The organism is Priestia sp. FSL H7-0729, from assembly GCF_038005685.1.
Classification (GTDB): Bacteria; Bacillota; Bacilli; order Paenibacillales; family Paenibacillaceae; genus Paenibacillus.
The window spans coordinates 1-115,343 of sequence record NZ_JBBOTQ010000012.1; the positions used below are offsets into that span (position 1 = coordinate 1).

95 protein-coding genes, 1 rRNA gene and 1 riboswitch (1 of these 97 running past the window's edge) are annotated in these 115,343 nt (G+C 46.4%); of the genes, 68 read left to right on the forward strand and 28 right to left on the reverse strand.

What is annotated here, in order from left to right; all coding sequences use genetic code 11:
* Window positions 1-29 precede the first annotated feature (29 nt).
* A 5S ribosomal RNA gene (gene rrf / locus MHH93_RS22040) occupies window positions 30-146 on the forward strand.
* A gap of 359 nt (window positions 147-505) precedes the next feature.
* Window positions 506-1,510, forward strand: a complete 1,005-nt coding sequence (locus MHH93_RS22045) for a ketoacyl-ACP synthase III (RefSeq protein WP_500055769.1) — start codon at window positions 506-508, stop codon at window positions 1,508-1,510.
* A gap of 185 nt (window positions 1,511-1,695) precedes the next feature.
* Here MHH93_RS22045 and MHH93_RS22050 read toward each other — a convergent pair whose 3' ends face one another.
* Complete coding sequence (locus tag MHH93_RS22050; protein ID WP_500055770.1) at window positions 1,696-3,630, reverse strand: amidase family protein; 1,935 nt, start codon at window positions 3,628-3,630, stop codon at window positions 1,696-1,698.
* 373 nt (window positions 3,631-4,003) lie between these two features.
* Here MHH93_RS22050 and MHH93_RS22055 point away from each other — a divergent pair, with 373 nt between their 5' ends.
* The 25 genes from MHH93_RS22055 to MHH93_RS22175 all read left to right on the forward strand — a co-directional run bounded on the left by MHH93_RS22055 (window position 4,004) and on the right by MHH93_RS22175 (window position 33,856).
* On the forward strand, window positions 4,004-6,133 hold the full coding sequence (locus tag MHH93_RS22055; protein WP_500055771.1) for a DNA topoisomerase III: 2,130 nt from the start codon (window positions 4,004-4,006) through the stop codon (window positions 6,131-6,133).
* A 160-nt stretch (window positions 6,134-6,293) separates the two neighbouring features.
* Window positions 6,294-6,431, forward strand: coding sequence for a hypothetical protein (locus MHH93_RS22060; protein ID WP_278296959.1), 138 nt, complete (start codon window positions 6,294-6,296; stop codon window positions 6,429-6,431).
* A 134-nt stretch (window positions 6,432-6,565) separates the two neighbouring features.
* The gene (locus tag MHH93_RS22065) at window positions 6,566-6,829 is read left to right on the forward strand and encodes a DUF1294 domain-containing protein (protein WP_017690702.1); all 264 of its coding nucleotides are present in this window, start codon (window positions 6,566-6,568) and stop codon (window positions 6,827-6,829) included.
* Window positions 6,830-7,021: 192 nt separating this feature from the next.
* Window positions 7,022-7,456, forward strand: coding sequence for a universal stress protein (locus MHH93_RS22070; protein ID WP_500055772.1), 435 nt, complete (start codon window positions 7,022-7,024; stop codon window positions 7,454-7,456).
* Between the two features lie 271 nt (window positions 7,457-7,727).
* Window positions 7,728-7,829: riboswitch (purine riboswitch) on the forward strand.
* Window positions 7,830-8,022: 193 nt separating this feature from the next.
* Window positions 8,023-8,508: a 5-(carboxyamino)imidazole ribonucleotide mutase gene (gene purE, locus MHH93_RS22075; protein ID WP_105602018.1), complete on the forward strand. Its 486-nt coding sequence runs from the start codon at window positions 8,023-8,025 to the stop codon at window positions 8,506-8,508.
* Complete coding sequence (purK, locus tag MHH93_RS22080) at window positions 8,505-9,707, forward strand: 5-(carboxyamino)imidazole ribonucleotide synthase (RefSeq protein ID WP_500055773.1); 1,203 nt, start codon at window positions 8,505-8,507, stop codon at window positions 9,705-9,707. Before purE ends, purK begins: the two co-directional genes overlap by 4 nt.
* On the forward strand, window positions 9,704-11,002 hold the full coding sequence (gene purB, locus MHH93_RS22085; RefSeq protein ID WP_500055774.1) for an adenylosuccinate lyase: 1,299 nt from the start codon (window positions 9,704-9,706) through the stop codon (window positions 11,000-11,002). The genes purK and purB overlap by 4 nt, the downstream gene beginning before the upstream one ends.
* Before the next feature lie 250 nt (window positions 11,003-11,252).
* Entirely contained in the window at window positions 11,253-12,128 is an 876-nt protein-coding gene (locus MHH93_RS22090) for a phosphoribosylaminoimidazolesuccinocarboxamide synthase (RefSeq protein ID WP_500055775.1), read from the forward strand.
* 500 nt (window positions 12,129-12,628) lie between these two features.
* On the forward strand, window positions 12,629-12,874 hold the full coding sequence (gene purS / locus MHH93_RS22095) for a phosphoribosylformylglycinamidine synthase subunit PurS (protein WP_017690695.1): 246 nt from the start codon (window positions 12,629-12,631) through the stop codon (window positions 12,872-12,874).
* Window positions 12,875-12,878: 4 nt separating this feature from the next.
* Window positions 12,879-13,568 carry a phosphoribosylformylglycinamidine synthase subunit PurQ gene (purQ, locus tag MHH93_RS22100; RefSeq protein WP_036606071.1) on the forward strand — a complete coding sequence of 230 codons (690 nt, stop codon included), beginning with the start codon at window positions 12,879-12,881 and terminating at the stop codon, window positions 13,566-13,568.
* Window positions 13,546-15,789, forward strand: a complete 2,244-nt coding sequence (gene purL / locus MHH93_RS22105; RefSeq protein ID WP_500055776.1) for a phosphoribosylformylglycinamidine synthase subunit PurL — start codon at window positions 13,546-13,548, stop codon at window positions 15,787-15,789. The genes purQ and purL overlap by 23 nt, the downstream gene beginning before the upstream one ends.
* Window positions 15,774-17,252 (forward strand): amidophosphoribosyltransferase, encoded by a 1,479-nt coding sequence (gene purF, locus MHH93_RS22110; RefSeq protein WP_091038782.1) that lies wholly within the window; start codon window positions 15,774-15,776, stop codon window positions 17,250-17,252. Before purL ends, purF begins: the two co-directional genes overlap by 16 nt.
* Before the next feature lie 3 nt (window positions 17,253-17,255).
* Complete coding sequence (locus MHH93_RS22115) at window positions 17,256-17,702, forward strand: immunity 26/phosphotriesterase HocA family protein (protein WP_500055777.1); 447 nt, start codon at window positions 17,256-17,258, stop codon at window positions 17,700-17,702.
* Window positions 17,703-17,911: 209 nt separating this feature from the next.
* Entirely contained in the window at window positions 17,912-18,952 is a 1,041-nt protein-coding gene (gene purM, locus MHH93_RS22120; protein ID WP_440392213.1) for a phosphoribosylformylglycinamidine cyclo-ligase, read from the forward strand.
* Window positions 18,952-19,569 (forward strand): phosphoribosylglycinamide formyltransferase, encoded by a 618-nt coding sequence (gene purN / locus MHH93_RS22125; protein ID WP_500055778.1) that lies wholly within the window; start codon window positions 18,952-18,954, stop codon window positions 19,567-19,569. The genes purM and purN overlap by 1 nt, the downstream gene beginning before the upstream one ends.
* Before the next feature lie 294 nt (window positions 19,570-19,863).
* Entirely contained in the window at window positions 19,864-21,411 is a 1,548-nt protein-coding gene (gene purH / locus MHH93_RS22130) for a bifunctional phosphoribosylaminoimidazolecarboxamide formyltransferase/IMP cyclohydrolase (RefSeq protein ID WP_347399892.1), read from the forward strand.
* A 98-nt stretch (window positions 21,412-21,509) separates the two neighbouring features.
* A complete protein-coding gene (purD, locus tag MHH93_RS22135; protein ID WP_500055779.1) occupies window positions 21,510-22,775 on the forward strand; it encodes a phosphoribosylamine--glycine ligase in 1,266 nt (421 codons plus the stop codon).
* Between the two features lie 716 nt (window positions 22,776-23,491).
* Entirely contained in the window at window positions 23,492-24,829 is a 1,338-nt protein-coding gene (locus MHH93_RS22140) for a hemolysin family protein (RefSeq protein ID WP_500055780.1), read from the forward strand.
* Window positions 24,830-25,085: 256 nt separating this feature from the next.
* A complete protein-coding gene (locus MHH93_RS22145) occupies window positions 25,086-26,168 on the forward strand; it encodes a hemolysin family protein (RefSeq protein WP_500055781.1) in 1,083 nt (360 codons plus the stop codon).
* Window positions 26,169-26,427: 259 nt separating this feature from the next.
* A complete protein-coding gene (locus MHH93_RS22150) occupies window positions 26,428-27,378 on the forward strand; it encodes a ring-cleaving dioxygenase (RefSeq protein WP_500055782.1) in 951 nt (316 codons plus the stop codon).
* A gap of 14 nt (window positions 27,379-27,392) precedes the next feature.
* Window positions 27,393-27,998 (forward strand): alpha/beta hydrolase, encoded by a 606-nt coding sequence (locus tag MHH93_RS22155; protein WP_500055872.1) that lies wholly within the window; start codon window positions 27,393-27,395, stop codon window positions 27,996-27,998.
* A 310-nt stretch (window positions 27,999-28,308) separates the two neighbouring features.
* The gene (locus tag MHH93_RS22160; protein WP_500055783.1) at window positions 28,309-30,603 is read left to right on the forward strand and encodes a beta-glucosidase family protein; all 2,295 of its coding nucleotides are present in this window, start codon (window positions 28,309-28,311) and stop codon (window positions 30,601-30,603) included.
* 368 nt (window positions 30,604-30,971) lie between these two features.
* A complete protein-coding gene (locus MHH93_RS22165; protein WP_500055784.1) occupies window positions 30,972-31,862 on the forward strand; it encodes an alpha/beta hydrolase in 891 nt (296 codons plus the stop codon).
* 63 nt (window positions 31,863-31,925) lie between these two features.
* On the forward strand, window positions 31,926-33,218 hold the full coding sequence (gene ilvA, locus MHH93_RS22170; protein ID WP_500055785.1) for a threonine ammonia-lyase IlvA: 1,293 nt from the start codon (window positions 31,926-31,928) through the stop codon (window positions 33,216-33,218).
* A 50-nt stretch (window positions 33,219-33,268) separates the two neighbouring features.
* Window positions 33,269-33,856 carry a GNAT family N-acetyltransferase gene (locus tag MHH93_RS22175; protein ID WP_500055786.1) on the forward strand — a complete coding sequence of 196 codons (588 nt, stop codon included), beginning with the start codon at window positions 33,269-33,271 and terminating at the stop codon, window positions 33,854-33,856.
* 149 nt (window positions 33,857-34,005) lie between these two features.
* Here MHH93_RS22175 and MHH93_RS22180 read toward each other — a convergent pair whose 3' ends face one another.
* The gene (locus MHH93_RS22180; protein ID WP_500055787.1) at window positions 34,006-34,974 is read right to left on the reverse strand and encodes a hypothetical protein; all 969 of its coding nucleotides are present in this window, start codon (window positions 34,972-34,974) and stop codon (window positions 34,006-34,008) included.
* A gap of 316 nt (window positions 34,975-35,290) precedes the next feature.
* Here MHH93_RS22180 and MHH93_RS22185 point away from each other — a divergent pair, with 316 nt between their 5' ends.
* Together MHH93_RS22185 and MHH93_RS22190 are read left to right on the forward strand one after the other, a co-directional pair.
* Window positions 35,291-38,440, forward strand: a complete 3,150-nt coding sequence (locus MHH93_RS22185) for a stalk domain-containing protein (protein WP_500055788.1) — start codon at window positions 35,291-35,293, stop codon at window positions 38,438-38,440.
* A gap of 407 nt (window positions 38,441-38,847) precedes the next feature.
* Window positions 38,848-39,756: an AraC family transcriptional regulator gene (locus MHH93_RS22190; RefSeq protein ID WP_500055789.1), complete on the forward strand. Its 909-nt coding sequence runs from the start codon at window positions 38,848-38,850 to the stop codon at window positions 39,754-39,756.
* A 16-nt stretch (window positions 39,757-39,772) separates the two neighbouring features.
* Here the strand turns inward: MHH93_RS22190 and MHH93_RS22195 are convergent, their stop codons facing one another.
* Together MHH93_RS22195 and MHH93_RS22200 are read right to left on the reverse strand one after the other, a co-directional pair.
* Window positions 39,773-40,585 carry a DUF1129 family protein gene (locus MHH93_RS22195; RefSeq protein ID WP_500055790.1) on the reverse strand — a complete coding sequence of 271 codons (813 nt, stop codon included), beginning with the start codon at window positions 40,583-40,585 and terminating at the stop codon, window positions 39,773-39,775.
* A 96-nt stretch (window positions 40,586-40,681) separates the two neighbouring features.
* Window positions 40,682-40,858 (reverse strand): hypothetical protein, encoded by a 177-nt coding sequence (locus tag MHH93_RS22200; protein ID WP_500055791.1) that lies wholly within the window; start codon window positions 40,856-40,858, stop codon window positions 40,682-40,684.
* A 139-nt stretch (window positions 40,859-40,997) separates the two neighbouring features.
* Between MHH93_RS22200 and MHH93_RS22205 the strand changes: the two genes are divergently transcribed.
* The 3 genes from MHH93_RS22205 (at window position 40,998) to MHH93_RS22215 (ending at window position 43,206) form a co-directional block, all read left to right on the forward strand.
* Window positions 40,998-41,231, forward strand: a complete 234-nt coding sequence (locus MHH93_RS22205) for a hypothetical protein (protein ID WP_500055792.1) — start codon at window positions 40,998-41,000, stop codon at window positions 41,229-41,231.
* 255 nt (window positions 41,232-41,486) lie between these two features.
* Window positions 41,487-42,317 carry an alpha/beta hydrolase gene (locus tag MHH93_RS22210; protein ID WP_500055793.1) on the forward strand — a complete coding sequence of 277 codons (831 nt, stop codon included), beginning with the start codon at window positions 41,487-41,489 and terminating at the stop codon, window positions 42,315-42,317.
* A gap of 103 nt (window positions 42,318-42,420) precedes the next feature.
* The gene (locus tag MHH93_RS22215) at window positions 42,421-43,206 is read left to right on the forward strand and encodes a DODA-type extradiol aromatic ring-opening family dioxygenase (protein WP_062836227.1); all 786 of its coding nucleotides are present in this window, start codon (window positions 42,421-42,423) and stop codon (window positions 43,204-43,206) included.
* Window positions 43,207-43,379: 173 nt separating this feature from the next.
* Here the strand turns inward: MHH93_RS22215 and MHH93_RS22220 are convergent, their stop codons facing one another.
* The gene (locus tag MHH93_RS22220; protein WP_500055794.1) at window positions 43,380-43,592 is read right to left on the reverse strand and encodes a hypothetical protein; all 213 of its coding nucleotides are present in this window, start codon (window positions 43,590-43,592) and stop codon (window positions 43,380-43,382) included.
* Window positions 43,593-43,748: 156 nt separating this feature from the next.
* Window positions 43,749-44,288: a DoxX family protein gene (locus MHH93_RS22225; RefSeq protein ID WP_062836230.1), complete on the reverse strand. Its 540-nt coding sequence runs from the start codon at window positions 44,286-44,288 to the stop codon at window positions 43,749-43,751.
* 335 nt (window positions 44,289-44,623) lie between these two features.
* Here MHH93_RS22225 and MHH93_RS22230 point away from each other — a divergent pair, with 335 nt between their 5' ends.
* The 4 genes from MHH93_RS22230 (at window position 44,624) to corA (ending at window position 48,947) form a co-directional block, all read left to right on the forward strand.
* Window positions 44,624-45,697 (forward strand): DUF3048 domain-containing protein, encoded by a 1,074-nt coding sequence (locus MHH93_RS22230; protein WP_500055795.1) that lies wholly within the window; start codon window positions 44,624-44,626, stop codon window positions 45,695-45,697.
* Window positions 45,698-46,014: 317 nt separating this feature from the next.
* Window positions 46,015-46,632 (forward strand): DUF47 domain-containing protein, encoded by a 618-nt coding sequence (locus MHH93_RS22235; protein WP_062836231.1) that lies wholly within the window; start codon window positions 46,015-46,017, stop codon window positions 46,630-46,632.
* 14 nt (window positions 46,633-46,646) lie between these two features.
* Window positions 46,647-47,636 carry an inorganic phosphate transporter gene (locus tag MHH93_RS22240; RefSeq protein ID WP_062836232.1) on the forward strand — a complete coding sequence of 330 codons (990 nt, stop codon included), beginning with the start codon at window positions 46,647-46,649 and terminating at the stop codon, window positions 47,634-47,636.
* Window positions 47,637-47,987: 351 nt separating this feature from the next.
* The gene (gene corA / locus MHH93_RS22245) at window positions 47,988-48,947 is read left to right on the forward strand and encodes a magnesium/cobalt transporter CorA (RefSeq protein ID WP_500055796.1); all 960 of its coding nucleotides are present in this window, start codon (window positions 47,988-47,990) and stop codon (window positions 48,945-48,947) included.
* Window positions 48,948-49,173: 226 nt separating this feature from the next.
* Here the strand turns inward: corA and MHH93_RS22250 are convergent, their stop codons facing one another.
* Window positions 49,174-50,262 (reverse strand): DNA alkylation repair protein, encoded by a 1,089-nt coding sequence (locus tag MHH93_RS22250; RefSeq protein WP_500055797.1) that lies wholly within the window; start codon window positions 50,260-50,262, stop codon window positions 49,174-49,176.
* 132 nt (window positions 50,263-50,394) lie between these two features.
* Window positions 50,395-51,030: a tyrosine protein kinase gene (locus MHH93_RS22255; RefSeq protein WP_500055798.1), complete on the reverse strand. Its 636-nt coding sequence runs from the start codon at window positions 51,028-51,030 to the stop codon at window positions 50,395-50,397.
* 449 nt (window positions 51,031-51,479) lie between these two features.
* On the opposite strand from MHH93_RS22255, the gene MHH93_RS22260 reads away from it, so the two are divergent.
* On the forward strand, window positions 51,480-51,770 hold the full coding sequence (locus MHH93_RS22260) for a YerC/YecD family TrpR-related protein (RefSeq protein WP_017690665.1): 291 nt from the start codon (window positions 51,480-51,482) through the stop codon (window positions 51,768-51,770).
* A gap of 1 nt (window position 51,771) precedes the next feature.
* Complete coding sequence (locus MHH93_RS22265) at window positions 51,772-52,557, forward strand: sirohydrochlorin chelatase (protein WP_500055799.1); 786 nt, start codon at window positions 51,772-51,774, stop codon at window positions 52,555-52,557.
* A 77-nt stretch (window positions 52,558-52,634) separates the two neighbouring features.
* Here MHH93_RS22265 and MHH93_RS22270 read toward each other — a convergent pair whose 3' ends face one another.
* The gene (locus MHH93_RS22270) at window positions 52,635-53,204 is read right to left on the reverse strand and encodes a TetR/AcrR family transcriptional regulator (protein ID WP_500055800.1); all 570 of its coding nucleotides are present in this window, start codon (window positions 53,202-53,204) and stop codon (window positions 52,635-52,637) included.
* 168 nt (window positions 53,205-53,372) lie between these two features.
* On the opposite strand from MHH93_RS22270, the gene MHH93_RS22275 reads away from it, so the two are divergent.
* Window positions 53,373-54,299, forward strand: a complete 927-nt coding sequence (locus MHH93_RS22275) for a ketopantoate reductase family protein (RefSeq protein ID WP_500055801.1) — start codon at window positions 53,373-53,375, stop codon at window positions 54,297-54,299.
* Window positions 54,300-54,374: 75 nt separating this feature from the next.
* Entirely contained in the window at window positions 54,375-54,791 is a 417-nt protein-coding gene (locus MHH93_RS22280; RefSeq protein ID WP_500055802.1) for a DUF4395 domain-containing protein, read from the forward strand.
* A gap of 181 nt (window positions 54,792-54,972) precedes the next feature.
* Here MHH93_RS22280 and MHH93_RS22285 read toward each other — a convergent pair whose 3' ends face one another.
* Window positions 54,973-55,689 (reverse strand): NPP1 family protein, encoded by a 717-nt coding sequence (locus MHH93_RS22285; RefSeq protein ID WP_500055803.1) that lies wholly within the window; start codon window positions 55,687-55,689, stop codon window positions 54,973-54,975.
* Window positions 55,690-56,213: 524 nt separating this feature from the next.
* On the opposite strand from MHH93_RS22285, the gene MHH93_RS22290 reads away from it, so the two are divergent.
* Both MHH93_RS22290 and rlmD read left to right on the forward strand, forming a co-directional pair.
* A complete protein-coding gene (locus MHH93_RS22290) occupies window positions 56,214-57,095 on the forward strand; it encodes a diacylglycerol kinase (RefSeq protein WP_500055804.1) in 882 nt (293 codons plus the stop codon).
* Window positions 57,096-57,663: 568 nt separating this feature from the next.
* A complete protein-coding gene (rlmD, locus tag MHH93_RS22295) occupies window positions 57,664-59,436 on the forward strand; it encodes a 23S rRNA (uracil(1939)-C(5))-methyltransferase RlmD (RefSeq protein WP_500055805.1) in 1,773 nt (590 codons plus the stop codon).
* A 423-nt stretch (window positions 59,437-59,859) separates the two neighbouring features.
* On the opposite strand, the gene MHH93_RS22300 is transcribed toward rlmD, so the two are convergent.
* Together MHH93_RS22300 and MHH93_RS22305 are read right to left on the reverse strand one after the other, a co-directional pair.
* A complete protein-coding gene (locus tag MHH93_RS22300; RefSeq protein ID WP_500055806.1) occupies window positions 59,860-60,069 on the reverse strand; it encodes a hypothetical protein in 210 nt (69 codons plus the stop codon).
* Window positions 60,070-60,802: 733 nt separating this feature from the next.
* Window positions 60,803-61,741 (reverse strand): ketopantoate reductase family protein, encoded by a 939-nt coding sequence (locus MHH93_RS22305; protein ID WP_500055807.1) that lies wholly within the window; start codon window positions 61,739-61,741, stop codon window positions 60,803-60,805.
* 148 nt (window positions 61,742-61,889) lie between these two features.
* On the opposite strand from MHH93_RS22305, the gene MHH93_RS22310 reads away from it, so the two are divergent.
* Window positions 61,890-62,471: a TetR/AcrR family transcriptional regulator gene (locus tag MHH93_RS22310; RefSeq protein ID WP_500055808.1), complete on the forward strand. Its 582-nt coding sequence runs from the start codon at window positions 61,890-61,892 to the stop codon at window positions 62,469-62,471.
* Between the two features lie 143 nt (window positions 62,472-62,614).
* On the opposite strand, the gene MHH93_RS22315 is transcribed toward MHH93_RS22310, so the two are convergent.
* Window positions 62,615-62,758: a leucine-rich repeat domain-containing protein gene (locus MHH93_RS22315; RefSeq protein ID WP_500055809.1), complete on the reverse strand. Its 144-nt coding sequence runs from the start codon at window positions 62,756-62,758 to the stop codon at window positions 62,615-62,617.
* A 212-nt stretch (window positions 62,759-62,970) separates the two neighbouring features.
* On the opposite strand from MHH93_RS22315, the gene cysD reads away from it, so the two are divergent.
* Both cysD and MHH93_RS22325 read left to right on the forward strand, forming a co-directional pair.
* Window positions 62,971-63,870 (forward strand): sulfate adenylyltransferase subunit CysD, encoded by a 900-nt coding sequence (gene cysD, locus MHH93_RS22320; RefSeq protein ID WP_500055810.1) that lies wholly within the window; start codon window positions 62,971-62,973, stop codon window positions 63,868-63,870.
* Window position 63,871: 1 nt separating this feature from the next.
* Window positions 63,872-65,545: a GTP-binding protein gene (locus MHH93_RS22325; RefSeq protein WP_500055811.1), complete on the forward strand. Its 1,674-nt coding sequence runs from the start codon at window positions 63,872-63,874 to the stop codon at window positions 65,543-65,545.
* Between the two features lie 277 nt (window positions 65,546-65,822).
* Here MHH93_RS22325 and MHH93_RS22330 read toward each other — a convergent pair whose 3' ends face one another.
* From MHH93_RS22330 to MHH93_RS22340, 3 genes are all read right to left on the reverse strand, one after another.
* Window positions 65,823-67,589 carry a leucine-rich repeat domain-containing protein gene (locus MHH93_RS22330; RefSeq protein WP_500055812.1) on the reverse strand — a complete coding sequence of 589 codons (1,767 nt, stop codon included), beginning with the start codon at window positions 67,587-67,589 and terminating at the stop codon, window positions 65,823-65,825.
* A 283-nt stretch (window positions 67,590-67,872) separates the two neighbouring features.
* Window positions 67,873-68,754, reverse strand: coding sequence for a GNAT family N-acetyltransferase (locus tag MHH93_RS22335; protein ID WP_500055813.1), 882 nt, complete (start codon window positions 68,752-68,754; stop codon window positions 67,873-67,875).
* Between the two features lie 72 nt (window positions 68,755-68,826).
* Window positions 68,827-69,033 carry a DUF2536 family protein gene (locus MHH93_RS22340; RefSeq protein ID WP_500055814.1) on the reverse strand — a complete coding sequence of 69 codons (207 nt, stop codon included), beginning with the start codon at window positions 69,031-69,033 and terminating at the stop codon, window positions 68,827-68,829.
* Between the two features lie 235 nt (window positions 69,034-69,268).
* Here MHH93_RS22340 and MHH93_RS22345 point away from each other — a divergent pair, with 235 nt between their 5' ends.
* Window positions 69,269-69,445, forward strand: coding sequence for an S-layer homology domain-containing protein (locus tag MHH93_RS22345; RefSeq protein WP_500055815.1), 177 nt, complete (start codon window positions 69,269-69,271; stop codon window positions 69,443-69,445).
* A gap of 133 nt (window positions 69,446-69,578) precedes the next feature.
* On the opposite strand, the gene MHH93_RS22350 is transcribed toward MHH93_RS22345, so the two are convergent.
* Together MHH93_RS22350 and MHH93_RS22355 are read right to left on the reverse strand one after the other, a co-directional pair.
* Window positions 69,579-70,976 carry an MDR family MFS transporter gene (locus MHH93_RS22350; RefSeq protein ID WP_500055873.1) on the reverse strand — a complete coding sequence of 466 codons (1,398 nt, stop codon included), beginning with the start codon at window positions 70,974-70,976 and terminating at the stop codon, window positions 69,579-69,581.
* Between the two features lie 215 nt (window positions 70,977-71,191).
* A complete protein-coding gene (locus tag MHH93_RS22355; protein WP_500055816.1) occupies window positions 71,192-71,668 on the reverse strand; it encodes a DinB family protein in 477 nt (158 codons plus the stop codon).
* A gap of 298 nt (window positions 71,669-71,966) precedes the next feature.
* On the opposite strand from MHH93_RS22355, the gene MHH93_RS22360 reads away from it, so the two are divergent.
* Complete coding sequence (locus tag MHH93_RS22360; RefSeq protein WP_500055817.1) at window positions 71,967-72,959, forward strand: tRNA dihydrouridine synthase; 993 nt, start codon at window positions 71,967-71,969, stop codon at window positions 72,957-72,959.
* Between the two features lie 173 nt (window positions 72,960-73,132).
* Here MHH93_RS22360 and MHH93_RS22365 read toward each other — a convergent pair whose 3' ends face one another.
* A complete protein-coding gene (locus MHH93_RS22365; protein WP_500055818.1) occupies window positions 73,133-74,188 on the reverse strand; it encodes an ankyrin repeat domain-containing protein in 1,056 nt (351 codons plus the stop codon).
* Window positions 74,189-74,486: 298 nt separating this feature from the next.
* On the opposite strand from MHH93_RS22365, the gene MHH93_RS22370 reads away from it, so the two are divergent.
* Window positions 74,487-75,056 (forward strand): SF0329 family protein, encoded by a 570-nt coding sequence (locus tag MHH93_RS22370; protein WP_500055819.1) that lies wholly within the window; start codon window positions 74,487-74,489, stop codon window positions 75,054-75,056.
* A 118-nt stretch (window positions 75,057-75,174) separates the two neighbouring features.
* A complete protein-coding gene (locus MHH93_RS22375) occupies window positions 75,175-76,341 on the forward strand; it encodes a cobalamin-independent methionine synthase II family protein (RefSeq protein ID WP_440392166.1) in 1,167 nt (388 codons plus the stop codon).
* 194 nt (window positions 76,342-76,535) lie between these two features.
* Here MHH93_RS22375 and MHH93_RS22380 read toward each other — a convergent pair whose 3' ends face one another.
* On the reverse strand, window positions 76,536-77,114 hold the full coding sequence (locus tag MHH93_RS22380; protein ID WP_500055820.1) for a GNAT family N-acetyltransferase: 579 nt from the start codon (window positions 77,112-77,114) through the stop codon (window positions 76,536-76,538).
* A 75-nt stretch (window positions 77,115-77,189) separates the two neighbouring features.
* Complete coding sequence (locus tag MHH93_RS22385) at window positions 77,190-77,924, reverse strand: TVP38/TMEM64 family protein (RefSeq protein WP_500055821.1); 735 nt, start codon at window positions 77,922-77,924, stop codon at window positions 77,190-77,192.
* Between the two features lie 159 nt (window positions 77,925-78,083).
* On the opposite strand from MHH93_RS22385, the gene MHH93_RS22390 reads away from it, so the two are divergent.
* Complete coding sequence (locus MHH93_RS22390; RefSeq protein WP_500055822.1) at window positions 78,084-78,776, forward strand: response regulator transcription factor; 693 nt, start codon at window positions 78,084-78,086, stop codon at window positions 78,774-78,776.
* Window positions 78,769-80,112, forward strand: coding sequence for a HAMP domain-containing sensor histidine kinase (locus MHH93_RS22395; protein WP_500055823.1), 1,344 nt, complete (start codon window positions 78,769-78,771; stop codon window positions 80,110-80,112). Before MHH93_RS22390 ends, MHH93_RS22395 begins: the two co-directional genes overlap by 8 nt.
* Before the next feature lie 85 nt (window positions 80,113-80,197).
* On the opposite strand, the gene MHH93_RS22400 is transcribed toward MHH93_RS22395, so the two are convergent.
* Complete coding sequence (locus MHH93_RS22400) at window positions 80,198-81,733, reverse strand: carboxylesterase/lipase family protein (protein ID WP_500055824.1); 1,536 nt, start codon at window positions 81,731-81,733, stop codon at window positions 80,198-80,200.
* A gap of 114 nt (window positions 81,734-81,847) precedes the next feature.
* Between MHH93_RS22400 and MHH93_RS22405 the strand changes: the two genes are divergently transcribed.
* On the forward strand, window positions 81,848-82,657 hold the full coding sequence (locus MHH93_RS22405) for an AraC family transcriptional regulator (protein WP_500055825.1): 810 nt from the start codon (window positions 81,848-81,850) through the stop codon (window positions 82,655-82,657).
* Window positions 82,658-82,659: 2 nt separating this feature from the next.
* Here the strand turns inward: MHH93_RS22405 and MHH93_RS22410 are convergent, their stop codons facing one another.
* Window positions 82,660-82,863: a hypothetical protein gene (locus MHH93_RS22410; protein WP_500055826.1), complete on the reverse strand. Its 204-nt coding sequence runs from the start codon at window positions 82,861-82,863 to the stop codon at window positions 82,660-82,662.
* Window positions 82,863-84,026, reverse strand: a complete 1,164-nt coding sequence (locus tag MHH93_RS22415; RefSeq protein ID WP_500055827.1) for a glycoside hydrolase family 27 protein — start codon at window positions 84,024-84,026, stop codon at window positions 82,863-82,865. The genes MHH93_RS22410 and MHH93_RS22415 overlap by 1 nt, the downstream gene beginning before the upstream one ends.
* Window positions 84,027-84,403: 377 nt before the next feature.
* Here MHH93_RS22415 and MHH93_RS22420 point away from each other — a divergent pair, with 377 nt between their 5' ends.
* From MHH93_RS22420 to MHH93_RS22435, 4 genes are all read left to right on the forward strand, one after another.
* On the forward strand, window positions 84,404-85,111 hold the full coding sequence (locus MHH93_RS22420; RefSeq protein WP_500055828.1) for a DNA alkylation repair protein: 708 nt from the start codon (window positions 84,404-84,406) through the stop codon (window positions 85,109-85,111).
* Between the two features lie 243 nt (window positions 85,112-85,354).
* Window positions 85,355-86,584, forward strand: coding sequence for a PDDEXK-like family protein (locus MHH93_RS22425; protein ID WP_500055829.1), 1,230 nt, complete (start codon window positions 85,355-85,357; stop codon window positions 86,582-86,584).
* A gap of 18 nt (window positions 86,585-86,602) precedes the next feature.
* On the forward strand, window positions 86,603-87,688 hold the full coding sequence (locus tag MHH93_RS22430) for an endonuclease NucS domain-containing protein (protein ID WP_500055830.1): 1,086 nt from the start codon (window positions 86,603-86,605) through the stop codon (window positions 87,686-87,688).
* A gap of 178 nt (window positions 87,689-87,866) precedes the next feature.
* Complete coding sequence (locus tag MHH93_RS22435) at window positions 87,867-89,048, forward strand: DUF4317 domain-containing protein (RefSeq protein WP_440392156.1); 1,182 nt, start codon at window positions 87,867-87,869, stop codon at window positions 89,046-89,048.
* 176 nt (window positions 89,049-89,224) lie between these two features.
* Here the strand turns inward: MHH93_RS22435 and MHH93_RS22440 are convergent, their stop codons facing one another.
* The 3 genes from MHH93_RS22440 to MHH93_RS22450 form a co-directional block, all read right to left on the reverse strand.
* A complete protein-coding gene (locus MHH93_RS22440) occupies window positions 89,225-90,343 on the reverse strand; it encodes a response regulator (protein WP_500055831.1) in 1,119 nt (372 codons plus the stop codon).
* Window positions 90,340-93,471: an ATP-binding protein gene (locus tag MHH93_RS22445; protein ID WP_500055832.1), complete on the reverse strand. Its 3,132-nt coding sequence runs from the start codon at window positions 93,469-93,471 to the stop codon at window positions 90,340-90,342. Before MHH93_RS22445 ends, MHH93_RS22440 begins: the two co-directional genes overlap by 4 nt.
* Before the next feature lie 145 nt (window positions 93,472-93,616).
* On the reverse strand, window positions 93,617-94,558 hold the full coding sequence (locus MHH93_RS22450; protein ID WP_500055833.1) for an AraC family transcriptional regulator: 942 nt from the start codon (window positions 94,556-94,558) through the stop codon (window positions 93,617-93,619).
* A gap of 171 nt (window positions 94,559-94,729) precedes the next feature.
* Between MHH93_RS22450 and MHH93_RS22455 the strand changes: the two genes are divergently transcribed.
* The 8 genes from MHH93_RS22455 (at window position 94,730) to MHH93_RS22490 (ending at window position 107,007) form a co-directional block, all read left to right on the forward strand.
* Window positions 94,730-95,749: a glycoside hydrolase family 88/105 protein gene (locus tag MHH93_RS22455; protein WP_340031888.1), complete on the forward strand. Its 1,020-nt coding sequence runs from the start codon at window positions 94,730-94,732 to the stop codon at window positions 95,747-95,749.
* A gap of 13 nt (window positions 95,750-95,762) precedes the next feature.
* Window positions 95,763-97,943, forward strand: a complete 2,181-nt coding sequence (gene gnpA / locus MHH93_RS22460) for a 1,3-beta-galactosyl-N-acetylhexosamine phosphorylase (protein WP_500055834.1) — start codon at window positions 95,763-95,765, stop codon at window positions 97,941-97,943.
* Between the two features lie 225 nt (window positions 97,944-98,168).
* A complete protein-coding gene (locus MHH93_RS22465; RefSeq protein WP_500055835.1) occupies window positions 98,169-99,971 on the forward strand; it encodes a sensor histidine kinase in 1,803 nt (600 codons plus the stop codon).
* 11 nt (window positions 99,972-99,982) lie between these two features.
* Window positions 99,983-101,575, forward strand: a complete 1,593-nt coding sequence (locus MHH93_RS22470) for a response regulator (RefSeq protein WP_500055836.1) — start codon at window positions 99,983-99,985, stop codon at window positions 101,573-101,575.
* An 86-nt stretch (window positions 101,576-101,661) separates the two neighbouring features.
* Entirely contained in the window at window positions 101,662-103,407 is a 1,746-nt protein-coding gene (locus tag MHH93_RS22475) for an extracellular solute-binding protein (protein ID WP_500055837.1), read from the forward strand.
* 139 nt (window positions 103,408-103,546) lie between these two features.
* Window positions 103,547-104,521 carry an ABC transporter permease gene (locus tag MHH93_RS22480; protein WP_500055838.1) on the forward strand — a complete coding sequence of 325 codons (975 nt, stop codon included), beginning with the start codon at window positions 103,547-103,549 and terminating at the stop codon, window positions 104,519-104,521.
* A 15-nt stretch (window positions 104,522-104,536) separates the two neighbouring features.
* Entirely contained in the window at window positions 104,537-105,436 is a 900-nt protein-coding gene (locus MHH93_RS22485) for a carbohydrate ABC transporter permease (RefSeq protein WP_500055839.1), read from the forward strand.
* Window positions 105,433-107,007: a glycoside hydrolase family 43 protein gene (locus MHH93_RS22490; protein ID WP_500055840.1), complete on the forward strand. Its 1,575-nt coding sequence runs from the start codon at window positions 105,433-105,435 to the stop codon at window positions 107,005-107,007. The genes MHH93_RS22485 and MHH93_RS22490 overlap by 4 nt, the downstream gene beginning before the upstream one ends.
* 66 nt (window positions 107,008-107,073) lie before the next feature.
* Here the strand turns inward: MHH93_RS22490 and MHH93_RS22495 are convergent, their stop codons facing one another.
* Window positions 107,074-107,796, reverse strand: a complete 723-nt coding sequence (locus MHH93_RS22495; protein ID WP_500055841.1) for a suppressor of fused domain protein — start codon at window positions 107,794-107,796, stop codon at window positions 107,074-107,076.
* 131 nt (window positions 107,797-107,927) lie between these two features.
* Here MHH93_RS22495 and MHH93_RS22500 point away from each other — a divergent pair, with 131 nt between their 5' ends.
* The 4 genes from MHH93_RS22500 to MHH93_RS22515 form a co-directional block, all read left to right on the forward strand.
* Window positions 107,928-108,257: an ArsR/SmtB family transcription factor gene (locus MHH93_RS22500; protein ID WP_500055842.1), complete on the forward strand. Its 330-nt coding sequence runs from the start codon at window positions 107,928-107,930 to the stop codon at window positions 108,255-108,257.
* A gap of 165 nt (window positions 108,258-108,422) precedes the next feature.
* Window positions 108,423-110,198 carry a SulP family inorganic anion transporter gene (locus tag MHH93_RS22505; protein WP_500055843.1) on the forward strand — a complete coding sequence of 592 codons (1,776 nt, stop codon included), beginning with the start codon at window positions 108,423-108,425 and terminating at the stop codon, window positions 110,196-110,198.
* Between the two features lie 171 nt (window positions 110,199-110,369).
* Window positions 110,370-111,362 (forward strand): phosphotransferase, encoded by a 993-nt coding sequence (locus tag MHH93_RS22510; protein WP_500055844.1) that lies wholly within the window; start codon window positions 110,370-110,372, stop codon window positions 111,360-111,362.
* A gap of 375 nt (window positions 111,363-111,737) precedes the next feature.
* A protein-coding gene (locus tag MHH93_RS22515; RefSeq protein ID WP_500055845.1) for an S-layer homology domain-containing protein crosses the window boundary here: on the forward strand, window positions 111,738-115,343 show its 5' portion. The gene runs 1,089 nt beyond the window's last position; 3,606 of the gene's 4,695 nt are visible here — the first part of the coding sequence; it begins with the start codon at window positions 111,738-111,740; its stop codon lies beyond the right edge, outside the window.

Genomic DNA, 115,343 nt, shown 5'->3' on the forward strand with positions numbered 1-115,343 from the left:
AGAATGATCTCTGAAATGTAAGCTACGCGTTTGGTGGCGATGGCGGAGGGGTTCCACACGTACCCATCCCGAACACGACCGTTAAGCCCTCTAGCGCCGATGGTACTTGGACCGCAGGGTCCTGGGAGAGTAGGATGCCGCCAAGCAATATAAGGACACACTTGATCATATCGAGTGTGTCTTTTTTATTTGCATTTTGAACGTTAATTTATAATATATGTGTAAGTCTTAAGCAACCTGGTTCATAACAGGCTGTTTTTTTGTCTAATAAAATAACAGAAATTGAATTTAATGTATATATTATTCACGTCCACTAACAGGTTTAAGCGCCCTCATAATTCCATGCTAACGTTCGCATGAATAAGGGTAATCATGATTAAATCACTAGAATGATTAAGATAGGAATACAAACAAATCATAATCATAATAAATATATTTAAAATTAGTACCAAGTACTAATACTTAGTGCTATAATAGTAAAAAACCAAATGAGGTGAATGCCGATATGAATCATCAATCAAAGGCAACGATCACGGCAATGGGGGCATATGTACCGGATCAAATATTAACGAATGCCGACCTGGAGAAATTAGTCGAGACAAGTGACGAATGGATTGTGCAACGTACAGGCATGAGAGAACGGCGAATTGCAGCTGAAGATCAATTTGTATCTGACCTGGCTACGAAGGCTGTAGAAGATATGATACGTCGTTATGGAGTTAGTGTAGAAGATGTGGATATGATTCTTGTGGCTACCAGCACACCTGAATATGCTTTCCCAAGTACCGCATCCAGAGTCCAAGCTAATCTTAAGATCCCTCACACAGGTGTACTTGATCTAAATGCGGCATGCGCTGGTTTCTCCTACGGGCTACAGCTTGCTGACAGTCTGGTGACCAGTGGGATGTACCGCAAAGTACTAGTTATCGGAGCAGAGACGTTATCCAAAATTACGGATTACACAGACCGCACGACTTGTGTCCTGTTTGGGGACGGAGCTGGAGCCTTCTTGGTGGAGAGATCCGCGCATGAAGAAGGTGACTTTATGGCAGCGATATCTGGTACGCACGGAGAAGGTGGTATCCATCTTTATAAGAGTGGTCTGTCTTCAGAGATGGATGGAGTGCCTTTACAGGGCGGAGGTTGTTTGGTTCAGAATGGACGAGAGGTATATAAGTGGGCTGTACGGACGATTCCAGATCAATTGGGTAAGCTTGTAACAAAAGCCGGGTTAAGACCTGAACAAATTGATTGGTTTGTCCCTCATAGTGCCAACATGAGAATGATTGAGGCTGTTTGCGAACGTGGTCCGGTTCCGTTGGAACGTACTTTAACCAGTGTCGAGTATCGTGGGAACACATCTGCTGCTTCCATTCCGCTTGCTTTACAGCTTGCAGTGGATGAAGGGAAATTGAAAGAAGGACAGACTGTGGCTCTCTTTGGTTTTGGTGGTGGTCTGACTTACGCAGGTCTGGTGCTGAAATGGGGCGTACCGGACAAAGCTCAATAATGGATAACATACGATTATATGCAACACCGAAATATTAGAGGAAACCAAAGAGACCACCCAGACTTCATGCATCATGAAGAGGGTGGTCTCTTTGGTAGGTTAAATCTTTTAAATGAAGTGATATGAGTGGAGTTATGTTACATGTTATTTTATGCTAACCGGGATTACTTAATCCCATAAATATGTTATGGCGTAAGTTTTGGAGCTTGACGGTGATGAGTTCCTTGCTCGTAGCTGTAGGCCAGCTTGATCAAAGTTCCTTCATCAAAGGCGCGACCCAGGAATTCCATGCCTACAGGCAGGCCATCGGTTGTGAAACCAGCAGGTACAGTAATTGCTGGGAAGCCGGAGAATGGACTCAAACGGTTGTTACCACCGGAGTTTTGTCCTTCGCCAATAACACCAGCGGCTTGTGTGGACGTAGGATAGATGATGGCATCCAGATTATTGTCTGCCATAACTTTCAGCAGGGATTCACGTGTAACTTGAGTACGTTTCAGGACGATGTCCTTGTATTCGGTAGTCTCCAACGTTTGGCGTGCATCCCGAGTTTTCATGGATTGCTCCTGAGATTTGTCGAACTCTCCGGAAGCGATGATCTCGGACAGACTGTGATAGGGAGCATCTGCGCCCAATGAGTCCAGATAGTCATTTAGTTGGAACTTGAATTCATATCCACTAAGGCTTGGATACTTGTTGATCTCCGTCAAGTTTGGAATAGAAATGGGAACTGCGGTAGCGCCCAGTGACTTCAGTTCTTCCACAGCTGTGTTGATTACATCAGCAACGGCTTTTTCTTCAGCTTTGGTGCTTGGGATGAGTTCTGTGGCCACACCGATGCGTGCACCTTTTAGTCCGTTTACATCCAAGAAATCAGTGTAGCTGGAAGGAATTTTTCCAACAGCGTAAGCTGTAGCGACATCTTTTTTGTCATAACCGGCTGTAGCATCCAACATGATGGCAGCGTCACTTACGGTACGAGCCATAGGTCCGCCAACATCCTGTGTCAAAGCCAATGGGATAATGCCTTCACGGCTGGATAGTCCGATGGTTGGGCGGATACCCACAAGGCTGTTGAAGCTGGAAGGGATTCGGATCGAACCGCCAGTGTCTGTACCCATGCCGGCTGCGGCAAAGTTAGATGCAATGGCAGCGCCTGTTCCACCGCTTGAGCCACCTGGATAGTGATCCAAGGCGTAAGGGTTAAGTGTTTGTCCACCCAATGAGCTGGATGTTGTGATGCCAAATGCGAATTCGTGCAGGTTCGTTTTGCCCAAAATAATGGCGCCAGCTGCTTTGAGTTTCTTCACTTGTTCAGCATCGTGAGCAGGAATGGAATCTTTCAGACAGATACAGCCAGCAGTTGTCGGCATGTCATTGGTATCGAAATTGTCTTTCACCAGAATCGGAACACCATGCAAAGGTCCACGGGCACCTTGAGCTGCACGTTCTTCATCCAATTGCTCCGCAATTTGGAGCGCATCCGGGTTCAGGGTTAATACCGCGTTGATGCTTACACCTTGATCATCGTATTTTTCAATGCGGTCCAGATATTTCTGAACCAGCTCTTTGGATGTCAGTTTTCCTTGCGTCATTGCGGTCTGGAGATCCATGATGGTTGCTTCCTCCAGAACAAACGGTTTTATGTAGTTATAGATGCGTTCTTTCAGTATGGAGAGATCATTCTCGGTAAGTACAGCGTTTGGAAGGAAGAGGGAATCAGTATAGCCCTTCATTAGCCCTGCGGTATTCAATGCACCAACAGCACCTGCGAAAGTGGCTTCATCCGGAACATCCTTGAAAGATTCAGTAGTCGAATCCAGCTTGAGCCATTGTTGCAAGGCAACCGCAGCATCTTTACGTTGTACGGTTGTGCCGGAGAGCTTGTCCATGGTAAAAGGAACACCTGCAAGTGTAGCCGCTTCTTCCATGGCCTGAACAAATGCTGCTGGAGTAGCAGGCGCTTTCCCTTTGGAGACAGCTACTACTGCTGTTTTACTTGTAGGCGTTGCCGTTGCGGCTGATGCCGAAGGAACTGTTCCTCCCCATGTTGTGGCAACAACAGCTCCCGCCAGTAACAAAGCCCCACTTTTTTTCAATACAGATCCATGATAAGTCATGCATCCACGCTCCCTTCCTGTGTCTCATTGATGTGTGTTAACAGCGATTCAGTTTCTATGCTTTTGACACATTGTATAGTTATGTTAGGTAATCTTACAAGGTTTATATTTATCCAAAAAAACGTATACATCAATATTGATCATTATAAAACCTTATTCATGCTTCTATTTACGTGAGCTCAGGAAAACTATTAATCATTCTTATGTTAATAAATATGACATGATTTCGATATGTTGATTAAACATGAGGTTACAGGATGCGAGTAAGATTAGGGAATAGAGATGACAGAGCATACCTTTGGTGTGAAATGATATAATGAAAAGATAGGAATATAAGAGACATAACGTTCTACCAGAGAGGAAGAGATATGAAGTGAAGACATTGGTACTCGCAGAAAAACCATCTGTGGCACGTGAGATAGCCAGAGTCATGGGTGCGCGTGATAAACATAAAAGTTATATGGAAGGCCCGAAATATATCGTTACCTGGGCGCTTGGACATCTGGTTGGATTAGCTGAACCGGAGGATTACGACAAGAAGTATGCAACGTGGAATCTGGAGGATTTGCCGATTCTGCCAGAGCGTACGAAACTGAAGGTACTTAAACAGACCAACCACCAATATAAAGCCGTACAGCAGTTGATGAAACGTCAGGATGTGGGCGAGCTGGTCATTGCCACGGATGCGGCCCGTGAGGGTGAATTGTTGGCCCGTTGGATCATGCAGATGGCGGGGTGGAAAAAATCGTTCAAACGCCTATGGATTTCATCCCAGACAGATAAGGCGATCAAAGACGGATTTGCTTCACTGAAGCCAGGCAGTCAGTTCGACCGTCTCTATGAATCTGCACGTTGCCGGGCAGAGGCCGATTGGATGATTGGACTGAACGTGACGCGTGCGTTAACCGTTCGTTTCAATGCGCAGTTGTCTGCTGGACGGGTGCAAACTCCGACATTAGGCATGATTATGGACAGGGAAAATGAAATTAATGGTTTCCGCTCACAGGAGTACGAGACGTTAACGGCAGATTTGGGCGAATTTCAGGCTGTGTGGCGGGCAGCTGGTGGAGATTCACGAATTTTCGACCCTCAAGAAATGCAAGAGTTGAAGAAACGGGTGGACGGGCGCAAGGGCACGATTGCCCAGGTGAAGAAAAGCGAGAAAGTAGAGCCGCATCCACTGGCATATGACCTGACAGAACTGCAACGGGATGCCAACCGGAAATATGGTTTCTCTGCAAAGCAAACTTCGAATGTCCTGCAACGTCTATATGAACAGCACAAACTTGTGACATATCCACGTACGGACAGTCGGTACCTGACTTCCGATATGACAGCTACCTTGAAAGAACGTCTGGACAGTGTAGCCATTGGACCTTACGCGTCTTTGGCACGTCCTTTGCTGCGCAAAAATCTGAATATCACCAAACGTATTGTGGATGACAGCAAAGTGACTGATCACCATGCCATTATCCCCACAGAGCAAACGGTGCTTCTCAATCAATTGAACCCTGAGGAACGCAAATTGTACGATTTGATCGTACGTCGTTTTATCAGCCTATTCTATCCGTCAGCGAAGTACGATTCGGTTGCGATCACGGTTCAGGTGGGGGGCGATTCCTTCCATGTCAAAGGTACAACGGTAAAAGAAAGTGGATGGCGTGAGGTATACGGCGGGGATTACAGCGATGATGACGATGACCGTACTGACGATGCAGCAGACCATGAGCGTGCACTTTTGCCAGATGTGCAGCAAGGTCAATCCGTGACGGTTCAGCGTTGCCATATTAAAAGTGGACGGACGATGCCACCCAAACGATATACCGAAGCCGCTTTACTTTCTCAGATGGAAAAGCATGGACTCGGCACTCCGGCTACACGGGCGGATATTATTGAGAAGCTGGTCAGTTCCGACACAATAGATCGTCAAGGCAACAGCATGCATCCAACCGGCAAAGGCAAACAGTTGATTGAACTGGCTGCTCCTCAGCTGCGTACCCCAGATCTGACAGCCCGTTGGGAAGCGGAACTGGAAAGGATAGCCCGTGGACAAGGGAAACCGGGACCTTTCATGGATGGTATTCGTTCCATGGCGAAAGAGCTGGTGTCAACGGTGAAAGGCAGCAAAGCGGAGTACAAGCCGCATAATGTGTCCAATAGCCACTGCCCTGACTGCAATGCGCGATTGTTGGAGAAGAAGGGCAAGCGCGGCAAGTTTCTGGTATGTCCTACGGAGGACTGTGGATATCGTCGTTCGGCCGAGAAAAGATTGTCCAATCGTCGTTGTGCCCAGTGTCACAAAAAGATGGAAATCAAAGAAGGCAAGGCGGGGCTATACGTGCAATGTCTGCCTTGTGGAATTACAGAAACATTGGATAAAGATAAACAGCATGTGAACAAACGCGATCAGCAAAAACTCGTGAAACAATATGCGAAGCAGGAGTCCATTGGGTCTAACCTTGGAGAGCTGCTGAAGGCGGCTATGGAGAAAAAGGGAGAGTAGAGCAAGCTCTGAGTTAGGGCAGATCGCATCCTCATGTAACGCTAGTTGCGAATAACTGGCGCTATGGAAAGTGATTGCTGCGTGTGTACCTAATCATACACGTGGTGGGGTATAAGATCCTCTGTTTTCAGGCAACGTAAGCCAAGGAGGTGATACCCATATGCCGCACAACAAACCCGAAAAGATCCATAACCAGCAGAACAAAGATAGCATTAGGGAAGAAAACATCGATGTTCGTCCAGCCAAAGCAGCCAAAAGAGTACCGAGTCTGAATGGTATTCCCAAGCAGGAGTCCTAAAATTATCTAAACTGTCGATCTAACGCGTGCCTCCCGAAATCCTGCGGTTCCCCACCGGTCGTTGAACATGTCTCTGATGAGGATTATAATGGAGACAGGGAGATGTCCCGGGACAGGGGGATCGCTAGAATTATATGCAAACCGGACTTATATTGTGGTTTTTATTTATTAATGTAGTTGGTTATCTGGTGATGTCGGATGATAAGAGGCGTGCACAACAGCGTCGTGACCGTACACCCGAACGGACGTTATTTTTGCTTGCGTTTATTGGCGGTGCTTTGGGAGTCTGGATCGCGATGTATCGGAAAAGGCATAAGACCAAACATCCCAGCTTCACCATTGGCATTCCGTTGTTGTTGTTCCTGAATGCGGTAATCTATGGTTACTTTATTCAATGAATTCATGGAACCCACGCTTAACCGTTTATCAAAGGTTTCATATGTAAATTATTTCGTATAATTGGTTCATTGTGGCTCGGGAACGTTTAAGGAGTTATATGGTTATATTATTTTATTACATGTCAGACCGAAGCTTGCTTCGCATGCTCTACATATACATGCTCTACATATAAAGGAAGGGACGGGATTCACATGTTATTTTCCAAAATTTTAGTGGCTTATGATGGTTCCAAAGCTTCAAATAAAGCACTTGATCGTGCGATTGAGCTAGCTAAAGTGTCCCCAAATGCAGTACTGGATGTCATTCATGCTTTTGATTTCCCGCGTGTATTCATCGGAGAGGGATTGGCGCCACTGCCACCTTCACTTAATAATGATTACTACAATTTGGCGGTGCAAACGACAGATGAAGCGAAAGAACGAATTAAGGCTGCTGGTGTAACGGCCAATGTGGACCTGATTCAAGGGGCGGCTGCGGAAGTATTGCTTGATTTTGCCAAAGAAAATGATTCTGATATCATTATTATTGGCAGCCGTGGACTGGGCGGAATTCGTGAATTTGTCCTGGGTAGTGTCAGTCACAATGTGGTCCAGCATGCTCAGGTTCCGGTACTTGTCGTAAAATAATGGATGAAGTGTGCACGCACTGAAAAGCAGGGAGCCGGTTGTCTTCGAGAGATTGAAGAGGAGCCGGCTTTCTTTTATGGGATGAAATGGATAGCTAACCGAATTTAATGTAGCAATTCCCGAACATTATATTTGTCAATATGTTAAATGTTCGTCTTTAAGTTGACATTAGCTGTAGGGGATTGTTAGAATGTTAAATGTGTCGATCAGGTAAGAATAAGGTCGAGTAGGAACGAAATGTGTAATAATAGATTACCAAAATGAACGAAAAATAGTGTGATAGATATTTGCTCGTATAACGCCGGGAATAGGGCCCGGAAGTATCTACCCGGGAACCGTAAATTTCCGGACTACGAGGAGATACGGCTGAGAGTCGCATGCAACCAGATGCGGACAGCAAGCCCCCTTTTGGCATGCCCAAATGAGGGATACGTATTTCTTGGAGTCCGGTGTCCGAAGAAAATGTGATGTTTTCGCGGGTAGCGGATTTTTTCATTTCACACGTAATAAGAGTTCTTAATAGTCAGATGTAATCAAAAAAGCTCAGACGGGAGTTGGATGTATTCATGTCACTGCAAGTCGCTGTAATTATGGGCAGCAAGTCGGATTGGGAAACGATGAAGCATGCGTGCGAGGTACTGGATGAACTGGAAATTGGGTACGAGAAAAAAGTTGTCTCAGCTCATCGTACACCGGATTTGATGTTCGAATACGCAGAGCAAGCAATTGATCGAGGATTCAAGGTAATCATTGCAGGCGCAGGCGGGGCAGCCCATTTGCCCGGTATGGTTGCTTCCAAAACGATGCTTCCGGTCATTGGTGTTCCCGTTCAATCCAAAGCATTGAACGGTCTCGATTCCTTGTTGTCCATTGTTCAGATGCCTGGTGGTATTCCCGTCGCAACTGTAGCGATTGGCAAGGCAGGAGCAACGAATGCAGGATTGCTGGCAGCTCAGATGATCGGTGCTTTTGACCCGGATGTCCAACGTCGCTCTGAAGCTCGCAGAGAGCGCATCAAACAGGAAGTACTCGAAAGCAGTGAAGAACTATGAGTAGTACAGGGAATCAATCTGGTACGGCAGGCGAAATGCAGCAAGTCTTGCTGCCTGGGAAAACAACCATCGGCATTCTTGGAGGTGGACAGCTCGGACGGATGATGACGCTCGCAGGAACGGCAATGGGGTACCGATTCGTTACTCTTGATCCCGCTTCGGATGCCCCTTGTGGTCAAGTGGCTCGGCAGATTGAAGCGGGATATGACGATGCCAAAGCTGCGCTTGAACTGGCTCGGCAATGCGATGTCATTACGTATGAATTCGAAAATGTGGATGCAGAAGTCGCTGGCCTGCTGGAGCGTGAGTCCTACGTTCCGCAAGGAAGTGCGTTATTGTACACCACACAACACCGCTTGCGAGAAAAGCGTGCGATTGAAGCCGCTGGAGTAAGAGTTGCGCCTTATCGTGAGATCACGAGTGCGGATACGATGCTCGCTGCTGTAAGCGAACTTGGCGTGCCATGTGTACTGAAGACGGTGACTGGCGGCTACGATGGCAAAGGGCAGCGTGTAATTCGGGAAGCGAATGAGGCGATGGCGGCGTACGAAGAGCTCGCAGCTACAGGTGCGGAACTGGTATTGGAACAATTCATCAAGTTTGAATGCGAGATTTCGGTCGTTGTTGCGCGCAGTACCAATGGAGAGATCAAAACGTTTCCGCCAGCGGAAAACATTCATGTGAATAATATTTTGCATGCTTCCATTGTACCGGCTAGAGTTGCCGCAGACATCCAGATTGAAGCCCAAAAGCTGGCAGCAGCGGTGGCAGAATCAATGAAGGCTGTCGGGTTGCTTGCTGTGGAACTGTTTGTAGCGGCGGATGGAAGACTGTACGTCAACGAACTGGCGCCAAGACCACATAATTCCGGTCACTATACGATGGAAGCTTGTGCGACCTCTCAGTTCGAGCAACATATCCGGGCGATCTGCGGTTTACCCCTTGGGGACACTTCGTTATTGAGCCCGGTCGTTATGGTCAATGTGCTTGGAGAACATCTGGAAGGCATTATCGCCAGAACAGGGCAACCTGATGCAGAAGCGATAGAACTCGGTGTGATTCCCAAGCTTCACATATATGGTAAAACCGAAGCAAAAACAGGACGCAAGATGGGGCATGTGAATCTGCTTTGTCAGGATGTTGAAGAAGGATTGCAATGGATTGAACAAACTAACCTCTGGAGGAATACAAATTCATGATTGAACGTTATAGCAGACCCGAAATGAGAGCCATTTGGACCGAAGAGAACAAATTCCAATCGTGGCTGGAAGTTGAAATATGTGCATGTGAGGCGTGGGCCGAACTGGGGGTTATCCCTAAGGAAGAAGCAGCATTGCTTCGTCAGAATGCATCCTTTGACATCGACCGCATCTATGAGATTGAAAAAGAAACACGTCATGACGTTATCGCATTTACACGTACGGTATCTGAAAGTCTGGGTGCAGAACGTAAATGGGTGCATTACGGACTGACTTCCACAGATGTCGTGGATACGGCTCTGGGATATGTACTGCGTCAAGCGAATGAGATTCTGGAAAAGGATATCATGAATTTCATTGAAATTCTTCGTGAAAAAGCACTGGCTTATCAGCACACACCAATGATGGGACGTACGCACGGGGTACATGCAGAGCCAACAACATTTGGACTAAAAATGGCGTTGTGGCATGAAGAGATGAAACGGAACCTGGAGCGTTTCCGTCATGCAGCAGACAACGTACAATACGGCAAAATCTCAGGCGCAGTAGGAACATACGCGAACATTGATCCGTTTGTTGAAGAGTTTGTCTGCCAGAAGCTGGGCACGAAACCTGCGCCAATCTCCACTCAAACATTGCAACGTGACCGTCACGCGGAGTACATGGCTACACTGGCGTTGATCGCAACGTCGTTGGACAAGTTCGCTACAGAGGTACGTGCACTGCAGAAGAGTGAATTCCGTGAAGTGGAAGAAGCTTTTGCAAAAGGTCAAAAAGGATCTTCCGCGATGCCGCACAAGCGTAACCCGATCGGTAGTGAAAACATCTCCGGTCTGTCCCGCGTTATCCGCGGACATATGGTATCGGCATACGAGAACGTAACGCTCTGGCATGAACGCGACATCTCGCACTCTTCCGTAGAACGTATCATTCTGCCGGATGCAACGATGCTGCTGAACTACATGCTCAACCGTTTTGGTAACATCGTGAAGAACCTGACCGTATTCCCTGAAAATATGAAACGCAACATGGAGCGCACCTACGGAGTACCATTCTCCGGTCGCATCATGACAAAGCTGATCGACAAAGGTTTCAGCCGCGAGCAAGCGTACGATACCGTTCAACCACGTGCGATGCAAGCATGGGAAGAACAACGTCAGTTCCAGGATATCGTGAAATCCACACCGGAAATCACGGAAGTACTGAACGAAGAGGAAATCGCAGATGCGTTCAACCCGTCATGGCACCTGAAGCACGTCGATACGATCTTCAAAAAGCTTGGCTTGAACGATTAATATATTAAGGTTTTGATTATTCGACTCCCTAAAGTATAGGTTGATTATGTGTTCACGCTGGAACGGAGAAGGCAGAAAAAACCTGAAGAAGCAAAGCGCTCGCCTTTATCCCCGGATTTTCACTTTGCAAAAGTGGAATCAAAAAATCTGGGGATAACAGCGATCGGAAGGTTGTTCTGCATTCGGAGTGGCCCTGCGTGAAGAGGGGAATTGGACGTATACTTTACATCTCCTGAAAGAAGGTGAACCCATGGCACTGTCCACTGCGGCAGATCTCGTTAAAGCACCTCTGTTATATAAAGGAAAAGTACGTGAATTGTACGATCTGGGTGAACATTTTCTGATCGTGGTTACCGACCGAATCTCGGCATTTGATTACGTGCTGGACCCGGCGGTTCCCGAGAAAGGAAACGTGCTGAATAAACTCAGCAGTTTCTGGTTCGAACTGACGGGTAGCATGATGGAGAACCACGTCGTTCATACCGATGTGAATCAACTGGGCGACCTCATCACAGATCCTGAACTGCTCAAAGACCGCATCATGGTAACCCGCAAAGCAGAGCGCATTGATATCGAATGTGTCGTGCGTGGATACATCACTGGTGGTGGATGGAGACAATACGAGACGAGCGGTGAAGTGAATGGCATTAAATTGCCTGAAGGACTTCGCAAAAACGCCAAACTCGAAGTTCCCATTTTCACCCCGGCAGCCAAAAATGATGTAGGGCATGACGAGGACATCTCGATGGATCGCATGAAAGAACTGGTGGGAGACGGACTTGCAATGGAGCTTCAGGAAAAAAGCCTGCGCCTGTACGAATTCGCTCGTGATTACTGTGATCAGCGTGGCATCATTCTGGCAGACTGCAAATTCGAGTTCGGCATCGTGGATGGCAAGGTCATTCTGATTGATGAAATTTTCACTCCAGACGCCTCACGCTTCTGGGCCAAAGAAAATTATGAACTCGACATCGAGATCGACAGCATGGATAAAGAGCCAGTGCGCACCTACCTTGCCGGGACCGATTGGGACAAGAACAGTAAACCTGATCCACTCCCACAAGAGGTAGTTGTGACAACAACCGCCAGATACGTCGATATTTATAACCGTTTAACGGCACAATAAATTTAATTGTTTTCACGTAATGGTCAGTCTCGACCATTATCCCACCGTGCAACGTAAAAGGTTTAAGCCTTTAAAAAACATCGCATGGACTAGCGGAGGGGCGGAATTGTTCTTAAAGGAGCGAAGCGTTCGCCTTTGTCCCCGGGTTTTGACCGCAGAGCGGGCCAAAACAATCAAAAAACCTGGGGACAACCAGCGACCGGAAAGAACAATCCGCCTGAGAGCAAGCACTAGACCATTACCCACCGTGCAACGTAAAAGGTTTAAGCCTTTAAAAAACGTCGCATGGACTAGCGGAGGGGCGGAATTGTTCTTAAAGGAGCGAAGCGTTCGCCTTTGTCCCCGGGTTTTGACCGCAGAGCGGGCTAAAACAATCCAAAAAACCTGGGGACAACCAGCGACCGGAAAGGACAATCCGCCCCGGAGCAAGTTCCAAAATTTACTTTTTTAACAGCATAAAGCATTTATCCCGTTCATTACTGAGGAGGAACATAAGGATCATGATCAAAGCAACCGTATATGTCACTATTAAGCAAAGCGTACTCGACCCGCAAGGCGTAGCTGTTCAAGGGGCCCTGCATTCTATGGGATTCAACGAAGTGGAAAGTGTACGGATCGGTAAAGTCATGGAATTGAACCTGGATACAACAGATCGTGCGGAAGCGGAGAAACGTTTGAAAGTCATGTGTGAAAAGCTGCTGGCCAACACCGTTGTTGAAGATTACCGCTACGAATTGGAGGGTTAATCTCATGAAATTTGCAGTTCTTGTGTTCCCTGGCTCCAACTGCGACATCGACTGTTACAAGGCAGTGGAAGATGCGATTGGACAAGAGGTTGATTATGTATGGCACACGGCTACAGATCTATCGGCTTATGATTGTATTTTGGTTCCGGGTGGTTTCTCTTATGGTGACTATCTGCGCTGCGGAGCAATTTCCCGCTTTGCACCGGTAATGAACGAGGTAGCGAAAGCTGCTGAGCAAGGTAAATATATATTGGGCATTTGCAACGGATTCCAGATTCTGACGGAAGCAGGTTTGCTCCCTGGGGCATTGATCCGCAACACGTCCCTGAAATTCCGTTGTCACGATACGGTATTGAAAGTGGCGAATGCAGATACACCATTTACACGTGATTATGCACCGGGCGAAGAGATTATTATCCCGATTGCTCACGGTGAAGGCAACTATTATTGCGACGAGGAGACGCTTGCGAGTCTGCAAGCGAACAACCAGATCGTATTCACGTATGGTACCAACCCGAACGGTTCCCTGGGTGATATTGCAGGAGTCTGTAACGAGGCTGGAAACGTGGTCGGCATGATGCCGCATCCAGAGCGTGCAGTGGATTCACTGTTTGGTTCGGAAGACGGCAAACGTATGTTTACATCTATTTTGAAAGCATGGAGGGATCGGCATGACGCAGCAGCTATCCGCTAAGGAACCAACAGCAGAACAGGTCGCAGAACATAAACTTTACGCACAAATGGGCGTGTCTGACAGCGAGTATGAGCTGATCTGTGAGTTCATGGGGCGCAAGCCAAACTACACGGAAATTGGTGTGTTCAGTGTAATGTGGTCCGAGCACTGTGCTTATAAAAACTCCAAGCCATTGCTGCGCCGTTTCCCAACCACTGGACCACGTGTCCTGATGGGACCGGGTGAAGGTGCCGGTATCGTGGATATCGGCGATAACCAGGCCGTTGTTTTCAAAATTGAAAGCCATAACCACCCTTCCGCGGTAGAACCTTATCAAGGCGCGGCAACAGGTGTGGGCGGCATTATCCGTGATATTTTCTCCATGGGTGCTAGACCGGTTGCATTGTTGAACTCTCTTCGTTTCGGAAAGCTGGAGAGCGATCGTGTTAAATATTTGTTCGAGCATGTCGTAGCCGGTATTGCTGGATATGGTAACTGTATCGGTATTCCTACCGTTGCGGGTGAAGTCATGTTTGACGAGAGCTACGAAGGTAACCCACTGGTTAATGCCATGTGTGTGGGTCTGATTGATCATGACAAGATTCAGCGCGGTGTAGCCAAAGGTGTAGGTAACCCGGTGTATTACGTTGGGCCACCAACAGGTCGCGACGGTATCCACGGTGCAACATTTGCATCCGTTGAGCTGACAGAAGAATCCGAGTCCCAACGGACAGCGGTTCAGGTCGGTGATCCGTTTATGGAGAAACTGGTGATGGAATCCTGTCTGGAATTAATCGACACGGGAATCGTGCTCGGAATTCAGGATATGGGTGCTGCCGGTCTGACATGTTCAAGTGCAGAGATGGCAAGTAAAGCGGGTAACGGTCTGGAACTGTATCTGGATCAGGTACCACAGCGTGAAGAAGGCATGACCCCTTACGAGATGATGTTGTCTGAGTCCCAAGAACGGATGTTGTTCGTTGTTGAGCCGAAGGATGAGGCGCAGGCGATGGAAATCTTTGAACGTTGGGGCGTAATCTGTGCCAAAGTCGGTAAAGTAACGGATGACGGTCGTCTGAAACTGATCCACCACGGCGAAGTGGTCGGAGATATGCCAGTAACGGCGCTGGTTGACGAGTGCCCAGTGTATGACAAACCATCTTCTGTACCTGCGTACTATGAGCAAAGTGCTTCCATCGACACGCTTCGTTACGACGAAGTGTCGGATCTCGGCGGAGCGCTGAAACAAGTGCTGGCTTCACCAACCGTAGCAAGTAAAAAATGGGTGTATGATCAATATGATTACATGGTGCGTACAAGCACTGCCGTTCGTCCAGGTTCGGATGCAGCCGTAGTTACGATTCGTGGAACACGCAAAGGTCTCGCGATGACGACAGACTGTAATGGACGTTATGTGTACCTTGATCCTGAAGTTGGCGGACGGATTGCCGTGAGTGAAGCTGCGCGTAACATTGTATGTTCTGGTGCAGAGCCACTCGCGATTACGGACAACCTGAACTTTGGTAACCCGGAGAAGCCGGATATTTTCTGGCAAATGGAGAAAGCGGTAGACGGTATGGCAGAAGCTTGCCGGGTGCTGGATACACCGGTCATCGGTGGTAACGTAAGTCTGTACAATGAAAACGCCAAAGGCTCCATCTATCCAACGCCAGTTGTCGGTATGGTAGGTCTCGTTCATGATACGGATCATATCACGACACAAGCTTTCAAATCCGAAGGAGATGTCATCATCCTCCTCGGTGAAACCAAAGCTGAACTCGGCGGCAGCGAGTTGCAATACGCGGTTCATGGTCAGACGGAAGGTCGTCCGCCAGAACTTAATTTGCAAACGGAAAAAGCGTTGCTCAGAACGGTGCTTGAAGCTATTCAATCCGGTCTCGTTCGCTCGGCACATGACTTGTCTGAAGGTGGCTTGGCTGTAGCACTCGCAGAATCTTGTATCAGCGGTAACGTAGGCGCACAGGTGAATGTGGAGACTGCACTGCGTGCAGATCACGCCCTGTTCAGTGAGAGCCAATCCCGTATCTTGTTGTCGGCTACGCCAGAGCAAGCGGGTAAACTTGAAGCATTTGTACGTGAGCGCGGTGTACCTGTAGCTGTGATTGGCCGTGTAGAAGGAAGTAACCTGACGATTGAGTTGAACGGAACATCAGCCGTGAGCGAACCTGTAGGAGGTTTGGCTCAGGTCTGGGAGGATGCGATTCCATGTCTCATGAACTGACGACAGGACCGTTGTGGACAGGCGATTATTATAATGAAGGGTCCGGCAAGGAAGGACTCGACAAATTAAAGGAAGAATGCGGCGTGTTCGGGGTGTTTAGACACCCTGACGCGGCTTCACTCTCCTATTATGGACTGCATGCGCTGCAACATCGGGGTGAAGAAAGTGCAGGCATGTGTGTGAGTGATGGCAGCCAGTTTAACTATCATCGTGGCATGGGTCTGGTGAAAGAAGTGTTCACCAAAGACCTGATGCAGACGTTAACCGGGGATATTTCCATTGGACATGTCCGGTATTCAACAAGTGGTGACAGTAAACTGACGAACGCACAGCCATTGGTATTTAAATACCGTGACGGCGATCTGGCAGTAGCGACGAACGGTAACATTGTGAATGCACCAACGATCCGGCGTGAACTGGAGCAGAGCGGTTCCATCTTCCAAACAACAAGTGATACCGAGGTTATTGCGCATCTGATTGCACGATCCTCCAAAGGGCTTGTGGAAGCGGCAAAAGAGGCATTCCAGCGCATTGTTGGCGGTTATGCATTCCTGATCATGACCAACGACAAGCTACTCGTGGCTTCCGATCCGCACGGACTTCGTCCGCTCACGATGGGTAAGCTCGGGGATGCGTATCTGTTTGCATCTGAGACGTGTGCACTGGAAACGATCGGCGCAGAGTTAATTCGTGACATTGAACCTGGTGAACTGCTTGTACTGGATGCCGATGGTCTGCACGAAGATCGCTTCGATCATCACAAACACCGCAAGGCTTTATGCGCGATGGAATATATATATTTTGCTCGTCCAGATAGTGATATGAATGGTGCGAACCAACATGCTGCCCGTAAACGGATGGGAAGCCGGATGGCGATTGAGTCGTTTGTAGATGCGGACTTGGTTACGGGGGTACCAGATTCCAGCATCTCGGCGGCGATCGGATACGCTGAACAGACAGGCATTCCGTATGAGATGGGTATGATTAAGAACAAATACACCGGACGTACGTTTATCCAGCCAAGCCAGGAATTGCGGGAGCAGGGCGTGAAGATGAAGCTGAGCGCTGTGCGTCGTGTTGTCGAAGGCAAACGTGTGGTCATGATTGACGACTCCATCGTACGGGGAACGACCTCTCGCCGAATCGTGAACATGCTGCGTGATGCAGGAGCAACGGAAGTTCATGTACGCATTACATCGCCACCTTTCAAAAACCCTTGTTTCTATGGCATCGATACACCGGACAGCCGCGAATTGATTGCTTCACAGCTGTCGGTGGAAGAGATCTGCCGTGAAATAAATGCGGATTCCCTGTCGTTCCTCAGTCCGGATGGACTGATTGCATCCATTCAGGGAGATAATCAGGATGATCCCAAAGGCGGGCTTTGCCTCGCATGTTTTGATAATGATTACCCAACCCGCCTCGACTTTGGCGGCGAAGAAAAATTCGGATGTAGCTGTTAATCCATGCGGATGAGAAAGAGTTATAACGAAGGCGATATATTCCTGATTCCGATGAAGGATGGCCGATTTGCGGTATGCCAGGTGGTATGCGCACTTAAAGGCCGTTTCAAAAAGGCATTTTCGTTCGGCGTGATGAGCATTCAGCGTGACGAAACCGTAAGGTTGGAAGATGGCGAGTTTCTCTTCTATTCCTATGGGAACCGGAGAAGCAACGTCATATTTACTTCTCCGTCCAATATCCGAGACGGATCGTGGAGGATCGTGGGTAACACACCTTTGACGCCCGAAAAGGAAGAGTTGAAAGTGTTTCAGTGTGCTGGACATTTATACTGCGGTGATGAGTACATTCGTAACCTCCCGATAGAAGAGTATAGTCAGTTTAATACCCTCGGCGTAGCCGGGTATGAATTGGTGCAGAATCATCTGTTAGAGATGAGTAGCAATATATGAGTTGGATTTCTCATTTACACAAAAACGGAGAGGACAGAAAAAACCTGAAAAAGCGAAGCGTTCGCCTTTATCACCGGATTTTCCCTTTGAAAAAAGGGAATCAAAAAAAATCTGGGGATAACAGCGATTGGAAGGTTATTCTGTCATCGGAGTGTACGGTGTAAATATTTTCAGCTCGATTTATATAAGATACGAAGGGTGTGATGGTTGTGTCCGAAGCATATAAAAAGGCCGGCGTCGATATCGCGGCAGGGAATGAAGCGGTTGAACGGATGAAAAAACACGTGAAGCGTACCTTCCGTCCGGAAGTGATGACAGATCTGGGTGGATTCGGTGCCCTGTTCGGTCTGAACAAAGATAAATACGATGAGCCTGTACTTGTATCTGGTACGGATGGTGTAGGTACCAAGCTGAAAATTGCATTTGCGATGGATCGTCATGACACGATCGGAATCGACGCGGTAGCCATGTGTGTGAACGACATTGTGGTACAGGGTGCAGAACCACTCTTCTTCCTTGACTATCTGGCTTGTGACAAAGTTATCCCTGAGAAGATCGAAGCTATTGTTGCGGGTATCGCTGAAGGCTGTCATCAATCGGGTTGTGCGCTGATCGGTGGCGAGACGGCAGAGATGCCGGGCATGTACAGTGAAGGCGAATACGATATTGCCGGATTCACGGTAGGTATCGTGGACAAAGCGAAGATCATCAACGGCACAACCATCGCCCCTGGCGACACAGTGATTGGACTTGCCTCCAGTGGTGTGCATAGTAACGGCTTCTCGCTGGTGCGCAGACTCTTGTTGGAGGATGCGGGACTTGATCTGCATGATGAGGTAGCGGAACTGGGTGGCAAGCTGGGGGATTCCCTGCTGGAACCTACGAAAATCTATGTTAAACCGCTGTTGTCCCTGCTGGAAAAGGTAAAAGTAAAAGGCATGGCACACATTACAGGTGGTGGCTTCATCGAGAATATCCCACGTATGTTGCCGAGCAACGTGAATGTGGATATTGACTACGGTTCTTGGCCAATCCTGCCGATCTTCAACCTGTTGCAGGACAAGGGATCAGTCTCTAACCGTGACATGTTCACCACATTTAACATGGGCGTTGGACTTGTACTGGTCGTTAATGAAGCAGATGCAACTGAAGCTCTGCAACAACTGAAAGCATCTGGTGAAGAAGCGTACATCATTGGACGTGTTACTGAAGGAGATGCGCGAGTAACCTTCACAGGAGCGGATGTTTAATGGCGAACTACCGCATAGCTGTATTTGCCTCGGGTGAAGGGACTAACTTTCAGTCATTGGTCGATGCAGTACGGAACGGTGGGCTGGATGCATCCGTAGATCTGCTCGTATGTGATAAACCGTCTGCACGTGTTGTGCAGCGGGCACAGGACGCAGGCGTGGCTTGTCATCTGTTTACTCCGAAAAATTATGCTTCCCGTGAAGCCTATGAGGCTGAGATCGTGGAAGTGCTTGAATCCAAAGAGATCGACTTGGTCGTTCTTGCCGGATATATGAGATTGCTGACTTCCGTTGTGGTGGATCGTTACGCAGGGCGGCTGATTAACATTCATCCGTCCTTGCTGCCGGCATTTGCAGGCAAGGATGCGATTGGACAAGCACTTGAGTATGGCGTGAAAGTGACAGGTGTGACTGTGCATTTCGTAGACGGAGGTATGGATACCGGACCGATTATTGCCCAGCATCCGGTTCCCATTCTGCCAGAGGATACGCCTGAAACGATCAGCAAAGCCATTCATGCGGCCGAACAGCAGCTATATCCTGAAGTGGTATCTTGGTTCGCTCAAGGTCTGGTTCAATTAGACGGACGTCACGTCACAGTACAGAAAACGGTTTGATATAAGTTGAAATTTTTTTACACATTAACGGAGAGGACAGAAAAAACCTGAAAAAGCGAAGCGTTCGCCTTTATCACCGGATTTTCCCTTTAAGAAAAGGGAATCAAAAAATCTGGGGATAACAGCGATTGGAAGGTTGTTCTGTCATCGGAGTGTCCCGTGTAAACATCTTAGTTCCACTTATATAACAGAAGTCGAAAATTGGTACGCATTTTGTGATATTTCTCGGGAAATAAATCGGCTGTGTTTCGTCAGGAAACGCGAAGCCATGGGACATTAAAGGAGGAGCATATTGTGAGTATCAAAAGAGCGCTGGTCAGCGTATGGGATAAAACAGGCATCGTGGACTTTTGCCGCGAGCTGTCGCAAATGGGTGTGGAGATAATTTCGACAGGAGGTACAAGCAGCCTGTTGTCGAAGGAAGGCGTACCTGTCATCGGAATTTCGGATGTGACCGGATTTCCGGAAATCATGGACGGACGTGTCAAAACATTGCATCCGGCAGTTCATGGAGGTTTGCTGGCTGTTCGTGACAGCGAAGAGCATAAGCGTCAGATGGAGGAGAACGGACTGGGGTACATCGACCTTGTTGTCGTAAACCTCTACCCCTTCCAAGATACGATCGCCAAACCGGATGTGACGTACGAAGATGCGATCGAAAACATTGATATTGGTGGTCCAACGATGCTTCGTTCTGCTGCCAAAAACCATGCTTTTGTTAGTGTCGTTGTTGACACAGCGGATTATGGCAAGGTGCTTGAAGAAGTTCGCAGCAATGGCGATACCACCCTCGAAACACGCAAACGGCTTGCGGCAAAGGTGTTCCGCCATACGGCGGCTTACGATGCAGTAATTTCTGACTATCTCTCCAACCTGAACGGTGATCCGTTACCAGAGCGTCTGACGGTTACTTACGAAAAACTCCAGGATTTGCGTTACGGCGAAAATCCACATCAACAAGCGGCATTCTACCGCAAACCGCTGGCTGCTCAAGATACATTGACAACAGCCGAGCAATTGCATGGCAAAGAGTTGTCTTACAATAACATCAACGATGCGAACGCAGCATTGCAGATTGTGAAAGAATTTGAAGAGCCGGCGGTTGTCGCGGTTAAACATATGAACCCGTGCGGCGTTGGTATTGGCGCAAGTATCTATGAAGCTTACAGCAAAGCATATGCTGCAGATCCAACGTCCATCTTTGGTGGAATTGTGGCAGCAAACCGCATTATCGATAGCGATACAGCGGGCAAATTGAGCGAGATTTTCCTGGAAATCGTGCTTGCTCCTGACTTTACGCAAGAGGCACTCGATATCCTGACGAAGAAGAAAAACATTCGTTTGCTCAAAACGGGTGAACTGAACGCTGCTCGTAAACGGGAGAGCCAATTCGTTGTAACTTCCATCGACGGTGGGATGATCGTGCAACAGTCCGATGTACACTCCATTGAAGCGAGCGAACTGAACGTGGTAACGGATCGTGCACCATCGGAAGAAGAACTGAAACAGCTGTTGTTTGGCTGGAAAGTAGTTAAACACGTGAAATCCAACGCGATTGTACTTGCTGCGAATGATATGACGGTAGGTGTGGGCGCTGGACAAATGAATCGTGTGGGTGCAGCCAAAATTGCGATTGAGCAAGCTGGCGAGCAAGCAAAAGGTGCTATCCTGGCATCGGATGCGTTCTTCCCAATGGGTGATACGCTGGAACTGGCAGCAAAAGCCGGAATTACAGCGGTGATTCAACCTGGTGGTTCGATCAAAGATGAAGAATCCATCAAAGTAGCCAATGAATACGGAATTGCGATGGTCTTCACAGGCGTTCGTCACTTCAAACACTAGAGCGAAAAAGGTTTAATAAGGGGTGTCGCCAGTCATACTTATGACTTATGGTACACCCCCTCTTTTTTAGGTTGTTCAATAAAGGGGGAGCAGAACGAATGGATATTCTGGTAGTAGGCGGCGGTGGCCGGGAGCACGCAATCATTTGGGCGCTGGCGAAGAGTCCGAAGGTAGACAAGATTCACTGTGCACCGGGAAATGCAGGCATTGCTCAGCTCGCTGAGTGTCATGCGATTGCGGTGAATGAATTCGATAAACTAACGGCTCTAGCTGTAGAGCTTAAAGTGGGATTAGTGGTTATTGGTCCGGATGATCCGCTGGCGGATGGGATCGTGGATGCATTTGACTCGACTGGTATTCCGGTATTCGGACCTCGACGCAATGCAGCAGAGATTGAGGGAAGTAAAACGTTCATGAAGGATCTGCTGCACAAATACAACATTCCAACGGCAGCCTATGAGAAATTCGATAACTACGAACAGGCTCAAGCATATCTGAATGAACAAGCAATTCCTGTTGTCATCAAGGCAGATGGACTGGCAGCGGGCAAAGGTGTGACGGTAGCTTATTCCCGTGATGAGGCTGATCAGGCACTTCGCAGCATCATGGTGGATAAAGTGTTTGGAGAAGCTGGAGCGAAAGTCATCATCGAGGAATTCCTGGCAGGGCAGGAAATGTCTATTCTGGCCTTTGTTGATGGGGAAACGGTTCGTCCGATGGCCGCGGCACAGGATCACAAACCTGTATTCGACAATGACCAGGGGCCAAACACAGGCGGTATGGGTACATATTCACCATTGCCTCATATCCCTGCATCCATTATTGAAGAAGCCGTGGAGACGATCATCAAACCAACGGCTAAAGCAATGGTGTCCGAGGGACGTCCATTCCAGGGTGTATTGTTTGCTGGACTGATGATCTCGCCCGATGGCAAACCCAAAACCATTGAGTTCAACGCACGGTTTGGAGATCCCGAGACGCAGGTTGTATTGCCACGTCTAAAGAGCGACTTGTTTGATATCTTCTGGGCGACTGTTCATGGCAAACTGGCTGACATCGAGATCGAATGGAGTGATGAAGCGGCTGTATGTGTAGTGCTTGCTTCAGGAGGTTACCCGGGTCCTTATGCTAAAGGTGTAGTCATTGAAGGACTGGATCATGTGGATGATGCGGTGATATTCCACGCAGGTACATCGCGTAATGAAGCAGGAGACTGGGTCACCAACGGTGGACGGATTCTGGGCGTTGTGGGCCTTGGTGCTGATATTGCCGAAGCTAGAAACAAAGCCTATGCACAGGCGGAGCATATCCAATTCGATGGCAAACATCAGCGGACGGATATTGCTGCTAAAGCACTCGTATAGATTGATATAAGAGCCCGTAAAGATGTGTACCGAAAGGTATATGCATCCTGCGGGCTCTTTGCTGCGTATATAGATGTATCTTGTGCAAATGGCCGAACTAGTCCATACAGAGAAATAAATGGGGAAGATACGAAATAGCATTAAATCAGGGGAATCAAGTATGTTTAATGCCTAGAAGTACAGGGTAGTATTTTTAGAAATTGGACTATACTAAACATGTGAAGATTATCACATTATGAGGTAATAAACATCATATTATATAAAGTACGTAACATACATAGAGACTAATTTGTGAACATTATACTGTAAGCTTGTGCCAAACCATAACGTGCAACTGGATGGTTGAGTGGGAAACATGGTATACTTTTCGGAAACAGGAATGAGTACGAGGGGAGGTGGATATCTATTGGGTAGGCGATATTGTAAATTGTCCAAATGGCGAATCTAGGTGGAGTTAAGCGAGGAACAATTGACAGCATGAGGGGTAACCCGATTTGAATGAAGAAGTTTCTGCAAGTCATTGACTTCATCTTGAATTCCTGTTTTGTAATTTTACAAGGTCAAACGTAAGACTTATACAAAAATTATCATTGTAATCGATTTTATATAAGGCAGACGTCGTGTTGAAAGACTAACAGCTGGTGAATGGTTAACACAGTTAACGGATCACGCTGTAACTATCTCTGGAGGTGAATCCCTGAGAATCGGGGAAATCATTGGACATAATTACCATATTGAATATCGCTTTACTTATTATCTTGATTGCATTGACTGCATTTTTCGTAGCATCAGAGTTCGCTGTAGTCAAAATTCGTACATCAAGAGTGGATCAACTGGTTGCCGAAGGCAATAAAAAGGCTGTACTCGCCAAAAAAGTTGTCTCGGACCTGGATTATTATCTGTCAGCCTGTCAGCTCGGTATTACGGTCACTGCTCTGGGACTGGGAGCACTCGGAAAACCGACGGTTGAGAGACTGTTATACCCGGTATTCAATTATTTAGATGTGCCTGCTTCAATCTCATCCATTGCTTCATATGCGATTGCCTTTATCCTAGTGACATTCTTGCATGTGGTAGTTGGTGAGATGGCACCCAAAACGCTGGCGATTCAATTTTCGGAAAAGCTGACGTTGATGCTCGCCCCATCGCTATACTGGTTTGGTAAAATCATGTATCCGTTCATCTGGGCACTTAATGGAGCCTCACGTGTTATTTTGCGGGGATTCGGTGTAAAGCCTGCAGAACATGATCAAGCCTACTCGGAAGACGAGATTAAAATCATCATGAACCAGAGTTATGAAGGGGACGAGGACAACAAGACCAAGCTTTCATATCTGGAAAATGTATTTGTGTTCGATGAACGTGATGCCAAAGACATCATGGTACCGCGTACGGAACTGGTGACATTAGATCAGGATATGACCTATGACGATATTATTCCTATATTGGATGAACATAATTATTCACGTTACCCTGTCATCGAGGACGGGGACAAGGACCGCATTATCGGCGTTGTAAATGTGAAAAAGATTTTGCCTGACATGGTTGCAGCAAGATCGTATCAACTAAGCGAGTTCGTTCGAGAGATCCCTTTTGTTTCCGAAGTCACACGTATCCAGGATGCGATGATTAAAATGCAGCAGGAACGTGTACACATGGCCGTAGTCGTGGATGAATATGGTGGTACTTCGGGAATCATTACGATGGAGGATATTCTGGAGGAACTGGTCGGAGAGATTCGTGATGAATTCGATGCCGATGAGGTGGCTGATATCCAGGAGACTGGGGAGAATCAATATCTCATTAATGGCCGGGTACTTTTGGATGAAGTGGAGCGGCAGTTCGGGTTGAGCTTTGAAGGAAACGAAGAGATGGATACGGTGGCCGGATGGATTCAGTACCAGAAGGGTGTAGGTGTGGAAAAAGGCGACACGGTAGAACATGGCGAATATGTCTGGACCGTTGTCGATGCCGAGAACTATCACATCAAACAAGTGCTTCTGGAACGAGTGAACGGCGCTGAAGTAGAGGAAGCTGCAAGCGATCTGGCGTGATTTTTTTAGCCGAGAAGCTTGGGAAACTTCAAATATTTTTGACAACGTAGCAGTGTAGGGGACGGAATCGATTCTGAAGAAGCGTAGCGTTCGCGTTTGCAAACCAATTTTAAAGCTTTTTTAAACCTTTGAAAACAACAATCAGGGAAATTTGGAGGCAATGGCGATCGGAAGAACGAGCCGTCACCGGAACAACACTCGTGCAACCTTATTTTAAATTTTAATGGAGGTGAATCCCTCAACCTGAGGGAAATCATTGGACGGAATAATAGCCTTGAATTTATTTTTAGTAGCCGTATTTATCGGTCTGACAGCCTTTTTCGTTGGAGCCGAATTTGCAATTCTTAAAGTACGGATGTCCCGAATCGATCAATTGATCTCGGAAGGTAACAAAAAGGCAGTACTGGCCAAAAAAGTGGCACACAACCTGGATTATTATCTGTCGGCATGTCAATTGGGGATTACCATCACGGCGCTCGTATTGGGAGCCTTGGGCGAACCTACCGTTGAGAAAATGCTGCACCCGCTATTTGAGCGTATGGAAGTGCCGGCGGCGTTGTCTACCGTGCTTTCCTATGGTATTGCTCTAGCAATCATTACGTTCCTGCACGTGGTTATTGGTGAATTGGCACCGAAAACACTGGCGATTCAGTTTGCAGAGAGAATGACGCTGTTGCTGGCACCACCACTGTATTGGTTCGGTAAAATCATGAATCCGTTCATCTATGCGCTGAATGGAGCTGCTCGTCTGTTGCTTGGCATATTTGGTGTAAAACCTGCCGGGCATGATACCGTTCACTCGGAAGAAGAGCTGAAGCTGATTATGGCGCAGAGCTATGAGAGTGGTGAGATCAACCAGACAGAGTTGGATTATCTGAAGAACATTTTTGCTTTTGATGAGCGTTTGCTTCAGGAGATTATGATTCCAAGGGAAAAAATCGTTACCCTGAATAAAGAAATGCCGCTTGATCAGATCATTGAAACGCTGAATCGACATGAATACACGAGATATCCTGTTATTGCAAATGGAGATCAGACGCATTTTGTTGGTTTCATCAACACGAAAGAAATGCTGACGAGTGTGGCTGCTGGCCGCGCCTTTAATATGGAGACATTTGTCCATAATACGCCGAGTTTCTCCGAGCGTTCTCCAATTAAAGATGTACTGATCCAGATGCAGCAAAGCCGTGTACACATTGCAACCGTGAAGAACGAAGCAGGTGCTACGGTAGGTATGGTTACGATGGAGGATATCCTTGAAGAGATCGTCGGAGATATTAAGGATGAATACGAGCACAAAGATTTGGTGAATCCACCGAAAAGAATGAAATTGGTATAAAAAGCAGTGCGATAAAGATATTACAGAATTAGCAAAGCAATGTAATTGTAGTAACGAGAAACAGGTTCCCGGTGTAATCGGGGCCTGTTTTTTTGGTTTACATCTTAATTTTAAAATAAATGCTTGCATATTGCAGTTCAATAGATTAATATAAATTTAAAGAATCTTAATTTAAAGATAAATAACAAAATCGAAATAAATAAAAGATGCAAAAACAACCTATGATACGATTAAATACTAAACCAAGGGAGTGGAGATTATGTTCAAAACTACAGGCATTCATCATATTACAGCTTTTGTAGACGATGCACAGAAAAACGTTGATTTTTACGCAGGGGTTTTGGGGCTCAGACTGGTGAAAAAAACAATTAACTTTGATGCACCAGACGTCTATCACTTGTATTACGGGAATGAACAGGGCGCGCCGGGCACCATCATCACCTTTTTCCCACAGCAGAATTCAAGAAGAGGTGTCATTGGTTCGGGTCAAACTGGAGTTACCGTATATGCGGTACCTGTAGGAAGCTTGCCTTTCTGGAAAGAACGTCTTACTTCCTTCGACATTCCATATGAAGATAAAACCAGATTCGGTGAGCAGTATATTCGTTTCTTCGATAAAGGTGGCCTGTTGCTTGAACTTGTTGAGCGCGAAGGTGGTCAGCCAAGCAGCTGGAGTTTCAACGGAGTTACACCGGAGCATGCCATCAAAGGATTCGGCGGCGCTGTATTGTTCAGCCACGTTCCTGAGAAAACCATGGATGTATTGGTGAGCAAACTCGGTTTGGAGCAGGTCGGCGAAGAGAATGGACTCCTTCGTCTACAGGCAAGCGGCGATATTGGCCAGATCATTGACATTCAGTCTACAGGCATTCAACGCGGTATTGGCGGAGCCGGAACGGTCCACCATATTGCATGGCGTGCCAAAGACTACGCGGAGCATGAACAAATTCAGCAGGATCTTGAACAATCCGGATATCATCCAACACCGGTCATTGACCGTCAATACTTCAACGCTGTGTATTTCCGGGAGCCGGGAGGCATACTGTTCGAACTGGCCACCGATCCTCCAGGATTTGCACGGGATGAACCCGCAGAGAGCATGGGTGAGAAACTGATGTTGCCTGAATGGTATGAACCACAGCGCGAACAGATTGAACAATTGTTGCCACGAATTGAAGTACGTGAATGGAAGGGAGAGTCCAAATCATGACCACAACCAATACAATGAAACATATTTATAAAGCAGGTGCACAGGCGGATGCGCCAACAATCCTGTTGCTTCACGGTACAGGCGGTACTGAGAATGATCTGATTGGTCTTGCAGAGATGATCGCGCCAGGAGCTGGTATCCTTGGAGTGCGGGGTAACGTATCGGAGAACGGGATGCCCCGTTTCTTCCGCCGCTTGGCCGAAGGGATTTTTGACGAAGAAGACTTGATTGCTCGTACCGCAGAGCTGGGATCTTTTGTAGATGCAGCTGCGGTGGAGTATGGTTTCGATCGGTCCAACGTGTATGCACTGGGCTACTCTAATGGTGCCAACATTGCAGCAAGCCTGATCTTCCATCAAGCGGATGTATTCAAAGGTGCAATTCTGCATCATCCAATGGTACCGCTGCGCGGACTGGAATTGCCGGATCTGAAAGGTCTGCCTGTGTTCATTGGTGCAGGCGAGAACGATCCGATTGTACCAAGACGTGAAACCGAGGAACTCGCTTCACTGCTTAGCGGTGCAGGTGCCGATGTAACCTTGCACTGGGAGCGTCAGGGTCATCAATTGACGCGTACTGAGGCAGAAGCTGCGGCAGCTTGGTTTAAGACACAGGCTTAATTCGGGTATTTCCTTATTAAATGAACGGTATGTTAGTCCTAGGTATAGTGAAGCTAGAGCAGTTACAAACAGCCTGATGGAAATTGAAATCGGGCTGTTTTTTTTATATTTAATTTTGGGTTGTGAAGCAAACGAAAAGCTGCTGTTATGTAAGCGTAACGAATGGGGTAAACATTTGAATAAGCAACAATTGACGATGTATTCTTGTATTAAGGAATAAAGAAATCTGGGGATAACAGCGATCGGAAGGTTGTTCTGTCATCAGAGTGAAGTAAGAATTGCACGAACATCATGAACTGGAGGGGTTAATGTGGAACGTAACATCAAGGAACTGGTACAGCGGATGACACTGGAAGAGAAAGCGGGTATGTGCTCGGGACTGGACTTTTGGCATCTGAAAGGGGTGGAGCGTCTCGGTATCCCATCCATCATGGTGACGGACGGACCTCATGGGCTGCGGAAGCAGGATGGCAGTGCAGATCATCTGGGTCTGACATCGAGCGTGCCTGCAACCTGTTTCCCGTCTGCGGCAGGACTGGCTAGTTCCTGGGACAAGGATCTGGCGCGTCAGGTCGGGGTAGCCCTGGGTGAGGAATGTCAAGCCGAGGATGTAGCGGTACTGCTGGGTCCGGGTGTGAATATTAAACGTTCCCCACTGGGCGGACGTAATTTTGAATACTTTTCCGAAGATCCGTTGTTATCCACGCAGATGGCTACCGGTCATATTCAGGGCGTGCAGAGCCAGGGTGTGGGTACATCTCTCAAACACTTTGCAGTCAATAATCAGGAAGAACGGCGCATGTCGATTGATGCGGTAGTAGATGAAAGGACGCTGCGCGAGATTTATCTGGCGAGCTTCGAAGGTGCGGTGAAGGATGGACAGCCGTGGACGGTGATGTGTTCTTACAATAAGGTGAACGGTACGTATGCAGGTGAGAATGAATGGTTGCTGACGGATATCCTGAAAGACGAATGGGGACACGAAGGTCTTGTGGTATCAGACTGGGGCGCGGTTAATGAACGTGCAGACGCCCTTGCAGCAGGACTTGAACTGGAGATGCCAACAAGCGGTGGAATCGGTGAGCGTAAAGTGATCGATGCTGTAGAGAGTGGAAAATTGCCGCTGGACAAGCTGGATCGGGCGGTGGAGCGTCTGCTTACGCTGATCTTCAATGCGGTTGATCAAAAACAAGATGGGGCCACATATAACAAGGATGAGCATCACCAACTTGCGCGCAAGGTGGCCGCCGAGAGTATGGTTTTGCTGAAAAATGAAGAGGGTCTTCTGCCGCTGGGGCGTGAAGGCAAAGTGGCGTTAATCGGGGCATTTGCGCGTAAACCTCGCTTCCAGGGTGGCGGCAGTTCCCACATTAATCCGACCAAAGTGGATGATATTGTGGAAGAGATGACACAGGTGGCTGGCGAAGGTGTAACCTTCTCCTATGCCCCAGGTTATCGGATTGAAGCGGATGATGTGGATGAAACGTTAATGCATGAGGCTGTTCAGGCAGCGCAGTCAGCGGATACCGCCGTGGTGTTCGTTGGGTTGCCGGATCGTTATGAATCCGAAGGGTATGATCGTGCCCATCTGCGTCTGCCTGACAATCATATTCGGCTGATTGAAGAGATTGCGAAAGTTCAATCCCGTGTGGTCGTTGTACTGAGCAACGGATCTCCAGTGGAGATGCCTTGGCTGCCCCAGGTACAAGCGGTGCTTGAAGCTTATCTTGGTGGACAGGCGGTTGGTGGAGCGATAGCTGATCTGTTATATGGAGAGGTAAATCCGTCCGGTAAACTGGCAGAGACATTCCCTGCCAAGCTCAGTCATAATCCATCTTATCTGAATTTCCCGGGTGAAGGGGATCGTGTCGATTATCGGGAAGGCATCTTTGTTGGATATCGCTATTATGACAAAAAAGAGCTGGAGCCCCTGTTCCCGTTTGGTTATGGACTGAGTTATACCACATTTGAATATGCTGACCTGAAGGTAGACCGTACGGAACTGACCGATCAGGATGAGGTAAATGTACATGTCCGGGTCACCAATACTGGTGACATAGCGGGCAAGGAGATTGTCCAGTTGTATGTCAGCGATGTAGAGAGCACAGTTATTCGTCCCGTCAAAGAACTGAAGGCTTTTGCCAAAGTAGCTCTTGAACCTGGAGAGTCAAAAGTAGTGAGTTTTACACTAAATAAGCGTTCATTCGCCTATTACAATGTAGATATGAAGGATTGGCATGTGGAGACAGGTGAGTTCGAGATTCAGGTGGGCAGCTCCTCTCGGGACATTCATGTGCATACACGTGTGAATGTAGAGTCTACAGCGACATTCCTTCCCACTTATACGCGTAATAGCACATTGGGAGATATCCAGCGTGATCCGGCCCATAAAAAGCTATTGGAACAGGCTTTGCAGCAGTTCCAGGAAGCTAGTGGATTTGGCGGTGATGATGCGGGTGATCATGCGGATATGATGGATGCAATGATGAAATATATGCCGCTGCGTGCACTGGTTGCGTTTAGCGGTGGGGCTATGACGGAAGAAGCGATGAATGAGCTGCTGGAGCAGCTGAACAACAACAAGGATCATGGTATTCGGGGATAAGGTGCAGTATCTCTAAACCGAATATGCGTTCATCCTTGGATGAAGTGACTGTGCAATCCGTGCAGGAACTGCGTACGAAGCTACAAGAAGATGCATGTGAGGACCAGCCGCATAGTGGTTGGTCAGTTACCCGATCCGATTATGGATCGGGTTTTCTTTTTGCATAAGGGAAAAGAGGGAGAAAGAACGGTGGGATGGGTGATGATCCTTGCAACGTGACATAAAGCGATAGAAACGACAGGACGGCTGTAACATGATGGCGCAACATGGTTGTGGTAAAGGATGGATTATTCTATAATGAAGTAATTGATAATCATTTTCAATTAGGGTCGATGTAAGATGACTATGCTTGTAATCAGGAGGGGAATATGAATCCTAACCCTAGCTCACATACATTTGGTTCAAGTGCGTTTGTTCAGACCCGCGATGGTCGTAAACTACATTATATGTCCAAGGGGACAGGGGGATTTACGGTGGTGTTTGAATCCGGTATGGGCGCCTCCAGATCGAACTGGGGACTGGTTGCACCAGCCATTACTGAGCATGCACGCGCCGTCGTGTATGACAGGGCAGGGGCGGGACGAAGTGATGTCGACTCGGCTCCCCGTACCCTTGAACGCATTGCAGGGGATCTTGGAGAACTGCTGACAGCTCTGGGCCCGGGCCCATTCATCCTGGTTGGACATAGCTGGGGAGGTCCGATTGTACGGGCTGCGGCGTCTGCGCATCTGTCTCGATTACGTGGCATTATTCTGGTGGACCCATCAGATGAGCATTGCGATATGTATTTCTCCAAGCTTACTAAAAAGAGTTTTGCCCTTAACGGTTTCCTCATTCCAATCATGGCGCGTACGGGTTTATATAAGTTGCTCGGCAGCAAAGCGGGAAGCATTCAGCCTGACGATGTGGCGGCGGATCATATCAAGGAAGATTTCACTGTACGAGCAGCCAGCACGATGCTTGCGGAGGGCAAAACATTTCTGAGTGACATGGGAGCGTTGTTGGAGCATCCGCCATCTCTGGGTGATCTGGAAGTTAGCGTGATCTCGGGTACGAAACCGGGTAAGGGAGAGGGGAAAATCAGACCTGCACTCATCAAGGCGCATCGCCAGACGGTGAGCAAGCTATCCAATGCAAGATGGATTGGGGCGAATCAATCGGGACATATGGTTATATATACAGACCCTCAGGTCATTATCGATGAGATTGTACGAATGATAAATGATGTAAGCTCAAGCGCAAGAACAGAACAAAAGTGATACAATACAAAGAAAAGCAGTGCGCGACATTGCTAGACCATAAAAGCGGAGTGTGGAGACAACATGAAACCAGTTGAACAAGAACCAACGGGAACCACAAGTCCCGGTCGTGCCAGTGTTGGCATGGAAGATATCGTACGCGCACATCATGTGCTGCGTGAGGTCATTGTAAGAACGCCGTTGCAGCGGGATGCTGTATTATCGGCCAAATATAACTGTAATGTGTATCTGAAAAGGGAAGACCTTCAAGTAGTGCGTTCGTTCAAAATTCGGGGCGCCTATAATATGATTCGCAGTCTGACACCAGCCGAGATGGAGAAAGGTATTGTCTGTGCGAGTGCAGGCAACCACGCTCAAGGTGTTGCTTTTAGCTGTAATGCCCTCGGAATTAACGGCAAAATCTTCATGCCAAGTACAACCCCGAACCAAAAGGTGAAACAGGTAAGACGTTTTGGCGGTGACAACGTTGAAGTGGTGCTGATCGGGGATACGTATGATGATGCTTACGCAGAAGCGATGCGTGCATGTGACGAACAGGGCATGACGTTTATCCACCCTTTTGATCAACCGAAGATTATTGCAGGTAATGGTACGGTAGCGATGGAAATCATGGAAAGTCTCGATGAGAATGCTGACTATGTGTTCGTGACGATTGGTGGCGGAGGACTGGCGGCCGGCGTGGGAACCTACATGAAGACCGTGAGTCCGGAGACACGCATCATCGGTGTTGAGCCACTTGGGGCAGCTTCCATGAGTGAGGCGATGTTCCGCAAACAGGTTGTAACGCTGGATGATATTGATAAATTCGTGGATGGCGCAGCCGTGAAACGGGTTGGTGATCTGACCTATGATATCTGCAGCAGTATACTTGATGACATTGTGAAAGTGCCTGAAGGCAAAGCCTGCACAACCATTCTGGAGCTTTATAATGAAAATGCCATCGTGGTTGAGCCTGCCGGTTCCTTGGCTGTTGCAGCATTGGAGCAGTATCGTGAGCAAATTGTGGGCAAAACGGTGGTCTGTGTCATTAGTGGCGGGAACAACGATATCGACCGGATGCAGGAAATCAAGGAGCGTTCCTTGATCTATGAAGGTCTCAAATATTATTTCATGGTTAATTTCCCGCAGCGTGCAGGAGCCTTACGTGAATTCCTGGAAGAAGTTCTAGGGAAGAATGATGATATCACCCGGTTTGAATATACGAAAAAGCATGATAAGGAAAATGGCCCTGCCTTGGTGGGCATTGAGCTGATGTACAAGGAAGATTACCAACCGCTCATTGAACGTATGAACCGCAAAGGTATCGCCTATACCGAGCTGAACAAAAACCTGAATCTGTTCAACATGTTAATCTGATGAATTATTCAACAAGGCAGTCAGACATGCAGTCGGAGGTGAAATGAAGTATGCAATCAGATCACCAAGAAACATCTCCTCTGATCAGACCAGCGCGCATAGAAGATGCAGATCAAGTCATTCCGTTGCTGTACCAGGCGATAGGAGATATTGCTTACGCGCTTGCTGGTGAGGCGGATCATGAGAAGGCGATGCAGATTTTGCAGGCGTTCTATGTACAGGAAGACAATCGGATTAGTTATCGTCACGTAACGGTGATGGAGCACGATGGGCTGGTCGCGGGAATTCTCGTAGCCTATGATGGCGGTGAAGCAGATCGGCTGGATCAGCCGATACTGAATCGCCCTGGACGAAGCCGGGAAGAGAAGTATGCATTGGTCAAAGAAACACGTCCGGGTGAGTATTATTTGGATACTCTCTCGGTAAGTGAAGCTTATCAGGGGCAGGGCATCGGCCGGGCACTGATGGCTGCTTTTGAGCAGCAGGGCAGAGATCTGGGTCACTCCCAGGTATCCCTGATTGTAGAACGGGACAACGGCCGCGCGCTAATGCTCTATGAACGACAGGGATATGTCAAAGACGATGTGATTGTCATCGGAGGACATGAGTATAATCATATGGTCAAACCGATTCAATAGTTGAGGGAGCTGACGGGTTGAGTCAGTTTTGACTATAGAAGCAAAAAGAAACCGCGACAGGAGCGATCCTGTTGCGGTTTCTTTTTGTGATTATCTATTGGGATTTAGCTTGAATTTGAACAGGATATTAACCGTGGGAGCGGATTAACTCAATAGTTGGCATAGTCACTGACAGGCACATGCTGCTCCAGCCATTTCTCGACAGCAGCCGTTTTCTCGAAATTCGCTTCGGTTACGACGTCCATGAACTTTTCGAGTTTGGTCAGGAAGGCACTGTCTTCGGAAGAGTTACGTTGTAAGACAGCTTTGTAACCTTTCTGGGCATTGGCAGTCATTTTGTTCGTTTCGTAGTCAAATAAAGGCGTATTATTCAGGCCATAAAACGTATACAAGGTATAGTTATTCATCAGATTTTTCACCTGTTGTACCCGATTGGACTTCGGATATTCATTCAGGAATCGTTCCTGATTCAAAGCGCGATTGAGTACCTCCTGATAGCCAATGACCAGTGCACCATCATCGGCGGCAAGGTTGCTGGTTTCAACAGCCATGATATTAATGTATTGTTTGATGTCTGGTTTCACGTACGAGATATATTTCTGAAAAGCCATATAATTCATGATCGGATAGAGGGAGCCTTCCAACATAACCAGGCGATAACCGCTATCCCGTGCTTGCTGGAGCAGTGCACGCAGACTGGCGTCGTTGGTGCGGCTCATCAGTTGGGTGAAGCTATCATTCCACTTGTAGGCTTTGATCATCTTGTCTTGAACATTAGGCACCAGTAGACGGTCCGTCATGGCTGTTAACGCCTTGTTGCGGGCATTCTCCAGTTGTAAGACCATCAGAGTTGCATGATAAGTGGTGACTTGATTGATATGAGATTCGAGATAAATATCCGCGGCAGGCAAGCCGTTCTTTTTGTAGAGCATGGACTGAAATGTTTTATATATCGTTGTTGAACTGGCAGTTGTGACTTTGGGTTCTGTACTGGAAGAAGCGGCAGCAGCGACTCCGGATAAGGGAGCGACAGCCGTTTGGAGCAGCATGAGGATGGCGGTGGCGGTAATGAAGGTGCGCATGCCTTTACGTTTGGCAGATTGGAACGATGATGTCATAGATATGAACCTCCCGTAGTTAAGAAAATGATAGGTGTTGTTCACTAGTCACTATACATTAACCCAATTGGTGCAGGATGTGGTTGCGGAATGGTGACAAATTCTTCTGTTATTTTTAACTTTTGGAGGGTGGAAGATAGAGGAAATTTTCTGCGAAAATAAATTTTGTACAACTGGAAACTTTTGAGCTGATCTGAACGTCTTAGATGTGCACAGGTAAATACAGGAATTAATGAAAAGAACAGCGAATCTATTTCGATGTTAACTAATTGTGAGAATGGGGATATGGGATATGAGGAAAGCGGGAGGAAAACAAGTGAAGAAGGTAATGTCAGCGCTGGCTGTATCGGCCATGCTGATGTCCGCACTTCCAACGTCGGTTATGGATGCAGCTGCGAGAATCAGCATATATATTAATGATGCAGAGTTATCCTCTGCTCAGGCACCTGTGATGAAAGGCGGACGCGTACTGGTTCCGCTTCGGTCGATTTTTGAAGGATTGGATGCGAAGGTACAGTACACGAACAGAACCAAAACGATTGTTGCAACTCGCGATGATCAGGAAGTTACTTTGAAACTTGGTTCCAAAACGGCATACATCAACGGGGAAGCGATATCGCTCGATGTACCTGCCAATACGATTAAGGGCAACACGATGGTTCCGATTCGTTTTGTCAGTGAAGCTTTTGGAGAGAAAGTATTCTGGAACTCGCGCAATCAGCGTGTAGATATCAAGACAACGGCTACACCTCCAGTGGATGAGACACAATATGCTGCATGGAACATCTATGGATCGGTATCCGGAAGTAATGGAGATGGTCGTGACCTGACCGTGAGCTTCACACGTCCAACGTCGGAGAAGGCGGTCTCTGCTTACCGGATTATGCTGGTGAAAACACGCGATGTGAATACCTTCACGGAGTCGGCAGCGTCTGCCGTACCTTCTGCAAACTATACATCTGTAACACCGAATGGCAGCAATCCGAAACTGACGCTTAATGCACAGACGCGTGACGTGAACGGGGATTTGCTTAATAGCAATGAAACGTATCGCCTGTATGTCCTGACTGTTGGTAACAGCAGCAATAATTATAAAAATGCATTGAACTGGTCTTCCCAGGCATTGAAGCTCAATATTGTGAAATCCACAGTACAGGCGGTTACTAATCTGCGTGCCGCAGATATTAGTGACTATGGCGATGGCCGCGATCTGGAGATCAACTTCACACAGCCGAGCACGACATCGAACATTACGTATTATCGTGCATTTGTTGTTAAAGCGAAGGATTCTTCTGCATTCAATCTGGCTGCAGCGAATAAAGTGTCGAGTGCAAACTCCACGATCATATACAAAGGCAACACCGCTGCTGTCAAAAGCCAGCTGACTTCTTCGACCCGGGATACGTCCGGCGAATTGATCAAGAGCGGTACAGCATATGTAGTGTACATCTTGTCCGTAAGCACCAATACAACAACAGACAGCAAGCTGTCTGCAGCATCCTCTTCACTTACCCTGTCCGTGAATACAGCAACATCACCAGTGATTACACAGGTGAAGGATAACTCGGATTATGGAGATGGTCGTGATATTCAGGTGAGTTTCAACCGTTCATCGGATGAGTCCAAGGTGGCGAATTATCGCGTCTTCGTGGTGCGCAACTCGGTTGCCAGCAGCTTCAATCTGACAACGGCAAGCAACCTGTCCTCCAGTCTGTACTATACGGTGAATAAAACAGGTAACAACATTACAACGACTTTGCCTTCATCCATGAAGGACACAAGTGGTTATAACGTAACGAATCTGCAAGATTATCGCATCTACGTGATGGCGGTGGGCAATCAGCAAAACGGATACACCAATGCCCTGTCAGCTTCCTCCACTGTGCTGAGACTTACAACGAACGGTAACGCGGGAGTGATTAGTAACCTGGCTGTTGCGGATATTAGCGACTACGGTGATGGTCGTGATCTGCGCGTGTCTTTCAACAAAGCTGCGGATGAATCCCGGATCTCTGCCTACCGTGTATATGTCGTTCGTTCCGCTAATGTGGGCAGCTTCACACTAAGCGCAGCTAATGCATCGAACAACTACACGCAAGTGAACAAAACGGGTGGTAACCTGTCCGTTACGCTTCCTAGCAATGCGTATGATACAAGCGGGAATTGGATTACCAATGGTGTTCCTTATCGTGTATTCATTATGTCAGTAAGCAATAGCGGAAACTCGAGTCAAAATGCGTTGTCTTCATATTCATCTCAGATTACATTGACTACTAACACGGCTGTTACCGCTCCGACCAGTGTGACTGCAACGGACATAGCGGATAACGGAGATGGACGTGATCTACGTGTAACATTTAATCGATCGTCGAATGAGACGAACATTTATCATTACCGTGTATTTGTAGTCAAAACATCTAACTTGGGTGGATTTGATTTGGCCGAAGCTAATCGGAACTCCAACTTTAAGGTGGTAAATAAAGCTGGAGGAAGTGGAAATTACACGGTGACTTTAGACGATACCAAGGCAACAGATGGTACAAATATTCGCAATGATGAAAACTATCGCATATTTGTGCTCGCGGTAAGTAATAGCGGTAATTCATCTAATGTATTGTCTACAGCCTATGCAGATGTTAGATTGTCCGTAACCAGTGCAGTAGGAGCAGTTACAATTACTAAAATTGATGTTAAAAACGAAGATCAAGCAGCTGGTGATGTAACGGATGTGACTTTGAGATATACGGAACCAGCTTCCAAAGCGGGCATTGGACGTTATGTTGTTATGGTTGCTCCGACAGGAAGCGCATTTGGGCTCAATGTAGCGAAGAACATAGCGAAAGAAAACAACTCCAATACAATAAAATCTGTGGAAACATCTGGAGGCATTGCTACACTTCCAAGTGTACTGTTTGATATCAATGGTCAATCCATTGTTCCCGGAAAATCGTATACGGCTTACATTCTATCCGAGTCATCTGACGCTAAACGTGAATCAAATATGTCTTCATCTACGTTTACGATTAACGCCAAAAAGCAGGCACCAACACCTGTTGAGAAGGTAACGGGTGTAAATGCAACAGTAACTGATAATTCCATCAATGTAAGTTTCACTAAGCCGACTAATGAGGCAGGCATTGCTCGTTACGATGTGTACATTGTTAAAGAAGGGGGCAGTACAGGTACTTCTGGTACAGTTCTAGCCACAGTAAGTACGGGTACCGCTCCATGGACAGCAACAGTGGGTATTACAGCTAAGGATTCAGATAATGTAGATTTTGGAGCAGGGAAATACCGGGTATTGGTAGTCGCAGTGGCTGACACGTCGTTAAATACATCAGTCACCTCTGAAGGGACTTTGACCATTCCGCCAGCTTCTTCTGGTACTGATCAGGGAGCCGACAATACAGGTAAATCCTCTAATCAGGATAACGATGCAAGTGCCTCCGGTGGTAGTGGTATTTAAGTATCAGCTTGAGGTACCTCATAAAACAAACAAAGTTTAATACTTGGATGAATACATCATCTGGATGAGTGACAGAGGTAGTGAAGGGCACGGAATCGATTCTGAAGAAGCAGCAGCGTTCGCCTTTGTCTCCGAATTTTTACCTTTTAAAGGTTGATCAAGAAAATTTGGAGACAACAGCGATCGCAAGAACGATCCGTGACCGGAACGGCCACTCAGAGAAGCGCAATCTATTTTCAGTAAAGTAACATGTTAACTCCCTTTCCAATAGAGAAGGGGAGTTTTTTTATTACCCTTTTGAAAATCTTGTCGCCAAAAAGGTTCCTTAGACCATTGTTGAAACAGAACAACCCGATGGATAATAGAAGGAATAAGCTAGAAGCCAATAAGCCGAAAGGAATGATGGAATGCTTGCATTTCGTTTGACGGGCCTGCCGGATTCCCGGTTGCCGCTGTACTTGTATTGTGTGGGCACGCAGGAAAAGAAAGTTCTGCATAGACCGGATGGATTTCCGGTGTATCAGTTGTTTTTGTCACGCGGCGGTGAAGGGCAGTTCAGGCTTCCGGGAAAAGGGACGTGGACGATGGGAGCAGGGCAGTTGTTCATCGTGGAACCCGAGACTGCACATGAGTATGTGCCTCATTCCAAATCCGAAGGAGAACTGGGTTATATCGGCATTGGCGGTGCATCGGCTGGATCGATACTGCAATTTACGGGCTTGCTTCAGAATGAGCCGTGCCATATCTCTGGTTTTGAACTCATCTGGTCACGGATGACCAATCTCTGGCATGCGCTGGATCAAGGAGCAACGGAGATGTGGAACACATCAGCCCTTATCTACCAGCTTATTTTAGATATAGCACAATCGAAAATTCCATCTGATGTCGACATCGGAGGTATTGGATCATCTAGGACACAGCACGGCACTGTAACACGATCTAATCGGGAGTCCGATCCGAGCAAGGATGCACTCGTTCGAGCAGTAGCATTGATGCATACGCACTACCAGGATGACCTGTTATTGAAGCATGTCGCTGACGCAGTGGGTTATTCGGTTCAGCATCTCAATCGATTATTTCATCATCATTATGGCGTGACAGGACATCAATATATGCAACGAATACGTTTACAGAAGGCTTCGGAATGGCTGGACAAGCATCCACGAGCAAGTGTGCGAGAGGCGGCAGAGACCATCGGCATGGAAGTGAACTATTTTATCCGGATGTTCAAGCGGGAGTTTGGAGAGACGCCAGGCAAAGGAATTAAACATCGCAATCAGCTCCAAATGGAAAAAGGGACCCCAAAGGCCCCTTGATCCATGATATAACGTGTTATGCTGTTTTCTTCTGACCGAATAAAGGCCGTAACGTAGCAAGCCCCACAATGCCAATCACCGCACTCACCCATGGAGCTAGTGCAAATACCGGAAGTTTATCCCGTAGTGGATACCCGACAAACAGCACGAGTACCACGACCACGATGTAGATGACGATCCCCCGAATATTGAGCTTAGGTACCTTATTTCGGTCCGCTCCTTCATCGTCTGGTCGCTCAGCAAGACGGCGAAGCATTTCCACCAATGCGATTCCGCCGACGGCTGCAACGATTAAGGAAAATAGACTGATGTGTTGGAATGGTTCCGTGTCTCCTCCAGTCCAACCCACGAACAATCCTGCACACCCTTGGATCAGCATGACAAAAGACAGTGCGGCCCACGCGATCATGGCATACCATTTCGGTGTCCGTTTGGCTGGATCAGCATTCTCCGTTGGCTGTGGTTCAGCATCGTTGGCTTTCTTTTTCGATGAAGCTGATGCATTCTGACCACGGGTTGAAGAGGATTTACCCACCTCAACGGCAGCCGTCTTCTCCGGTGCTGTATCTGTTATCCCGAGCTGTGCATAGATGTCTTGTTCCAGATCAGGTCCGTATAACTCGCGAGCGGGTTTGTTATCCCGCTGAGCCTGTACGATCGCTTTTCCTGCGGAGAGAATCCATTCTTCCTGTGTTCTCTCGTCCGCTGGCGAATGACGCGCAATGGTGCTGATCTCGTCATACAACTTCACATGTTCAGGTGTCATACGACTCATCTCAGTTATTTGCCGATTCTGTATTTCTTTCAGTTTCTTATAGGAAATCCCCAATGATTGCTCCCCCTGTCTACACACGTTCTGATCTTCCAATTGTCCGAAGACCCTGACGGTATTTTAGTATACGGGAAGGGCTCTCGTTTCGCAAAGTCATTCCTTATTAAAAAGCTGCTCATGGTTGGCCCAGATCCCTACACAGGCCAGAATGACACAGGTGCATAACAGTACCAGTTTACCGTGATGTTGAATCCATTCCAATAAATGTTCCATGAATTCATTCCTTTCGGCAGAAGGATTCCGAGGCATATACTGCCATGTATTGTTCATTTATTTTCCCCCGTTGATGTGAAAAAATACCCGCACGCTGCCCAGATCTAACGATTGTGTGACGTATGCATAAAGAGCAGCCGATTCCATCACAATAGTAGCATTTCCAACAGAAATCCAAGATTGGAGTGTGCTTGTGATGGACAAACAAACAGATTTGACGCGGAAGCTGCTACTGAACAGCAACTCCCGTGGAGTCGTGGACGAGGTTGTATCCTTTGAGGAGAATCTGGAGGACACGGAGTATGCGGAAGAACTGACAGATAGCAATTTGAGGGGAAGAAGTTTCTGGGACAATAGCGATTCCGGTCATGAGCATGAGTGGAATGGACGGATAGAGACCCACGAGATGTTCCGTAGAAGCTACGAATAACGATCCTGCAACACTAGGTTAGAATTTCAACAGATATCTGGGCCAGCTGTTCATCAGCGTGGCTCATTTTTTTGTGCTCATCAGCCGATAAAATGTAGACTAACAGTCCACGTAGAAAGGGTTCTTACTTACGTTGACTTGCAGGGTACGGGATGATAATATATGAATAACATCTTAATACACACTAAACTTATCGGATTATATATATTTAATAAATGGAACTTAACAGGCTAAGCGTGGAAAGGGGAAATCGGTATGGAACGTCAGATCAGTATCCGACATGGACAGGAAGAATTAACAGCCACGATTCATTATCCGGTTGTAAAAGATATCAAGGAGGAGAAGAGTCAGCAGCGCGTACCTCTGGCAGTCATCTGCCACGGTTTCGTGGGTAGTCGGATCGGTGTGGACCGTTTGTTTGTAAAAACTGCACGGGAGCTGGCGGAAGACGGTTATCTGGTTCTGCGTTTCGATTATATCGGTTGCGGAGAGAGCAGCGGGGAGTATGGAGCCGAGGGACTGGAGTCCATGGTGCTGCAGACCCGCTCGGTGCTGGATTATGCGGTCAATTGCAGTGATGTAGATCCTACGCGTGTTACCCTTATTGGTCATAGTCTGGGTGGTGCTGTTGCATTACTAACGGCCGTACGCGACAAACGTGTCAAGAATCTGGTGATGTGGTCCTCCGTGGGTTATCCATTCAATGATATCGTGAAGATTACGGGACGAGAAGTATACGATGAAGGCGTGAAACTGGGTGCAGCTGATTATCTCGGATACAAATTCACACCAACCTTCTTCGAATCTCTCGCAGAACATCAGCCATTCCAGGAAGCAGTCAAGTTTAGTGGTGATGTTCTCGTCGTGCATGGTACGTCAGATGATATTATTCCTGTAGACTACGCATTTCTGTATCAAAAGGTATTCTGGATGCGCCAAGAGGGCCGCTGTGATAAGGAGATCATCTTCCAGGGCGATCACACCTTCTCATCAGGTAAAGAGCGGGAACAACTCATTACGCGTACCAGAGAGTGGCTGGGCGAACGTCAGAAGATCGAGCAGGATTGGCAGCACTGGATGATATAAGTGGCAGGATTACAACGATTTGGGAATGTCAGCTTGGAAAAGCGCCTTCTTAGGGGTAAAATAGAAGAGTAAGCATTCTATCCGTGTCTGGAGGTTGGCAGCAATGACATTACCCGCACTTTTCATTGCGCATGGTTCTCCCGCTCTGGCGGTGGAGAGCAATGACTACACTCACTTCTTGAACCAGCTTGGAGACAGGCTGCCGGCTCCGAAAGCCATTGTCGTATTTACGGCGCATTGGGATTGTCCTGAACCGTCCGTGACGATGGATGATACACATCAGACCTTGCATGATTTTTATGGATTTCCTTCTACGATGTATACGATGGAATATCCTGCATCCGGGCAGCCAGATCTGGCAAACGAGATATGTGCTTTGTTCACCCGCAGCAATTTGGCGCATCAGCCAATTCGAGGCCGAGGGTTGGATCATGGCGTATGGGTACCGTTGCTCCATATGTACCCCGAGGCGAATATCCCTGTGATCGCCGTATCTGTAGACTCGCTGCGTACGCCGCAGGAACAGTATGATATTGGCCGAATGCTGGAACAGCTGCGTCATGATGATGTGCTGATCATTGGCAGTGGTGGAACGGTCCACAATTTACGATTGCTCGGCAATACGGATGAACCGCAGGAGTGGGCGGTGGAATTTGATAACTGGATCGGGGAGCGCTTGGAGCAGTGGAATACAAGAGAACTGTTTCAATACGAGAAAAAAGCCCCTCACGCACGCACGGCTGTTCCATCGTATGGTACAGAGCATCTTGCACCTTTGTTCTACGCTATGGGTACGGCGGATATGTCCCGATCAGCGAAGCGTCTATTCCAGTCTTACCCGTATGGAACGCTCAGTTTGAACTGCTGGCAGTTTGGAGACGGCGTGTAACTTGGAACAGACAACAGCCTGATTATGGTGCTTGAAGCCAGTTTCGTACGGATAACATAACGTGTATTAATGAATACAATTACAATATATAAACACAAAAAAGGTTACTGTACACCCTTGAAGGGCTACAGTAACCTTTTTTCAATACGAAGACTTATCCATGCAATAGATATTTATTTGCGGATTTCGAACAATTCACAGTCTGTACGCGAATGATAAGCGAGTTCACTGACACTGGATTGTACCACTACGGTATTGCTGTCAAAACGGATAATGATGCCACCGGAGTCAATCTGGTGATTATCTTTAAAAACTCGAACCTTATACTTCATATCCATGGCTTCCTGGAAGTCTACATCCGTTTCAAGACGTCGCTGGGTCGGCATATCGTGTACTCCTTTGATGTTCAACTTTATGTTCATCATAATACGGTTTTCTTTAGCAGGGCAAGTTAGGCGAGGGCAGCCGGGCTAATCATGGAAAGGAAAAAGCCCTGCTCTCCGGGGGATGGAGAGCAGGGCGGCAGCGTTGTTGATTATTGTTTAAGCTGTTTTCTGAGTCGGGCTAATCGTTGGTGTATCTTTAGGGTGATTACCTTTGTTACGAGTGATCAATCCGCGAAGGTAAGGCAGTACCCAGTGATCCAGACCGATTTTACCTGCATTTGCACCAGCAACTACCAGGAAGATTTGCATCAGAACCAGTTGAGCGTTCGTGCTTACTGTACCCGAGAAGAGGAACGCGAAGTTCATCACGAGAGCCATCAGTGCAGCCAGTGTTGTGAAGCAGCCGAGTAAGAGTCCTACACCTACAAGGAATTCACCGAGCGGGATGATGAAGTCGAACAATCCTGCGTTTGGTACTGCGAATTTCTCAAGGAACGTTCCCCACCATGCTTGAACTGTAGGATTTTCACCTGTTGCTTTGCCGACTGCCCCTGCGAGGAACCCGCCAGCTTGGAATCCGCCAGTCAATTTGCTCCATCCGTGAGTCATCCAATCGTAACCGATATACACCCGAAGTACTGTCAAAATCCACATTGCCACTTTGTTTTCTCTAAGCCATTGGTTGAAGCTGAACATATAAACCACTCCTTCATGGAATCTAGTGTGTTGTTTTTGTTTTTCTAAGTGATCACCTTTGATGTCTTTATTATATAGTCCAAAAGTCGTTTTGTTTGTGATTAAAATCACAATCTAGTTCAAATTTTAAGTAAGGTTTGAGAAGTTCACATTTAGGACATATTTTTCTTCCACTTAGCTGTTTCAATTGCAGGATTCACGCTGTATCAAGGCCCTCTGGGCGCAGACAAATTAGACGGTGTGTGATTAAATGGAAAGAAATACGTGAAATGGTTGCCCACATGAGACATATATCACAACTTAGAACTAGGCCATATCGTTCAGGAGGTCCTATATTGAAGTTTTTTAAATGGAACAAAGCGGCATCCGCTGCATCTCTGTTTATTCTCTCATTAAGTCTTGTTGCTTGCCAAAACCAGGAGGCGGTTCAGATGCCACTTCAGCCAGAACCCGCACCTGCACCTGTACAAGAAGAACAGACTGTGGAGGAGTCCAACGCATCTCTCTACACAGCACCTCTTACAGGTCTGCCTGTAGATGAAGCGATTACGCGTCGACCACTCGCCGTCATGATTAATAATGCACCAGCGGCTCGCCCTCAATCGGGTCTAAGTTCAGCCGATATCATTCTTGAAGTCCTCGCAGAGGGAGGCATTACCCGGTTTATAGCCATCTTCCAGAGTGAAGGTGGTGCTGAGACGGTTGGACCAGTTCGCAGTATACGCCCATACCTTATTGAGCTCGGCGAGAGTTATGATGGGGTTCTCGTTCATGCCGGAGGCAGTCCGGAGGCTTATTCCATTTTGCAAAGGCAGCAGAAACAGCATATGGATGAAATATCGAATGGTGGACCTTATTTCTGGCGTTCCTCGGATCGTAAAGCCCCACATAATCTGTATACTTCAGCGGACAAGCTGAGAGAAGGTTCAGATATCAAGGGTTATAGCCATGATTTTAAGTCTCCCGTATACATCTATAACGAAGAAGGTGCGACATCTGCAGGAGAGGAAGTACAGCAGTTCGATATCCAATATTTATTGGATAGTTACCGGGTGACGTATGATTATGATGAAGTTAGCGGACGATATATGAGAATGGTGAATGGGAAGGCAGATCAGGATCTGGATAATGGGACTCCACTTGGCGCAGCAAACATTATTGTGGCAGGTGCAGATCACAAGGTACTCGATAGTGTAGGGCGGTTGTCTGTTAATTTGGAACAGGGTGGGGAAGCGATGTTGTTCCAGAAGGGCAAGATGATTCGTGGGCAGTGGGTGAAGAAGCAGGGGGATATTATTCGTTTCGTTCAGGATGGCAGTGAAGTGGCTCTTGTGCCCGGTAAAACGTTTATCAGCATTGTACCCAATCAACCGGAATTTTCTAGTCATGTGAAGCTGGCTGGCCAATAGAAGGATGTAATGAAAGAAAACGATGAAACATGTATCCATTTTGTTGTCGAAAAGGCATGATAAAATACCTTGGCATGAAAATTAGAATAGTGTTGATTCCGTATTTTGATGCCGAATTGTAAATGCAATGTAAAATCTCAACTTGAATTTACCATTATTCCAAATAATTAAGATTCATTTCAGATTAATGTGATAAGAATATAAAAAAGGATCACACCTTTTGTACAAACCATGAAACAAATATGATAAGATATCAAAGGTTGTCATTTCATGTTTCATCGGTTATCGGCAATTTTTTCCGTAAAGGGGATAGAGCTATGAAGCTTAAGAAGAAGAAGGATATATTTTTTGAGACACTGGAGAACATGGCAGATACGGTTGTTCAAGCGGCAGATTATTTCTCCCAGCATGTTTCCAACCTTCAGGATGTGACTCTTTTTGCCAATGAAATGAAGAAGTACGAGTCCCAATGTGATGACTATGTGCACACAATCATTACGGAACTCAACAAAACGTTTATCACGCCGATCGAACGCGATGATATTATGGAGCTGACAACGACACTTGATGACGTATTGGACGGACTCGAAGCAACGGCTTCCCGTTTCTATATGTACCAACTGACTGACCCAGACGAATATATCGTTCAATTCGCTGAAATTTTGCGCCAATCGGCATACGAAATTCAGAAGGCCATTCATTTGCTGTCTCAGAAAAAATTGCTGGCGATTCGTGAGTACACGATTCGATTGAATGATCTGGAAAATCAGGGCGATGAAGTGTTGCGCATGTGTATCAAGAACCTTTTCGCTACCGTTCCTGATCCGATTGAATTGATCAAACGTAAGGAAATTTACGAACGTCTTGAGACCACAACGGATGCTTGTGAACACGTAGCGAATGTGCTCGAATCCATCATCATGCGTAATTCTTAAGGAGCCAGAGAATAATGGAAACAACGATTTGGGTATTAGGTATAGTCGTCTTCCTTGCACTGGCGTTTGACTTCATCAACGGTTTTCACGACACGGCCAATGCCATTGCCACTTCAGTATCGACACGGGCACTGACGCCACGTCGCGCGATCCTTTTGGCAGCGGTAATGAACTTTGTCGGTGCGATGATGTTTACAGGCGTTGCGAAGACGATTGGGGGGAGTGTAACCGACCCCACCACGCTGGATAACGGGATCGAGGTCGTCATAGTCACCTTGATCGCCGCGATTATCTGGAACCTGGTTACATGGTGGTTTGGTATTCCGTCTTCCTCCTCACACGCACTTATCGGGGCCCTTGCAGGTGCCGTGCTCGTAGGCGCAGGATCCGACAAAGTGAAGTGGAGCGGATTCATTGATATCGTTGGAGGTTTGCTATTATCACCTCTGATCGCATTTGCCATCGGTTATGTGGTCATGACGATTCTTAAATACATTTTTGCCAAACGCAGTCCTCATAACGTGAACAAAGGTTTCCGTACGGTACAGATTTTCACGGCAGCACTGCAAGCTTTCACACATGGTACGAATGATGCACAGAAGGCGATGGGGATTATTACATTTGCTTTGGTTGCAGCTGGTGTACAAGATCATCTGGAAGTGCCGCTGTGGGTTAAAATCTCGGCAGCAACTGCGATGGCTCTGGGTACATCCATTGGTGGTTGGAAAATCATCAAAACGATGGGTACCAAAATCTTTAAAATTGAGCCGATTAACGGATTTGCCGCGGATCTGTCAGCTGCTTCCGTTATTTTCACAGCAACATTGCTTCACCTTCCAGTTAGTACTACGCACGCGATCACATCAGCTATTCTGGGTGTGGGTTCCGCGAAGCGTTTCTCTGCTGTGAAGTGGGGACTTGCTGGACGGATCATTATTACGTGGTTCATTACAATTCCAATTACTGCGGGACTGGCAGGATTGTTGTACTGGATTATTTTCTAAAGAGAGAAGTGATCCCGAACGAACTCGGGGTTACCAGAAAAACTGTTCATAACTGTGTGAATATCGGGATATGTGGACAATTATACAACCAAAATCAAGAGGCGCCTGTGCATGAACGTGTGGACAGGCTGGATATGTGGATAGCCATCCGTGGAATGATAAACCAAAAGAAGATATTCCTGTGGATACAGGGAACTGTGGATAGGGAAATGAGAGAAGCCAACAGGGTTGGCTTTTTTTGTTGTCGAGTTTGAATGCACGTCTGTGGATATTTGGAACACGTGGGAGACGTGCTCATGGTTAAAGTTGTACAATGACGTAAAGATACAGGACAAGGACGTGGTCTAATTTATGATTCGTACACTCGCCATTACACGAGAACATCAAGTCTCCGTGAACGTACCACTTACACAGCTAGATCTGAACGATTACGCCTGGGTATGGGCGGATTTTAACCAGCCAACAGAAGAGGAAAGCCGTTTGCTGGATACATATTTTCATTTTCACCCCTTAGCTATTGAGGACTGTCTGCATGTGTTGCAGCGGCCAAAGCTTGATTATTATGATAATCTGCAGTTTCTTGTACTGCATGCACTGAATCCCAAGACGCTTGAAGCCGAGGAGGTTGACTTGTTTCTTGGAGCAAACTTCCTGGTGTCCTTTCATCATGGCGTATTGGAGGAAGTGGATGAAGCTTGGGATCGATTATTGCACCATGCACATGAACGTACGATCTGGGCGCGAGGTCCGGTGGCAGCAGCCTATACGGTGATGGATAAGCTGGTCGATCATTATTTTCCGTCTTTATTTTCCATTGAGGATGAACTGGCTGAACTGGAGAACCGGGGTGGACAAGAGTCCGTTGAAGACCTGATGAATCAGGTGTTTGACTTGCGAAGCCGATTGCTGAAGCTCAGAAGAACGGTCGTACCGATGCGGGATCTGCTCTATCGGGTGGTGAATTCCCAGCATGTGCAGCGAACAGGCGAACATACGGCTTATTTTACCGATATCTATGACCATTTATTGAAGCTGACAGATATGATAGAAGCCGATCGGGAGATGACGGCTGACCTGCGGGATAGTTATATTTCCCTGAACTCCAATCGGATGAATCAGATCATGAAGACACTTACGGTGATTACGACTGTATTTATGCCGCTCACGCTGATTGCGGGAATTTATGGCATGAACTTTGCTTATATGCCTGAGCTTCAGTGGAAGTTTGGGTATGGGGCGGTACTGCTGTTGATGTTTGTGCTTGGCGGAAGTATGGTGGCCTGGTTTGTGAAGCGTGGATGGTTTAAGTAGAACGTGTTACATTTGGATAGCGGTGAGGGTAGGTAAGGGGAATTGCAGTTAGAATTACATATAAAAAGGCCACTGGGTCATGATCTCGGGCAGTAAAAACTGTCGGAAGATGATGTTTGCCAGGTGGCCTTTCTGATTCTTCTATTAGAAGTTTTGAAAAAATGTATCCACATGTGAATAACTATTCCGTTGCAATAAGCTGTGTATAACTTATGATGACTTCCTTTTACTCCATTTCAAGAACAAAAGAAGTCGTTGCTGCCTCTTTACCATTCACAACAATCGTTAGCGTATGCAATCCAGCATAGTATTTTCTCGTTGTAATGATTTTGAACGACTGTTTGGTTGCTACCTTGGTTCTGCCTGTCGGATACATTTTATCGGAGCATTTGAATCGTTTGGGAGCTTGCTTGCCGTTTGCTTTCATATAGCCCATCTCATATTCAATTCGCAGCATCTGTGACTCACCGCTCTCATTGACCACATCAAACGAAAAATGAAGATCCTCGCCAATGGCAATCGTATCTTGTACAAGCTGAAGCTGCTCAATGTGAATGAAATTCTGCTCGTTATAACCAAAAAGACTTAGTGCTTTGGGATGTCCTTTCTTCAGTAAGGACCTGCTGGCATGTCGGACAATCCAGTCTGTGTGGGCATGTTGTCCATACCAGGTGGTGGCCAGATCCAGGACCAGTTCGGGGTGGTCTTTGGAGATGTCATTCAGATGATTGGCGACACTTTTGCGCACATAGAGGGACTCGTCCTGTTTCAATGCATGCAAAATCGGAAGTACAGGTGTTGGATCAGTGATAAAATTCTGTAGTTTGGCACCCCATGGCAAACGTGGCCTGCTGCCTTCACTGGCAAGTCTGCGGATATGCTCATTGTCGCTATCTGCCCACGCCATCATATGTTTCATCGTTTGGAGTGGATAACGTTCAATAAACGGGCGTACCGCAAACTCAGAGCTGGAATAAGGTGTGAAGAGAGTAAGATACTTCATGGATAACTCGTAATCCTCCGGGTGAAGTCCGTTCACTTCGATAAAATCCGGTACAAACAGATATTCAACGCCTCTCATATTCGGCGCGGCTTGTTCGATAATATGTAATGCTTCCTCATAATTGTCGGGCAGTACTGTAGTCAAGGCCTGTGTGATTCTGCGAATGCGCGCTTTGAATTCCAACTGTTCCCAGCCCTCGGCGAAAACCAATTCGTGAAATTGCTGTGTATCCAGCTTCGGGTTGAATTGACGCAACAGTTCACCGGTCCGATCGATTAATGCGGGCGTGTATTTGTCTTTGAAAAGTTCCATGGTCCGCCTCCTTTAGTTACTATCCAGTATACCTCAAATTACTGAAATAAGAACATAAGTTCCTGAAATATATTTGTTTGTTGATGAACGGTGTTAAGGCACCCACCTTCTGTAGGGGGTGCCTGGATGAATTTAACGTTTGCGACTTTTGGGACGGCGCTTCGTGGAATTAGATTTGCGGCGGACTGGAGTCGTGTTGCGGCGACGTGGAGTGCTCGTTTGTTTGTTCGTCCGCTTGCGCTTCCGTCTCCGGGGCGGTGTATATTCTTCATAATCTGCATCAGCTGCGCTGTTATTCGATTTACCTTTTCCAAAAGGCAGAATGCCCATAACGAGCTTCATCATCGGAGCCATCTGCTGGATCCCACCGACGACCTTCTGCATTTTACCTATTCCACTCATGATTCCATCAATACCGCCAAAGCGGTCGATCATTCCTTTTAACTCACCAATGTTGGCTAATGAAAAGCCCGAACTACCTGTAGCAGGGGCCGGTACCGGAGCTGGGGCAACAACTTGAGCTGCGCCTCCATATAAGTTCCCGCCAGTTAGACCTTGCCCATAAGGTACGACTGCAGATGCTTCGACTTCACCGAAGCCCGGATAATGGGGCTCTACTCCAGGATACATCGGTTGAATCTGAGTTTCATTTAAAGACCGCGGAACCACACCGGGCGGCATATAGGCAGAAGTACGTGCCTGCCGATGAGCATGAGCAGACGGACGTTGCCCTTGTGCTGGCTGGCGGTGATAATAATGCTGTGGCATGAACAATCACGTTCCTTCTATTGGATTTCGGAATTGCGTTCCACAAGTTTCATGACAGATGCAATATACGGTAGTGGAACTCCCTTTGGTTATACTGTATGTCATTCGCGGAGAGACGGCGTAGGCGGGTATCCCGGAAAACGGGATATTTGCGGATTTGGGCGCAAGGCATGATGGCAGGTTCCCGAAGAGTAAAATGCAGTTTAGACACAGAACTGTCACATTTTAGCGGGTTAAAATCCTACATAAGTAATCGGATATATACAGGTGAAAACTGGGAAATAGCGCGGTAATTTCGTCTGATGTGCGCGAGTGGAGGACAATAGTACCTTTTGTAAGCGGTAACATGTATTTTTATTCTGTAGTGCGTGAAATCGGTAACGCTTGAAATACCAACTCAGTGTGAGTACAATGTAGGTACACAGTAACCGCTAGGGGATGATGATGAAATGCAGCTGAAAAAGCTAAATGATAAAAGCATTGAACAACTATTTGAGGCTATTTTGACGTTAAAAGATATTGAAGAGTGTTATGTTTTCTTTGATGACCTCTGCACGGTAAACGAGATTCAATCCATGTCCCAGCGGCTGGAAGTGGCTCGTATGTTGGGTAAAGGCAATACCTATAACCAGATTGAAGCAGAGACAGGTGCGAGTACAGCTACAATTTCACGTGTGAAACGCTGCCTGAATTATGGCAATGATGGTTATAAAATGACGCTGGAACGCCTGGGACGCTAACATGAAGAAGCCGGGTGTACTCATCATCAGTCACGGTTCACAGGAGCAGACCTGGGTGGAATCCGTCGATGACGCGATCTCCCGGTTGAGTCTGCCTACGCCATTACCGGTTGAAGCCGGTTTTCTTGAACTTGTGGAAGGACGCCTGATCCAGGACGGTATCGACCGACTGGAAGCACAAGGCGTAACCGATATTCTGGTCGTACCTCTGTTCGTTTCGTCCGGAAGTACACATGTGGATGAAATTGAATATGCCATTGGTGCTAAGGAAACACCTGATCGCGAAACGGATCTCGAACCGTTTAATGTAAAGGCTCGGGTTCTCTTCGGTTATCCGGTGGATAACGATCCGGATATCGCCGTGATGGTGTGGGACAAGGTTAAGCTACTCTCGCAACAGCCTGAGCAGGAGACCATTCTGCTGGTAGGGCACGGGAGTATTCATGATGGATTTCGCCAGCGCTGGGAAGCTGGAATCTCTTCCCTTGCAGAGCTTGTGCAGGAAGTTAGTGGTGTAGCCCATACGGATTATGCATTGCTAAATCCCGAGAGCGTGTATGACAAAGTGAAGTATTGGAGCGAAGAGCGGGGGAACCGAGTTATTGTGGCGCCGCTGTTTTTGAGTGCCGGTTACTTCACAAGAAACGTAATTCCGGACCGGCTGAAGAAACTGGATTATGAGTATAGTGGTGAGACGCTGTTGCCACATCCATTGCTTGGACAGTGGCTGGAGCGCCAGATCCAGATATTGCTGGATAGATGTAATGAGGTTAAAGCTTCTTTGTGAAGTATATCAAAACCACGTCCTTGGACGTGGTTTTTTTGTTTGTTGTAGACCACTCGAACACTCGAACGAGGGCCAGGTTACCCACTTATGGGAGCGTGCAAATTCAGATGTAGTTCCAGTAGATCTATTAATTGGTCAACGATCTCCTCGGCCGGATAAGGCATGGCATTCATAATCCACCACTCCAGGAGGCCTACAGCAGCGGAAGCAAGAAACTGTATGGTAATCTCTTTTTTCATACCTTCCTGGATGCCACAGGCATCCATCTGATCCTGTACTCCCTGGACCAACAATGTCATCAACTTACTACGAAATGCCGGAATACCTTTTTTGGTTAGAAGTGTAGTATAGGTAGAGGCATGTTGTTCCAGATAACGGAAAGTTCTGAGCAGCGCATCCTTGGCCGTAACGGGTGTTGTAGTAGAGCTTTCGATCATACAGGCATCCAACAACTGCTGCAAATAGGTCTCAATGCATTGATCCAACAGGTCGAACTTGTCAGCGTAATGCAAATAGATGGTTCCGCGGTTTACATTCGCCCGATCAGCAATATCGTTTATCGTAATTTGCTCAAAATCCTGTTCCTCCAGTAACCCGACAAAAGCTTCGATTATCGCCTTTCGTGTCTTGAGTACTCGTCTGTCCATGGCCCCTCCTATGATGGTTTTCAACAATCAGCAATCATTCGTTGATTATTCAACAAAAACGGATATTTTAACGATTGAAGCACAGTAGGTGCTTTGTTACTCTTATTTTATCAACAAATGTTCATAAAGCAACGAATATTGATAAAATATGAAATAGAGGGGTAACCAATGAAGATATTAGTGTATGGTGTAGGGGTTTTGGGCAGCCAACTGGCACACATTCTGGTGCGCGGTGGAAATGATGTTACTGTTCTGGCTAGAGGGAAGCGGGCAGAGGAGCTGGAGAAGGACGGAATCGTCATCCGGCATGTTTTTCAATTCAAAACGACAGTTGATCCGGTTCGGGTAGTCAGAACGTTGGAGGTAAATGACCAATATGATCTGATTTTTGTTGTCATGAAATATAACGATTTTCCTTCCGTGTTACCTATTCTGGCAGAGAATCAGAGCAACAATATTGTGATTGTGGGAAACAACGCAGATGCACGAAGCATGCAGACCTATCTGGAAGAACATAGTCCGAGGGGAAAACAGGTCGCGTTCGGATTCCATGTAAGTGGAGGTAGGCGTGACAAGGACCGCATGTTATCCATCGGTGGAGTGAGCGCACAAATGGTGATCGGCAGTCTGGACGGTGAGATAGGCTTCAAACCTTTGCTGGATCAAGCTTTCCAACGTGTGAAATACAAGTTAAATTATTTAAGCGATATTGATGCCTGGCTGAAAAGCCATATTGTACCCATTCTGATGCTTAATGCGGTGAGCTTTAATGAGAAACGTGAGTTGATCAAGTTGGACGGGAACAAAAAGCAGATCCAACATATGATTCGGGCGATGGATGAGGGCTTCAGCGTGCTTGAGGCTATGGGTATAACGATTATACCGGAGATTCAGGCTAAAATGATTCGCAAGCATCAACGGATGATGTTTCTTCTGTTGAAGATCTATAGTATGCTTCCGGTTCATAAGCTGGTCGCGGGTTCTTTTGGAGAGATTGAGGTGTTAAATCAGGCATTTACCGATTGGAAAAAGACAACAGGTATCCCGACACCCCATTGGGACGTGCTGAAAAGAGATTTTACTCCACTTAAATAAAGTGTCTCTTGCTCATTGACCCAATACCGACTACAATAAAACCAACTAATAAAATGGGATTAAGGAGATATGAGGATGCGAGAAGTGCCCATGCGGTATGTAAAAGCGAATCAGGTCGGTATTGTATTGTTTGTTTTACTCTCGTTTGTGTTCAATCCACTTGTAGTTCTGGGCGCACTCTGGATCATTCAGGTGATTGGTCTGGCTTCCGGTAGCAAGCTTAATCTGTTTGTGCAGATTGGGAAAGTTGTGTTGACGGGTAAAGGAACAGAGACGCAGGCGGTGGAACTGCAGCGATTCAACAATATTCTGGCTGTGCTCTTCCTGTCTCTGGCACTCATCTCGTTCTCGCTTGGCTGGGTAACTGCGGGTTATGCCTTCTCTGTCATGCTTCTCGCGGCTGCAAGCGCGGCTCTGCTGGGTTACTGTGTGGGCTGCACGGTGTATTTCTGGTACAAACAGCTGCGTGCAGGGCGAAAAATCGGATTCTGAGGTTGGCGGAAGAAGTGAAACGATAATAAAACAACCTAATCTTAGATTAAGGATCTTAACGTGCGATGTTTCGAGGAGCTTTCTTGCGTTGAGCGTTAACTGAAAAATCTATAGCAATCGGTTCACGATAGCTTTATATGATAATCCCCTCAAGTGAGCTGTTCACTTGAGGGGGATTTTTTTACCTAAACCAAGCTTTGTTCAGATTGTTGGTGAAATTGTTATCATTGAAAGGTACGTTGGCACTGCCAAAGTCCGTGGTATTGAGTGCATTTCGTGCCGCAGAAGTCAGGTCGTCCCATCCGATTAAAGGTTGTATTCCCCCAACAACGTTGGTGACGCCTAGTTCATGGTTCAGTGGCCAGGTACTATTATAGGAAATTAACGGATGGTTACCTTGTGTATTGGTATTGCTCGGTGTGACGTTGGTGAACTGTCCGTGACCGGAATACGCGATGGAGAGGATCTGGGGATTGGCAGCTGCCGGATTATCTACCCACACGACGATCCCTTCCCAATCATGACGATGGCCGAGTCCAGGGGAGGGGGAGTCTTTGGGAAAATACCAGGAATACATAATGGCCCACACTCCGTTGTGCCATGCCGAGCGGGAGTAGATCTGTCCTGTACTTGAGCTACAGTTTCCATTCGATGACCCGGATGTATTCAAGCCAGCACTGGTATTGCCCTGTTGATCGACCGCGGGGAAAGGAACACAACCATGATAGACTTTGAGAAAAGGCTGAAAACGCTTGGCTGCTTGTTGCGTCACGGTGACTGGGGAGACTTCCTGAAATCCGACAACCTGATCATGATTAATTGCTGCTGCTTCAACAACGGTAACCCAAGGAATACATGCCATAAGAAGGACCAGGAGCATTAACACGATTTTTTTCATTCACAGTTCTCCTTCACGGGGATGGTGTGGTGCGAAGTTGAGGTTGCAATAAGACTATAATGGAAAAAGATTTGTATTATTTATATTTTTATCTTAAGATTTGTAAATTTGTAGCATATCTATGTCATAATCACATGAAGGTATCGAAATTGAAGACTAATTCCTGTCCAAGCGGGCAGAATGGTTGAATAATGAGACTATTTTACATAAAAGGTAGTGGGACAGATTCAGGGTGGGTGCAGGGTGTTTATTGGGTAGTGGAAGAATCTGTGGATACATATATGAAAATATATACTTATAGATTACATGCTAGGACATCTTTACATTTGATGATATGATAGGAGTTAAAGGCTTTGGAATGAGAGGGAATTCCTGATGCATAGATATAGGTAAGACGAAAGATTAGAGCAGAATGAACGGAAGTTCATTGTGGTGTTAAAATTTTGCCCTTTTGTGGACTGATGCAAGGTAAGATTATGAGGTCGTATAGACTCATGGATAATGTGGAATAGGTGGCGTATGAGATGAAAAAAGCTCGCTTAATATATAATCCGACCTCAGGCCGGGAAGAAATGAAGAAACGTCTGGCTGATATTTTGCAGCGTTTGGATCAAGGTGGTATTGAAGCTTCATGTCACGCAACAACGGGTGAGGGTGACGCAACCCGCGAAGCCGAACTAGCGATTGAACGCGGATATGACATGATTATTGCTGCTGGTGGCGATGGTACGTTGTACGAAGTGATCAACGGCATGGCCGAGCGGGAGAATCGTCCGCCGCTGGGTGTGTTTCCTTTGGGAACAACGAATGATTTTGCACGTGCACTCGGTATTCCGAGACAGTGGGAAGATTACGTGGATCTGGTTATTAACCAGCAGCTTCGTCCGCTCGATCTGGGCAAAGCGAATGATAAATATTTTATCAACATCGCTGGTGGCGGCTCGTTAACTGAACTGACCTATGAGGTGCCGAGTCGTCTGAAGACGATGATTGGGCAACTGGCCTATTATATGAAGGGTATTGAGAAAATGGCGAGCCTGTCTCCTCAGGAGCTGATTATTCGCGCCGACGGTCAGGAAGAGATTCATGATGAATTCATGTTATTCCTCATCGCCAATACCAATTCAGTTGGAGGCTTTGAAAAGCTGGCTCCAGGTGCCACCATTGATGATGGTCTGTTCGATGTGATCGGTGTCCGCAAATGTAATCTGGCTGACATGATCCGTCTCGTCACGCTCGCGCTGCGTGGGGAGCATCTGAACGACAAGAAAGTGGTTCAATTCCAGACGAGTCATATGGAAGTTACCTCGCCAGGCTATGTGCAGCTGAACCTTGATGGAGAGTTGGGCGGCACGTTGCCAGCTACATTTACGAACCTCAAGCATCATCTGCAATTGTTTCGTTAAGAATGTGGGTGCTGGGAGCAATGCTAGTCGCTTGCGAAAAGCAATGTTGAGCGTCTCATAAAAGCTATGATACTACAGCGGTGGTTGCACAGTATCGCATAACTGTTGAGGAGAGTTGGATTCAGCTCTGCAGTAAGGTGAGATGGAAGTGGATTTTCCAGTTGCCGTGTATGGTGGGATCGCGTATAATCTCATGTGGTCACCATGCGTTGAGCGGATATGGGGTACATTGTGATATGCGTGTGTGAACGTGAACAGCGAAAAGTGTACATTGAACGGTGAAAGTTAAAAGTGTTGTTCTTGTTCGATGGTACTGCAATGTGATGCACCGTGCTGAAAATAGCAGTTTGGTCGAGTGCCGGCGGCTAACGAACTCAGGAAGCCTTAGTGTGGCGAAATCACCCAAGCTGCGAATCTAACGAATCTCAACGTCGTTATTTTGGAGAAAATGATCTAATAAGGTCGTAAAACACCATCTGAGGATGTTATAACGTTTCTGAAGTTCATTAGAAATTCGGAACGTTATTTTTGATGTGATACCATATAAGAAGAAAGAAGTGAATGTACGTTGTCTAATACGAACCGCAGCGGTCGTGGAAAAAACCGCCGGAATTCGGCTGCCTCTCAGGGGCAAGGGAACGCTTCAGCGTCCCGTCAGCCAAGTCAATCATCTCGTCCATCACCACGTCAGCAAGGAAAAGAGGTGCGGCCACAAGGCGCATCTCTTTCTGCCGTTCGTCCAAAGGGGAGAACGCGTGAATCTGCACCAATCGAAGGTCTGCCCGTTAGCAAAAATGAAGAGACTGTCATCGACATCATTGGCATGAACCATGACGGTGAGGGTGTAGGTCGTGCGAATGGATACACGCTCTTCGTACAGGGTGCGCTTCCGGGTGAAACCGTACGCGTGCGCGTGATGAAAACCAAGAAGCAGTATGGCTACGCCAAGTTACTGGAGATCGTGAAGGCAAGCCCGGATCGTGTGTCCGCGCCTTGCCCGATCTATGATCAGTGCGGTGGCTGCCAGATCCAGCATATGAGCTATGCCGGGCAGCTTGCCTGGAAACGCCAGTTGGTAGTCGATAATTTGCAGCGGATTGGCAAATTGAACGTGATGGTGGAGGATGTAGAGACGTTGGCATCCAACCTGCAGGATGATAAAGTGGGCGCCGAACAGCACATGCAGGATGACGCTTCAGCTGGTGATGCGAATCAGACAACTGAACCTGGACAAGCATCTTCTGAAGCACAAATGATCGGCAGCAATCGTATTCGACTTCGTCTCGAAGGTGTCATGAACGAAGAAGATACGGAGCAGGGCATTCGCGTACTGCCTACGATGGGCATGGACGAGCCATGGCGCTATCGCAACAAGGCACAGGTACCTATCGGCGCAGCCGAGGGTGGCTTGGTAGGTGGATTTTACGCCAAAGGAAGCCATCGGATCATCGATATGGAGAGCTGCCTCATTCAGCATGAGCACAATGACGAAGTGGTTGCGAAGGTGAAGGAGATCGGCAGTCATTTTGGAATCAGTGCATATAACGAAGAGACAGGTCGCGGTCTGCTGCGCCATGTGGTTGTGAAGAAGGCGTTCCGTACAGGCGAGATGATGCTTGTTCTGGTTACGAATGGTCGAGACATTCCGTACAAAGACGAATGGATTGGCAGTATCCGTGAAGCCATTCCGCATGTTGCGAGCATCTGCCAGAACGTGAACAAGAAGCAGACCAACGTTATCTTTGGCGATGAGACCCGCGTCCTGTGGGGCCGTGATGTAATCTATGATTATATCGGTGATGTGCAGTTTGCCATCTCGGCGCGTTCGTTCTATCAGGTGAATCCGGTGCAGACGGAAGTACTGTACGGGAAAACGGTGGAGTACGCCGGACTAACCGGCAAAGAAACCGTAATTGATGCCTATTGCGGCATCGGGACGATTTCTCTTTTCCTCGCGCAACATGCGGATCAGGTCTATGGGGTTGAGATCGTTCCCGAAGCGATTGAGGATGCTCGCAGCAATGCGCTCTTGAACGAGATGCGTAACGTGAAGTTTGAAGTTGGCGCATCCGAGGACGTTATCCCACGCTGGAAAGAACAAGGTATCGAAGCAGACGTGATCGTTGTCGACCCGCCGCGTAAGGGCTGTGATCCACGTTTGCTGGAAACGATCCTGGAGATGAAGCCGGAGCGCGTGGTGTATGTGAGTTGTAATCCGAGCACGTTGGCACGTGATCTTCGTGTACTGGAGGATGGCGGATACCGTACGGTTGAGGTAACACCGGTAGATATGTTCCCGCATACGGTGCATGTGGAGTCGGTGGCGATGTTGATCAGATAAGATTAATAGTTGAGGTATATTGGCGTGGAATAGTAACGAAGTGGGTCAATAGCCCGCTTCTTTTTTATGCTTAATGTGGGCTGTGCAGATAGATGTCCTTTCTGTACCCAATATAAAAGTCCACAAAAGGTGTTCTTCAACTTGAATCGCAAGGACGGAGAGTGATTGTTTCTTTGAATCTTATTATTGTTAATGATCTGAGCCACCCCATGTAAGTATCAAAAATGCAGAAAAAGCCGCCCCTGCTAACACAGGGAGCGACCGCTAACCAACATGTGAACGGGCAGGAAAACTTGGGCTTCTGAACATCTCACAGCTTAATTATACAAAAAGTCTACATTTCGTAAGAGTACTGTAACTCTCTTATGGCACAACATTAACGCGGCGGGGGAAATCAAAATCTTACCCACCCCCACTAATAGTTTACTTCCTCTTAGCAGGTCTCCATTTAAAACCGCAGTTCATACAGCCGTTTACAATTTCACCTCTCCCAACGAATCCAATTAGGATGCTTACGGGTAAAGATATAAAGATTGATATCCCGAAAATAACTCCGATGATAGCTATCAAACCTTCAACAATTCCACCTCCACCTCCAGTGCTACTTCCACCAATTCCAACTTCTACATTCATGTGATAAGAATAAGCTCCGATCGTACCGATTAAGACTAATATGAGAGGAAATAATCCCATCCACCACAGTGTTTTAAACAAGTTTGCGAAACTGTACCCTCTTTTATTGGCTACTACTTGCTGTGACTTGCATTTGCGGCATGCAACAGCTGCAGTATTCGATTGACTGACAGCTCCCGCTGTTTGGTTTAGAATAGCCTTGTTAGATTGGGCTTGCGTTGTCCTGTTGGGATGATTGACTATGGGTCTAGTGGTACGTTGCACTTCTTTTGACTCCCTCCTGATGGCCTATTATAGATATGTATTTAGAACTAATTCTGCAAAACTTTCCAAAACCTCTTTACAGCCTTTCTATTCTAGTATTATTCGCATTTGCTCAAGCACATAGAGCGAACATTGATAGCAAGGGAGATGATATCAAGGAAAACCGAAAGAAATTCTAATGGAAACAAGTCATTTATTGGTCTGTTACTGCCATTGATTGATGCTGAGATTGACAGGATTATGGAACAGCAGGATGATTTGATGGGTAATGATAGTAGCGCCAATACACCTCATAGTGAATAGCTAGCGTAACTATGAGGTGTGTAGTATATATTAATTTGTCAACGGGGATATTGCCACAGTAATTAATTCAACGCAACACAGTGGATGAGACTTCCGTTCGTCGGATGATGGTTTATATAATCATTAGTAGAGTTGATGGTGGTCTGAACAATATCCAATTTCCAGTTTATCCGTTTTCGATACCTGTGTTTTGTTCAGTGTTTTCTAATGCCGAGGTAAGACGTGGCAAAGGTATACCTAACTTTTGGGCTTCTTTCACAACTTCAAGTACTGCAAAACTGGACGTACTATTATTGTATTCAATGAAAAGTCGTGGTAAGCTGCCTTTTGCAAAAATAACCTTGTTAAACAGCGTTCCGAGAAGTACTGGTGGAATCTTAGTCAACAGTAGAGTAATCGCGTCCATCTTTGCGCCTCTTGCTTTAAGAATAGGCTTCATTTCTCGCATACTCTTACCGACATTTGCGAATGAATCACCATGATTCAAGAGTGCTGGGAAACTTCCTCGTTTTAACACCTCGGTCTCCATCGCCGCATTCATGGCATAGTGATTCCATAACCAGCTTTGCATACCCTTGATCCAATTGATTTTAAATTTGGCGCTTTCAAATAGTTCTTTGACCTTGTTGTTGATCTGTTCCGTGCCTATCCGTGGTTTTTCCAGAAATATCATCTTTAAAAAGCCGCCCCTAAGCTTATTGTCCTCAATGCCGCCTCCTGCTCCTGGGAACCCAAAGACAACATTGTTCATAGACAGGGGCAAGATTGATGATTTTAAATCCTGCCAAATATTATTGAATATTAGGATCGGGGTGTTACCAGCAGTAGTCGAAAGTATTCTTGCTGCTTCGGGAAGTTGTTCCGTGTTGACACTCGCAATAATGAGATCATAATTTGGGTTTATCTCCTCATGCAGCTTGATTTTCCAGCTTTCTTGGATGAACTGTTTTCCTCTTCGTGCGTCCCACATTTCAAGAGCGATATGACTTCCAAATGTTTCTTTCCTCCCTTTTCTAACGTAAAACTCAACGGTATGCCCTGCCTTCTCTAAAGCCCAAGCGTATTGGGTCGATATTACACCTCTACCGAAAAATAAAATCCTCATCTTAGCCTCCTAAAATCCATATTCATCTTTGTCGATAATCCAACAACGTGTTGTATAATGTTATTGTATAGATTCACTATTTGATCATCAACCATCAGATTTTTAATATCTGTCGTATAATCAATCCAATAGAAAATGGAGGTCAAACATGAATAAGCAACCTGAAATTACGGAAAAAACAAGGCAGACATTTATAAATGTATTCTGTGATTTATATTGCCGAAAACCAATCGAAAAGATATCCATTCAAGAGATTGCTAACCAATCAGGATATAATCGGAGTACATTTTATCAATACTTTACAGATATCTATGATTTGTTGGACTGCGTTGAAGAGAGGATTTTAAAATCCATTAAGGAGGAAATGGCAGGAAGAGAGTTTTCTACACATACTATCCAAGATGCACTTCAATGCTTGGAAAATGCAGAGGAAATTTCAGTTCTTAAAGCTGTATTGGGCGATTATGGTTCTGTTCATTTTGTGGAACGCTTGAAAAGAGAAATTCCCTTTGAGCGATTGATTATGGATTTTTCAACAGATGATGTCTTGGCACCATACATCATTGAGTTTTACATATCAACATTAATATCTATGTTTCGTCTTTGGATACACAGAGACAAAGATCTATCGTCGGAGGAATTAATCAAACTGATCGATAGTCTATTTTCAAAGGGGATAACACCGTATCATATCTTTGGCACGGTCAATCCGCAACGCTCTGGAGTGTAGCGATGATAGTTGAAAAGCGAAACATAAACATAAGGGGGGCTCGAGAATATATAAATTCGCGAGCCCCTTTTTTGTCTTTGTTTTAATACCATCCAATCCATTAACTATGGTAGTCTAAAACTCGCTAACGTCCCAGGCGGTAATTAATATACGTGCACACCCGTACCAAGCACGGATTTGTTTTGTACGGAATTACCGGAGAGATACACCTTTTGCAGATTAGGCAGCTGACTTAGAGTCTCGATATTGGAAATGGCATTGTTCTCGAGATGAAGCTCAAGTTCCATGTCCCCCGATTCCATTTGCAGCTCAGTACAAATCATTCGTTCAGGCGATTTTATTATAGGAGGAACCGCTACTCAATGCTGAATATTGTCGTTCCAACACATAGACATCATAAATTTTGCTTTTTTCCACTTTGCAATAAAGATGGAATCTGATAGGATAAGTTTATAAATACGATGGTTTTAGTGAGGATTAAAAAGGAGGCCGCCTTGCCATGCAAGAATTAACACATCTGGATCAACTTGAGGCTGAAGCGATATACATTATCAGAGAAGTAGCAGCGGAGTGCGAGAAACCGGTCATGTTGTATTCCGTCGGCAAGGACAGCTCGGTCATGTTGCACTTGGCCCTAAAGGCTTTCTACCCCGAGAAGCCGCCGTTCCCATTCATGCATATCGATACAACCTGGAAATTCAAGGAAATGATTGAGTTCCGCGACCGAAAGGCGAAGGAATTTGGTATCGAGATGATCGTGCACTCAAATGAAGAGGCTATTCAACAAGGAATTAACCCCTTCGACCATGGTTCCGCATATACCGACATTATGAAAACCACAGCCCTGAAGCAGGGATTGGACAAATACGGATTCACGGTTGCGTTCGGTGGCGGAAGACGTGATGAGGAGAAGTCGCGTGCGAAGGAGCGGATTTTCTCGTTCCGGAACAAGAATCACTCGTGGGACCCGAAGAACCAACGTCCGGAGATGTGGAAGCTGTTCAACACGCGAATCAACAAGGGTGAGAGCATTCGAGTCTTTCCGCTGTCCAACTGGACTGAGAAGGATATCTGGCAATACATTCGTCGGGAGAACATCGATATCGTTCCGCTTTACTCCGCCGACGTAAGACCGATCGTTAATCGTGATGGGCATATCATCATGGTGGATGACGAGCGGATAAAGCTTGAGCCTGGCGAGAAGATAGAGATGAAGAAGATTCGCTTCCGCACGTTGGGTTGTTACCCGCTCACGGGCGGAGTCGAGTCCGATGCCGTCACGCTGGATGAGATCATTGAGGAGACATTGGGTGCGTTATCTTCCGAACGGACCAGTCGGGTTATCGATCAAGAAGCGGCGGGAAGCATGGAACGACGCAAACGGGAGGGCTATTTCTAACATGAAGAGTCTACTTAAATTCATTACCTGCGGAAGTGTTGATGATGGCAAGTCCACGCTGATCGGACATATGCTCTATGAGGCCAAACTGCTGTTTGCCGATCAAGAACGCGCGCTTGAGCTCGATAGTCGATTGGGAAGTCGAGGCGGCAAAATCGACTACTCGCTGCTCCTGGATGGTTTGCTGGCCGAACGCGAACAAGGGATTACCATTGATGTGGCATATCGTTATTTTACAACGTCTCATCGTTCCTTCATCGTGGCGGACACACCGGGACACGAAGAGTATACGCGCAACATGGCTGTAGGCGCTTCCTTTGCCGATCTTGCCATCATTCTGGTGGACGCTACCAAAGGCATCATTACCCAGACCAAACGCCATGCCCGGATCTGCGCCCTGATGGGGATCAAGCATCTCGTATTGGCTGTGAACAAGATGGATCTGGTCGGCTTCGATCAGAGGACGTTCGAGGCAATCAAGGAAGAGTTCATCCAAACGACGGCCGAATTCCAAATCAAGAGCATTCAGGTCATTCCCGTGTCCGCTACGGAAGGGGACAACATTACAACCCAGTCGCCGAATGCACCCTGGTACGAGGGGTTAGCATTATTGCCGTATTTGGAAAGTATAGATGTTCATACTACCGATGATACGAAGCCATTCATGATGCCAGTTCAGCGTGTAAGCAGACCGGACCATACGTTTCGTGGGTTCCAGGGCCAGATCGAGGCTGGAAAGATTTCGGTCGGAGACGAACTCATGACTCTGCCAAGTCGGGAGAAAGCCAAGGTTAAGCGGATTTTGGTGACGGACCAAGCTCAGGATTCGGCTTATGCTGGCCAACCAGTTACGATACAACTGGACCGTGAAGTTGATGTCTCGCGGGGTTGCGTGCTCACGATGGACAATCAAGTCCAAGAAGCTGACAGCTTCGCTTCTACAATCCTGTGGATGGACGATTCCGTCCTGACTCCGGGCAAGCATTATTGGGTAAAGGTCGGAACGAAGACTCTTCCAGGCACTGTAACGGCGATTACCCATAAAATTGACATTAACACGGGCCATACGGTTCCGGCCGATCAAATTGTTAAGAACGAATTGGCCAAGTGTGAATTCACACTGTCGGATCAGATCGTCTTCGATTCCTTTGAACACAATAAGAGCATCGGAGGTTTTATCCTCATTGATCGTGTCACCAACATGACGTCCGCTTGCGGAGTCATTGATCAAGCTCTGAAGGGAGAAAGCCGATTTGCCACGCTGGATACGGGGATCACGAGAGATGTTCGCGCCCAGCAGAAAGGACAATCTCCGCTCACGGTATGGTTTGCTGGCTCGGATACGGTAGATCTCACCAAGGAAGTGGAGAAGCGACTAATGTCATCCGGTTACCATACGATGCTGCTTGAGAGCGTCAGTGGAGAAACGCTCCGCGGAACGGCGGAGATGGCAAAGGTGTTGAACGACGCCGGCCTGATCTCACTGGTATCCCATGATTCTATCAGTGCGGGCGAACTTGAGACAGCTCGAGAGATCATCGGGGGCAAAGGATTTATCGAAGTTAACGCGGACGAGATCGGCGGAATGTCCATCCAGGATGCCGCGAAATCCGTGGTTAAACGAGTCGTGCAATCCGTTATCGATCACAGTCCTTCGAATAACTACGACATTTAATAAGCATGTCCGATAAAGCGGTTGCCAATCAGGCAGCCGCTTGTTTGGTTCGTCAAGATCCCTTTATATGGGGAGACTGATCTTTGGATGCCAACATCACCCGTGCTGAGGTTGCAGCAATCGTCCAAAGAATATTGAAGGCTTCTGACTTGATTTAAAGCACCGAAAGGGTTCCCCCATGCAGGAAGAACTGCATAAGGGGAACCCCTTTTTGTCTTTGTTCCGATACCATCCACTAACTACAGTAGTCTAAAACTCCCATCATCCCAAACGGTAATTAATACACATGCACACCCGTACCAAGCACGGATTTGTTTTGTACGGAATTACCGGGGAGATACACCTTTTGCAGATCAGGCAGCTGGCTTAGAGTCTCGATATTGGAAATGGCATTGTTCTCGAGATGAAGCTCTTCTATGGCCTGCCAGTTGCTCATGAATTCGAGAGAAGCCAAATTGCTGTCTTGCAGAGTGAAGGAACGCAGAGCGGACATGTTGGCAAAGTAAGGCATCATCTGATCAACTTCATTGACAGAGTTGTTATTTATGCTGAAATATGGCTGCTCTAAGGTCAAATGTTCAAGCACACTGTTCTCCGTGGCCGATTTTTGCTCGAAATTTAGCCTGCACTCGGAGCACAACAGAGATTTCACCTGCTTCAAACGAAATAAAGCATCGCTCTCCTTATATAGTGACGAGTCGTAAATGTTTAGGGTCTCTAGGCTGGGCAAGCCGTCCAGGGCGCCAAGACGTGTAATTTCATCGATCTCCGAGAGGGAGAGTTGCTCCAGTTTCGGGAATTTCCCCAGCGCAGCCAAGTTCAATTCACCGCTTCCGCCACGGAGCGTCAGACTGGTTGCAGCCGGGGCCTTTAGACCGGTGAGAAAGGAGCTTGGAATTTCCACATGCTCCACATTGGGCAATGTCAGCGCTTCTGCATTCTCGTAGTAGCCGGACAACGTTAATTCCCGCAGAGATGACAGGCTATTGATGGCCTTTACCGAACCAAGCTGACTTAGAGAAGCCAGGCGCAGTGTAGTAATGGAGTTTTTGCCGGTCAAGCGCTCCAGGCTGGAGAAGTTTACATTTTCAATATCTAACGTTTGTAGAGCAGGCATATTTTGCACAAAGTCGATGGTTTTCACATTCGTTAAAAAGGACAAATGAAGCTCCTGAAGCTGGGTCAAGGCGTATAACGGCTGCAGGTCTGTGGTTTCACTGTGCTGAATAGACAAGGATGTTAGCCCGCTCATGGACGACAACCATCCGAGTTCATCGACAAAGGTAAGCGACAGGGACTTGATTGGCAGTTTATTCAAAAGAACAAAATCCGTTACGGACTCATCTACATAGGTAATGGATAAAGAGTTCAGATTGGGGAATTCCAGCAACAGGGCCAATTCCTGATTGCTGCGAAGCTGGGTTGTAAGCTCCGTAATGTTAGACTTGTCACCAAAGAAGTCCGAAAACTTGCTAAAAGATTCGTTAAAAGCGCCTCCATAACTTTTTAATCCGGACATATGGGCCAAAGTGGTTTGATCCGTCTGGGAGATTTCATAGGTATTCGTCAGGTCCAATGCCGTCAGTCCCGTAAAGGCTTCAAAATCTCGCTGATCAATCTCCTGGCTATTCAGTTTCTTGTCCTGAGTAACATAAGTAATTTTCTCGGCCTGTTCATCGCTGAAGGGATCGGAGAGGCTGTATGTAAACTTCCACTGATCATTCTCCGAATGCTCTACGGTTAAATAGCGAATACGAGCCAATTCTTCCTCTGTAGGCAAGGCAGACCCTTTATCGAAGATATCTCGCAAAAATGAGAGCAGAACCTCGCTTTCGGGCATCTTTCGCACAGGCAGACTAACTTCTGTTTTTGAATAGGTGGAGCTGTTGCTATAATAAAAATAAGTACCGATGGTGCCAGTTAGGATCAACATCAGTATCAGCATTAGCTTTATGGAGACAGCCTGCTTCGGCGTTGCCTTGGGAGGCGTTCCATGGTAATGATTGATGGTCTGGTCCACGTAATAGACATTATTTTGCTTCAATAAAAGCTCTGTTTCACAATAGGGGCACTTTAAAATTTGACCCTCTTTGTACTCAATCCTACCGTTGCAATTGGGACAGTTTAACGGGATAAAGGCCACGAATGTCCCCTCCTTCATTATGATGGTGATAAGATCATGCTGAACGGGCATCTGTTTTCATTATACCTTGTGAATTTACGTTTGATGAGAGAAAGAAGTTTCACATAACGAAGGAGCAGGGAAATCCTGCTCCTCTTTGATCTTTTGAAAATATGACTGGTGGTGGGCACTACTACATAAGTTATTAAGCGATTGAAGTAATCGGATGTTTAACTTGCACCGGGTAGAGATGCTCACCAGGGGTTCTTACAAATAAACCTTCATGAGTAGTGGTACTTTTTTGAACGAGATGTTCTGTTGCATCTGGTGTGAAATGGAAGGTTATCGTCTCTGTATACTCATCTGCAATCTTATCCAAGATATCTTTCATATTTATTTCGTTTAAGCTAACAACGTCGAAGAGCTCAATATGATTGTCTTCTTTCTGATAAATAACAATGACGTTTTCATTTTCTAAGTAATTAATATCATTACTAAAGACATTCAGGCAATAAAACATGAGAATTCCTTTAGCGTGATGGGTTGCGAAATGCCGAGAAACAGGCAGTCTTTGGGATGCAAATTGTTGAATAAGATGTAAATCATCCGCGTTAGTAACATCGAGTTTCCGAAGGTTCGCAGGTTTGGGTGATTTTTTTGCCGTATAATCCATTGAAAAAAGATGTTCTTCCACCGGCTTAAAACCAAATTTAGGGTAAAAATCAAGGACCGATTCATTGGCAAAAAGGTACATGAGATCGTACTTGTTGTCGTATTCCTCTAAAATTTTGTTCATTAAACGAGTGGATAGCCATTTCCCTCGATAGTCGGGATGTGTCATCACTGTGCCGATTTGAATCGCTTTTTTCTGCTCCCCGTGAATGATGAGCTCAAGGATGTTAACGGAAGCGTTGGCAATAACCTGATCTCCATCAACGAATGAGAAAGGGATGTATCCTTCGCCCCAGCATCCGTGTTGGTACCAATTTTCAAAATCAATATCAAAGGTATCGGCAGCAAGTTTAAAAAAACTTGTTCGAAGTGTGTCATTATTTTTATAGTTCTTCGTAAAGAGCAATTCCTGCATGGTATGCCCCCCCCCTTAATCCTCAAAAGTGACTACATAATATGACTGAGAGCAACTGCAAATTTTGGTCCATCAATCTACGGCAAAATGCACAATTGCACTGTATAACATTTTGGTACGAATAGGGTCAAAGGTTACTTGATGTTGGACTTGCTTCACACGTAGCATTAATGCCTTATTGATTTCAATTCGTTCTTCAATCGCCCGCGCCAGTTCATGAAAGTCATAAGCCTGCAAGCATTCGACTTTATCTTTCATTATATCCAGTGAAATTTCCATATTTAAGTTATGCCTCCTCCGAATGACGATCTGCAGGTTATATGCCTGTCGAGATTCATTTTAGAGGAGCATTTCCAGTTCGGCAAGATGAATTGCACTCAACATCAAAACCAAACAAGCCTTCAGAGCCGTCAGTTCTTTCTATTGAAGGATTTCATAAAGGCGTTGTGGCCGGGTTACGATCTTGATAAAGCCAAATCGTATTTGTACAGAATCTTTAGATGCTACGCTCCAGATGTTCCAAGATGAGACTACTGTATCCTCCTGGGCCCACAGTAGTGCAGCGGACAGCGTGAAGTCCGGTCTTGTGCAGGGTCGCAGCCAGTCTTTTTTAGCGCCAAAAGGTAAGATCACACGTGCCGAGATTGCGACGATCATGCAGAGATTGCTGCAGAAGTCAGATTTAATCTGATTAGAGATCGTTAATCTTTTGGTGCGGTAGTATAAATTATACTGCATGGAAATTAGAAAAGCGGAACGAGTGCTCATTAGCACTCGCTCCGCTTTTTGCTCGTTCAGGGTGTGCAGTTTTATCTTAAATACACCTAATTATCCTTAATTCCCGGCAGGAGAACACGTTTCATGAAGAGTGACAGGAGGAAACCTAGCACTGATACAAATATGGCTACCAGGAACACCTGTTGTATACCTTCTGTCAGAGATAGTGCCGCATTAGCCGAGTTAACGGGATCTGCAGATTGCAGCAGCGATTTATTTGCAACAATAGACATGATACTTACCGCAACTGCGGTACCAATCGCACCGGCTATCTGCTGAACCGTATTCATAATGGCACTACCGTGTGGATAGAGAGAAGGAGGCAGTTGGTTCAGGGCATTCGCTTGAGAAGGCATCCATACCATGGAAATACCAATCATCAAGAAGGTATGAAGCAGTATGATGTAAGTAAGGCTATCTGTTGCTGTAATTCCTGAGAGGAGCCAGAGTACAACGGAGATGACCATGAACCCAGCAGGCACAACCCATCTTGGGCCATATTTATCAAACACTTTTCCCATAATCGGTTGCATAATGGCGTTGATTATTCCTCCCGGTAACAACACAAGTCCAGCAGAGAACGCATTCAGACCTTGAACTCTAATCAGATACATGGGTAGCATGAGCATGGACGCCATCATCACCATTACTGCAAGCATCAGCATGACAGTACCCATCGTAAACATCGGCTGTTTGAAAGCTCTCAAGTCCAACATCGGTTGTTCCATCCGCAATTGTCTTATGGAAAATAAGATAAGAGCTAATACGCCGATGAGTAACGAAATGATAACGGTAGGTGATGCAATGCCTCCTTCACCTTCACCTGCGCTGCTCATAGCAAATACGATCCCGCCGAAGCCAAGTGTCGACAAGAGCAGTGAGAAGATATCAATCTTAGGTTTGGTCACATTCGTAATATTCTGCATATGTCGTAACCCAAATAGCAGAGAGAACAGTAATATAGGAAGAGACAGTCCGAAAATCCAGTTATAGCTCAGTTGTTCAATCAACAATCCGGAGAGGGTAGGCCCAATCGCAGGTGCAACGACAAGAACAAGTCCAATCAGCCCGTAGGCTCCGCCTCGTCTCTCGGGTGGGATAATAACCAATACCGTATGAAACATCAGTGGCAGGATAAGGGCTACGCCAGCAGCTTGAATTACGCGTGCAATCATGAGTAACTCAAAACCCGGGGCAAGCGTCGCTAGCACTGTGCCGAGAATAGATAATAGGAGCGAAGCTGTGAACAACTGTCTCGTGGTGTACCACTGGAGGAACAGACCGGACACAGGCACTAAGATACCCAGAGTTAATAAGTAACCTGTTGTCAGCCACTGGGCTGTTGATGCGCTAATATTAAATAGAAGAATGAGATCACTGAGCGCAATGTTTAAAGCCGTCTCGTTGAACATACCAATAAAACCAGCTAATAGTAAGGCAGTCATGATGGGAATAATTTTATACTTCTGAACGGTGGTACTCTGATCTCGTGTCGCATCTGCTTGCAATCTTTCCACGCTCCTTCGCTGATTTTAAATTTTGAAAGACTTTAAAGATATTTATTATCTCTAATGTGGCAACAAAAAAAAGCATAACAAAAAAAGTTTGTATTTGATAAGAATCAATTAGAAATATGTAGACAGGATTAACCGTTTATCACTCACCCCTTTATTTTGGATAAATTCATTTTGGGCGGGATGTATCCAAGTAGTCTGGCTATTTTCGAGATTTGTCCTCGATGATGGAATTCGTGGGTTGTGCAATGTGTAAACAGCCATAATTCAGTTGATTCGGCACTTTCACTCATCCAACCGGCTTGAATGTCGGGGTTCCAGTTGTTTCTGAAATCCTGCAAGAAGTTGTTAACGAGTGAATCTATCACTTCAAATAATTCACGCATCTGCTGAACATCTCTGATGGATTCTGGCTTTATTTTGGGCATGGATCGTCCAAGACCGCGAATACATAACCATACGCGATAACAATCTGTTACATGAACATGCAGGTTACGGATCGAATCCTCACCTAGGGCTTCTACCGGTTGAGTATACGCTGTGGGGGGCATGGTTTCACACATTTGGAAGAGGGATTCCCTTGTTCGTTTAATCATTTCGTACTGACTTTTTAATACATCCATGTGTATTGTTCTCCTTTCTGTACTGTCTGTTGTATGTCAAACCGCAATCTCGAACAAGGTCTGAAATGGTCTGGCTTCGCAATTAGAGATTACATGTGTCTATAATATATGCAATATATGATGATGTCAAACACATATCTGGCTACTCCTTGATGGGTTATTCCTATGGAGTTGACGTTGTTTATTCAGGCTGGCTGGAGAAGTATGCTTCTCTCGGGGGTGTGATATAATCGGTTACAGATGATTTAACATTTTCGGGATAAAGATTTTCCCTAGTATGCATAGAGAGGTTTTGGAGATGACACAAGAAAACTTTTGGCGTGAATTGCCACGACCATTTTTTATACTGGCACCGATGGAAGATGTGACGGATGTTGTGTTTCGGCATGTCGTAAGTGAAGCGGGCAGACCGGATGTGTTTTTTACCGAGTTTGCAAACACAGAGAGTTATTGTCACCCGGAGGGGCACAAGAGTGTGCGTGGGCGTTTGACTTTTACAGCGGATGAACAGCCGATTGTGGCTCATATCTGGGGAGATAAACCGGAATTCTTTCGTGAGATGAGTATCGGTATGGCAAAGGAAGGCTTTAAAGGCATCGATATTAATATGGGCTGTCCTGTAGCCAATGTTGCTGAGAATGGAAAAGGAAGTGGCTTGATCTGCCGGCCGGTACTTGCGGCGGAGATTATTCAGGCGGCGAAAGCCGGGGGGCTGCCGGTCAGTGTAAAAACGCGTCTCGGATTTACGGAGGTCGATGAATGGCGCGACTGGTTAACTCATATTTTGCAGCAAGATATTGTGAATCTGTCGATTCACCTGCGTACGAGAGAAGAAATGAGCAAAGTAGACGCTCACTGGGAACTGATTCCTGAGATTAAGAAACTTCGTGATGAGATCGCGCCGAATACACTGTTGACCATTAACGGGGATATCCCGGACCGTGAGACAGGCCTGAGACTCGCTGAGCAATATGGTGTGGACGGCATTATGATTGGACGCGGTATTTTCCAGAATCCGTTTGCTTTTGAGAAGCAGCCGAAGGAACACAGCAGTGAGGAATTGCTTGATCTGCTAAGACTGCATCTGGACCTTCATGATCAATATTCAGGACAGGCGCCACGTTCGTTCAGCGCGCTTGCCCGTTTCTTTAAAGTCTATGTCCGCGGATTTCGAGGGGCAAGTGAACTCAGAAACAGCTTAATGAACGCCAAGTCGACAAGTGAAGTTCGCACACTGCTCCATGAATTTGGAAATAAGGCTCAAGATGAGGCGGAGGAACGTGGAATTTAAGTTTCCGAGTTCGGATAAAGAACGGACGATGCGTAAAGCTTTTATGATATCCCGATGATGTATTGGATGATAATTAAAAAGATATAAAAGAAAAGAAGCGGAATCGATTCCGCTTCTTTTTTAGCTGTTGTTGTATTCTAATTGTGTTTTAACACTTTAATCGTCTTGGAACGTTAACGCGTATACTCCGGTTGGGCCATGGGGATCGGCTGAGGATTCGCTAATACCCATAACACAGCCAACTCGGATAATCTGGCAGGCGCATCAAAATCGTATCCATCATGAAGCCTGCTGACCAGGTCTGCTGCCTCTTGGAGTAGTGCCGGGGCGAGTGGCGCACCAATGCCCAGGTGACGAATCAGCGCATCCAGCATCTTGCGATACTCCGCATCCCAGTTTCCTCCGCCATTATCCAATACTTCATGGGATACACGCCCTGTGATACGGATAACCTCTCCCTGCACCGTTTGAGCATGGCCCTGGGCGGGAATGAGATATTCCCACAGCTCTTGATGTTGCTTGGGCCAGGTGGTTGCCGTTACCTGAATGGGGGTGGTCCCATCGTGCATGATCCGATTTGCTACCGGCTCGACATCAAATAGCCGGTACAGTTTGATTAGTGCGTCTGAAACTTCATCGATTTTGTCTTTATTGAACTTCTCACGAACGAATTCAAAATCCTTACCAATCCGCTTCACCGATTCTTTCATATCTGGGGTGACCGATGCACCAGCATTCAGCAGAATGGCGGCAATCTCCGCCAGATTGACAATATCACTATTCCTGCAATTGATTAATCCCTTAGCTAATGGTGTATTTCCCTTATTATTTTCAACGTTAATAGCAGCACCTTGGTTTACCAACTCTTGAACCACTTTGGTTCTATACCCATTGACCGCTGCATGTAACGGTGTTTCATTTTGGTAATCCACAGCGTCCAGATCCGCACCTAATTCAAGAAACAGGGTTACATTTCCTGACCAGTGTGAGGCATGAGCATGTAGAGGCGTGCGTTGATATTTGTCACGTGCATTAATATCTGCCCCTTGCTCTACTAGCCAGCGGACCACTTCATCCGATATTTGACGAAAGCTGAGAGTCGTACCTTTGCTGTAGCCCCCACGGGCATCCCATTCGCATTGCTCGAAAACTTCTTTTACAGCAGAAATATCATTATCTTTAACGAGTTTTTCCATATGAGCAGGTAAGGTTGCTTTCTTCTTAGCCATTACACTCTTCCTCTCCTTTGTGAATAACAACGTATTTTCCAATGGTAGACTATAACGATTTAATAGGAAGTAGATAATTTTCTGCAAGTTTATCACATAGGAAGTTTTAAAACCAATAAATGGATCTTAAATTTCTGATTTGAAGCATAAAGTAGTGGGCCCTGCATCACAATCGATATGAGACTTCGCTTCGCTTGGCTGTGATATACTTTAGGTGAATGTTGATTTTGGAGATTGGTTGAAACAATTAAAATGATCGCCGCAATGCATGCGGTTGGTTTCGATAATAGGAGGATCTATGTCCTGGAGCAAATTGAAGCAACAATTGGAGAGTTTTCTTAGTCCTGCGTTAGTTGGACGAGTGGAGTACCGTGCTACCAGCTATCGCTATTCACCTGATAAATCAGGAAATTGTTACATTACCGTAGATAAAAAGAACATACTGAATATGATTGATACGACCACCCCTGTCCGGTGGTATCAGACGGAGCAGGAGATCAAGAACGATCCTAATATCGTCATTCCTGTAAGCGATGAAGAGATTGAAGCTATCCGGCAAGAGTCCAAAGGTAATATTCCCGAGGATCGATTACAAGTCATGGCAAGAAGCAGAAAAATATCCGTCCATGCCAAAGAGCTTTTGGCGGCACAGACCGCACTCAGTAAATCGAATTTTACAGTTGCAGCTACCACATATTTATCTACTTCTATAGAGGATAATCTGGAGAGCAAAGATATCCTGTTTAATATTCTGGCTTTAATGGACAGACGAGTTGGCAAAAAGCGAATTCTGAACATGTCCGAGCAGATCAAATTAAAGCATTCAGCCGTTCAGTATTTCTATGAAATACGGCGTAGTTCGTTGTGAAATGGAATAACTAACTTTTGATATAGCTTTTAACTATAACCAGTTATGGTTTTTAAGTATCCCTTCTAACTGCGCTCGGCGTGATATGATCATGGTATACAACGAGGGGGTAATTTACATGACTGACAAGTTCCAGATCGTAGGAAGTTTATTGCGGCCGGATGAGCTGCTGAAATATAAAACGCAAATTGAACATAATGACGATATCCAATATCCGTTCTATGAAAATTACGAAGGATATGAGAAGTGCGAGACAGAGGCTATCAAACAAGTTGTCGCCAAGGAAATCGAACATAACTTGTCCGTGGTTACCGATGGCGAATTCTCCAAATCGATGTGGCATCTGGACTTTGTATGGGGATTTGGCGGCGTGAAACGTTATATCGCGGATCATGGCTATTTTTTCAGAGATGTGGACGGAACGTCAAAATATGAAACACGCAAAGATATTGGACTGCGTATCACGGACCAACTGAGCGGAAAGAATCATCATTTTATTCAGTTGTTCCAACAACTGCAAGACACGGCTGGCGAGCAACAAACGAAACTTTGTGTACCATCGCCATCCCATATCTTCGGTGAGCTTTCCTGGTCGGATAACATTGGCGGTACCGATTCCGTTTATCAGAACAAACAGGAGCTCAAAGAGGGGCTTGTGATCGCGTATAAGGAATTCGTCGAAGAATTCGCTGCAGTGGGCGGTAAAATTCTGCAATTCGATGATTGCTTGTGGGAACTGTTTGCAGACGACAACCCGAACTCTCCTTTCACAGGGGAGCATATCAATCAAGATGAAGTACAGGGCCTGGCTACTGAATTCATTGATATTAACAATACCGTAATTGACTTCGGTCATAGCCTTGGCTTGAAAATGTGGACACATAACTGCCGCGGAAACTATGATTCCCGCAACATGGGCGGTGGATCATATGTGAAAATCGCCAATCTGTTCCTGAAGCAATTAAAATATGATCGTTTCTTCCTGGAGTGGGATGATGATCGTGCGGGTTCACTTGAAGCGTTGGAAGTGTTCAAGGACAGACCTGAGACTGAAGTGGTATTAGGTTTGCTTTCCTCCAAAACAAGTACCCTCGACGATGAAGCACGCGTTGTCCGTTTGCTGGACGAAGCATCCAAAATTATCGATAAGGATCGGCTGCTGCTGTCTCATCAATGCGGTTTTGCATCCTGCGATGGCGGTAACGAATTAAGCGAAGCTCAGCAATGGGCGAAGATTGATCAGGGGCAGAAGATCGCCAAACAATATTGGGGCAGCACCGTTTAGGTTCAAGCTGACGGTATTTTGACCCATTAACGATTACCCGTTCAATAGTGTTTAGTATTCATACAACGGCGACTTTTCCTCTGGAATCCCATCCAGGGAGAAGCCGCCGTATTTGTTGTGGAATGTACGCATGGTTACGTTCTCATTTCAATAAATTTTTTTAAACTAATGATGACGCATAGGCATGTCTTTCTTTATTTCTCCGATTCACGCTGTGCCAGCCATTCCTTTTTCAACAAAGCATATTGATACGTATTCTCGTATTTCGGTGTGCCGTCCTCATTTTTGACAAATGAGATGAACTCCAAAAAAAGACCTTCCCGGCGCATGCCCAGCTTCTCACACAGTTTCTGGGAACGAAAGTTATCATCCTCGACATAGGCGTACACTCTTCTTATTCCCTGTTCCATAAAGAGATGCTCGATGAAAGCGTGGGCACTCTCACTTGCGTACCCTTTCCCTTCAAATCTGCCATTAAAATTCCAACCAATACTATACGTATCTGAATTCGTATCCTTATCTGTATCAGGATCCCGATCTTCCCTCATGCCAAACAGCTCACCGATCAGCTCGTTACTGTCTTTCAGGCAGACTGCGATTTGGGAATCGTCATTGCTTCTTTTTGCGACTTCTGCCGCTGCTTCTTCCAGTGTTGAAATTCGGTGATCCATAAAGCAATTCACTCTGGGATTAGCTGTGTATTCCAACAGTCCGGCTGCGTCTGTTGCGGTGAAATTTCGCAGGATTAATCGATTGGTTTCAAGGTTTTGCATGAGATATACCTCCAGTGTTCATATCCATAGATTGACTTTGTTCATGTTGTATTTCTTTTTATTCTACCAAACACACTATTCCTTACTATAGCTGGGTGTAGCCTTGAGTTTGGCTTTGGTTTCGGTTCTGTCAGACCGGGAGAACAATCCCACCAATTTCTCCCTATAGATATAACCGAGCACGAACCCGATCACAGCGATAACAGAAATACTAATGGCGATCGTATATTGTTGCATATGAATGGTGGACCCCACGGCGGCAGATGCAATGATCCACGGCAGACGACCAATTATAAGAATCATGAAGAACTTAAACGAACGAATCGATGTAAGAGCGGCAACAAATACAAGCATGTCTTTGGGCAAGCCGGGTATCACGAAAAAGATAAATAAAAAGGCGGAGAATTTCTTCTCATCATGTATAAACGACATCCACTTATAATTTTTCTTTTGCAGCAGCCGTGAAATGTAAGCCCGACCGATAAAACGAGTGAAATAAAAGGCGATCGCTGAGCCGAGTATCAAACCTATCGTTGTATACAATGAACCAATGGCTGTACCGTAAATATATCCGCCTGCGACTTGCACCACTTCTCCTGGAATAGGTGCAACCACGATCTGAAGAATCTGGAATAGGATGAACATGATTGGACCCCAATGTCCGGTTGAATGAATATATTCTCTGAAGTTGTCCATGGAAGACATGATTTTAATTATGGCAGGAGAATAATAGACCAACAGACCAATGGACAACATGAGGAACAGACCCAACAATAGGTTAGTCATTACTTTTTTCGAGGGTTGTGGCATAGCTGACGACTCCTTTGTGTAATAACCTCTACATATTTACAGTATAAGGCGAAGTTATTAAGAGATACCTACATAACTTCTGAAGAATTCTTAAGTCGATTGTATTTGCTGGTAGTCGCCAATAGCGCATATTATACTGAAATTAGACGGAGGGATCAGATGAGTAAGAAAATTCTAATTGCTGATGATAACAGCGAAATTCGTGAAATTGTAAGGATTTTATTAGAGAGCGAGAATTATGAAGTCATTGAAGCGATAGATGGTCAAGATGCGATTGATAAAGTGAATGAAGAGACGGATCTCATTATCTTGGATATGATGATGCCCAATAAATCGGGCCTGAAAGCATGTCTGGAGATTCGTGAACAAACAAGCGCACCGATCCTGTTCCTCACGGCGAAAACGCAGGATTCAGACAAACAATTGGCCTTTTCCTCCGGCAGTGATGATTTCTTGTCCAAACCCTTCTCCTATACAGAACTCGTTTCAAGAGTGAAGGCCTTACTCCGGAGATATTATGTTTATCGGGGCAAGGAGAAGACCGAAGAAACGGACCAAATTATCGTTAAAGATCTTATCGTCCACCAGGATTCAAAAACCGTGTTTGTTGGGGAGAAGGAAATTGCTTTAACTGAAATTGAATACAACATTTTGCTGCTGTTGGCTAAGAAACGACGAAAGGTATTCTCGGCGGAAAATATATATGAGAGTGTTTGGGGGCAGCCCTACTTTTATACATGTAATAACACGGTGATGGTTCATATTCGTAATCTGAGAGGCAAACTGGAGGATGACCCACAGAACCCTAAATATGTGAAGACCGTTTGGGGGAAGGGGTACAAAATTGAATAGGTTACTCATGGGGAAAAAGCTGAAGATTAAACTGGTTCTGGCGGTTATCATTTCTCTGATCATTGCCACAAGTGTTTTCGTTATTGTACAAGTAGTTGGCGAGACTGTATTGGATAGTTACTTAAGCAAATCCACTTTTGTAGAGAACAGACAGCAAGATGCGCTTGAACGATTCGAAACATTCGTGAACAATCAGAACGTGTCAACACAAAATCACGAGCAATTGTCTGATTGGATCAGTCATGAACGCTACTTGAATCTGTATATTTTTGCAAAAGATAAATTGATATTCTCCTCCAACACGGAGATTGATCCTGCCATGAATGAAGAGCTGTTAACTCAATTTGTACCTTCAAAAATACCCATCACCACCATCCATTTTGCGGATCAGGATGCCCAAATATATTTGGTTGGCTTCTATGAGTATCAATATTACAATCTCATTCTCATTATTGGTGTTTTCATAGCAGCTGTCGTGTTCATCGTTTCCTTTCTACTGATGATTAATAAGAAAACGTCGTATATTGGCGTGCTTGAACAAGAGATCAAAATACTCGAAGGTGGAAATCTGGATTATTCAATTACGGTATTGGGAAAGGATGAACTGTCATCTTTGGCCCAGAGTATTGATGAGATGAGGAAATCATTTGTGGAGCGGCTGGGTAGCGAGGAGAGGGTCAGGATGGCCAACCGTGAATTGATTACGGCGATTTCCCATGATTTGCGAACGCCACTCACGATTCTATTAGGATATATGGATATCATAGAGCTCAATAAGTATAAGACACATGAGGATCTGTTGCAGTATATTCATAATAGCCGGGAGAAGGCCTATCAGATCAAAGTCCTGTCGGACAAATTATTCGAATATTTTACGGTATCTTCTGCCGCGGAAGAAGAGGAAATAGAATTTGAAAGGTATGAGGGCAGAGCGCTGATTGATCAACTCATCGATGAACAATTAGTGGTTTTGGACGATATTGATGTGCAGGTTCAGACAGATGCATATGATGAGGCGTTTTTACTGGAAATCAATCTGGTCGCCATGCGACGCGTAATGGATAACCTATTTTCAAATATTCGAAAATATGCCGATCCAGTGTTTCCCGTTTATATCCAGATCTCTTTGAAGCAACAATGTGTCATTCTTGAGGTGAAGAATAAGATTAAACGTGTCAGTAAAAAGAAAGATAGCAACGAAATAGGGCTCGTTAGTTGTCAGAAAATGATCGAACAGCACAACGGTACGTTGAAGGTGTCGCAGGAAGAAGATACTTTTTCACTACAGATTACGCTACCCGTCATCTCCAATAAACCACCACAGACTCTTCTATAATGGAAAGTAGAGATAGGTCATTGTATTAAAAGAGCCATGCTATCGCATGGCTCTTACGATATCGTGAGAGGGGAAGCCTCATGTTTTAAACAACAGGTTCATTCTGTTTCTTGAAATATTGTTCAATGAGAAACGAGAGCATCGGTCCGGGCTCAGACTGCTGTAATTGAGACTGATCGCCAAATTCCATAAGATACGGCTGTTCCGTAGTACACGGAATCCAATGAGGCATCAGCTTTCCAGTGGAGTCCGAACCGTTTGGATCACCTGTAGCAATAAAATTGGATAAATAATTACACATCTGGCGGGCCAGATCATAATGCTTGCCTGTGAAAGGCCGCCAGCACTTGGCGAGTGTTTCGAAGAAGAACCACAGATCGACGGAGTGGAAGGTGCCCGGCTGGTCCCAACCGGGAATCTCGGCGTCGAAGTTATAATAATAGAGAGGCGTTTCAGACGGATGACCGCTGTTCGCGCGGATGGCGAGCAGAATGGCATGTTGGATCATGCGTACCGATGCTTGTTGCAGAGCATGTTCGATTTGGCCGGTATCAGCCTCACATAGCTGCAAAAAGGCAGGAGCATCCTCGCCGAACAGCTCCACAGCCGTCTGCTCTAGTTCTTCCAGATCGGTTGCGGCGGGACGGGTCCAAAATTCGGAAGACGTATGCCCCAGCATTACGGGAATCGCCTCGCGCTCCTGCTGAATAAAACGAGTAAACGGATCGCCTGCGCAGAATTGTTCGTCGATGACGGTTCCCCAGAAGCTTTTGTATTCGAGTGCTTTATCACGGAGATACTCTGCATCGAGTTGTCTCGCTTCAGCGAGGGAGGATACGCCCAAGAAATCAAAAAATGCAACCCCGGCCTGCTCTGCATCCCGCAGTGTGGAACGGACAGCAGGCACACGGACCTTCGGGTATAACTCGGTGGCCATACCACTCATGATGACGGCTCGCTGGAACAAGCCTTTATTCTGCGGAGAGGTCATCTGGCTGAGTACACTTCCTCCGCCTGCTGACTGTCCGCCGATGGTGATCTGGTCTGGATCACCACCAAAGGCGGCAATGTTGCGTTTGACCCACTGGGTGCCTGCTTGTTGATCGAGATGACCGAAGTTGGCGGGGGCATGGGGAGATTCGGCGCTAATCTCGGGATGACACAGGAAGCCAAAGGCATTCAGTCGATAATTAATCGTCACGACGACAATACCTCTGCGAGCGATTCGCTCGCCATCAAATTCCATTTCGGCCGTATGGCCAACCTGTAGGCCCCCGCCAAAGTACCAGACAAAGACAGGTAACTTCTCGTCCGTGCGCTTGGCGGGTGTCCAGACATTCAGATACAGACAATCTTCGTCCATGGGCAGGTCAGGATCAACTGCCCATTCGCGGGTGTAGATATTGTTATCATCGATGACTGTTGGGGCTTGCATGGAGATAGGGGCAAAATCGAAAGCTTGCAGTACACCGTCCCAGTTCGGCTGCGGCTGTGGAGCACGCCAGCGATTCTCACCTAAAGGAGGTGCGGCAAAAGGAATTCCCTTGAAGCTGGTAATTCGCGGGTCCGCCGCAGGCAGTCCTTGCACTTGTCCATGTTCTACCGTAACCATTCTAAGCATAACAACAATCTCCTCTCTGGATTAAGCGTGTAAGCGTTACCGAACATCTGAACAGCGATATTAAGATAAACCGAACGCGAGAACAGGGTAGCTGTAGAAATGGGGGAATCAAGGTTGAATCCGATTTGGCATGAGAGCAGCAGAGCTAGTAATTTGTATTTTATCAGCGGTGGTCACAAGCCAGCCAACCCTCACCAATGGGGACCAGGCGTGCGAGACGTTTATGCGCTGCACTATATTATCCGCGGCCAAGGGACGCTGGAGACGGGCGGTCGCGTTTTTCGGCTGGTCACGGGGGAAAGCTTTATCATATTTCCGCAAAAGGAGATTTATTATTATCCAGACCCGCAAGATCCATGGGAGTACGTCTGGGTGGAATTTAGCGGTGAAGATGCCGGGCGATTGCTGGGACTGACGCAGTTTTCAGAGATACAACCGGTGGTGACGATCTCGCCGGAGACATTGCAGCCTTTTTTTCATCTCGCATGGAACGCAGGTGCATCATCCCATGAATTGCTGCGTGCGGATGCGCGTTTGCGTCTGCTGTTATCCTACTATATGGAATACTATCCGAAGGAGCCGCAGGTGGACGCCAAGGACTATGTCTGGCTGGCGAGAAAGTACATCGAACAGAACTACTGGAAGCCGACATTGACCGTCACGGAGATCGTAAAGGCCGTCAATCTGGAGCGCAGCTATTTGTTTCGTCTGTTTAAAGGAGCAACTGGCAAGTCTGTTTTGGAGTATATTACATCCTGCCGAATCGGGCGCGCCTGTGAATTGCTGAAGACGTCGGGTCTACCGATTCAATCGGTAGCCTACTCCGTCGGCTACAATGACCCGTTATACTTTTCCAAAGTATTCAAGAAATCAACTTCTCATACACCAACAGCGTTCATAATGCTGCACCAGACCAAGGCATAACGTTAACGGAACAGGGCGCAGTTCCCGGACTCGCGGAAATAACGTATCAGCTTTTCAATGGGCTCGCGTCCACTATTCAGTTTCACGCCCAGACAATCGATGCACAGAAATTGCTGGGCAGAGCGCGAGATCAGTTTGAGATAGATGCCAACATCGTCTGAAGAGAGTGGAACCTGACAGGAGGTGCATAGGCGATGCTGAGTCATTATTTCACCAGTTTGGCCCGGACGATGAGGCAATCATGTGCTGCCACAACGGGAGCGAAGCGTTCACGGAACACGCCAAGTTCTTTATGTTCCCAGCAGTCGTACAGCGACAGAGCATAACCGGCAGCGTAAGGCAGACCCATATCCCAAAACTGCAAGGACAATTCCCGCTGGCTATCGCTGAGGTTGAAGAAACCAATAGCGAGATCACCATCTGTGAGTACCTTCACCAGCATAAATACATCGTCTGTGTGAAACCATTGCGGCTCTGGTTTAATGCGGTAAGCGCCGCGAGCTTCTACATCCTGGTTGATAGCAAGCAGGTCCGGATTGAGGAGAATATCTTTGGTGATCTGGTTAGCCTTGCGCACGTCGCATCCGATCATTAATGGGGAACCCATCATGGACCAGAGGGAGAAGTGGGTTTTATATTCGATGTCGTTGCATCCGCCGATGCTGCCAATATAGTCATTGTTGCTTCCACCGTACATCCCAACGATAAGCATATCCATGTCGTTATGGCAGAAGGAGCCGGTGTAGCTTTGTTTTCCGAGTTGAGAAAGGGCCAGTTCCTTCACTGAATCCCAATTGTCGCGGATATCTCCGGTGGAGCGATACATGTGGGCACCCGATTCCCGAATCCAGTCGTATACGTCGTCGGCTCCCCAGTTACAAGCGGAGAACAGGATATCACGTCCGCAGTTTTTGAGCGCAAGGCTCATTCGTTTGTACAACAGCTCTCCTGAGATATGGCGCGGCTTGAAGCAGTAATCATACTTCAAATAATCAACGCCCCATTCAGCAAAAAGGGCGGCATCCTGGAATTCATGCTCGAAGCTGCCCGGATACCCGGCACAAGTATGCGTGCCCACACATGAATACATGCCGAACTTTAGTCCTTTGCCATGGATATAGTCAGAGAGCGCTTTCATCCCGCTTGGGAATTTCTCCGGGTCAGCCACCAGATTGCCACCCGTATCCCGTTCCTTCAGACTCCAGCAATCATCAATGACGATATACTCGTAGCCAGCAGCCAGATAACCTTCCGATACAAACACATCAGCGACATCCCGAATTAATTGTTCGTTAATATCCCACGTAAAGGTATTCCACGAATTCCAGCCCAGAGCAGGGGCGAAGCCTAACACTTGATTGTTGCTCATGATCTCCCGTCCTTCCTCATCTTGGTTTCGTTAACAATACTAAACTGAACATAAACGATGAGCTATGTTTCCTGCCATAGCTTAACGTTGCTTGGACATGGACATATGTTGCTCTGCTTGTGCTGGGGAAATCAGCTCTTCCAATCAGGCTCTTGGCAGGTATTCAGAAGTGCTGGTAGAAGCCTAAGAAAGGAGAAATGTCTGTCCGCGAAGAAGTTATATTTATCTTTTCAGGGAACTGTGCGAAACCATGGTATGAATGCTATGATCGGTGATAATACTCGAAAAGGATGTCAGAGCAACAGGGAAATCTGAATACGATTCAGTTCTTTCAGGAAGATCAGATATATAATTTATAGGATTGGAAGTGTTGCCAAATGAATCTGGATGAAGTAATGCAGGAGCTTGAAGCGCTGGGCAAAGAACGAACGAAAAAAATCTATATCTCCAATGGTGCGCATGAACCGCTATTTGGCGTGGCAACCGGGGCGATGAAACCAATGGCGAAGCGGATCAAAAAGGATCAGCCTTTGGCAGAGCAACTATACGCGACGGGGAATTATGATGCGATGTACTTTGCGGGTGTGATAGCCGATCCTCAAGTAATGACGGAAACTGATTTTGACCGTTGGATTGACGCTGCTTATTTTTACATGATCTCTGACTTCATCGTTGCCGTCACGTTGGCAGAGACGGATATCGCTCAAGAAGTTTCGGATAAGTGGATCGCGAGCGGAGATGAGTTGAAAATGTCAGCAGGATGGAGCTGTTACTGTTGGTTACTCGGCAGTCGAAAGGATGCTGAATTTTCGGAGAATAAACTGATGGAGATGCTGGAACAGGTGAAAAAGACGATTCACGAATCTCCGGAACGAACGAAATATTCGATGAACAACTTCCTGTATACCGTTGCAACATCCTATCAACCGTTGCACGATCAGGCAGTGGAGATAGCCAAGGCTGTGGGACCTGTCGAAGTGAACAAGGACATGCCGAAGAGCAAGCTGCTGAATGCCTCTGAGAATATTCAAAAGTCAGTGGATAAAGGGCGGGTAGGCTTCAAGCGTAAATATGTTAGATGTTAACTGTAATCAAATTAATATGTGTTTTTAAAAGACGTAGGATAATCATCCTACGTCTTATTTTATAATTACTCGATATAAACAGGCAGGAAGGACTAGATAAATCGTCGAATATTCTGGTGAAAGGAACATGTTTTATTTTACAGGTCTGAGGGTGAGATTTTACTTAGTATTTTCGTTAAAAAAATTCTGTGATCATGTTTCGTTATCACCAATTTTTTCTTTAAAAGGAGGACTAAGAATGACATGGACAAAATATATGATAATGTCAATCGGTTTATAACAAATAACGAATCTTTTGACCTTTTAAATTCCAAACTCAATGAGTTCAATCCATTCAAGATAATGAAGATTGATAAATTTGAAATAAGACACTCTAATATCCTAGCATGGCTCCTAAGTCCAAGTGAAAACCACTTCTTGAACGATATGGTATTAAAAAAAATAATTACTGAAATAATATGCAGAGATATCGATATTAAAAACCATAGTATGCAAGTAACAGATGTTTTATTAAGCAGCTTTCATGATGTTGAAGTATTACGAGAATGGAGAAATATTGATATTATTGTTATCTCAAAGAGCAATGAGTTTGTCCTTTTTATTGAGAATAAAGTACATGCTCGATTAGAGAGCCATCAGTTAGAGAAGTACATAAATTTAGTTAAGGATAATTACCCCAACATCAAGCACGTTATTCCTGTTTTTCTTACTTTGAACGGAGAGGAATCGCCTCACCCAGAATATTATAGCCTAGGATATTCAGATATATTGAGACTGTTAAATTCGTTGTTAGTCCTTAATAAGGAAAATATGAATTCTAAGATATATGATTTTATTAGTTATTACATAAGGACATTGGAGGTGCTTACTTTGGAGGATGAACAACTTATAAAACTTTGTCGTGATATTTATAAGCATCATGGAGAAGCGATAGAGACGATTATTAAATATGGGTATGTTTCTAATTCGACACTTAACCAAGCAACTGAAGTTTTAAAACCTGAGCTAAATTGTATTGGGTATCATGAAGACCGAGATTTTCATTTAAGAGATAAAGAATATTGGTTTATCCCAAAATCGTTAGACTCAATCCTTCCTCGTTTAGTAACAAAATGGAGATCTCCAAGACCGGTTAGCTATTTCTTTGCTGCTGAGGATAATAGTTTGCGCCTCATCCTCGAGGTGGGACCGATAGCGAACTTACATATAAGGAATGCCTTCTTAAATTATATTAACAGTCAGGATAGTAATAAAATGTTTTCAATAAGGACCAGTGCCTTGAATAAGTTAGATGGTAAGTATACGAGGATTCGTACCAAGAGTGTAAAAGTGGATGACTGGACGGATAGCGAACATGTAGTTGAACGTATGAGAGTATTATTAGAAAAGGTATTTAAATATAACGAAGTTAATGCCCTATTAGTTACGTTATTAAACGAATTTGAACTGGGAAAACCAAATGAAACTATTTAATCGAAGGAAGTGTACTGAATGCCAATCGAACTAGGTATCTGGAAAATCAACAAAGGTATTGAGAAGGTTCACTTCTCAAATATTGAAACTGAGCGTAAACTTGAAGATGTTATATCCTCTGATATCAGCATCATCGACCCTACGGTAATGCTCATTGGGCGACAAATCACTACGGCATTTGGTAAATTTATTGATATTCTCGCTATGAATTCCGAGGGGAATTTGGTTATAATCGAACTCAAGAGAAACAAGACGCCACGTGAAGTCGTTGCTCAAACTTTGGATTATGCTTCTTGGGTTCAACAGCTAAATTACAATGATATCACACGAATTTACAGTGAGAAAAATCCAGGAAAGCAATTGGAACAAGATTTCGTAGATTATTTTCAGACAGATCTTCCAGAAACGTTGAATGAATCGCATTTGTTATTAGTAGTTTCGGCTGAGCTGGACCCGGCTACAGAGAGAATTATAAACTACCTAACTAACTTTGGCGTGCCTATAAATGCACTCTTTTTTCATTATTTTAAAGATGGAGATAACGAATACTTGGCTCGAAACTGGCTTATTGATCCCAATAGTTTTGAAGCTAAATCAATCAGTAATAGGCCCTTAAAAAGTGGAAAGGCTCCGTGGAATGGAAAGGACTTTTACGTGTCACTGGGTGATGGTGAGTATCGGAATTGGGAAGATTGTAGAAAATATGGTTTTATTTCAGCCGGACAGGGAAAATGGTATAGCAGATCATTAAGTCTACTTAAACCTGAGGATAGATTATTTGTATGCATCCCTAAAGTTGGCTATGTTGGTGTTGGAATCGTACAGGAGGAAGTTGTACCTATCAAAGAGTTCCAGGTCTTACACGGTGAAGAAAACGTACCTTTACTTAATTCCGATTTGCGAGTCAAGATGGATAAGGATGTTGACGATCCTGATCTGTGTGAATATGTTGTGCGTGTAAAATGGATAAAGACGCGTGCTAAGCAGGAGGCGATCTGGGAGAAAGGGATGTTTGCAAATCAGAACTCTGCTTGTAAATTGCGGAACCAGTTTACTTTGGACAGACTAACAGAACATTTTGAGCTGGAGAAAGAGATCAAGTGAAACGTAATACACAATAAAAAGATCTAGTAATGTTACCCTAAGTAAGAAACTTTATAAAATATTTCCAGTTTAATACACTTGAATTCGGTTTTGCAAGATAAAATGCCCTTCTAGCGAAGGGTTTTTATTTCGTTTATACTTGTAAGGCCAATTTACTTGAGGAGTTGTCTAACGAATCATGAATAAAAAAGAAGTCGCGCATATACGCAAGCAGTTTAAACTCGATCACGATCTACTGAATATTTACGATATTCTCAACGTCTATATTACGAAGGAAACCAATGAGGTCTATCATTGGGAGCGTCACCCGTTCGAACTGGTGGACAGAGAGAAGCAGGAGCTGTACATGGGCAATTTCAAAAAGTTGCTGACAGGCGATCTGGATCAGAAGCTGTTTGAGTTGAAGTTCCAGGAAGCAGCGGAGGACCCGGCTCAGGTATTGCTTCACCAGGCTCTGGTCACAGGTGATCCGGACGAATGGCAGGACCTCATGCTGTTGCTCGTGGATCGAATGTTGGTGGATGCCAAGTATGAGCGGGATATGGTAGCTACGTTCGTGCGCGGACAGTATTATCTGCCGACCAAAGCTAGAAACGAAGCTTCGGAAGAGAGCGAGAAGAACGAGGTGTTCGCCCATCCGTTCATTCTGTGCAGCGTGAATTCCACGGAGAAGCAGCGGAAAACGCTCTTGTTTGATTACGTGGAGAGAGAATTCAAATACAACATTATTGTCGATCCGATTATCAAATTAAGCACGCCAGAGCAAGGGTTCCTGTATCCTAGCGTGACAGACAACTACTCCGATGTGAATCGCGTGTTATATTGCACAGGGAAATCTAATTTCCCGGACCCGCATTTTGTTGAAAATGTTCTGAATGGAGAAAGATCCGTAACCGCACTGGAAGAACGGGCAATCTTCGAAGATATCGTGAAGGAAGTGGCCGGTGAACAGCTCGATTCAGCCACCATTGCACATGTATATGAGGAGATCAACCGCGTTATTGAAATTAACGAAGAGTCCCATGAGGAAGAACCTCCGAAGCTGGATTATAAGGATCTGGAACGTGTACTGACCGCAAGCGGTGTAGAGGATCTGACAACGGAGAAAGTGGAACGTGCCTTCGAAACGATCGTCGACAACAAGAATTATGAGATGAAAGCGACCAGTGTTATGCCGAAGTTTACGTCCAAGTCCATTAAGATCGAAACCAAGGTTGCTACGATTTCGGTTAGTCCGCAAGACCTGAGATATGTGAAGCAGGTGAACTATCAAGGCAGACGTTGCATCATGATTGAAGTGGACGAAGATGTCGTGATTGAAGGGTTTACGCTCAATACAGAAAAACTTATCAATGAGTAATTGATTGTAGACTATGATGATGTAAAATCATCCTGCAAGGACAAATGAACGTCCATCTATGTTGAAAAAAAGCCCAAGCCTAAAGCAACACTGAACTGTTCCCTGTCATAGTAGACCGTAGAAGTTTACGATGGGAGCAGTTCATTATCGCCAAGGTATGGGCTTTTTTTGCTGTATCATGATTGTTGCAGGAGTTGTCTAATATCCGCTGCCGGACTGGAGTCGAGCTCCTCTCTGAGCAAATCCTCCAGAACCAGGTATTGGCGCTGTGCTTCAGTTCTTCGTCCAAGGGACAGATACAGCAGGATGATCTCGCGATGGATATCTTCCCGAATCGAGTCAATCTGGAGGATCCGTTCAAAATAATACAGTGCCCGTAGCGGCTCGCCTTCCTTCGTGTGATAGTGGGCAGCAGTTTCCATCGTCATAATGAAATCCAGTTCCAGCTGTCTGGACCATGCGAAGGCCCACTCATAATGCCTTCCTTTCAGAAGTTCACCCCTATACAACGTATCCATCCGCTCGAAGAGTTCTGGACGATGTGCAGAGGCCTGACGCATCTGCCGGAACAAGGCCTCAAACTCGTACAAATCGCAGTCGATTGCATCGCGGTCGATACGAATGCCATTCCTGTCCTTAAGAATGATCGGCACGTCACTGTTGTCACCGATGGCCCGTCGCACGTAGTACAGTGTGGAATTGATATTCGTCCAGGCCTTCTGCGGACTGAGGTCCTTCCACAACGTATCAGCTAATGCGTCACGGGTAGTTGACTTGGTATATAGCAAGAATGCGAGTAACTCTTCGGTTTTGGGCGTTCTAAGCTTAATGGGACTGTCTGCTCCGGCTCCGCCAAACACGGTGAATTCACCGAACAGACGAACATTCAGCTTGGGTGCAGGCGTTGTCAGTTCGGAGGAGTCGACGGACTTATGAAGCTTCTGCTGCAACCGCTGAATGCTACGATTCAGTCGCTCAGCCGTGACCGGCTTGATGACGTAATCGATGACCTCTTTGTCGAAGGCCTGCACCGCATATTCCTCATAACCGGTCACCAGTACAATGGGGAGCAAGGGGTGATGCTTGCGCAATTCACCAATGAGATGCATACCCGAGATGCGAGGCATTGTAATATCCAGGAATGCCGCATCGAAGCTATTGGCTACTGCATATTCACAGGCTTCCTCCGGATCGTGAAACGCACGAGATACCTCGACTTCTCCACTTTCTGTCAAAATGCGATTCAGTCGCTTCAGCGACAAATCCTCATCGTCCACGATGATAACTTTTATCATGTTTCATAACCCCCGTTCCCATCTGTGTCTAGACGTTGGTTTGGAAGATCAAATGTAATCCGCGTTCCCTCGCCGTCCAGACTTTCCATCTGAAGGTGTCTGCCATACAGCAGGTTCAAGCGGCTGGAGATATTCCATAGTCCCACGCCGTTACTGCCGTCCGTGGATTGCCGAATTTCGTCCATCCGTTGTTTAGTTATGCCAATTCCGTTGTCCTCGATGGTGAAACGTGTTTCCGTATCATTCAGATTACGAATGGACAACATGACGCGACCACCGTCCATGCTGGACATCAGGCCATGACGAATGGCATTTTCGATTAGAGGCTGTAACGTGAGGGGCGGAATGTCCATGTTCCGGTTCACGTCCGCATCCACATCGATAATGACCTCCAGCCGTGAGCCAAAGCGAGCTTGCTCAATGGCAACGTATGCTTCGATCATCTCCAGTTCGTTCATCAGGCTCGTTTTTGAATCAAGGTGTTTAAAGTGCACACTCCGCCGTAAGTAACTCGATAATTGCAAAATCAATTGTTCTGCCCGATTCGGTGCATCTACACACAATTCGGCAATGGCATTCAGGGCGTTATACAGAAAATGCGGGTTCATCTGTGAACGCAAAAAGGATATTTCGGCATCTCGCGCAGCCTGTACGGAGGTTTTCATCCGGATCAAGCCGCCGATCCGTGCAAGCAATTCCTCCGATTCAAAAGGTTTTGCTACGAAATCATTGGCACCTTTCTCCAAGGCCAGCTTCAACTGATGAGCTTTATTACTCGCCGTCAGCATGAGCACGGGAAGCTCGGAAGGAGAGTAGCGTGCCCTGATCCGTTCCAGTAATTCGTAACCCGACATGTCCGGCATCATGATGTCTGCAATGACCAGATGTACGGCAGGAAGCTGGTCCAGCAGTTCCAGTACGGAAGGGGAACGTGAGGTTACCACATAACTGTAACCTTCCAACTTCAAGAGATTCACTATGGTCTGCAAATTAGCCGAGTCGTCATCCACAACGATAATCCATTCGTCTTTATTCCCTTGTACAATCGTTGGTTCCTCGAACCGGAACAGCCGATTACCAGGGCTTGTAGGAGCTACGGTAAGTGGCATGACGTTGGATCGTTTCTCACCTTTACCATCTGCGAGAGGAAAGGTCAGGATGAACGTGGCCCCCGAGCCGGGTGCCGATTCCGCAAGAATGGTTCCGCCATGCAGTTCGACCAGTTTGCGCGTAATGCTTAGTCCCAGACCTGTGCCTCCCGCAACGATTGGCCCGGTATCTGCTTCCTGCTCGAACGGCAGGAAGATATGCTCCAGCTTGTCCTTACCGATGCCGCGGCCGGTATCGATAATACGGATTTCCGCTTTTCCATGAACAACGGCAGCTTCGATGCTTACTGTGCCATGTTCCGTGAACTTGACGGCATTACCGATCAGATTATGCAGGATCTGAATCAGTCGGTTGCCGTCCGCATAGATCGGCGGGAAGTGAGCCGGGATGCGGTTAATGAGTTCCACCTTTTTCGCGCCAAGCAGGAAGGTGTGCATCCGCATGACTGATTCGACAAACGAGTACAGATCGGTAGAAGACCGATGTAGCGGGATGTCGCCGTGTTTCATTTTCGAATAATCCAGCAATTCATCGACCAGATAGGTTAATCGTCTGCCGCTTCCCGTCACAATTGCCAGGTTATGCGCCTGTTCATCGGTAAGCGGGCCTTCGGCACCTTTGAGCAGGCTCTCACTGATGTTGACAATGGCATTCAGCGGTGTTTTGAGCTCATGCGAGGTGTTGGACAGGAAGTCATCCTTTACTTTATCCAGCAAGAGTAACTGGTCCTTGAGGGCGCGTACCGTACGATATGACTCGAAGAATCGGAGTACCGCCAGAAACAGCATCAGGATGCTGAACAGGACAATGGAGACCTGCCCGATGTTCATATTCTCCTTGAGCGAGATGGAGAAGAGGTTAATGTCTAGACAATATAACATGATGCTTAAGAGAGCCGCGTACCACAGAAAAGCAGACAGCCGTTCCCCCTTCTCACTCGTCAGAAACTGTGATGCGCATTGATATAGCAACCAGAGCAGCATTAACGTATACATCACGACGACGTAAGGTGCAACAACCCCATAGACTGAGATTGGCAGGAGCGCGACCATGCATAAGTAAGCGCCGAAGATGACCAGGATCACTGTCGTAAGCAGACCTGACAGGATGCCTGTTTTGAATCGGTAGAAGTAAAAGGTCAACAGACCCAGACATGCCACGGAGCAGAAATCTTTTAATTTATAGAGCGTGCTAAAGGAGATTTCCGTATTCACCATGGATAACACACGTTCGCTGATCATGCCGTTATAGAGTGCATACAGCAGACAGATTAGACCAAGCAGCAGCAGGGAATCGTCCCTGTTTCGGTAGAGTGCAGACCCCAGATAACTGATGAGGAATATGATCGAAATGGTAGCCAGTACAGCAAGCGTGCCGAATTCGACAGCTGTGCTAATTTGATGTTTATTCAGCATGGCTGCCTGTTCGCCAAAAAAGAGTGGTCCCGGAATGCCAGAGTCCGTGTAATCGTAATTAGCCACCCGGATCAAAATCTCAATGTCACCGCCATGATAAGGGAAAAAGCCAATTTGGGGGGAGTTACCTGGTCGGTATCCCGCTGATTTTTCCACGGCATGTCCGTCTTCCAGCAGCTTGTTGCCATTGATATAGATTTCGCTGGCGAAACGAATGTTCATTTTTTTGATTGCCAGTGTTCCCTTAATAGGTGAATTTCTGAGCACGAGACGATAAGTGGCAAAGCCATGGGCAGGCAGTCGTTTGCCATCCACTACCAGTCGATTCCAGGAGCCGGGAACAGTTGCATATGCATCCGGCGTTTTCGTTGGTGTAGCCAGATTCGAACCTGCAAATTCCGGAGGAAGCAGGTGCTCCCAGTAAAACTCCCACTCACCGTCCAGCTTGATCCGCTCGTCCTGTTCCGGGTTCCAGTCCGAGAGGTCCATAACGCCTTGACGAGCATGAAGAGCCGCAGATTGGGGTTCTCTGATTGTTGATAGAAGGAGTACGGTAATAGCGAGTACAACAGTCAGGACAATGCCTGAAATTTTCAATAACACAACATGCTGCTCCTTTAGAGGTTGTTCGATTCTTGGATAGGTTCGGACATTATCTCTTGTATTCTATCGGCATTGTAGCGAATAAACCCTGGGGGGCGCAATCATATTTCGACAAAATTTTCTGTTTATTATTGCGTACATGAATTCATACCCACCCCGTGAATTCCAAAATGGATGCTTTTGCAGACTGTGATTCGGTATGAGCCGCTTTGCGCCAAGCTTTGGGCGATGCTCCCATCAGTTTGGCGAAGCAGCGGTTAAAGCTGGAGATGGATCGGAAGCCGACTTGCTCCGAGATGGAGAGAATGGAGGCGTCCGTACTTTTTAATCGCTTGCATGCCTCTTCAATCCGGGTACTATTCAGAAAATCGAGCGGTGTGGTTCCCATGATCTCATGGAACTTGCGACGAAAATGTGTCGTGCTTAGATGGCACAGATCCGCGAGGTAATCGATGGTCACAGGCATCATATAATTTTGGGTGATAAACTCCAGCACGGGTGAGATGACCAAGTCACCTTGGAGGTCCCGTTCCTGATTCTGCGCTGACCAGTTTTCGTTGCTCGAATGAATTCGGAGCAGTTCGATATACAGAGACATCAACAAGCCGTACGCGCTCTCCCGATAGTAGGGGGACTGCTGCTTCATTTCTTCGACTACTGATGTTGCGAGCATGTGAATTTTGGGATGTTGTTCTTTATTCAGAATGCAATTGGTCCCCTGAATGGCCCATAGATTCGGTTCAATGTGACTTTGGGCTGTTCTGAGCGAATGGCGGAAGAGTTCTTCCGGTGAAAAAAAGATATAAGCCCACAGGCTGGCATTATTAGGTGAACTGTACGTGGTATGCGGAAGATAGCGGGGAATGAACGTGACATCGCCTGCTCGAAAAGGTACGGATTCTCCCTTAATCTCCATGATGCCTCCATCGGAATAACAGATGCCAATCTCCATGTGGTTATGGAAATGAAGATGCTCACTCTTGATATCGGATATTCTCCAGCGGTCTCCACTGAGTAACAGGACAGGAAAATCAATGGGCAGGCAATAATGACGATATTCAATGACAGGTTTCTTCGGTTTGGGCATTTTCCAGCGCTCCCATGTATAAATGATTGAAATTGCGCAGTTTTGTTGTGAATATGCTTAGATTGAGACTATTTTACTGCGTACAATGGGATAAGTAAAGCGTTTACAAAAATGGACGGACACCTCTCAGGGCGCACTTGGGGGCGTGTGCGCAGGGAGAGGGGAATAACAATGCTTCAAGTGAAATATGACAGGGAACAAATTCTAAACGTGATTGAGAACGTGACCAAGAAAACACTGGATATGGATCTGACATGGGATTGGCCCGGCGGTGTGGCTTATTATGGGGTATCCAGAGCCTATCAGACGACAGGAAACCAAGAGATTCTGGACAGGCTGGTGAAGTGGGCGGATGAATATATTGAGCTGGGTCTGCCCAGTTGGACGGTAAATACATGTGCCATGGGTCATGTGCTCATCACGTTATATGAAGAAACCGGGGATCAGAAATATTGGGATATTGTCCTCAGCAAAGTCGATTATCTTCAGAACCATGCCCTTCGTTTTGGAGACAATGTGCTTCAGCATACGGTATCCGTCTCCAATGATTTCCCGGAACAGGCGTGGGCGGATACTTTGTTTATGGCGGCATTTTTCCTGCTCCGCGTAGGTAGCAAATTAAAAGATGAAGCCATGATTCAGGATGCGCTGAATCAGTATTACTGGCACATCAAATACCTTCAAGATCCAAGCAGCAGTCTGTGGTATCACGGTTATAACAATATCAACAAGGACCACATGTCCGGATTTTACTGGGGAAGAGCGAACGCTTGGGGAGCCTATACGATGTCTCAAGTGAAGCCGCAATTGAACGACTGGTATTTGTATCCGCAATGTATGGATGTAGAATGTGCTCTGCGCGATCAATTGGCGGCTCTCAAGTTGGTACAGACCGAGAACGGCTTGTGGCGTACGGTTTTGGATGACGAAGAATCGTATGAAGAGGTATCGGCTTCCGCTGGTATTGCAGCAGCCATGATCAATAACGGCAATCCACTGCATACCAAATATGTGCAAAAGGCACTGGAGGGCATCCTGAACAATATAAGCGAAGATGGGCGCGTGCTTGGGGTATCTGGTGGTACAGCCGTGATGAAGGATCGGGATGGCTATCGCAATATTCCAAAAGACTGGATTCAGGGCTGGGGTCAGGGCCTGGCACTCGCTTTTCTGTCCGACATGTTGAGATAGGGAGGGAACCCAATTGTCCAAACCAACCAAAGGCTCTTTTACACTACCGGGAGAGTCCGGTTATGAGGCACTGACGCTGGAACTTGCCGATCGCTGGGGTGCCGATGTAATCCGTGACAGTGACGGTACGAAATTGTCTGATGAGATTATCAATGCCGGATATGGCATCTATTCAACCATTTGCATCATTCGGGATCATAATGAGTGGGCATCCCGTAATCTGGATAAGCTGCAGCAATGTTTTCTCATTACAAATCCGAAGGTTGCTGTGCAAGATTATGTATCCATCTATCTGATGGAGGATTTCTTCGCTGAACAATTCAGGGTGAACGATTCGAAAGAAGCGTTTAAATATTGGCAAGTGTATGATCGAACGACTGGAGAAGAAGTTCCTAGAGGGCAATGGAATTATGAGAGGGAATCGGGCAATGTTGTCATTACTGGTGTTGCTCCCTGGCATAAATACACCGTGAGTTTCATGGTTTATCGGATATGGGAAGAGATCTCCATGTACAATCATACGACAAATAACTGGAACAAAGAGCACCTGATGCAGATTGATCCAATCTATACAGACACGCAAACCTATCTGCTGGATTGGATGGAAAAGTGGTGCCAAGATCATCCGGAAACAACGGTTGTCCGTTTTACATCCCTCTTCTATAATTTCGCCTGGATCTGGGGCAGTGACGAGCGGAATCGCCATCTGTTCTCGGATTGGGGTTCATACGATTTCACGGTAAGTTCGAGAGCACTGGATCTGTTTGCTCAAAAAGTTGGCTATTCACTCTCGGCCGAGGACTTTGTGAATGGCGGTAAATATCAGGTCACTCATATGCCTGCGGATCAGCGCAAACTGGATTGGATGGCATTTATCAATGACTTTGTGATTGAATTTGGTAAGAAATTGATTGATATGGTGCACAAGCATGACAAGCTGGCGTATGTCTTCTATGATGACAGCTGGGTAGGCATGGAGCCGTACAATGATCGCTTTGAGGAGTTTGGATTCGACGGCATGATTAAATGTGTGTTCTCCGGTTATGAGGCGAGAATGTGCTCGGGCGTTAAGGTCAATACCCATGAGATTCGATTGCATCCCTACTTGTTTCCGGTTGGCTTAGGAGGGCTTCCTACGTTCAAAGAGGGCGGAGACCCTACACTGGATGCAAAGAAATATTGGATTAATATCCGACGTGCGCTGCTTCGGGAACCGATCGACCGGATTGGACTGGGTGGATATCTGCATCTGGTAGAGCCTTATCCCGACTTTGTGGATTACATCGAGAAGATTGCTCATGAGTTCAGGGATATGAAGGTTCTGCATCAGGCTGGAAAGCCTTATCAGATCAAGACAAAGGTAGCCGTTCTGCATAGCTGGGGCAAGTTAAGATCGTGGACCTTGTCCGGTCATTTTCATGAGACGCATATGCATGATCTGATTCATGTGAATGAAGCCTTATCCGGGTTGCCGATTGAGGTCAAATTCATTGATTTTGATGATATTCGTCAAGGTGTATTAAAGCATGTGGATGTCGTCATTAATGCGGGTTCCGCTGGTTCTGCCTGGAGTGGTGGAGCACACTGGAATGACCACCACAGTGTAGACATCCTGACCCAGTGGGTGTACGAAGGTGGTACCTTTATGGGGATCAACCAGCCTTCAGCGGTCCACGGATACGACACCTTTTTCAGAATGGCGCATGTGCTTGGTGTGGATGAGGATACAGGTGCCAGAGTTGTTCATGGAAAATGGTCGTATGAGGCTCAAGATGAACACGGCCTGGTGCCAGCAGAGGCTAATATATCGTCAAAAGGTAAAGGTAACATTTATCTAACGGATGGGACAGCCAAGGTATTGCACGAGACGGATGGTAACATCACGTTGTCCACACATGCTTTTGGTAAAGGAAAAGGGATCTATCTGTCTTCATTCGAATTCAACTGGGAAAATACGAGATTACTACAGAATCTGATTCGTTTTGCCGGGAATGAGATGGGTGACACGAAGTATATTCCGGATAACTTGTATACCGAATGTGCCTACTACCCTGAGAGCAACATATTGGTAGTGATCAATAACAGCGATCAGGTTCAGTCCACGACGATTGATACGGAGCATGGAAAACAGACTGTGGAATTAGATCCGTATGATACGGTAATCACCAAGATTGGGGATCTGAGATTGGTTTAGGTATCAAGGATGTGAGAACGGTTACCCATTGGTAGCTTCAAAAAGGCCCAAGTGTACGACAGATCTGTCGGTGCTGGGCTTATTTTGATGCGGCGGGAGTAAACATATTTTCATTGATTCTATATTTTCTTAGTTCACCCGTAAATTCACATTTTGAGTACCCAATCGTTCTCCTACTCGTTATAATAATATGGATGTCAATGTAAGAGGAGACAACGATAAGACATGAGCCGCAAGAAGGACTGTAAGCGCATTCAGTTTCTGGAAGACTGGAGTCTCAAAACGAAGTTGTACATATTGTTCATTTTTTGTGTGCTGGTTCCAGTGCTGGTCACGAATACCGTATTTTACCAAAGCATCAAAGGTAACATTGAGGAGAAGGAGCATAGCCGATTCAATGAAATGCAGCAAAGGATCAAGTTCAACCTGCGGAACAGTATAGACAATAGCTTGTATGTGTCCAATTTTCTCTATACCGATGGAACGCTGAACCGTTTCATGGAGTACAAGTATCGCGATCAGGAAGACTATTACTCTGCCTACTATGAGATGCTTAGCAACAATAATCTGGTCAGGTACTATTACAGTTATCAGCAGGTGAACCAAATTACGTTTTATGTGGGCAATGATACATTCGTCAATGGGGGAAACTTCATTAAGCTGGATGATGAGGTGAAGAAAAGTGAATGGTATCAAGCGCTGATGAACACGAGTGACCATATCATGATCTATTCGTATTTTGACAAGCAGCAGGCAGAGATGTCGCAAAGTCAGGGAGGACGCAAAGTCAGCATTATTCGTAAGCTGGATTACTTTGGGGAGCAGCAGGTTGAAAAGGTGTTAAAAGTTGATCTGGACTACGCCTTCATCAACAAATCGCTTAAAAATGAGGGAGCGAACGGGAAAGTGTATGTCGTTTCCGACGACAGGGTCATTTTTTCGAACGATTCAAAGATGAATCAGACTCGAAAGCCATTTAATCTGATTACGAACAGTACAATTGACCCTGTTCAATCCATGCAATCCATTCCCGTCGTATCCGAGGATTGGCAGATTGTCGTCAGCACGGAGAAATTGGACGTTCTGTCAGAGATCATTAATTCCAAGCTTAATTTGACGTTGTTGATCATTCTTAATCTCTTGGTACCGACACTGCTGATCTGGTTGATATCCAGATCACTGGTCATCAGAGTGGATCGGATAGCGAAGCATCTGGATCAAGTGAAGCATGAGAAATTTGAGGTGATATCTGGACCTGTGGGCAAGGACGAGATCGGTAGCCTGACCCATAGTTATAACATGATGGTCATCAAGATCAAGAATCTGATTGAGATTGTATTTAAGGGTCAGGTGGAGCGGCAAGCCCTTGAGCTCTCCAAGAAGCAGGCGGAGCTAAAAGCCCTTCAAAGTCAGGTGAATCCGCATTTCATGTTCAACACACTGGAAACGATCCGTATGCGGAGCTTGATCAAGCAAGAGCTTGAGACCTCCGATGTCATTCATAGACTGGCACTGCTGCTGCGTCAGACGATTAATTGGGGCGACGATCTGATCACAATTGCAGAGGAAATCCATTTCGTGGAGAGTTATTTGAGTATCCAGCAGTATCGCTTTGGCGAAAAGCTGCAATTCGCAATCAGGATGACAGACGAATCCATTGCTGCGATGATGATACCCAAGCTGACCGTTCTCACCTTTGTGGAGAATGCTTGTATCCATGGCATTGAAGGAACGTCGAATGATGGGGTTGTGGAGGTATTATTCGAAATTCGAAGCAAGGAGCTGTACATTTCCATTCGAGACACCGGAGTCGGTATGGATCAGGACAAGCTGACCTCGCTCCGTAAAATGATGCAAGACCCGAGTATGGATCGGATGATCGAGCTTACCAGCATTGGTATGATGAATGCATATATTCGGTTGCGGATGTATTTTGATGATTTCGTTCAAGTGCACATATTCAGTGAAAAGGGGAAGGGAACAACGATAGGCATTCAAATTCCTCTTATGCAGGCATCTCAAGAATAAGGAGTGAGGATATGATCAATGTGCTGATTGTAGATGATGAGCCATTTATTCGCCAAGGACTTCTTTTATTGATAGATTGGGAGTCTTACGGATTCCAGATTTGCGGTCAGGCTTCCAATGGCATGCAGGCCTTGGAGTGCATACGTGCTGAGCAGCCCGATCTGGTCATTTCTGACATCAAGATGCCGGAAATGGACGGAATGCAGCTTGCCCAAACCTTGTACGAGCAATATAGCGGTGAGATCAAGCTGATTCTGCTAAGTGGATTCTATGAGTTCGGATATGCCAAGCAGGCGATTAAATATCAGGTGAACGACTATATTCTCAAGCCTATTGTGAAGACCGAACTGGTTCAGGTGCTTGAGGAGTTCAGGGGCGCATTTCATGCGCGGATGGAAGAGAAGCGATATCAGCAAAAAAAGGACCGAATGATTATGGCCCAGCATATGCAGTCGATCTTGCTTGGGGTGGCGGAAGAGGATGCGGTTACGAGTTTGCAGCCCCACTATCAAGATGCCGGTATACTGCGCTGCATCCTGATTGAGGCGGAAGCCGGTCCGGAACAGGACACGGATTGGTGTGCACGGGTTGAGGCATGGGTGGGCAAGCCCCTTCCGGGACAAGTTTTGAAGCCGTTCACAGGTGATAAGAATGCGGTTCTGCTCATGGTTACGGACCTGATGGTGAACCGTGAGGCAGTGGCCTTGGAGCAATATTTGACCCGATTGCATGCCGATCTGAGCCAAGGCCAAGAGGCGGCTATTGCTTGTTATGTCGGGCAGGAAGTACATGAGTTGGAGGCGCTGCACGAGTCTTATCAATCCTGCGGCATAATGAAAAGCTTACGTTTCTTCACCACTTGTGGGCCCATGTATTACTTCGAACTTATGGATACGACCTTATTTGTTCATCGGCCGGGACAGCTCGAAAAACAATTGTTTGATGGGCTGGTCAAGTCTATTGAGGAACAGCAGACGGATGAGTTACACAGTCATGCAAAGGCCATTTTTCAATATTTTCTGGATGAGCGAATCGAGCCTGGTATTGTCCGAATCCACTTGCATTATTTGGCATACAATCTGCTGGAACTCGTGAATGACGATACGGTTAATCCAGATTCCGGGCTGCTGGAATCGGCTTTTCTGAAGGTGAACTACGCCATGTTATCCATGGAGGAAAACATTGATCATCTATGCGAGTTCGCGCTCATGTGCGCAGAGAAACTGAAGGAGCAGCAAAAGTCGAATGCGATGGGCGTATTAGCCAAAATTGAGGTCTTCATTCACGAGCATTACAGAGAAAATATCAGCCTAAAATTGCTCGGAGAGCAGTTTTACATGAACAGTGCATATCTGGGACAGATTTTCAAAAAGCATTACTCGATCAGCTTCAGTGATTATCTGAATCAATTGCGTGTTGAGGAAGCCGCCCGGTTGCTGCGCAGAACAGATCAAAGAGTATACGAAATCGCAACAATGGTGGGATATCGGGATTCCGATTACTTTATTAGCCGGTTCGAGAAACTCATGGGGGAGACGCCTGCACAATATCGCAAAAGTGCCCATGCTGCGTACTCTATTGATTCAACATCCTGTACTCCTTGACGGAGTGACGGGATATTTTTTTTCGCAGATACTGGAATTAGTGGGATTCCAACTATAGTTTATCCCGTTGAGAGGGGAATGGAAGCATGATAATTTTAAGTCAGCCTTTGGAAAGCGCTTTCCAAAAAGCTTCTGTCAATATAATCGATGGAGGGGTCATGATGAAAAAGGTTGTTAGAAAAAGAATCAGGTATAGTACTCTGCTAGCTTTAATACTGGTCATCGCACTCGCTGGATGTACACCGGGATCGTCCTCAAAAGGGGAAAAGACAGCAGATGGAAGGGAACTGAAACAATTTTCTGCATTTTTTGCCGTACCGGGAAAAATTGCGCCTGACGATAATCGGGTGCTAAAAGCTATTGAGGAGAAAACAGGCGTCAGAGTTACGATGGACTGGCTTACGGGCCAAACAGCCAAAGAGCGAATTGGTGTGCTCATTGCAGGCGGTGAATATCCCGATTTTATCGATGGAAGTGATGGTACTCAGCAACTGGTAGCAGCGGGGGCATTAGTACCGCTTGAGGATTACATCGATAAATATCCAAACATTAAAAATTACCTGGGCGAAGACTGGAAGAAGATGAAAAATACGACCGATGGACATATCTACTTCATTCCTCAATTCGGCAATATACAAGAAAAATCGATGAAAGTATCCCATGATGGAGAAGCGTTCTGGATTCAGAAGGCCGTACTCGAGTGGGATAATTATCCGACAATCAAAACACTTGACCAATACTTTGACTTGATTGAACGATATAAAGCAGCTCACCCTACCGTTGATGGTCAGCCAACGATTGGATTTGAAATTATCTCCTATGACTGGCGTTATTTCGCACTGGAGAATCCTCCGCTCTTCATGGCTGGTTATCCTAACGAGGGCGCAGCCATTGTTGATAAAGAAACGCTGACGGCCAAAAACTACAATACCACTCCGGAAGCGAAGGCATATTTCAAGAAGATCAATGAGGTATATCATCAAGGCCTGGTCGATAACGAAACCTTTACAGCAAACTATGATCAATATATATCCAAAATTTCAACCGGACGTGTGCTGGGCATGGTGGATCAAGGATGGCAGTTCCTTGACGCCGAGGCATCTCTCGTGAAGCAAAAATTGTATGACAAGACCTATGTACCGTTGTCCATTACACTCTCCGAGGATGTTAAAGGGCGCTATCAGAACAATCCAATCCTTAACGTAAATGGCGGCTTGGCCATTACTAAGAGCTGCGAGGATATCGAGGGGGCACTTCAATATATTAATGATTTGTTGGACCCTAAGATGGAGGTATTGAGAACCTGGGGACAGGAAGGCGTGGATTACCAAGTGGATGACAAAGGCGTGTTCTCCAGAAATGAAGAGCAACGTGCGAATTCCAAAGATCCGGACTGGGTGCTGGCGAATACGGGAAGCCCGTTGGTTTATTTCCCACATCATGAAGGCATGACCGCTGACGGGAAGAACGCCCTTGATCCTAAGGAGCAGCCGGAGGAGTACCTTGCCACATTGAATGACATCGACAAAAAAGTGCTGAAGGCTTATGGATATACGAAGTTTACCGACTTCCTGGAGCCTGCGGAGGAAAATGAACCATGGTTCCCAATCTATACCTATAATTTCGAACCGAATAAACCGGAGACCATCGCCAAACAGAAGATGGACGATGTAAAACGCAAATGGCTGCCCAAAGTGATTATGACTTCACCAGCCGAATTTGATAAAGCTTGGGAAGAATATCAAGCCACGCTCAAGGAAAGTGCAGATATTAAAGCGTATGAAGATGCGCTGACGGAAGAAGTCCGCAGACGCATGGAACTGTGGGGATAAAGGCCTGCCACATAGAAAGGCTATGGGGAACCCCGTAGCCTTTCTTACACGCCAGATTCGGGAGATTGGATAGGAATATGGAATCGATTCATCCAGACTGGATGATATAGATAAACTCGTAAGCAAGGAGAGAAAAAACATGGCCAAAAAGGAGTTGCAGCCTTCGTTAAAGACCAGCCATATCCCAGCGGGAACAAGCTGGATCGGGTACAACCTGTCCAGAATGAAAAGTCAGCGACAATTAATGTGGATGTCATTTCCGTTTATTGCATTTATCGCTATTTTTGCGTATGGACCATTATGGGGCTGGTTGATGGCGTTTCAGAATTATAGACCTGGCATTGGTTTTATGGAACAGGATTGGGTGGGGCTAGATCATTTTCGGACGTTATTCACAGACCCCACATTTTTACGTGTCATTCGCAACACGCTGGCGATGAGCCTGATCAGTCTGTTTCTGGGATTTGTCGGCTCGATTGGTCTGGCGCTCTTATTGAATGAACTGCGGATGGTTTTGTTCAAACGCGTAGTGCAGACAGTTTCGTACCTTCCGCATTTTCTGTCGTGGATTATCGTAACGGGGATCGTTGCGAATGTATTGTCAACGGAAACAGGAATTGTGAATGTCCTGCTGACGAAATTGGGCTTGATTGAGGCACCAATCAACTTTTTTGCCGAACCCAAATACTTCTGGGGAATTGTGGGCCTGTCCAGCATGTGGAAGGAAATTGGTTGGGGCACGATTATTTATCTTGCGGCCATGGCGTCGATTAATCCGAGCTTATACGAGGCAGCTTCCATCGACGGAGCAGGACGCTTTCGGAAAATGTTCAATGTCACGCTTCCAAGCATCAAACCAACGATCATTATCCTGCTTATCATCAACGTTGGTAACATACTGAACGCAGGTTTTGAGATTCAATACTTGCTGGGGAACGGACTGGTACAGGATGTATCCGAGACGATCGACATTTTTGTTCTAAAATACGGGATCAATCTAGGTAACTACTCACTTGCCACCGCAGCAGGCATTTTCAAAAGTGTGGTCAGTCTGGTGCTCATATTCATCGCCAATGGGATTGCCAAGTCTCTTGGTGAAGAGCGATTGATATGATAAGGGGGCATAGCCGTGAAGCGATTTAGTAGAAAACGAAGCTTGGGAGACTCTATTTTTTCCATCACCAATGGCATATTTATGTTGCTTGTCATGGTTGTTACGTTATATCCTTTTTTAAACACCATTGCCGTATCTTTCAATAACGGGCTGGATACGATCCGCGGGGGGATATATCTCTGGCCGAGGGAATGGACGCTGCAAAATTACGTCTCCGTATTCCAGAACCCGAATCTGACACAAGCCGCATTTGTTTCGGTCGCCCGAACTGTGATTGGAACGGTTGTACAGCTGTTTTGTACAGCCATGCTGGCCTATGTGCTGAGCCGCAAGGAGTATATGTTTAACAAACTGGTCACGACGCTGTTCGTCATGACGATGTATTTCAGCGGCGGCTTAATTCCGGGATACATGCTGATCAAACAAGTGGGGCTGCTGAACAGCTTCTGGGTATACATTATTCCCGGCTTGATCGGGGTGTTCAACATGATCGTCATTCGTACCTACATTCAGGGACTGTCGGAGGGATTGATTGAATCCGCGAAGATGGATGGAGCCGGAGATTTTCGGATATTCATGCGTATCATACTTCCTCTATCCAAGCCGGTGCTGGCTACGGTCGCATTGTTCATTGCTGTAGGTCAGTGGAACTCCTGGTTTGACTCCATGTTGTACACGGCGGGAAATCGGAATTTGACCACCTTGCAGTATGAGCTGATGAAATTGTTATCCTCTGCGACCTCACAGGGGGGAACCGTCAACGTGGATTCATACAAAAATGTAACCAACATGGTGACGCCTGTATCCATTCGGGCAGCGATCACAGTTGTGACGGCCATGCCGATCGTTTTACTGTATCCGTTCTTGCAAAAATACTTTGTGACTGGACTAACCATTGGAGGGGTAAAAGAATGAAAAATGCAACTCAAAGCGAACAATGCACGTTTAATAATCCGATTATGCCCGGGTTTTATCCAGATCCGTCCGTATGCCGTGTGGGTGAGGATTTCTATCTGGTGACATCGACATTTGCCTATTTCCCTGGCGTTCCGATCTTTCACAGTCGTGATCTTGTACATTGGGAACAGATTGGCAATGTGCTGGACCGCCCTTCGCAATTAAATCTTCAGGGAGCAGGCCATTCACAGGGGATATTCGCTCCAACGCTTCGGTATCATGAAGGCACCTTCTATATGATTACAACCAACGTATCACATGGCGGCAATTTTGTTGTAACCGCTACCGATCCGGCTGGGCCATGGTCTGATCCTTATTTTATCGAAGGCGCAGAAGGCATAGACCCTACGATTTTCTTCGATGACGGCAAAGCGTATTACCTTGGTACACGTCCTTGTTCTGAAGGCGTTCGTTATAATGGCAATTGGGAAGTTTGGTTAAGAGAGCTTGATCTGACCAGTATGAAGCTGGTGGGAGATAGCCACGTCCTGTGGCGCGGGGCGATGGTGGATGTGATCTGGCCGGAAGGGCCGCATTTGTACAAAATTGGTGAATATTATTATCTGTTGATCGCAGAAGGCGGGACGGGATTGAACCATGCGGTAACCATTGCACGCAGCAGCAGTCTTACTGAAGGTTACGTAGGAAATCCGAATAATCCAATCATTACACATCGTCATCTCGGTAAGCATTATCCGGTAATCAATGTAGGGCATGCCGATCTGGTACAGGCTGCGAATGGTCAATGGTTCATGGTTATGCTGGCCTCCCGCCCGTACGGAGGGAGTTATAGCAACCTGGGCAGAGAGACCTTCCTGGCTTCCGTCGATTGGGAGGATGGATGGCCCGTGGTGAATAAGGGGCGAGGTATATTGGAAGAGCAAGGAACCCTGCAACTGCCAACTGTACACACACCGCCGCCGCTGCGCTGCGATCACTTTGACAATGAACATCTGGGTCTGCAATGGATGTTCCTGCGTAACCCACAGGAGAACCTGTACTCTTTGACTGAGCGCAAGGGATATCTGCGATTGAAGCTGAAACCGCAAACATTGAAGGAAAAAGAGAATTCCAGCTTTGTCTGCCTACGACAAAGGCATATGGACTACGTGGCGGCTACAGCGATGGAATTTGTGCCTGGGAATGCATACGAAATTGCTGGTCTCGTCGTCATTCAGAACGATCAGTATCACATACGGATTGAGCGTGCCCTGGCCGAGAATCAGCAGGTGCTGCGTGTGGTGACCGTTACAGATGGTCAAGATAACCACATTGCCCAAACCGCGCTGGATGATGAAGTATCACGAGTGTATATCAAACTGGCCGCGACAGGTCAGCAACTAAACTTCTATTACAGCACAGATGGAAGTCAGTATCATCCGGTTGCGGAACAGGTGGATACAAGCAGCTTGAGCACCGAAGTGGCCGGTGGCTTTGTTGGCTGCTGTATCGGAATGTTTAGCAGCAGCAACGGGACTTCATCGGATCAGGTAGCGGACTTTGACTGGTTTGAATATGGTTCGTACTAACGTAAATAAAAAGGGAAGCTCAATCCAGCAGCAGATGCTAAGGGTTGAGCTTTTTCCAGTCCGCGTTTATGAAGCATCCCCACAGGTATTGATTCGGTTTACATATAAAAGTTCGTTCACATGATGTTCTTCGAATCGGTCTAGCAGAGCGTCCAAACCATATTCTAGCTTGTGCTCAAGCTCCTCTATGTAAATGGGGATTATTGCATAGAAGTGCACAGTCTGTCCATCTTTCATGTCGAGCGTCAGGAAATCCTCATCGGTCTCAAGTGGAGGCAACACGATGAAGGCACACATGTCTGTGTTATTGGAAAATGGCATTGCCGGATCACCATTCGGCACCGTATGCCCCCAACTTAGCCAGGTATCGTAGTCATGCGGCAAGCGAGCCATCGTTTTTAACCAGCGTATTGGCCAGTAGTTGTCCACCTGCTCCAGTTCCTCCTCTAATAGAGGCCAATCCGGTGGCAAACAAATCATCAGCTCTGCGTACTTATAGTCCTGTGCATCTTCAGGCGTGTTCATAGGTAAGGCGCTCATGCCGGTGGTGTACAATGTGTAAAAATTGCGCTCTGGTGTTGGACGAATCACATGAACATCGATATGGACCTTATCCGACAGCAACTCATGGAACACAGACTCGGCTTCGCCGAGATATTGGTCAGCATGGTTCTCGATTTGCTCCAGCCATTCGTCTTTTGCATAAGAAGTAGACTGCCACTCACGATTCCTATCTTTATGACGAAGGATAGGAACGCCGGAGGGTGAATATTCGGATGGTTTGGACATGCTTACAGCTCCCTTGCACAGTATAATGTACTTGCTGTTTCATCTTAACATATCATGTGAATTGAAGTCCGAACCTCGTTCTATGGTATGATATTTGCATCTTCAAAAGTTCGATTGAAGGGGCATAGCGTATGAATCAGAGCATACAACAGTTTAAAGCGGATTTTTTCAAAGCGTTGGCGCACCCGATGCGGATTCAGATTCTGGAGCTGCTGAGTGAAGGAGCCAAGAACGTGAATGAACTGCAAAGCATTCTGGGATCGGAAGGCTCTGCCGTTTCACAGCAACTGGCTGTACTGCGCAGCAAAAACGTTGTCCAGGGAATCAAAGAAGGGACAACTGTTACATATTCGTTGCGTGATCCGCTGATTAAGGACCTGCTGGCAGTGACCAAACAGATTTTTGACAATCATCTGGTTGATGCCATCACCATGCTGGAAGATATTCGTAAAGAGTCCTGACACAAGAAACAAGAGCAACGGGGTGTAATGACCGGAGGTTCTTGTTTTTTGTGTTGGTTTCCTGCTGGAATTGTGCGCAATCCGATTGACAGGAGGGGTGCAGGGGAGTAGTCTTTTGATTATATTCAAATATTCAAATATATAAAGAAAAGAAGGTTTTTGTACATGAGATGGATGGGGAGATATGCAGGTTACAATGCTGCTGCTTTTCGCAAGGATCTGTTATCGGGGCTGATTGTTGGTATCATTGCGATTCCACTCGGTATGGCCTTTGCCATCGCTTCCGGGGTCAAACCGGAGTATGGATTATATACCACAGTAATCGCAGGGATTCTCATTTCCTTGCTCGGTGGGTCCAAGTTCCAGATTGGCGGGCCAACGGGGGCATTTATTCCGATCCTCTTCGCCATAGTGATGCAATATGGATATGAGAATCTGCTGATCGCCGGAATGATGGCCGGTTTGATGCTTGTACTTATGGGCGTATTCAAGCTTGGGGCGCTCATTAAGTTTATTCCTAGGCCAGTGACGATCGGTTTCACAGCAGGGATCGCCGTCATTATTTTTAGCGGACAAATTACGAATTTCCTGGGACTTCGCGGCATCGAGAAGCATGAGGATTTTTGGTCCAATATGAAAGAAATCGGGATGCACATCTCGACCATTAATATATACAGTGTGCTTACAGCTGGAGTCTGTCTGGCTGTTCTTCTGCTTGTGCCCAAGTTTGCACCAAAGCTGCCTGCATCACTTGTGGGGCTGGTTCTTTCCACGGTAGTCGCAGCTTTCTTTTTTGAAGGGCAGGTGGCTACGATCGGTTCGTCCTTTGGCGCCATACCTAATGCCTTGCCTCAGTTTCATGTGCCTGAGATGACTTGGGGGCGTATCGTGAACTTGTTGCAACCCGCTTTTGTAATAGCGATGCTGGGTGGAATTGAATCGTTATTGTCTGCTGTTGTTGCTGATGGCATGACCGGAAGCCGACATAACAGCAATCGGGAGTTGATTGGGCAGGGGATTGCTAATATCGTGACGCCGCTATTCGGGGGGATTCCTGCAACAGGAGCGATTGCACGTACGGCAACGAATATCAAATCCGGCGCAGTATCGCCATGGTCTGGCGTGATTCACGGTGTAGTGGTACTGCTGGTACTTGTTCTCTTTGCGCCATATGCATCCCACATTCCTCTTGCCAGTATGGCTCCCGTTCTGATGCTGGTGGCTTGGAACATGAGTGAACGGAGATCCTTCATGCATGTCATGAAAACCAAAACGAGCGATTCACTCGTTCTGCTCATTACCTTTTTGCTTACTGTATTTACAAGTTTAACGACGGCTGTAGAGGTTGGGTTGATTCTGGCTGTCCTTTTATTTGTGAAGCGGATGAGTGAGATGTTGAAGGTTGCCAAAGTACTGCCCGATCCCGAGCATAAACATGAGAAAGTCATGGCCCACATGGTTCGGGAAGGACATGACTGCCCGCAGATCAGCTTATATACGATTGAAGGACCTTTATTTTTTGGTGCGGCAGATATGTTCGAAAAGTCGGTCATGGATTCGATTCATGGGCGACCGGGTATTTTGCTGTTGCGCATGGGTAAGGTACCTTTTATGGATACGACAGGTGAATCCAACCTGGCGAGTTTAATCAAGCATTTTGAACGATCGGGCGGGATTGTATTGTTATCGGGCATACAGGAGCAGCCACTTGAGATGTTGAAACGAACGGGTCTGTTAGAGCGTTTAAATCCTGCACATCGGTTTGAACATACTGGAGAAGCCATTAGTTATGCGTTACAGCATTTGAACGAGGAGAAGTGTAAGGGGTGCAAACATTTTGCCTTTCGTGAATGTGCGGCATTGTCGAGCGCTGGAACCGATCCAGAGCGTAATAGCCTGCTGAAATCCGGGAAGCGGGTCAATGCAAGCAGTTCTGTATAATCCACGCAAGAGAGAGGGAACTTTGGAAATCCAACGTTGATGCACCAACCCGTTTGAAATATATATTCTGGAAAATTAATGAAAAATAGACTATGTTATAAGTTGATAGGTGAATACGGTTACATCGTTCATCAGATGAGAAATAATCATATAAACTGAAGGAGTATACATATGTCCATTCAACCGACTGCTTTACGTTCAGTGCTTAACCCCAGGTATCTGGAGTCTGCATTGAGCAATCAGTATGACATTGGAACATGGGAAGGATGTTTGTTTTGGCTTAGAGGATTGAATGATACCTACCGAGTTCGCACGTCCAGTGGGATGTATATTCTTCGTATCTACCGCACTGAAATTTCGGAGGCAGATGTTCAGTATGAGCTATCGTTATTAGCTCAACTGAAGAACGTTCTAACTTCTGCGGAACACACCGACATTGGAGAATATATTCAGAAGAAAGATGACACTGGATATACGGTGCTGGAGGCGGCAGAAGGCAAGCGGGTTGCTGTGATGTTTCGGTATATTGAGGGTACGGAGAACAACTTGGAGGATGAGGAGTCTTGTTACGTCTTTGGTCAATCTGCCGCTGAATTGCATAAGGCTATGGATCAGGTGAACGTGGAGCTGCCGCGATATGAGCTTGATCTAAAATTTCTCATCGACGAACCCCTAGAGCGTATCATCCAGTATATCGGTGAGAACCATGAAGCAGCAGCATTCCTCCATACGTTTGCCACAACGTTAAAAGAACGCATCGTTGCGATCTCCAGACAAGACCTGGACTTTGGTCTGTGCCATGGCGATATGCATGGGAATAACAATGTGTTTCAACAGAAGCATCAGTTCATCCATTATGACTTTGAATGGGCAGCCAAAAGCTGGCGTGCGTATGATCTGGCTCAAGTGAAAATTCGGAAACGGCAGTCGGGTGATTCGGAGCAGAAACAAAGACTCTGGGATTCGTTGATGAAAGGATACCGGTCGGTTCGGAAGTTTACGGATGCAGACGAACAGGCGGTTGATCTCTTTATTATCGCTCGCCGGTTCTGGGTGATGGGTCTGGATGTTGCTTTTATCGAGAGTGATATGGGTGCGCTGGATTATGGCGAGGATTGGCTGAATGATTTTCTGGAAGAGTTCCGGGACACGGGGATAGTGTAATAGTTATGAAGGGAATGTATTCAAATCTAAGTGTGAAAATACAACGGAGAGGCTCATCTGCATATGCAGATGAGTCTCTTTTTTTGCTATTAAACTCAGTGATACAAGAAAGTATGAGTGGATAAAATATTTATCTATATAATTTTTCGTAAAAAACCAAAGAATTTAGCTATATTGTGACGATTGTATTAAATATATGTATCTTGAATCATTTGGAGGTTGATCAATTAATTGATGATGAAGGCGGGCTCTCACTTTGGAATAAGAAAGGGATGGATGACTATTAACCGTTCAGTGAATTTGTATAAGAGAGTTTCAGTCGCGCTTTTGTGTTTCATTTTAGTTGTCCCTAATGGTTTTTTTGGAATTCCGTGGATGGGAGTTGCGTCGGCAGCAGGCGCAGCTACCGTAACGTTTAAATCAACAGATAGCAGTGCCTGGGCAGACGGCATCGCTGAAGATGGCGATGGTGAATCCGATGATATCCCGAATAGAGTTTATCAGTTTTATAATATTACTGACACAAGTGGAACCAAGATGAACGAACCCCTTCTGTTACTAACCGATGCTGGTTTCCCATTTCTCACCGCTAATAATGTACAGCTGACGAATGACGGCTGGAAAGGTATGGGTATCCAAAAAAATGATTCTTCTAAATTCCAAATTAATGGACTTTACTATTCCAATTGGGGTGACGGTACAATCAATCTGGTCATTGAAGGATATCGCGATGGAGTTAAGGTTGCGACTCATCCGTTCATCAATGATGATGTAGTGAACAACTACAATTCTAAGCGAGTTACTTTAGGTACAGATTTTGATAATGTGGACAAAGTTCTTCTATATTCAACGGATAAGGACAGCTGGCCTGGAATTAATGATATTATCCTTGATGATCCTGTGGTCAATGCAGCAGCGCCAACGATTAATACACAGCCGACGAACCAAAGCACTAACGTAGGCGCAACCAGCCCAACACTGAGTGTAGGGGCAAGCGCTGGTGATGGCGGAACATTGAGCTACCAATGGTACAGCAATGCGACCAACAGCAATACAGGTGGTACCCCAGTCAGCGGAGCAACGAGTTCCAGTTTTGCAGCGCCCACGATAAGTGTGGGAACAACCTACTATTATGCAGTGGTCACAAACACCAACAACAGCGTCAATGGTAGCAAAACAACGACAACTGCCAGTAACGCGGCTCAGGTTATAGTCAATGCGCTAGTGAACGCAGCAGTGCCAACAATTAACACACAGCCGACGAATCAGAGCGCTGATGTTGAAGCAAGTAGCCCAACATTGAGTGTAGGAGCAAGCACTGGTGATGGTGGAACGCTAAGCTACCAATGGTACAGCAATGCGACCAACAGCAATACAGGTGGTACCCCAGTCAGCGGAGCAACGAGTTCCAGTTTTGCAGCGCCCACGACAAGTGCGGGAACAACCTACTATTATGCGGTAGTTACTAACACCAACAACAGCGTCAATGGTAGCAAAACAACGACAACTGCCAGTAACGCAGCTCAGGTTATAGTCAATGCGATAGTCAATGCGGCAGCGCCAACGATTAACACACAGCCGACGAACCAAAGCGCTGATGTGGGGGCAAGCAGTCCAACACTAAGTATCGGAGCAAGCACTGGTGATGGTGGAACGCTAAGCTACCAATGGTACAGCAATGCGACCAACAGCAATTCAGGCGGAACCCCAGTCAGCGGAGCAACGAGTTCCAGTTTTGCAGCGCCCACGACAAGTGCGGGAACAACCTACTATTATGTGGTAGTTACTAACACCAACAACAGCGTCAATGGTAGCAAAACAACGACAACTGCCAGTAACGCAACTCAGGTTCTAGTCAATGTGATAGTGAACGCAGCAGCGCCAACGATTAACACACAGCCGACGAACCAAAGCACTAACGTAGGCGCAAGCAGCCCAATACTGAGTGTAGGAGCAAGCACAAGTGATGGCGGAACGCTAAGCTACCAGTGGTATAGCAATGCTACGAATAGCAACACAGGCGGCACCCCAGTCAGCGGAGCAACAAGCTCTAGCTACACAGCGCCCACGACAAGTGCGGGAACGACCTATTATTATGTGGTGGTCACGAACACGAATAATGGTGTCAATGGCAATAAGACAACGACGACGATCACGAATACAGCTGAGGTTGAGGTAAGCTCTCTAGTGAACGCAACAGCACCAACGATCACAACACAACCGACCAACGAAACAGCTAACGAGGGAGCAAGCAGTCCAACACTGAGTGTGGGAGCAAGCACGAGTGACGCAGGAACGCTGAGCTACCAATGGTATAGCAACGCGACAAACAGTAACACAGGCGGAACGCCAGTCAGTGGAGCAACAAGTTCTGCTTATGCTGCACCCACAACAACTGCAGGAACAACCTACTATTATGCCGTAGTGACGAACACCAACAATGGTGCAAGCGGCAACAAGACAACTACAACGACGACTAATGCAGTTCAAGTGACTGTGAATGCGCTAGTGAATGCAACAGCACCAACGATCACAACACAACCGACCAACGAAACAGCTAACGAGGGAGCGAGCAGCCCGACACTAACTGTGGGAGCAAGTACCAGTGACGGTGGCACACTAAGCTATCAATGGTATAGCAATGCGACGAATAGCAATACAGGCGGCACGCCAGTTAGTGGAGCAACAGGTGCTAGTTATGCAGCGCCAACAACAAGTGCAGGAACGACCTACTATTATGCAGTGGTCACGAACACCAATAATGGTGCAAGTGGAAACAAAACTACCACAACGACGACGAATGCGGCTCAAATGACGATTCAAGCGACACTAACCTATATGGTCGAGGATATTACGAACCAGAGTGGGGCGGCTCTGATTCAAGGCTATGTGTCAGGGAGTCAAGATACGATAACTGTTACGTTAAAAAACGTCGGTACAGGTGTATTAGCTAACTTACAGACCTCATCTGGTGGGACTCATGGAGCAGACTACAACGTCTCACAACCGATATTGTCTACGCTCCTTGTTGGAGAAACGACGACTTTTACTGCCAAGATCAAGGATGGCTTACCAGCAGGTACGTATACGGCAACTATCCATGTGTCAGCAGATCAGATGGTCGATGAAACGTTCCAATTCGTACAAGCGATTAATTTGCCAGATGCTCCAGCTAATCCACAGAATCTAGTCGCAACACCTGGTAATCTCCAGGTAGATTTGAATTGGAGTATTGTACCAGGAGCTGCATATTATGATATTTATCTATCCACGGTAACTGGTCAGTTTAGTAGTACTGCGATTACAACTGTTACGGGTGGAAATTATCGTGTTGAGAATCTAACGAATGGAACGACCTATTATTTTATGGTGAAAGCAGGTGGAATTGGTGGTGTAAGTGCCGGGTCTAATGAGGTAACTGCAACACCACTAGCGGTTGCTTCAGCACCCACGGGAGTGACAGCTATTGCTGGAAATGGGCAGGCTACAGTTAGTTTCAACCCTCCAGCAGATCAAGGTGGAAGTGTAATTACGGGGTATGAAGTAACCGTCTCACCGGGAAACAGCATAGTTACTGGCGTAGGCAGCCCGATCGTCGTTACTGGATTAACGAATGGAACGAGCTACACATTTACCGTGCGGGCCATAAATGCCTCAGGAAAAAGCGAGTCTTCATTACCGTCTAATGCCACCACTCCAGTGGCTCCAACGAGTACAGAGGGCAACACCGGAAACAGTGGAGGAAGTACTGGGGGAGGCAATTCAACTCCAGCTCAGCCACCCGGGTCAGGAACTCCAGCGCCAACAACATCTGGCAGTTCGGGTGTGGACGTACTTGTTAACGGAAAAGTAGAACGAATCGGTACGTCGAAGCTTAGCGAGAGCAATGGTCGGAGTATCAATACAATTACCGTAGATTCTGCGAAACTGGATGAAAAACTGTCCACGGAAGGAGACGGTGCAACGGTTACGATTTTGCTG

Excerpts from the sequence above, each read along its gene's own strand:
- MHH93_RS22045 (WP_500055769.1), top strand. The coding sequence starts at position 506 with ATGAATCATCAATCAAAGGCAACGATCACGGCAATGGGGGCATATGTA.
- MHH93_RS22050 (WP_500055770.1), bottom strand. The coding sequence starts at position 3,630 with ATGACTTATCATGGATCTGTATTGAAAAAAAGTGGGGCTTTGTTACTG.
- MHH93_RS22060 (WP_278296959.1), top strand. The coding sequence starts at position 6,294 with ATGCCGCACAACAAACCCGAAAAGATCCATAACCAGCAGAACAAAGAT.
- MHH93_RS22065 (WP_017690702.1), top strand. The coding sequence starts at position 6,566 with ATGCAAACCGGACTTATATTGTGGTTTTTATTTATTAATGTAGTTGGT.
- MHH93_RS22070 (WP_500055772.1), top strand. The coding sequence starts at position 7,022 with ATGTTATTTTCCAAAATTTTAGTGGCTTATGATGGTTCCAAAGCTTCA.
- purE (WP_105602018.1), top strand. The coding sequence starts at position 8,023 with ATGTCACTGCAAGTCGCTGTAATTATGGGCAGCAAGTCGGATTGGGAA.
- purK (WP_500055773.1), top strand. The coding sequence starts at position 8,505 with ATGAGTAGTACAGGGAATCAATCTGGTACGGCAGGCGAAATGCAGCAA.
- purB (WP_500055774.1), top strand. The coding sequence starts at position 9,704 with ATGATTGAACGTTATAGCAGACCCGAAATGAGAGCCATTTGGACCGAA.
- MHH93_RS22090 (WP_500055775.1), top strand. The coding sequence starts at position 11,253 with ATGGCACTGTCCACTGCGGCAGATCTCGTTAAAGCACCTCTGTTATAT.
- purS (WP_017690695.1), top strand. The coding sequence starts at position 12,629 with ATGATCAAAGCAACCGTATATGTCACTATTAAGCAAAGCGTACTCGAC.
- purQ (WP_036606071.1), top strand. The coding sequence starts at position 12,879 with ATGAAATTTGCAGTTCTTGTGTTCCCTGGCTCCAACTGCGACATCGAC.
- purL (WP_500055776.1), top strand. The coding sequence starts at position 13,546 with ATGACGCAGCAGCTATCCGCTAAGGAACCAACAGCAGAACAGGTCGCA.
- purF (WP_091038782.1), top strand. The coding sequence starts at position 15,774 with ATGTCTCATGAACTGACGACAGGACCGTTGTGGACAGGCGATTATTAT.
- MHH93_RS22115 (WP_500055777.1), top strand. The coding sequence starts at position 17,256 with ATGCGGATGAGAAAGAGTTATAACGAAGGCGATATATTCCTGATTCCG.
- purN (WP_500055778.1), top strand. The coding sequence starts at position 18,952 with ATGGCGAACTACCGCATAGCTGTATTTGCCTCGGGTGAAGGGACTAAC.
- purD (WP_500055779.1), top strand. The coding sequence starts at position 21,510 with ATGGATATTCTGGTAGTAGGCGGCGGTGGCCGGGAGCACGCAATCATT.
- MHH93_RS22150 (WP_500055782.1), top strand. The coding sequence starts at position 26,428 with ATGTTCAAAACTACAGGCATTCATCATATTACAGCTTTTGTAGACGAT.
- MHH93_RS22155 (WP_500055872.1), top strand. The coding sequence starts at position 27,393 with ATGAAACATATTTATAAAGCAGGTGCACAGGCGGATGCGCCAACAATC.
- MHH93_RS22165 (WP_500055784.1), top strand. The coding sequence starts at position 30,972 with ATGAATCCTAACCCTAGCTCACATACATTTGGTTCAAGTGCGTTTGTT.
- ilvA (WP_500055785.1), top strand. The coding sequence starts at position 31,926 with ATGAAACCAGTTGAACAAGAACCAACGGGAACCACAAGTCCCGGTCGT.
- MHH93_RS22175 (WP_500055786.1), top strand. The coding sequence starts at position 33,269 with ATGCAATCAGATCACCAAGAAACATCTCCTCTGATCAGACCAGCGCGC.
- MHH93_RS22180 (WP_500055787.1), bottom strand. The coding sequence starts at position 34,974 with ATGACATCATCGTTCCAATCTGCCAAACGTAAAGGCATGCGCACCTTC.
- MHH93_RS22190 (WP_500055789.1), top strand. The coding sequence starts at position 38,848 with ATGCTTGCATTTCGTTTGACGGGCCTGCCGGATTCCCGGTTGCCGCTG.
- MHH93_RS22200 (WP_500055791.1), bottom strand. The coding sequence starts at position 40,858 with ATGAACAATACATGGCAGTATATGCCTCGGAATCCTTCTGCCGAAAGG.
- MHH93_RS22205 (WP_500055792.1), top strand. The coding sequence starts at position 40,998 with ATGGACAAACAAACAGATTTGACGCGGAAGCTGCTACTGAACAGCAAC.
- MHH93_RS22210 (WP_500055793.1), top strand. The coding sequence starts at position 41,487 with ATGGAACGTCAGATCAGTATCCGACATGGACAGGAAGAATTAACAGCC.
- MHH93_RS22215 (WP_062836227.1), top strand. The coding sequence starts at position 42,421 with ATGACATTACCCGCACTTTTCATTGCGCATGGTTCTCCCGCTCTGGCG.
- MHH93_RS22220 (WP_500055794.1), bottom strand. The coding sequence starts at position 43,592 with ATGCCGACCCAGCGACGTCTTGAAACGGATGTAGACTTCCAGGAAGCC.
- MHH93_RS22225 (WP_062836230.1), bottom strand. The coding sequence starts at position 44,288 with ATGTTCAGCTTCAACCAATGGCTTAGAGAAAACAAAGTGGCAATGTGG.
- MHH93_RS22235 (WP_062836231.1), top strand. The coding sequence starts at position 46,015 with ATGAAGCTTAAGAAGAAGAAGGATATATTTTTTGAGACACTGGAGAAC.
- MHH93_RS22240 (WP_062836232.1), top strand. The coding sequence starts at position 46,647 with ATGGAAACAACGATTTGGGTATTAGGTATAGTCGTCTTCCTTGCACTG.
- corA (WP_500055796.1), top strand. The coding sequence starts at position 47,988 with ATGATTCGTACACTCGCCATTACACGAGAACATCAAGTCTCCGTGAAC.
- MHH93_RS22250 (WP_500055797.1), bottom strand. The coding sequence starts at position 50,262 with ATGGAACTTTTCAAAGACAAATACACGCCCGCATTAATCGATCGGACC.
- MHH93_RS22255 (WP_500055798.1), bottom strand. The coding sequence starts at position 51,030 with ATGCCACAGCATTATTATCACCGCCAGCCAGCACAAGGGCAACGTCCG.
- MHH93_RS22260 (WP_017690665.1), top strand. The coding sequence starts at position 51,480 with ATGCAGCTGAAAAAGCTAAATGATAAAAGCATTGAACAACTATTTGAG.
- MHH93_RS22265 (WP_500055799.1), top strand. The coding sequence starts at position 51,772 with ATGAAGAAGCCGGGTGTACTCATCATCAGTCACGGTTCACAGGAGCAG.
- MHH93_RS22270 (WP_500055800.1), bottom strand. The coding sequence starts at position 53,204 with ATGGACAGACGAGTACTCAAGACACGAAAGGCGATAATCGAAGCTTTT.
- MHH93_RS22275 (WP_500055801.1), top strand. The coding sequence starts at position 53,373 with ATGAAGATATTAGTGTATGGTGTAGGGGTTTTGGGCAGCCAACTGGCA.
- MHH93_RS22280 (WP_500055802.1), top strand. The coding sequence starts at position 54,375 with ATGCGAGAAGTGCCCATGCGGTATGTAAAAGCGAATCAGGTCGGTATT.
- MHH93_RS22285 (WP_500055803.1), bottom strand. The coding sequence starts at position 55,689 with ATGAAAAAAATCGTGTTAATGCTCCTGGTCCTTCTTATGGCATGTATT.
- MHH93_RS22290 (WP_500055804.1), top strand. The coding sequence starts at position 56,214 with ATGAAAAAAGCTCGCTTAATATATAATCCGACCTCAGGCCGGGAAGAA.
- MHH93_RS22300 (WP_500055806.1), bottom strand. The coding sequence starts at position 60,069 with ATGAATGTAGAAGTTGGAATTGGTGGAAGTAGCACTGGAGGTGGAGGT.
- MHH93_RS22305 (WP_500055807.1), bottom strand. The coding sequence starts at position 61,741 with ATGAGGATTTTATTTTTCGGTAGAGGTGTAATATCGACCCAATACGCT.
- MHH93_RS22310 (WP_500055808.1), top strand. The coding sequence starts at position 61,890 with ATGAATAAGCAACCTGAAATTACGGAAAAAACAAGGCAGACATTTATA.
- MHH93_RS22315 (WP_500055809.1), bottom strand. The coding sequence starts at position 62,758 with ATGGAACTTGAGCTTCATCTCGAGAACAATGCCATTTCCAATATCGAG.
- cysD (WP_500055810.1), top strand. The coding sequence starts at position 62,971 with ATGCAAGAATTAACACATCTGGATCAACTTGAGGCTGAAGCGATATAC.
- MHH93_RS22325 (WP_500055811.1), top strand. The coding sequence starts at position 63,872 with ATGAAGAGTCTACTTAAATTCATTACCTGCGGAAGTGTTGATGATGGC.
- MHH93_RS22335 (WP_500055813.1), bottom strand. The coding sequence starts at position 68,754 with ATGCAGGAATTGCTCTTTACGAAGAACTATAAAAATAATGACACACTT.
- MHH93_RS22340 (WP_500055814.1), bottom strand. The coding sequence starts at position 69,033 with ATGGAAATTTCACTGGATATAATGAAAGATAAAGTCGAATGCTTGCAG.
- MHH93_RS22345 (WP_500055815.1), top strand. The coding sequence starts at position 69,269 with ATGTTCCAAGATGAGACTACTGTATCCTCCTGGGCCCACAGTAGTGCA.
- MHH93_RS22350 (WP_500055873.1), bottom strand. The coding sequence starts at position 70,976 with ATGACTGCCTTACTATTAGCTGGTTTTATTGGTATGTTCAACGAGACG.
- MHH93_RS22355 (WP_500055816.1), bottom strand. The coding sequence starts at position 71,668 with ATGGATGTATTAAAAAGTCAGTACGAAATGATTAAACGAACAAGGGAA.
- MHH93_RS22360 (WP_500055817.1), top strand. The coding sequence starts at position 71,967 with ATGACACAAGAAAACTTTTGGCGTGAATTGCCACGACCATTTTTTATA.
- MHH93_RS22365 (WP_500055818.1), bottom strand. The coding sequence starts at position 74,188 with ATGGCTAAGAAGAAAGCAACCTTACCTGCTCATATGGAAAAACTCGTT.
- MHH93_RS22370 (WP_500055819.1), top strand. The coding sequence starts at position 74,487 with ATGTCCTGGAGCAAATTGAAGCAACAATTGGAGAGTTTTCTTAGTCCT.
- MHH93_RS22375 (WP_440392166.1), top strand. The coding sequence starts at position 75,175 with ATGACTGACAAGTTCCAGATCGTAGGAAGTTTATTGCGGCCGGATGAG.
- MHH93_RS22380 (WP_500055820.1), bottom strand. The coding sequence starts at position 77,114 with ATGCAAAACCTTGAAACCAATCGATTAATCCTGCGAAATTTCACCGCA.
- MHH93_RS22385 (WP_500055821.1), bottom strand. The coding sequence starts at position 77,924 with ATGCCACAACCCTCGAAAAAAGTAATGACTAACCTATTGTTGGGTCTG.
- MHH93_RS22390 (WP_500055822.1), top strand. The coding sequence starts at position 78,084 with ATGAGTAAGAAAATTCTAATTGCTGATGATAACAGCGAAATTCGTGAA.
- MHH93_RS22400 (WP_500055824.1), bottom strand. The coding sequence starts at position 81,733 with ATGCTTAGAATGGTTACGGTAGAACATGGACAAGTGCAAGGACTGCCT.
- MHH93_RS22410 (WP_500055826.1), bottom strand. The coding sequence starts at position 82,863 with ATGACTCAGCATCGCCTATGCACCTCCTGTCAGGTTCCACTCTCTTCA.
- MHH93_RS22415 (WP_500055827.1), bottom strand. The coding sequence starts at position 84,026 with ATGAGCAACAATCAAGTGTTAGGCTTCGCCCCTGCTCTGGGCTGGAAT.
- MHH93_RS22420 (WP_500055828.1), top strand. The coding sequence starts at position 84,404 with ATGAATCTGGATGAAGTAATGCAGGAGCTTGAAGCGCTGGGCAAAGAA.
- MHH93_RS22425 (WP_500055829.1), top strand. The coding sequence starts at position 85,355 with ATGGACAAAATATATGATAATGTCAATCGGTTTATAACAAATAACGAA.
- MHH93_RS22430 (WP_500055830.1), top strand. The coding sequence starts at position 86,603 with ATGCCAATCGAACTAGGTATCTGGAAAATCAACAAAGGTATTGAGAAG.
- MHH93_RS22435 (WP_440392156.1), top strand. The coding sequence starts at position 87,867 with ATGAATAAAAAAGAAGTCGCGCATATACGCAAGCAGTTTAAACTCGAT.
- MHH93_RS22440 (WP_500055831.1), bottom strand. The coding sequence starts at position 90,343 with ATGATAAAAGTTATCATCGTGGACGATGAGGATTTGTCGCTGAAGCGA.
- MHH93_RS22450 (WP_500055833.1), bottom strand. The coding sequence starts at position 94,558 with ATGCCCAAACCGAAGAAACCTGTCATTGAATATCGTCATTATTGCCTG.
- MHH93_RS22455 (WP_340031888.1), top strand. The coding sequence starts at position 94,730 with ATGCTTCAAGTGAAATATGACAGGGAACAAATTCTAAACGTGATTGAG.
- MHH93_RS22465 (WP_500055835.1), top strand. The coding sequence starts at position 98,169 with ATGAGCCGCAAGAAGGACTGTAAGCGCATTCAGTTTCTGGAAGACTGG.
- MHH93_RS22470 (WP_500055836.1), top strand. The coding sequence starts at position 99,983 with ATGATCAATGTGCTGATTGTAGATGATGAGCCATTTATTCGCCAAGGA.
- MHH93_RS22475 (WP_500055837.1), top strand. The coding sequence starts at position 101,662 with ATGATAATTTTAAGTCAGCCTTTGGAAAGCGCTTTCCAAAAAGCTTCT.
- MHH93_RS22480 (WP_500055838.1), top strand. The coding sequence starts at position 103,547 with ATGGCCAAAAAGGAGTTGCAGCCTTCGTTAAAGACCAGCCATATCCCA.
- MHH93_RS22490 (WP_500055840.1), top strand. The coding sequence starts at position 105,433 with ATGAAAAATGCAACTCAAAGCGAACAATGCACGTTTAATAATCCGATT.
- MHH93_RS22495 (WP_500055841.1), bottom strand. The coding sequence starts at position 107,796 with ATGTCCAAACCATCCGAATATTCACCCTCCGGCGTTCCTATCCTTCGT.
- MHH93_RS22500 (WP_500055842.1), top strand. The coding sequence starts at position 107,928 with ATGAATCAGAGCATACAACAGTTTAAAGCGGATTTTTTCAAAGCGTTG.
- MHH93_RS22505 (WP_500055843.1), top strand. The coding sequence starts at position 108,423 with ATGAGATGGATGGGGAGATATGCAGGTTACAATGCTGCTGCTTTTCGC.
- MHH93_RS22510 (WP_500055844.1), top strand. The coding sequence starts at position 110,370 with ATGTCCATTCAACCGACTGCTTTACGTTCAGTGCTTAACCCCAGGTAT.